Annotated in this window: 109 protein-coding genes (2 of these 109 cut by a window edge); 56 read left to right on the forward strand and 53 right to left on the reverse strand. The window is 73.3% G+C overall.

The features are described 5' to 3' along the window. From ftsZ to ACLBXP_RS01895, 5 genes are all read left to right on the forward strand, one after another. Nucleotides 1-640: the end of a cell division protein FtsZ gene (gene ftsZ, locus ACLBXP_RS01875; RefSeq protein WP_447665820.1), read on the forward strand. The gene continues 1,133 nt to the left of window position 1, outside the view; 640 of the gene's 1,773 nt are visible here — the last part of the coding sequence; its start codon lies off the left edge, out of view; the stop codon is at nt 638-640. Between the two features lie 471 nt (nt 641-1,111). Next, entirely contained in the window at nt 1,112-2,059 is a 948-nt protein-coding gene (gene lpxC, locus ACLBXP_RS01880) for a UDP-3-O-acyl-N-acetylglucosamine deacetylase (RefSeq protein ID WP_447665821.1), read from the forward strand. A gap of 228 nt (nt 2,060-2,287) precedes the next feature. After that, a complete protein-coding gene (locus ACLBXP_RS01885) occupies nt 2,288-3,166 on the forward strand; it encodes an outer membrane protein assembly factor BamD (protein ID WP_447665822.1) in 879 nt (292 codons plus the stop codon). Nucleotides 3,167-3,338: 172 nt separating this feature from the next. Then, nucleotides 3,339-5,012 carry a DNA repair protein RecN gene (recN, locus tag ACLBXP_RS01890; protein ID WP_447665823.1) on the forward strand — a complete coding sequence of 558 codons (1,674 nt, stop codon included), beginning with the start codon at nt 3,339-3,341 and terminating at the stop codon, nt 5,010-5,012. A gap of 131 nt (nt 5,013-5,143) precedes the next feature. Next, nucleotides 5,144-5,350, forward strand: coding sequence for a hypothetical protein (locus tag ACLBXP_RS01895; protein WP_447665824.1), 207 nt, complete (start codon nt 5,144-5,146; stop codon nt 5,348-5,350). Nucleotides 5,351-5,383: 33 nt separating this feature from the next. Here ACLBXP_RS01895 and ACLBXP_RS01900 read toward each other — a convergent pair whose 3' ends face one another. Next, nucleotides 5,384-5,728 (reverse strand): hypothetical protein, encoded by a 345-nt coding sequence (locus ACLBXP_RS01900; protein ID WP_447665825.1) that lies wholly within the window; start codon nt 5,726-5,728, stop codon nt 5,384-5,386. 180 nt (nt 5,729-5,908) lie between these two features. Between ACLBXP_RS01900 and pstS the strand changes: the two genes are divergently transcribed. The 6 genes from pstS (at nt 5,909) to phoB (ending at nt 11,303) form a co-directional block, all read left to right on the forward strand. Further along, complete coding sequence (pstS, locus tag ACLBXP_RS01905) at nt 5,909-6,949, forward strand: phosphate ABC transporter substrate-binding protein PstS (protein WP_447665826.1); 1,041 nt, start codon at nt 5,909-5,911, stop codon at nt 6,947-6,949. A gap of 141 nt (nt 6,950-7,090) precedes the next feature. Continuing rightward, complete coding sequence (gene pstC, locus ACLBXP_RS01910; protein ID WP_447665827.1) at nt 7,091-8,065, forward strand: phosphate ABC transporter permease subunit PstC; 975 nt, start codon at nt 7,091-7,093, stop codon at nt 8,063-8,065. A gap of 11 nt (nt 8,066-8,076) precedes the next feature. Continuing rightward, nucleotides 8,077-8,973 carry a phosphate ABC transporter permease PstA gene (pstA, locus tag ACLBXP_RS01915; protein WP_447665828.1) on the forward strand — a complete coding sequence of 299 codons (897 nt, stop codon included), beginning with the start codon at nt 8,077-8,079 and terminating at the stop codon, nt 8,971-8,973. 35 nt (nt 8,974-9,008) lie between these two features. Continuing rightward, entirely contained in the window at nt 9,009-9,827 is an 819-nt protein-coding gene (pstB, locus tag ACLBXP_RS01920) for a phosphate ABC transporter ATP-binding protein PstB (protein WP_447665829.1), read from the forward strand. A 32-nt stretch (nt 9,828-9,859) separates the two neighbouring features. Continuing rightward, on the forward strand, nt 9,860-10,573 hold the full coding sequence (gene phoU / locus ACLBXP_RS01925) for a phosphate signaling complex protein PhoU (protein ID WP_447665830.1): 714 nt from the start codon (nt 9,860-9,862) through the stop codon (nt 10,571-10,573). Between the two features lie 28 nt (nt 10,574-10,601). Further along, the gene (gene phoB / locus ACLBXP_RS01930; RefSeq protein ID WP_447665831.1) at nt 10,602-11,303 is read left to right on the forward strand and encodes a phosphate regulon transcriptional regulator PhoB; all 702 of its coding nucleotides are present in this window, start codon (nt 10,602-10,604) and stop codon (nt 11,301-11,303) included. Nucleotides 11,304-11,353: 50 nt separating this feature from the next. Here phoB and ACLBXP_RS01935 read toward each other — a convergent pair whose 3' ends face one another. Further along, a complete protein-coding gene (locus tag ACLBXP_RS01935) occupies nt 11,354-11,893 on the reverse strand; it encodes a GcrA family cell cycle regulator (protein ID WP_447665832.1) in 540 nt (179 codons plus the stop codon). A 367-nt stretch (nt 11,894-12,260) separates the two neighbouring features. Between ACLBXP_RS01935 and ACLBXP_RS01940 the strand changes: the two genes are divergently transcribed. Then, nucleotides 12,261-13,448: a patatin-like phospholipase family protein gene (locus ACLBXP_RS01940; RefSeq protein WP_447665833.1), complete on the forward strand. Its 1,188-nt coding sequence runs from the start codon at nt 12,261-12,263 to the stop codon at nt 13,446-13,448. A gap of 65 nt (nt 13,449-13,513) precedes the next feature. On the opposite strand, the gene ACLBXP_RS01945 is transcribed toward ACLBXP_RS01940, so the two are convergent. The 4 genes from ACLBXP_RS01945 to ACLBXP_RS01960 form a co-directional block, all read right to left on the reverse strand. After that, a complete protein-coding gene (locus ACLBXP_RS01945) occupies nt 13,514-13,642 on the reverse strand; it encodes a TFIIS helical bundle-like domain containing protein (protein ID WP_447665834.1) in 129 nt (42 codons plus the stop codon). A 79-nt stretch (nt 13,643-13,721) separates the two neighbouring features. Further along, nucleotides 13,722-15,206, reverse strand: coding sequence for a flavin-containing monooxygenase (locus ACLBXP_RS01950; protein WP_447665835.1), 1,485 nt, complete (start codon nt 15,204-15,206; stop codon nt 13,722-13,724). Between the two features lie 29 nt (nt 15,207-15,235). Next, nucleotides 15,236-16,111 carry an alpha/beta hydrolase gene (locus tag ACLBXP_RS01955; RefSeq protein ID WP_447665836.1) on the reverse strand — a complete coding sequence of 292 codons (876 nt, stop codon included), beginning with the start codon at nt 16,109-16,111 and terminating at the stop codon, nt 15,236-15,238. 4 nt (nt 16,112-16,115) lie between these two features. Then, on the reverse strand, nt 16,116-16,976 hold the full coding sequence (locus ACLBXP_RS01960; RefSeq protein WP_447665837.1) for an SDR family NAD(P)-dependent oxidoreductase: 861 nt from the start codon (nt 16,974-16,976) through the stop codon (nt 16,116-16,118). A 103-nt stretch (nt 16,977-17,079) separates the two neighbouring features. On the opposite strand from ACLBXP_RS01960, the gene ACLBXP_RS01965 reads away from it, so the two are divergent. After that, nucleotides 17,080-17,697 carry a TetR/AcrR family transcriptional regulator gene (locus ACLBXP_RS01965; RefSeq protein ID WP_447665838.1) on the forward strand — a complete coding sequence of 206 codons (618 nt, stop codon included), beginning with the start codon at nt 17,080-17,082 and terminating at the stop codon, nt 17,695-17,697. 132 nt (nt 17,698-17,829) lie between these two features. Then, entirely contained in the window at nt 17,830-19,077 is a 1,248-nt protein-coding gene (locus ACLBXP_RS01970; RefSeq protein WP_447665839.1) for a NupC/NupG family nucleoside CNT transporter, read from the forward strand. Between the two features lie 7 nt (nt 19,078-19,084). On the opposite strand, the gene ACLBXP_RS01975 is transcribed toward ACLBXP_RS01970, so the two are convergent. Continuing rightward, nucleotides 19,085-20,842, reverse strand: coding sequence for an SLC13 family permease (locus ACLBXP_RS01975; RefSeq protein ID WP_447665840.1), 1,758 nt, complete (start codon nt 20,840-20,842; stop codon nt 19,085-19,087). A 278-nt stretch (nt 20,843-21,120) separates the two neighbouring features. Between ACLBXP_RS01975 and ACLBXP_RS01980 the strand changes: the two genes are divergently transcribed. Beyond that, the gene (locus ACLBXP_RS01980) at nt 21,121-22,518 is read left to right on the forward strand and encodes a cytochrome P450 (RefSeq protein ID WP_447665841.1); all 1,398 of its coding nucleotides are present in this window, start codon (nt 21,121-21,123) and stop codon (nt 22,516-22,518) included. A 37-nt stretch (nt 22,519-22,555) separates the two neighbouring features. Here ACLBXP_RS01980 and minE read toward each other — a convergent pair whose 3' ends face one another. The 4 genes from minE to minC (ACLBXP_RS02000) form a co-directional block, all read right to left on the reverse strand. Next, nucleotides 22,556-22,825, reverse strand: coding sequence for a cell division topological specificity factor MinE (gene minE, locus ACLBXP_RS01985; protein WP_447665842.1), 270 nt, complete (start codon nt 22,823-22,825; stop codon nt 22,556-22,558). After that, nucleotides 22,822-23,637, reverse strand: coding sequence for a septum site-determining protein MinD (gene minD / locus ACLBXP_RS01990; RefSeq protein ID WP_447665843.1), 816 nt, complete (start codon nt 23,635-23,637; stop codon nt 22,822-22,824). Before minD ends, minE begins: the two co-directional genes overlap by 4 nt. A 13-nt stretch (nt 23,638-23,650) precedes the next feature. Beyond that, nucleotides 23,651-24,334: a septum site-determining protein MinC gene (minC, locus tag ACLBXP_RS01995; RefSeq protein WP_447665844.1), complete on the reverse strand. Its 684-nt coding sequence runs from the start codon at nt 24,332-24,334 to the stop codon at nt 23,651-23,653. Between the two features lie 122 nt (nt 24,335-24,456). Continuing rightward, nucleotides 24,457-25,173, reverse strand: a complete 717-nt coding sequence (gene minC / locus ACLBXP_RS02000) for a septum site-determining protein MinC (protein ID WP_447665845.1) — start codon at nt 25,171-25,173, stop codon at nt 24,457-24,459. Nucleotides 25,174-25,573: 400 nt separating this feature from the next. Between minC (ACLBXP_RS02000) and ACLBXP_RS02005 the strand changes: the two genes are divergently transcribed. The 5 genes from ACLBXP_RS02005 (at nt 25,574) to ACLBXP_RS02025 (ending at nt 30,325) form a co-directional block, all read left to right on the forward strand. Next, nucleotides 25,574-25,885: an iron transporter gene (locus tag ACLBXP_RS02005; RefSeq protein WP_447665846.1), complete on the forward strand. Its 312-nt coding sequence runs from the start codon at nt 25,574-25,576 to the stop codon at nt 25,883-25,885. A gap of 4 nt (nt 25,886-25,889) precedes the next feature. Continuing rightward, complete coding sequence (locus ACLBXP_RS02010; RefSeq protein WP_447665847.1) at nt 25,890-27,434, forward strand: PepSY-associated TM helix domain-containing protein; 1,545 nt, start codon at nt 25,890-25,892, stop codon at nt 27,432-27,434. A 179-nt stretch (nt 27,435-27,613) separates the two neighbouring features. After that, complete coding sequence (locus ACLBXP_RS02015; RefSeq protein ID WP_447665848.1) at nt 27,614-27,961, forward strand: DUF3325 domain-containing protein; 348 nt, start codon at nt 27,614-27,616, stop codon at nt 27,959-27,961. A 197-nt stretch (nt 27,962-28,158) separates the two neighbouring features. After that, nucleotides 28,159-29,985 carry a translational GTPase TypA gene (gene typA, locus ACLBXP_RS02020; RefSeq protein ID WP_447665849.1) on the forward strand — a complete coding sequence of 609 codons (1,827 nt, stop codon included), beginning with the start codon at nt 28,159-28,161 and terminating at the stop codon, nt 29,983-29,985. A 112-nt stretch (nt 29,986-30,097) separates the two neighbouring features. Beyond that, the gene (locus ACLBXP_RS02025; protein WP_447665850.1) at nt 30,098-30,325 is read left to right on the forward strand and encodes a hypothetical protein; all 228 of its coding nucleotides are present in this window, start codon (nt 30,098-30,100) and stop codon (nt 30,323-30,325) included. A gap of 21 nt (nt 30,326-30,346) precedes the next feature. On the opposite strand, the gene ACLBXP_RS02030 is transcribed toward ACLBXP_RS02025, so the two are convergent. From ACLBXP_RS02030 to ACLBXP_RS02065, 8 genes are all read right to left on the reverse strand, one after another. Next, nucleotides 30,347-32,044, reverse strand: coding sequence for a methyl-accepting chemotaxis protein (locus ACLBXP_RS02030; RefSeq protein WP_447665851.1), 1,698 nt, complete (start codon nt 32,042-32,044; stop codon nt 30,347-30,349). Between the two features lie 378 nt (nt 32,045-32,422). After that, the gene (locus tag ACLBXP_RS02035) at nt 32,423-32,593 is read right to left on the reverse strand and encodes a hypothetical protein (protein WP_447665852.1); all 171 of its coding nucleotides are present in this window, start codon (nt 32,591-32,593) and stop codon (nt 32,423-32,425) included. A gap of 19 nt (nt 32,594-32,612) precedes the next feature. Continuing rightward, a complete protein-coding gene (locus ACLBXP_RS02040) occupies nt 32,613-32,930 on the reverse strand; it encodes a hypothetical protein (protein ID WP_447665853.1) in 318 nt (105 codons plus the stop codon). Continuing rightward, nucleotides 32,927-33,112 (reverse strand): hypothetical protein, encoded by a 186-nt coding sequence (locus ACLBXP_RS02045; RefSeq protein WP_447665854.1) that lies wholly within the window; start codon nt 33,110-33,112, stop codon nt 32,927-32,929. Before ACLBXP_RS02045 ends, ACLBXP_RS02040 begins: the two co-directional genes overlap by 4 nt. A gap of 102 nt (nt 33,113-33,214) precedes the next feature. Beyond that, the gene (gene cysK / locus ACLBXP_RS02050; protein WP_447665855.1) at nt 33,215-34,180 is read right to left on the reverse strand and encodes a cysteine synthase A; all 966 of its coding nucleotides are present in this window, start codon (nt 34,178-34,180) and stop codon (nt 33,215-33,217) included. 203 nt (nt 34,181-34,383) lie between these two features. Further along, complete coding sequence (locus ACLBXP_RS02055; protein ID WP_447665856.1) at nt 34,384-35,544, reverse strand: glycosyltransferase; 1,161 nt, start codon at nt 35,542-35,544, stop codon at nt 34,384-34,386. 86 nt (nt 35,545-35,630) lie between these two features. Further along, on the reverse strand, nt 35,631-35,879 hold the full coding sequence (locus ACLBXP_RS02060) for a hypothetical protein (RefSeq protein ID WP_447665857.1): 249 nt from the start codon (nt 35,877-35,879) through the stop codon (nt 35,631-35,633). A 98-nt stretch (nt 35,880-35,977) separates the two neighbouring features. Then, nucleotides 35,978-36,481 (reverse strand): META domain-containing protein, encoded by a 504-nt coding sequence (locus ACLBXP_RS02065; RefSeq protein WP_447665858.1) that lies wholly within the window; start codon nt 36,479-36,481, stop codon nt 35,978-35,980. Between the two features lie 286 nt (nt 36,482-36,767). Between ACLBXP_RS02065 and ACLBXP_RS02070 the strand changes: the two genes are divergently transcribed. Continuing rightward, complete coding sequence (locus ACLBXP_RS02070) at nt 36,768-37,091, forward strand: helix-turn-helix domain-containing protein (protein ID WP_447665859.1); 324 nt, start codon at nt 36,768-36,770, stop codon at nt 37,089-37,091. A gap of 6 nt (nt 37,092-37,097) precedes the next feature. Here ACLBXP_RS02070 and ACLBXP_RS02075 read toward each other — a convergent pair whose 3' ends face one another. After that, on the reverse strand, nt 37,098-38,348 hold the full coding sequence (locus tag ACLBXP_RS02075; RefSeq protein ID WP_447665860.1) for an NAD(P)/FAD-dependent oxidoreductase: 1,251 nt from the start codon (nt 38,346-38,348) through the stop codon (nt 37,098-37,100). After that, nucleotides 38,345-39,289: a LysR family transcriptional regulator gene (locus ACLBXP_RS02080; RefSeq protein WP_447665861.1), complete on the reverse strand. Its 945-nt coding sequence runs from the start codon at nt 39,287-39,289 to the stop codon at nt 38,345-38,347. The genes ACLBXP_RS02075 and ACLBXP_RS02080 overlap by 4 nt, the downstream gene beginning before the upstream one ends. A 217-nt stretch (nt 39,290-39,506) precedes the next feature. Between ACLBXP_RS02080 and ACLBXP_RS02085 the strand changes: the two genes are divergently transcribed. The 5 genes from ACLBXP_RS02085 (at nt 39,507) to ACLBXP_RS02105 (ending at nt 44,452) form a co-directional block, all read left to right on the forward strand. Beyond that, entirely contained in the window at nt 39,507-40,565 is a 1,059-nt protein-coding gene (locus tag ACLBXP_RS02085; RefSeq protein WP_447665862.1) for a class 1 fructose-bisphosphatase, read from the forward strand. A gap of 19 nt (nt 40,566-40,584) precedes the next feature. Further along, nucleotides 40,585-41,445, forward strand: a complete 861-nt coding sequence (locus ACLBXP_RS02090; protein ID WP_447665863.1) for a phosphoribulokinase — start codon at nt 40,585-40,587, stop codon at nt 41,443-41,445. 104 nt (nt 41,446-41,549) lie between these two features. Then, nucleotides 41,550-42,245, forward strand: coding sequence for a ribulose-phosphate 3-epimerase (gene rpe, locus ACLBXP_RS02095; protein WP_447665864.1), 696 nt, complete (start codon nt 41,550-41,552; stop codon nt 42,243-42,245). Continuing rightward, nucleotides 42,239-43,003, forward strand: coding sequence for an HAD-IA family hydrolase (locus ACLBXP_RS02100; RefSeq protein WP_447665865.1), 765 nt, complete (start codon nt 42,239-42,241; stop codon nt 43,001-43,003). The genes rpe and ACLBXP_RS02100 overlap by 7 nt, the downstream gene beginning before the upstream one ends. A gap of 48 nt (nt 43,004-43,051) precedes the next feature. After that, nucleotides 43,052-44,452 carry a cytochrome P450 gene (locus tag ACLBXP_RS02105; protein WP_447665866.1) on the forward strand — a complete coding sequence of 467 codons (1,401 nt, stop codon included), beginning with the start codon at nt 43,052-43,054 and terminating at the stop codon, nt 44,450-44,452. 9 nt (nt 44,453-44,461) lie between these two features. Here ACLBXP_RS02105 and ACLBXP_RS02110 read toward each other — a convergent pair whose 3' ends face one another. Together ACLBXP_RS02110 and ACLBXP_RS02115 are read right to left on the reverse strand one after the other, a co-directional pair. Beyond that, nucleotides 44,462-44,923 (reverse strand): hypothetical protein, encoded by a 462-nt coding sequence (locus ACLBXP_RS02110; RefSeq protein WP_447665867.1) that lies wholly within the window; start codon nt 44,921-44,923, stop codon nt 44,462-44,464. Nucleotides 44,924-45,036: 113 nt separating this feature from the next. After that, the gene (locus tag ACLBXP_RS02115) at nt 45,037-45,531 is read right to left on the reverse strand and encodes a DUF2721 domain-containing protein (protein ID WP_447665868.1); all 495 of its coding nucleotides are present in this window, start codon (nt 45,529-45,531) and stop codon (nt 45,037-45,039) included. Between the two features lie 305 nt (nt 45,532-45,836). On the opposite strand from ACLBXP_RS02115, the gene ACLBXP_RS02120 reads away from it, so the two are divergent. Both ACLBXP_RS02120 and ACLBXP_RS02125 read left to right on the forward strand, forming a co-directional pair. Then, nucleotides 45,837-46,319, forward strand: a complete 483-nt coding sequence (locus ACLBXP_RS02120) for a MucR family transcriptional regulator (protein WP_447665869.1) — start codon at nt 45,837-45,839, stop codon at nt 46,317-46,319. Between the two features lie 131 nt (nt 46,320-46,450). Continuing rightward, complete coding sequence (locus tag ACLBXP_RS02125) at nt 46,451-46,597, forward strand: hypothetical protein (protein WP_447665870.1); 147 nt, start codon at nt 46,451-46,453, stop codon at nt 46,595-46,597. 276 nt (nt 46,598-46,873) lie between these two features. Here ACLBXP_RS02125 and ACLBXP_RS02130 read toward each other — a convergent pair whose 3' ends face one another. Continuing rightward, a complete protein-coding gene (locus tag ACLBXP_RS02130) occupies nt 46,874-47,170 on the reverse strand; it encodes a hypothetical protein (protein WP_447665871.1) in 297 nt (98 codons plus the stop codon). Nucleotides 47,171-47,252: 82 nt separating this feature from the next. Then, complete coding sequence (locus ACLBXP_RS02135; protein ID WP_447665872.1) at nt 47,253-47,654, reverse strand: DoxX family protein; 402 nt, start codon at nt 47,652-47,654, stop codon at nt 47,253-47,255. Between the two features lie 163 nt (nt 47,655-47,817). Between ACLBXP_RS02135 and ACLBXP_RS02140 the strand changes: the two genes are divergently transcribed. The 9 genes from ACLBXP_RS02140 (at nt 47,818) to addA (ending at nt 58,720) form a co-directional block, all read left to right on the forward strand. Further along, nucleotides 47,818-48,201: a DUF3307 domain-containing protein gene (locus ACLBXP_RS02140; RefSeq protein ID WP_447665873.1), complete on the forward strand. Its 384-nt coding sequence runs from the start codon at nt 47,818-47,820 to the stop codon at nt 48,199-48,201. A 136-nt stretch (nt 48,202-48,337) separates the two neighbouring features. Continuing rightward, on the forward strand, nt 48,338-49,924 hold the full coding sequence (gene tsaE, locus ACLBXP_RS02145) for a tRNA (adenosine(37)-N6)-threonylcarbamoyltransferase complex ATPase subunit type 1 TsaE (protein ID WP_447665874.1): 1,587 nt from the start codon (nt 48,338-48,340) through the stop codon (nt 49,922-49,924). A gap of 67 nt (nt 49,925-49,991) precedes the next feature. Next, the gene (locus tag ACLBXP_RS02150) at nt 49,992-50,729 is read left to right on the forward strand and encodes a nucleotidyltransferase family protein (protein ID WP_447665875.1); all 738 of its coding nucleotides are present in this window, start codon (nt 49,992-49,994) and stop codon (nt 50,727-50,729) included. Between the two features lie 73 nt (nt 50,730-50,802). Continuing rightward, nucleotides 50,803-51,036: a hypothetical protein gene (locus ACLBXP_RS02155; protein ID WP_447665876.1), complete on the forward strand. Its 234-nt coding sequence runs from the start codon at nt 50,803-50,805 to the stop codon at nt 51,034-51,036. Next, on the forward strand, nt 51,033-51,320 hold the full coding sequence (locus ACLBXP_RS02160; protein WP_447665877.1) for a type II toxin-antitoxin system RelE/ParE family toxin: 288 nt from the start codon (nt 51,033-51,035) through the stop codon (nt 51,318-51,320). Before ACLBXP_RS02155 ends, ACLBXP_RS02160 begins: the two co-directional genes overlap by 4 nt. Before the next feature lie 53 nt (nt 51,321-51,373). Further along, nucleotides 51,374-54,532, forward strand: coding sequence for a double-strand break repair protein AddB (addB, locus tag ACLBXP_RS02165; RefSeq protein ID WP_447665878.1), 3,159 nt, complete (start codon nt 51,374-51,376; stop codon nt 54,530-54,532). Nucleotides 54,533-54,582: 50 nt separating this feature from the next. Then, the gene (locus ACLBXP_RS02170) at nt 54,583-54,996 is read left to right on the forward strand and encodes a PIN domain-containing protein (protein WP_447665880.1); all 414 of its coding nucleotides are present in this window, start codon (nt 54,583-54,585) and stop codon (nt 54,994-54,996) included. A gap of 29 nt (nt 54,997-55,025) precedes the next feature. Beyond that, complete coding sequence (locus tag ACLBXP_RS02175) at nt 55,026-55,280, forward strand: hypothetical protein (protein WP_447665882.1); 255 nt, start codon at nt 55,026-55,028, stop codon at nt 55,278-55,280. Further along, on the forward strand, nt 55,277-58,720 hold the full coding sequence (gene addA, locus ACLBXP_RS02180; RefSeq protein WP_447665883.1) for a double-strand break repair helicase AddA: 3,444 nt from the start codon (nt 55,277-55,279) through the stop codon (nt 58,718-58,720). The genes ACLBXP_RS02175 and addA overlap by 4 nt, the downstream gene beginning before the upstream one ends. A gap of 66 nt (nt 58,721-58,786) precedes the next feature. On the opposite strand, the gene ACLBXP_RS02185 is transcribed toward addA, so the two are convergent. Beyond that, nucleotides 58,787-61,456: an ABC transporter transmembrane domain-containing protein gene (locus ACLBXP_RS02185; RefSeq protein WP_447665884.1), complete on the reverse strand. Its 2,670-nt coding sequence runs from the start codon at nt 61,454-61,456 to the stop codon at nt 58,787-58,789. A 179-nt stretch (nt 61,457-61,635) separates the two neighbouring features. Here ACLBXP_RS02185 and ACLBXP_RS02190 point away from each other — a divergent pair, with 179 nt between their 5' ends. From ACLBXP_RS02190 to ACLBXP_RS02230, 9 genes are read left to right on the forward strand one after another with little or no spacing between them, the layout of a single operon-like run. Beyond that, nucleotides 61,636-62,844 (forward strand): glycosyltransferase family protein, encoded by a 1,209-nt coding sequence (locus ACLBXP_RS02190; RefSeq protein ID WP_447665886.1) that lies wholly within the window; start codon nt 61,636-61,638, stop codon nt 62,842-62,844. After that, nucleotides 62,841-64,127 (forward strand): glycosyltransferase family 4 protein, encoded by a 1,287-nt coding sequence (locus ACLBXP_RS02195; RefSeq protein WP_447665887.1) that lies wholly within the window; start codon nt 62,841-62,843, stop codon nt 64,125-64,127. Before ACLBXP_RS02190 ends, ACLBXP_RS02195 begins: the two co-directional genes overlap by 4 nt. Further along, nucleotides 64,109-66,070, forward strand: a complete 1,962-nt coding sequence (locus tag ACLBXP_RS02200) for a glycosyltransferase (protein ID WP_447665888.1) — start codon at nt 64,109-64,111, stop codon at nt 66,068-66,070. The genes ACLBXP_RS02195 and ACLBXP_RS02200 overlap by 19 nt, the downstream gene beginning before the upstream one ends. Beyond that, the gene (locus tag ACLBXP_RS02205; protein WP_447665889.1) at nt 66,067-67,920 is read left to right on the forward strand and encodes an ABC transporter ATP-binding protein; all 1,854 of its coding nucleotides are present in this window, start codon (nt 66,067-66,069) and stop codon (nt 67,918-67,920) included. Before ACLBXP_RS02200 ends, ACLBXP_RS02205 begins: the two co-directional genes overlap by 4 nt. After that, complete coding sequence (locus tag ACLBXP_RS02210; RefSeq protein ID WP_447665891.1) at nt 67,917-68,855, forward strand: hypothetical protein; 939 nt, start codon at nt 67,917-67,919, stop codon at nt 68,853-68,855. The genes ACLBXP_RS02205 and ACLBXP_RS02210 overlap by 4 nt, the downstream gene beginning before the upstream one ends. Next, a complete protein-coding gene (locus ACLBXP_RS02215; protein WP_447665892.1) occupies nt 68,852-70,777 on the forward strand; it encodes an ABC transporter substrate-binding protein in 1,926 nt (641 codons plus the stop codon). Before ACLBXP_RS02210 ends, ACLBXP_RS02215 begins: the two co-directional genes overlap by 4 nt. Then, complete coding sequence (locus ACLBXP_RS02220; RefSeq protein WP_447665894.1) at nt 70,774-71,790, forward strand: ABC transporter permease; 1,017 nt, start codon at nt 70,774-70,776, stop codon at nt 71,788-71,790. Before ACLBXP_RS02215 ends, ACLBXP_RS02220 begins: the two co-directional genes overlap by 4 nt. Beyond that, a complete protein-coding gene (locus ACLBXP_RS02225; RefSeq protein ID WP_447665895.1) occupies nt 71,790-72,926 on the forward strand; it encodes an ABC transporter permease in 1,137 nt (378 codons plus the stop codon). Before ACLBXP_RS02220 ends, ACLBXP_RS02225 begins: the two co-directional genes overlap by 1 nt. Nucleotides 72,927-72,933: 7 nt before the next feature. Further along, nucleotides 72,934-74,259 (forward strand): nucleotide sugar dehydrogenase, encoded by a 1,326-nt coding sequence (locus ACLBXP_RS02230; RefSeq protein ID WP_447665896.1) that lies wholly within the window; start codon nt 72,934-72,936, stop codon nt 74,257-74,259. A 23-nt stretch (nt 74,260-74,282) separates the two neighbouring features. On the opposite strand, the gene ACLBXP_RS02235 is transcribed toward ACLBXP_RS02230, so the two are convergent. Beyond that, entirely contained in the window at nt 74,283-75,215 is a 933-nt protein-coding gene (locus ACLBXP_RS02235) for a ring-cleaving dioxygenase (protein ID WP_447665898.1), read from the reverse strand. 85 nt (nt 75,216-75,300) lie between these two features. After that, entirely contained in the window at nt 75,301-75,600 is a 300-nt protein-coding gene (locus ACLBXP_RS02240; protein ID WP_447665899.1) for a DUF3572 domain-containing protein, read from the reverse strand. 76 nt (nt 75,601-75,676) lie between these two features. On the opposite strand from ACLBXP_RS02240, the gene ACLBXP_RS02245 reads away from it, so the two are divergent. The 3 genes from ACLBXP_RS02245 to ACLBXP_RS02255 all read left to right on the forward strand — a co-directional run bounded on the left by ACLBXP_RS02245 (nt 75,677) and on the right by ACLBXP_RS02255 (nt 77,820). Next, a complete protein-coding gene (locus ACLBXP_RS02245; RefSeq protein ID WP_447665901.1) occupies nt 75,677-76,051 on the forward strand; it encodes a response regulator in 375 nt (124 codons plus the stop codon). Nucleotides 76,052-76,121: 70 nt separating this feature from the next. Next, nucleotides 76,122-77,495, forward strand: coding sequence for a PleD family two-component system response regulator (locus ACLBXP_RS02250; protein WP_447665902.1), 1,374 nt, complete (start codon nt 76,122-76,124; stop codon nt 77,493-77,495). A 79-nt stretch (nt 77,496-77,574) separates the two neighbouring features. Further along, complete coding sequence (locus ACLBXP_RS02255; protein WP_447665904.1) at nt 77,575-77,820, forward strand: hypothetical protein; 246 nt, start codon at nt 77,575-77,577, stop codon at nt 77,818-77,820. Between the two features lie 6 nt (nt 77,821-77,826). Here ACLBXP_RS02255 and ruvB read toward each other — a convergent pair whose 3' ends face one another. From ruvB to ruvA, 4 genes are all read right to left on the reverse strand, one after another. Beyond that, nucleotides 77,827-78,882 carry a Holliday junction branch migration DNA helicase RuvB gene (gene ruvB, locus ACLBXP_RS02260; RefSeq protein WP_447665905.1) on the reverse strand — a complete coding sequence of 352 codons (1,056 nt, stop codon included), beginning with the start codon at nt 78,880-78,882 and terminating at the stop codon, nt 77,827-77,829. A 184-nt stretch (nt 78,883-79,066) separates the two neighbouring features. Continuing rightward, the gene (bfr, locus tag ACLBXP_RS02265; RefSeq protein WP_447665907.1) at nt 79,067-79,564 is read right to left on the reverse strand and encodes a bacterioferritin; all 498 of its coding nucleotides are present in this window, start codon (nt 79,562-79,564) and stop codon (nt 79,067-79,069) included. Nucleotides 79,565-79,619: 55 nt separating this feature from the next. Further along, nucleotides 79,620-79,874, reverse strand: coding sequence for a (2Fe-2S)-binding protein (locus tag ACLBXP_RS02270; RefSeq protein WP_447665909.1), 255 nt, complete (start codon nt 79,872-79,874; stop codon nt 79,620-79,622). Nucleotides 79,875-80,100: 226 nt separating this feature from the next. Beyond that, on the reverse strand, nt 80,101-80,718 hold the full coding sequence (gene ruvA / locus ACLBXP_RS02275; protein WP_447665910.1) for a Holliday junction branch migration protein RuvA: 618 nt from the start codon (nt 80,716-80,718) through the stop codon (nt 80,101-80,103). Nucleotides 80,719-80,843: 125 nt separating this feature from the next. Between ruvA and ACLBXP_RS02280 the strand changes: the two genes are divergently transcribed. Continuing rightward, nucleotides 80,844-81,464, forward strand: a complete 621-nt coding sequence (locus ACLBXP_RS02280; protein ID WP_447665912.1) for a YceI family protein — start codon at nt 80,844-80,846, stop codon at nt 81,462-81,464. A 33-nt stretch (nt 81,465-81,497) separates the two neighbouring features. On the opposite strand, the gene ACLBXP_RS02285 is transcribed toward ACLBXP_RS02280, so the two are convergent. Then, nucleotides 81,498-81,716, reverse strand: coding sequence for a hypothetical protein (locus tag ACLBXP_RS02285; protein ID WP_447665913.1), 219 nt, complete (start codon nt 81,714-81,716; stop codon nt 81,498-81,500). A 408-nt stretch (nt 81,717-82,124) separates the two neighbouring features. Between ACLBXP_RS02285 and ACLBXP_RS02290 the strand changes: the two genes are divergently transcribed. Further along, nucleotides 82,125-82,253 (forward strand): hypothetical protein, encoded by a 129-nt coding sequence (locus ACLBXP_RS02290; RefSeq protein ID WP_447665915.1) that lies wholly within the window; start codon nt 82,125-82,127, stop codon nt 82,251-82,253. 54 nt (nt 82,254-82,307) lie between these two features. Here the strand turns inward: ACLBXP_RS02290 and ruvC are convergent, their stop codons facing one another. Continuing rightward, the gene (gene ruvC / locus ACLBXP_RS02295; protein WP_447665916.1) at nt 82,308-82,874 is read right to left on the reverse strand and encodes a crossover junction endodeoxyribonuclease RuvC; all 567 of its coding nucleotides are present in this window, start codon (nt 82,872-82,874) and stop codon (nt 82,308-82,310) included. Between the two features lie 176 nt (nt 82,875-83,050). On the opposite strand from ruvC, the gene ACLBXP_RS02300 reads away from it, so the two are divergent. Then, complete coding sequence (locus tag ACLBXP_RS02300) at nt 83,051-86,416, forward strand: class I SAM-dependent DNA methyltransferase (protein ID WP_447665918.1); 3,366 nt, start codon at nt 83,051-83,053, stop codon at nt 86,414-86,416. Nucleotides 86,417-86,419: 3 nt separating this feature from the next. On the opposite strand, the gene ACLBXP_RS02305 is transcribed toward ACLBXP_RS02300, so the two are convergent. Then, complete coding sequence (locus ACLBXP_RS02305) at nt 86,420-87,166, reverse strand: YebC/PmpR family DNA-binding transcriptional regulator (protein ID WP_447665919.1); 747 nt, start codon at nt 87,164-87,166, stop codon at nt 86,420-86,422. Nucleotides 87,167-87,336: 170 nt separating this feature from the next. Continuing rightward, a complete protein-coding gene (locus ACLBXP_RS02310; protein WP_447665921.1) occupies nt 87,337-87,585 on the reverse strand; it encodes a DUF6894 family protein in 249 nt (82 codons plus the stop codon). Between the two features lie 83 nt (nt 87,586-87,668). Between ACLBXP_RS02310 and ACLBXP_RS02315 the strand changes: the two genes are divergently transcribed. Beyond that, nucleotides 87,669-89,120, forward strand: coding sequence for a DEAD/DEAH box helicase family protein (locus ACLBXP_RS02315; protein ID WP_447665922.1), 1,452 nt, complete (start codon nt 87,669-87,671; stop codon nt 89,118-89,120). Between the two features lie 34 nt (nt 89,121-89,154). Here the strand turns inward: ACLBXP_RS02315 and ACLBXP_RS02320 are convergent, their stop codons facing one another. Both ACLBXP_RS02320 and ACLBXP_RS02325 read right to left on the reverse strand, forming a co-directional pair. Then, nucleotides 89,155-89,586, reverse strand: coding sequence for a helix-turn-helix domain-containing protein (locus tag ACLBXP_RS02320; RefSeq protein WP_447665924.1), 432 nt, complete (start codon nt 89,584-89,586; stop codon nt 89,155-89,157). Between the two features lie 181 nt (nt 89,587-89,767). Next, on the reverse strand, nt 89,768-91,399 hold the full coding sequence (locus ACLBXP_RS02325) for a dihydroxyacetone kinase subunit DhaK (protein ID WP_447665925.1): 1,632 nt from the start codon (nt 91,397-91,399) through the stop codon (nt 89,768-89,770). A gap of 122 nt (nt 91,400-91,521) precedes the next feature. Here ACLBXP_RS02325 and ACLBXP_RS02330 point away from each other — a divergent pair, with 122 nt between their 5' ends. Continuing rightward, nucleotides 91,522-92,205: a glutathione S-transferase family protein gene (locus tag ACLBXP_RS02330; protein WP_447665927.1), complete on the forward strand. Its 684-nt coding sequence runs from the start codon at nt 91,522-91,524 to the stop codon at nt 92,203-92,205. 19 nt (nt 92,206-92,224) lie between these two features. Here ACLBXP_RS02330 and ACLBXP_RS02335 read toward each other — a convergent pair whose 3' ends face one another. The 5 genes from ACLBXP_RS02335 to ACLBXP_RS02355 form a co-directional block, all read right to left on the reverse strand. Then, a complete protein-coding gene (locus ACLBXP_RS02335; RefSeq protein ID WP_447665929.1) occupies nt 92,225-92,701 on the reverse strand; it encodes a cytochrome c-type biogenesis protein in 477 nt (158 codons plus the stop codon). An 8-nt stretch (nt 92,702-92,709) separates the two neighbouring features. Beyond that, a complete protein-coding gene (locus ACLBXP_RS02340; RefSeq protein WP_447665931.1) occupies nt 92,710-94,713 on the reverse strand; it encodes a heme lyase CcmF/NrfE family subunit in 2,004 nt (667 codons plus the stop codon). A gap of 24 nt (nt 94,714-94,737) precedes the next feature. Beyond that, nucleotides 94,738-95,247 carry a cytochrome c maturation protein CcmE gene (gene ccmE, locus ACLBXP_RS02345; protein WP_447665933.1) on the reverse strand — a complete coding sequence of 170 codons (510 nt, stop codon included), beginning with the start codon at nt 95,245-95,247 and terminating at the stop codon, nt 94,738-94,740. A gap of 127 nt (nt 95,248-95,374) precedes the next feature. After that, nucleotides 95,375-96,874, reverse strand: a complete 1,500-nt coding sequence (ccmI, locus tag ACLBXP_RS02350) for a c-type cytochrome biogenesis protein CcmI (RefSeq protein WP_447665934.1) — start codon at nt 96,872-96,874, stop codon at nt 95,375-95,377. Between the two features lie 199 nt (nt 96,875-97,073). Then, on the reverse strand, nt 97,074-98,492 hold the full coding sequence (locus ACLBXP_RS02355) for a sensor histidine kinase (protein ID WP_447665935.1): 1,419 nt from the start codon (nt 98,490-98,492) through the stop codon (nt 97,074-97,076). Nucleotides 98,493-98,765: 273 nt separating this feature from the next. Between ACLBXP_RS02355 and ACLBXP_RS02360 the strand changes: the two genes are divergently transcribed. Together ACLBXP_RS02360 and ACLBXP_RS02365 are read left to right on the forward strand one after the other, a co-directional pair. Then, nucleotides 98,766-99,065, forward strand: a complete 300-nt coding sequence (locus ACLBXP_RS02360) for a nucleotidyltransferase family protein (protein WP_447665936.1) — start codon at nt 98,766-98,768, stop codon at nt 99,063-99,065. Then, nucleotides 99,065-99,439, forward strand: a complete 375-nt coding sequence (locus ACLBXP_RS02365) for a HepT-like ribonuclease domain-containing protein (RefSeq protein WP_447665938.1) — start codon at nt 99,065-99,067, stop codon at nt 99,437-99,439. The genes ACLBXP_RS02360 and ACLBXP_RS02365 overlap by 1 nt, the downstream gene beginning before the upstream one ends. 44 nt (nt 99,440-99,483) lie before the next feature. Here the strand turns inward: ACLBXP_RS02365 and ACLBXP_RS02370 are convergent, their stop codons facing one another. The 10 genes from ACLBXP_RS02370 to ACLBXP_RS02415 all read right to left on the reverse strand — a co-directional run. Beyond that, nucleotides 99,484-100,161 carry a response regulator transcription factor gene (locus tag ACLBXP_RS02370; protein ID WP_447665940.1) on the reverse strand — a complete coding sequence of 226 codons (678 nt, stop codon included), beginning with the start codon at nt 100,159-100,161 and terminating at the stop codon, nt 99,484-99,486. Nucleotides 100,162-100,202: 41 nt separating this feature from the next. After that, nucleotides 100,203-100,577 carry a PepSY domain-containing protein gene (locus ACLBXP_RS02375; RefSeq protein WP_447665941.1) on the reverse strand — a complete coding sequence of 125 codons (375 nt, stop codon included), beginning with the start codon at nt 100,575-100,577 and terminating at the stop codon, nt 100,203-100,205. Nucleotides 100,578-100,800: 223 nt separating this feature from the next. Then, entirely contained in the window at nt 100,801-101,010 is a 210-nt protein-coding gene (locus ACLBXP_RS02380; protein ID WP_447665943.1) for a hypothetical protein, read from the reverse strand. A 21-nt stretch (nt 101,011-101,031) separates the two neighbouring features. After that, the gene (locus tag ACLBXP_RS02385) at nt 101,032-101,385 is read right to left on the reverse strand and encodes a hypothetical protein (protein ID WP_447665945.1); all 354 of its coding nucleotides are present in this window, start codon (nt 101,383-101,385) and stop codon (nt 101,032-101,034) included. A 154-nt stretch (nt 101,386-101,539) separates the two neighbouring features. Further along, nucleotides 101,540-102,058 (reverse strand): hypothetical protein, encoded by a 519-nt coding sequence (locus ACLBXP_RS02390; RefSeq protein WP_447665946.1) that lies wholly within the window; start codon nt 102,056-102,058, stop codon nt 101,540-101,542. Nucleotides 102,059-102,093: 35 nt separating this feature from the next. Then, nucleotides 102,094-102,720 (reverse strand): lysozyme, encoded by a 627-nt coding sequence (locus ACLBXP_RS02395; RefSeq protein ID WP_447666207.1) that lies wholly within the window; start codon nt 102,718-102,720, stop codon nt 102,094-102,096. Nucleotides 102,721-102,755: 35 nt separating this feature from the next. Next, on the reverse strand, nt 102,756-103,730 hold the full coding sequence (locus ACLBXP_RS02400) for a hypothetical protein (protein ID WP_447665947.1): 975 nt from the start codon (nt 103,728-103,730) through the stop codon (nt 102,756-102,758). A gap of 6 nt (nt 103,731-103,736) precedes the next feature. After that, nucleotides 103,737-104,729, reverse strand: coding sequence for a DUF2793 domain-containing protein (locus ACLBXP_RS02405; RefSeq protein WP_447665948.1), 993 nt, complete (start codon nt 104,727-104,729; stop codon nt 103,737-103,739). 24 nt (nt 104,730-104,753) lie between these two features. Then, nucleotides 104,754-108,653, reverse strand: a complete 3,900-nt coding sequence (locus tag ACLBXP_RS02410; protein ID WP_447665950.1) for a baseplate multidomain protein megatron — start codon at nt 108,651-108,653, stop codon at nt 104,754-104,756. Nucleotides 108,654-108,729: 76 nt separating this feature from the next. After that, nucleotides 108,730-108,765: the final stretch of an acyltransferase family protein gene (locus ACLBXP_RS02415; RefSeq protein WP_447665951.1), read on the reverse strand. It continues 1,047 nt past the right edge of the window; only the last 36 of its 1,083 coding nucleotides appear in the window; its start codon lies beyond the right edge, outside the window; it ends in the stop codon at nt 108,730-108,732.

The following is a 108,765-nucleotide window of genomic DNA, read 5'->3' on the forward strand; positions in this document are numbered from 1 at the left end:
CGCCGCCCCGGCCCAGCCCGTGCGCCCGGCCGCGCCGGAGCTGAGCGTTCCCGCGCCGGAGCCCCGCATGGAGCCGCAGGCCGCCCCCGTGATGCGCGACGACGTCGTGCTGACCCAGGCCGCCCCGCGCGTGTCCGTGCCCTACGTGGCCCCGCCCGCTCCGCAGGTCGAGCCGCAGCCGGTCCTGGCCGCCGGTCCCTTCGTGCCGCCGCGTCCGGCCGCCCCGGTCGCCGCGCCGCTCGCCCGCGCTCCGCGCATGCCGCAGATCCACGACCTGCCCCCGATCGCCCAGAACCAGATCCGGGCGAGCCGCGGGGAGGAGCCCGTCGAGGCTCCGGCCGACTCGAAGCGCACGAGCCTGCTGCGCCGTCTCGCCACCGTCGGCTTCGGCGGACGCCGGGACGACGCCGAGGCCGCTCCGCAGGCCCCGGCCCGGGCGCACGCGCCGGTTCCCCAGCCGCCGCTGCCCCAGCACGCCCTGCCGCCCGCCCCGGCCCGCGCGGCCGCCCCCGTGGCCCCGCAGGGCTACCGGCCGGCACAGGGCAGCCTGGACCCGCAGGGCCGCGTCGCCCCGCAGTCCCGGCTGATGGACGACGACCAGCTCGAGATCCCGGCCTTCCTGCGCCGCCAGGCGAACTGAGAACGCATCCCCGGGGCGGCTTAGGCCGGCCCGGGGAAGCTGCCCCGGCCTCTCCGGCCGGGGCCGCGGAAGCGGCTTGCCTGCTGCGGCGCACCAGAACGCCGCCGCGGGGGAGCCGCATTTTGCCGTCAGAGGGGGTTCCGCGCGGCGGGATCGGGACCGTCGGCGGAGCAGCCGGGTGCTATTTGTGCAACAGCGGACGCGTCGCTGACACGTCCCGTTAACCTTTCGTTAAACTCTTGTCAGAACTCGCTTTTGGGCGCTCGTCCCGGCAAGCCTGACTGTAACAGAGCGTAAGAATCCGTGATTTGGCCGGGCTTTTCAGCGCAGCTATACAAGCTCCCGGAACGAGAAAGGCGCGGCGGTCGTGGCTGCCAGCGCGCGCAGGGGCTTCAAGCAGCGGACGGATCGGGTGCCGGGTGCATCGCTGATATTGCGGTGCAGCGGCGGATCGCGGCCGAGGGCTAAGGAATGCGAACGAACCAACAAACCACCCTCAAGGGTCCCGCGACGCTGAGCGGTATCGGCGTCCATTCCGGGAACCCCGCCCAGATCACCATCCGCCCCGCTCCGGCGCATCACGGGATCGCCTTCCTCCGGACCGGCATGCCCACGGGCAATGACCGCCTCATCAAAGCGCATCACGCCTGCGTCTCGGCCACCGAGCTCTGCACCGTGATCGGCGACGTCGCCACCGGCGCGGTCGCCACCATCGAGCACCTGATGTCCGCCCTCTACGGCCTCGGCATCGACAACGCCCTGATCGAGATCGACGGCCCGGAGATGCCGATCCTCGACGGCAGCGCCCTGCCGTTCGTACAAGCGATCGACGCGGTCGGCCTCGCCGCCTGCGGTTCGCCCCGGCGCTGGATCAAGGTCCTGCGCACCGTCCGCATCGAGGCGGATCGCGCCTTCGCCGAGCTCCGCCCCATCGACCGCGGCTTCCGCCTCGACGTCGAGATCGATTTCGAGAGTCCCGTCATCGGCCGCAGCCGCAAGGCCATGGACCTGACGCCGGCCTCCTACCGCCGCGAGATCGCCGGCGCCCGCACCTTCGGCATGATGCGCGACGTGGAGCGCTACTGGAAGGCGGGCTTCGCCCTCGGTGCCTCCCTGGAGAACACCGTCGCGGTGGGTGAGACCGCGGTGGTGAACCCCGAGGGCCTCCGCTTCGCCGACGAGTTCGTCCGTCACAAGTTCCTCGACGCCGTGGGCGACCTCGCGCTCGCCGGCCTGCCCATCCAGGGCGCCTACCGCTCTTATTGCGGCGGCCACCGCATGAACGTCGGCGTCCTCTCCGCCCTGTTCGCCGATCGCGCCAACTACGCCATCATCGAGGCGCAGGGTACCCGCCGCGAGGCCGCGCTCGCCGAGTTCGGCGTGGGCCTCGGCATCGCCGCCTTCGCGGGCGAGCTCTGAGGGCCGGCACCCGTCTCACACCTGTCACCGTCAAGCCACAGGTCGTCCCCGAGCCACCGGGCGCGAGCCATCCGCCACGCCGCCGCCGCTTTCGCGCCCGAATCGAGCGCCACGGTGAATCGTCCGTGAAGGATGGCCCCGCGGCCAGCCTCGGCAACCGACACTCGTGATGGCTTCCCGGCGCGAGACCACGAAGAACGGCCGCGCCCGTTGGGGGATGAACCGCAGATGCCTGTCACCTTTCCGAGCCGCACTGCGACGGCGGCCGCGCTCCTGACCGTCCTCGGCCTCGGACTCGGCGGCTGCGATGCGCTCGACCCGTCGGGCCTCTTCGCTGAGAAGTACAAGCCCGAGGTCGTGGCTGACGTCCCCGCCGACAAGCTCTACAGCGAGGGCTTGGCCAAGATGGAGGACAGCGACTACGAGGCCGCGGTCAAGAAGTTCGGCGACCTCGACAAGCAGTACGCCTACTCCGACTGGTCGCGCAAAGCGCTGCTGATGACGGCCTACGCGAACTACGAGGGCCAGAAGTACGACGACGCGATCAGCGCCTCGAAGCGCTACCTGCAGCGTCATCCCGCCAGCAAGGACGCGGCCTACGCCCAGTACCTGATGGCGATGTCGAATTATAAGCAGATCCCGGACGTAACCCGCGATCAGGACCGCTCCGAGAAGGCGCTCGCCGGCCTGCAGGAACTGGTGCAGAAGTACCCGACCTCGGAATACGCCGCCGACGCCAAGGCCAAGATCCAGATCACCCGCGACCAGCTCGCCGGCAAGGAGATGGAGGTGGGTCGCTTCTACCTGGAGCGCCGCAACTTCCCGGCCGCGATCAACCGCTTCCGCGACGTGGTCAGCAAGTACCAGACGACCCGCCACGCCGAGGAGGCGCTGATGCGCCTGACCGAGGCCTACATGGCGCTCGGCATCACTGCCGAGGCGCAGAACGCGGCCGCGGTGCTCGGGCACAACTTCCCCGACTCGCCCTGGTACAAGGACGCCCACGCCCTCCTGCAGACGGGCGGCCTGGAGCCGCGCGAGGAGAAGGGCTCCTTCCTCAGCCGCGCCTTCGGCTCGCTCATGGGTCGCACCGCCTCGGCGCAGTGAGGTCCCCCCCGGTCCCGCGCGCGGCGCGGGACCGGGCCGGGCACCCGGCGTATGGGACGCGCCCCGCTTCGGGGCGACCTGCCGCGGGCGGCCCGGCGAAATTGGGGGATGAAGTCCGGACCGCTTCCGGCTACATGAGCGCGATCCGGTCCGAAGAGGTTCTCGACGCCGCATGCTCGTGCAGCTTGCGATCCGCGACATCGTTCTGATCGACAAGCTCGAGCTGAACTTCCGCGCAGGGCTGAGCGTCCTGACCGGCGAGACCGGCGCGGGCAAGTCGATCCTGCTCGATGCCTTCGCGCTGGCGCTCGGCGGGCGCGGCGACGGCCGCCTGGTGCGTCACGGCGAGGGCCAGGGCAGCGTCACCGCCGTCTTCGACGCACCCCTCGACCATCCGGCCCGCCGCATCGCGACCGAGGCCGAGATCGACACCGAGGGCGACCTGATCCTCCGCCGGATCCAGATGGCGGACGGGCGCACCCGCGCCTTCGTCAACGACCAGGCGGTGGGGGTGCAGGTGCTGCGCGCGATCGGCGCGGCGCTGGTGGAGATCCACGGGCAGCACGACGACCGGGCCCTGGCGGATCCCGGCACCCACCGGGCGATCCTCGATGCGTTCGGGGGCCTGCAGGCTCCGCTGGCGACGGTGGGCGAGGCGTCGAAGCGGGTGCGACGCGCCCGCACCACGCTGGCAGAGCACCGGGCGCGGGTGGAGGCGGCCCGCCGTGAGGCCGACTTCCTCCGCCACGCCGTCGAGGAGCTCGCCGAGCTCGACCCCGAGCCGGGGGAGGAGGCGACGCTCGCCGAGCGCCGCACCGTGATGCAGCAGAGCGAGAAGGTCGCCCGCGAGCTGAACGACGCCCTCGAGGCGGTCGGCGGCCCGAACTCCGGCGCCGCGCACCTCGCCTCGGCGGTGCGCAAGCTGGAGCGGCGCGCGGCGCAGCTTCCCGCCCTCGTCGAGCCCTGCGTCGCCGCCCTCGATGCGGCCCTCGTCGCCCTCGACGAGGCGCGCACCGTCCTCGACGCGGCGGTGGCCGAGACCGAGTTCGACCCGCGCGAGCTGGAGCGCGTCGAGGAACGCCTCTTCGCCCTGCGCGCCGCCTCTCGCAAGTACGACGTGCCGGCCGATTCGCTCGCGGCCCTCCGCGAGCGCTACGTCGCCGACGTCGCCGCGATCGACGCCGGCGAGGAGGCGCTGGCCGGGCTCGAAGCCGACCTCGCCGGGGCGGAGGCGGCCTTCGGCAAGGCGGCGGCCAAGCTCAGCGACGGGCGCCGGCGGGCCGCCAAGGCGCTCGACGCCGCCGTGAAGGCGGAGCTTCCGCCGCTGAAGCTGGAGCGCGCCCGCTTCATCACCGAGATCGTGACGGACCCGGAGTCCCGCGACGCGGCCGGCGTCGACCGCGTCGAGTTCTGGGCGCAGACCAACCCGGGCACCCGGCCGGGACCCATGATGAAGGTGGCCTCGGGCGGCGAGCTGTCCCGCTTCATGCTCGCCCTCAAGGTGGTCCTCGCCGACAAGGGTTCGGCCCCGACCCTGATCTTCGACGAGATCGATACCGGCGTCGGCGGCGCGGTGGCGGATGCGATCGGCGCGCGCCTCGCGCGCCTCGCCGCCACCGTCCAGGTGGTGGCGGTGACCCATGCGCCCCAGGTCGCCGCCCGCGCCGCGACCCACTTCCTGATTGCCAAGGCCCCCTTGAAGGGCAGCGACCGCGTGGCGACCCGGGTGTCCACGCTCCCCGTCGAGGCGCGCCGGGAGGAGATCGCCCGCATGCTCGCGGGGGCCACGGTCACCGACGAGGCCCGGGCCGCCGCCGCGCGCCTGCTCCAGGCCGCGGATGCCTGAGGAAGTTCTCGGTAACCCTACCGAAAGCTTAACCGTAATCGTTCGTTAACCAACCTGGGGGAGAGTCGCCAAACGACGCGCCACCATCGATTCGGGTGTGCCGTTGATCGTTCTCACGGGGGGAGGAGACGATGGATCACGCCGGGATCGATCGTGACGCGACGGATGGTGCGCAGGACCTGGCCGGCTCTGGCCTGAACCTCGACACGCGCCACCTCGGCCTCGCCCTGCGCTCGATCTACGAGGACGGCGTCGATCGGGAGCCGATCCCCGATGTCCAGGTCGAGCTGCTCCTGCGCCTGCGCCACAAGGAGCGCGACCTGCGCCGAGCCGGCTGAAGGCGGCGGACGACTTCGAACCTGCGCCGCGCCTTACCAGCGCCGCGCGCCCGGACGGCGCTTGTACTCGGCCGCCCGAATCTGCGTGAGCACCCGATCGAGGTCGCGCAGAAGTGCCACCTCCGCATCCCGGGCCTTCTCGACCTCGGCGGCATCGTGGATGAAACGCTGCCGGGCCTGGGCGAGCGCGAGACTCCGCTCAAGCTCCTCCCGCTCGGCATGCAGGGCCCTGAAACTGGCCTCGTCCGGGTTGTCCGCACTCGCGGGCGGAGCGACTGTGTCGTGCTGCACGGTTCTGACCTTCATCCGGCCCCGCGCGGGAGGCCGGAAAGGCATGAAACGCGCGAGCCCGCCAAACCGTGCCATGCCGACTTCCATCGCCGATCGCATGGGCGGGATTGCACAACCGCAGTTTGTGGGCGCGGCCTGTCACGCGCCTGTCATGTCTCCGTCATAGACGCGCATCGTCGGGACGCTATCCGGGCGCTGGCCGCCAGCGCGGCGCCGCGCGCCGCCCGAGGGCGGCCGTGCCAGCGCCCGACAGCAACGGAGACGCATGTGAAACGCTTTACCTACGCGCTCGCCCTCGGGCTCGCGACGGCCCAGATCGCCTGGCCCGCCCTCGCCGCCGACATCACGGGCGCCGGTGCGACCTTCCCATTCCCGGTCTACTCGAAGTGGGCGGAAGCCTACCGCAAGGATACCGGCACGGGCCTCAACTACCAGTCGATCGGCTCCGGCGGCGGCATCAAGCAGATCCAGGCCAAGACCGTCGATTTCGGCGCCACCGACGCGCCCCTGAAGGGACCGGCCCTGGAGAAGGACGGCCTCGTGCAGTTCCCGACCGTGATGGGCGGCGTCGTGCCCGTCGTGAACATCGCGGGCCTGGAGCCGGGCACGCTGAAGCTCACCGGTGAGGTGCTGGCCGACATCTACGCCGGCAAGGTCACCAAGTGGTCGGATCCGAAGATCGCCGCCCTCAACCAGGGCGTGAAGCTGCCCGACGCCACCATCACCCCCGTCTACCGCTCGGACGCCTCAGGCACGACGAACATCTTCACGACCTACCTCTCCCAGGTCTCCGAGCCTTGGAAGAAGGAGTTCGGCGCGGCGACGACGATCTCCTGGCCGGCCGGTCAGGGCGGCAAGGGCAACGAGGGCGTCACCGCCACCGTCAAGCAGGTGCCGAACGCCATCGGCTACGTCGAGTCGGCCTATGCCAAGCAGAACAAGCTCGGCTACGCGCTCCTGCAGAACAAGGCCGGCAAGTACCCGCAGCCGGACGACAAGGCGTTCCAGGCCGCCGCCGCCAGCGCCGACTGGAAGAGTGCGCCGGGCTTCGGCATCTCGCTGACCAACCAGACCGGCGACGACGCCTGGCCGATCACCGCGGCGACCTTCATCCTCGTCCACAAGGACCCGGCGGACGCGGCCAAGAGCGCCGAGGTGCTGAAGTTCTTCGATTGGGCCTACAAGAACGGCGACAAGCTCGCGAGCGAACTCGACTACGTGCCGCTCCCCGACGCGGTCGTGGGCCAGATCCACGAGGAGTGGAAGCAGGTGAAGGGCAAGGACGGCAAGCCCGTCCTGAACATGTGAGCCGGCAAACGCCCGGTCGCCGTTGACGGCACCGGGGCGGGTCCTCCGTGCGAGGGCCCGCCCCACCCCGCGAAGAACCGCTCCCCGCTCGCGTCGGGACCTGCCGCGCGCTACACGCCCTCCCGGTGAAGAGAACAGCGGATGACCGCCTTGACTGAGCAGATCGCGCTCGCGCGCACCGCCACGCCGGCCCGGCGGGGACCGGGCCGAGGCTTCGACACCCTGTTCCGGGGCGCTGCCTACGGCTCGGCGCTGATCGTCCTCCTGATGCTCGCCGGCATCCTCGGCTCGATCGTCTACGGCGGCTGGCCGGCCTTCCGGGAATTCGGCTTCGGCTTCCTCACCTCCAGCGCCTGGAACGTCGGCAACGAGCAGTACGGTGCCCTCGTGGCCATCATCGGCACGGTGGCCTCCGCGGTCATCGCCCTCGTCATCGGCGTGCCGGTCTCGCTCGGCATCGCGGTCTACCTGACGCAGCTCTGCCCCGGCTGGGCCCGCAAGCCCGTCGCCATGACGATCGAGCTCCTCGCCGCCGTGCCGAGCATCATCTACGGCATGTGGGGCCTGTTCATCTTCGCCCCCCTGTTCGCCCGCTTCGTGCAGGTGCCGACCTCGAATCTCGTCGAGGGCCTGCCGGTGGTCGGCACCCTGCTCTACGCCCGCGTGCCCTCGGGCGTCGGCGTGCTCACCGCCGGCATCATCCTCGCCATCATGATCGTGCCCTTCGTGGCCTCGATCACCCGCGACATGCTCGACCAGATCCCGACCATGCTGCGCGAGAGCGCCTTCGGCATCGGCTGCACCACCTGGGAGGTGGTGCGCCACGTGCTGGTGCCGCAGGCCTCCGTGGCGATCATCGGCGCGATCATGCTGGGTCTCGGCCGCGCGCTCGGCGAGACCATGGCGGTGACCTTCGTGATCGGCAACGCCAACCGGCTCTCGGCCTCGATCTTCGATCCGGGCTCGACCATCGCGTCCCGCATCGCCAACGAGTTCAACGAGGCCGACGGGCTGCAGCTCAACGCCCTGATGGCGCTCGGCAGCATCCTGTTCGTCATCACCTTCTTCGTCCTTATCATCGCCCGCCTGCTGACGCGCCGCGTCAAGGCCGCCTGAGGTCCGCGACCATGGACGCACGCTCCCCCCTCGCGACCGTGGACGCGCCCCGCCGCAGCGGCGGCCGCGTCCGGCCGTCCCGCCGCGTCGCCGACCGCGTGCTGCGCACCGCCTGCCTCGTCGCGACGGTCCTCGGCGCGGTGGTGCTCGGCTCGATCCTCCTGATGCTGATCGTCGAGGGGATCCGGGGCTTCTCGCCGACCCTGTTCACCCAGCCCACGCCCGGCCCCGGCAGCGAGGGCGGCGGCATCGCCAACGCGATCCTGGGGAGCCTCGTGCTCACCGCGATCGGCATCCTGGTGGCCACCCCGATCGGTCTGATGGCGGGCACCTACCTCGCCGAGTACGGGCGCGGCTCACGCCTCGCCGACGTCATCCGCTTCCTCAACGACATCCTGCTCTCGGCCCCCTCCATCCTGATCGGTCTGTTCGTCTACACCCTGATGGTGCGGCCGATGGGGACCTACTCGGGCTGGGCCGGCGGCGTGGCGCTCGCCATCATCGCGACGCCCGTGATCGTGCGCACCACCGAGGACATGCTCCGCCTCGTGCCCGGCACCCTGCGCGAGGCCGGCGCCGCCCTCGGCGCCCCGCCGTCGCGGGTGATCATGAGCGTCACCTGGCGCGCCGCCTCGGCGGGCGTCGTCACCGGCATCATCCTGGCGCTCGCCCGCATCGCCGGCGAGACGGCGCCGCTCCTGTTCACCGCGCTCAACAACAACTCGTGGTTCAACGCCAACCTGCTCGGCGGCGTCCCGAACCTGCCGGTGATGATCTACCAGTTCGCGCTGTCGCCCTATCCGAACTGGCAGGGCCTCGCCTGGGCCGGCGCCCTCCTCATCACCGTGACGATCCTCGCTCTCTCGATCGTCGCCCGCCTCGTGATCAAGCCCCAGCGCGCGCGCTGAAGGCCCCGCAAAGGACGTCCCCCATGAGTGCTCCCATGAGTGCCGCCCCGACCATGACGGCCCCGCCCATCGGCGCCAATACTCATGCCGACGAGGGCGCTCCCGTGCGCATCGCCGTGAAGGACCTGAACTTCTACTACGGCGGCTTCCACGGCCTGAAGGGCATCAACCTCGACTTCCACGACCGGCAGGTGACCGCGCTGATCGGGCCCTCGGGCTGCGGGAAGTCGACGCTGCTGCGCACCTTCAACCGGATCTACAGCCTCTACCCCGAGCAGCGCGCCGAGGGGCAGATCCTCCTCGACGGGCAGAACATCCTCGACCCGAAGGTCGACCTCAACGAACTGCGCGCCCGTGTCGGCATGGTCTTCCAGAAGCCCACGCCCTTCCCGATGTCGATCTACGACAATGTCGCCTTCGGTCTGCGCCTCTACGAGCGCCTGCCCAAGGCCGAGCTCGACCGGCGCGTCGAGGAATCGCTTCGCAAGGCCGCGCTGTGGGATGAGGTGAAGGACAAGCTCAAGCAGCCGGGCACCGGCCTGTCGGGCGGCCAGCAGCAGCGCCTCTGCATCGCCCGCACGGTGGCCCAGCGCCCGGAGGTGATCCTGTTCGACGAGCCGACCTCGGCCCTCGACCCGATCTCGACGGGGCGCATCGAGGAGCTGATCGAGCAGCTCCGCTCCGAGTTCACCATCGCCATCGTGACCCACAACATGCAGCAGGCGGCCCGCATCTCGCAGTTCACCGCCTTCATGTACCTCGGCGAGCTGGTCGAGTTCGGGCCGACGAACCGCATCTTCATGAACCCGACGAAGCGCCAGACCCAGGACTACATCACCGGCCGCTTCGGCTGATCCAGCCCGAGGTTGAGCGAGGAGCCGACCGGATGCCCGACCACATCGTCAAATCCTACGATGCCGACCTCGACGACCTGCGCCGCTCGATCTCCGAGATGGGCGGCGTGGCCGAGAAGATGATGACCGACGCCACCGACGCGCTGGTGCGCCGGGACAGCGTCCTCGCCCAGGCCGTGATCGCGGCCGACAAGCGCCTCGACGTGCTCCAGCGCCAGATCGAGGAGGGGGCGGTGCTGCTCATCGCCCGCCGCCAGCCGCTTGCCATCGACCTGCGGGAGACCATCTCGGCGATCCGCGTCTCGGGCGACCTGGAGCGCATCGGCGACCTCGCCAAGAACATCGCCAAGCGCGTCGTGGCGATCAGCGACCAGCCGCAGGCCCAGAAGATCGTCGTCGGCGTCCAGCACATGAGCGACCTCGTGCAGGAGCAGCTCAAGGACGTGCTCGACGCCTACGCGAGCCGGGACACCACGGCCGCGCACGACGTGTGGGAGCGCGACGGGGCGATCGACGCCCTCTACAACTCCCTGTTCCGCGAGCTCCTGACCTACATGATGGAGGATCCGCGCAACATCTCGTTCTGCACGCACCTCCTGTTCTGCGCCAAGAACGTCGAGCGCATCGGCGACCACACCACCAACATCGCCGAGACGATCCACTATCTCGCCACCGGCGAGACGGTGGCCGGCGACCGGCCCAAGAACGACGCCTCGAACTACGCGACCGTCACGCCGCAGGCGTGAGGCGCCCTCGGACACGACGACCGCGCGCATGAGTACCCGGATCCTGATCGTGGAGGACGAGGAGGCCTTGACCCTCCTCCTCCGCTACAACCTCGAAGCCGAGGGCTTCACGGTGGACAGCGCCGTGCGGGGCGACGAGGCGGACGTGCTCCTGCGCGAGCAGCTGCCGGACCTGATCCTCCTCGACTGGATGCTGCCGGGCCTCTCGGGGATCGAGCTGTGCCGGCGCATCCGGGCGCGGCGGGAGAGCGAGCGCCTGCCGATCATCATGCTCACGGCCCGCGGCGAGGAGGGGGACCGGGTGCGGGGCCTCGGCACCGGCGCCGACGACTACATCGTGAAGCCATTCTCGGTGCCGGAGCTTCTCGCCCGGGTCCGGGCCCTGCTGCGCCGCGCCAAGCCGGCCCACGTGGCGAGCCTCCTGGTGGCCGGCGACATCGAGCTCGACCGGGTGAGCCACCGGATCCGCCGCTCGGGCCGCGAGATCCATCTCGGACCGACCGAGTTCAAGCTCCTCGAATTCCTGATGCAGAGCCCTGGCCGGGTCTTTTCCCGCGAGCAGCTCCTCGACGGCGTCTGGGGCCACGACGTCTACATCGACGAGCGCACCGTCGACGTCCATGTCGGGCGCCTGCGCAAGGCCATCAACCGCCCGCGCCAGTCCGATCCGATCCGCACGGTGCGGGGCTCGGGCTACTCCTTCGACGAGATGTTCTCGGGAGCGGCGTGAGGCACTGCCGTCCTTCCCCGCGGCGCGGGGAAGGGGAGGCGCCGAAACCCTTACCGGAAGCCCGCGACGCGACGGTCGCGCTTGCGCTCGGCCGCGGGCTGGTAGGCGATCTGGGCGTGATGCGTGCAGTAGGGCAGGCCCGTGATCGAGCGGGCGCCGCAGAAGCGGAATTCCGGCGTCGTCGGATCGCCCATCGGCCAACGGCACATCGACTCGCGCAGATCCATGATGGTCACCCGCTCGGAGACGGCGAGGGCCACGGGCTCGGCCGCGGCCGGCGGGGCGGGCGGGAAGTCCGGGGTTGGCCGGTGCGCGGTGATCGTCGCCACGGGCTCCGGCATCTCGCTCTCGACGACCTCGACGGCGGCGACCTCGGCCTCGTCCTCGCGACCGCGGCGACGCCCCCCGGCGGCCTCGGCCCCCGGCTTCACGCGGCCCGCGAGACCCAGGCGGTGGACCTTGCCGATCACGGCGTTGCGCGTGACGCCGCCGAGCTGGGCTGCGATCTTGCTCGCGCTCTGGCCCTCTTCCCAGAGCCGGCGCAGCAGCTCGACGCGTTCGTCCGTCCAGCTCAGGCTCGCTTCGATCATCACCCCCTCCGCCCAACGATCATGCCGCGACGCGAACGCGTCTCCTCATCCGGCAAGCATCGATCCGCGCGAGCGGGCCGGCCGGTGGGAAGCACATCGATTCACGCCACTGATGATGGCCGCCACGGGTGGACCCCACGGCGACGGTCAGAACCTACAGGACGGCTCGCCGCCGATGCAAGCGCCCACGCTCCACACCGCGCCGGGGCCCGTCCGGTTTCCACCGGCAATGGCCGGCCGCCATCGTGGCATTCCGGCACCACTCGGGATGCGACTGCGCGTTGCAGCGTTGGCGCCGGAACGGTACAATGGCCAAGCTCGTTCTGGGCATGAGCGCCCGCAAGCTTGAGCGATTGGGACCCTGGCGATGTCGCGTCGGATCGGATGGATGCGCGGGTTCCTCGCGCTCTGCGCGGCAGGCCCGCTGGCCGCCTGCTCGTCGCTGCCGCGCACGCCCTACAGCGCCGAGCAGGCGGCCTACGCGAGCGTGCCGGGCATCCCCAACGCGCGCGCCTTCTCGGACGCCTCGGCCGAAACCTTCACGGAGATGGCGGGACGACCGGAGGCGCAGCGCAAGGGCTTTTCGTATCTCGCCCTCTCGGGCGGCGGCGGCGACGGGGCCTACGGCGCGGGCGTCCTCAACGGCTGGACGGCCTCGGGCACGCGCCCCGAGTTCTCGCTGGTCTCCGGCGTCAGCACGGGCGCCCTCATCGCGCCCTTCGCCTTCCTGGGCCCGGCCTACGATTCCTACCTGACGGACATCTACACGAGCGGCGTCGCCGAGACCCTGGTGCAGGCGCCGAGCCTCGCCAACGTGCTGTTCGGCTCCGGCCTGTTCGGCGACGGACGCCTGCGCGACCTGATCGGCCGCTACGTCACGCCGGACCTCCTCGCGGCCGTGGCGGCCGAGCACGCGAAGGGCCGGCGCCTCCTCGTCGTCACCACGAACCTCGACTCGCAGCGCGCGGTGATCTGGAACATGGGCGCGATCGCGGCGAGCGGCGCGCCGAACGCGGTCGATCTCTTCCGCGACGTGCTCACAGCCTCGGCGAGCATCCCGGCGGTGTTCCCGCCGCAGCTGATCGACGTGAGCGCGGGCCCGAGCGCGTTCCAGGAACTCCACGTCGACGGCTCGGTGGTCACCCCGGTCTTCACCCTGCCGCAGTCGTTCCTGCTGCGGGACGGGCGCCTGCGCACCAACGGGCGGGCCAACATCTACGTCGTGATCAACGGCCGCCTGGAGCCGGAATTCGACGTGACGCGCAACAACACGCTCTCGATCGTCGAGCGCTCCTTCACCACGGGCAGCCGCGCCCGGAGCCGCGCGGCGCTGGCCACCACCTACGCCTTCACCCGGGCGAACGGCATCGGCTTCAACCTGACCTACATCGACGAGCGCGCCCCGACGACGAGCACCGCCCGCGGCTTCGACACGGCCTACATGCGCAGCCTTTACCAAGCCGGCTACGACAAGGCGCGCCTGGGCGCGTTCTGGGAACACACGATCCCCGTGGCGCCGGTGGTGAAGGCCGCCATCGCCAACGTGGCGCAGTAGGGCGGACCGCCGCGACGGGGCGCGGCGAGCCGGACCCGAGGCTGGCCCGGCTCGCGCCCGCGGGCCTACTTGCGCAGGATCTTGGTGACGAGGCGCCCGATGGGCGTGCTCGAACTCGCGTTGCGGTCATCCCGGTCGAGGGGGCGGTTCTCGTTGCCGAGCAGCTTGGTGACGATGCGTCCGATCAGGCTCATGGTGTCCTCGCGCGCAGGGCGGCGCCGGGCACGGCGCAGCTTTGCCGAACCAACGGGCGAGGCGTTTGACCCGTTCCGTTCAGGCGGCCCGGTAGTCCGCGAGACGGACCCGGCGGGCCGAGCGCCGGTAGGCGATGACCGAGTCCGGCCAGAGCGTGGTGTTGCGCCCCTGCGCGTCGAGGTACCAGCTCGTGCAGCCGCCGGCCTGCCAGATGCTGTCGGTCATCCGGTCCCGGATGCGCTGGAGGAAGCGGGCCTGCGCCTCGGGCTTGACCTCCAGGCTCGTCCAGCCCCGCCGGCGCATCGCCTTCAGGCAGCCGAGGACGTGCTCGACCTGGGCCTCGATCATCATGATCACCGAGTTGTGGCCGAGGCCGGTGTTCGGACCGAGCAGGAAGAAGGCGTTCGGGAAGCCCGAGACCGTGATGCCCTGGTAGGCGCCCATGCCGTCGCGCCAGGCCTCGGACAGGGTGAGGCCGCCGCGGCCGGTGAGGCGCGTGCGCACGAAGCTGCCGGTCACGTCGAAGCCCGTGCCGTAGATCAGCACGTCCACGGGGTGCTCCGTCCCATCCGCCATGACCACGCGGTCCGGCGCGATGCGGGCGATCCCGCCCGTCTCGACCGTGACGTTCGCGCGCTGCAGGGCGGGGTAGTAGTCGTCCGAGATCAGCACGCGCTTGCAGCCGAGGCGGTAGCGCGGCGTCAGCTTGTTCCGCAGGGCCCGGTCCGGCACGGCCTTGGCGAGGTGGCGCCGGGCCAGCCCCTCGGCCTGCCCGGTGAGCTTCGAGACCTTGGTGAAGCCGAGAAAGGCGCGGATTTCGTGGAGCCAGAACAGCCGGAGCCGGTTGAGGCGCCGCGCCAGCGGCCGGTCCCGGTAGGCGGCCTTCTCCCGCTCGGTGATCGCCCGGTCGTGCTTCGGCATCACCCAGGGCGGGGTGCGCTGGAAGAGGGTGAGGTGCGCGGTCTCGGGCGCGATCTCCGGCACGAACTGCACCGCGCTCGCCCCCGTCCCGACGACGCCGACGCGCTTGCCCCGAAGGTCGACGGCGTGGTTCCAGGTCGCCGAGTGGAAGGCCTCGCCCGCGAACGTCTCCCGGCCCGGGATGTCGGGGATCGCGGGGTGGTGCAGGGCTCCCATGGCGGAGACGAGGGTGCGGGCGGCGAGCGGCCCGCGGCTCGTCTCGACGCGCCAGAGGTCGGCCGCCTCGTCCCAGGTGGCGCCGAGGGAGGCGGTGCGCAGCCGGATCAGGGGCATCAGGCCCTCCGCCTCGGCGAGGGCCCGCAGATAGTCGCGGATCTCGGCCTGCGGCGCGTAGAGGCGGCTCCAGTCGTGCTTCGGCGCGAAGGAGAGGGAGTAGAGGTGGGAGGGGATGTCGCAGGCCGCACCCGGATAGGTGTTCTCGTGCCAGGTGCCGCCGATGCCGTCGCCCTTCTCGATGAGCAATAGTGGCCCAATGCCGGCCTGCCGGCAACGGATTGCCATGGCGAGGCCGGAGAAGCCGGCGCCGACGATGAGCACCGCGAGGGTCTCCTCCGGCAGCGGCGCGTCAGGGTGCTCCGTCATGGCGGGCTCCTCGCTGTTCGGGGGGCGGTTCAGGAATCGTATCGCTTCAGGAAGGCGGCGGCGTCGTCGAGGGAGCGGCGCGCCTCCGGCAGCATGCTGTGCGCGAACTGCCAGACGTGGGGAACCACGGGGTAGACCGTGCAGGTCGCGCTCACCCCCGCGGCCTGGGCGCGCTCCGCCATCCGCACGGAATCGTCGCGCAGCATCTCGCGCGCGGCCGCGTGGAACAGGAGCGGCGGCAGGCCGGCGGGGTCCGCCCGCAGCGGCGAGATCAGCGGGTCGGCGGGGTCGGCGCCGCCGAGGTAGAGCGGCCCGAGCGCCTGCAGGAAGGCGGGGTCGAACATGGCGTCCCGGCGCTCGTTGTCGCGGCGCGAGCCGTCGCTCATCAGGAAGTCGGTGACGGGCGAGAACAGCGCGGCGGCCCGGGGCAGGGGCAGGCCCTCCGCCCGCGCCCGCAGCATCAGGGCGAGCGCCAGGTTTCCGCCGGCCGAGTCGCCCGCGAGCGTCGCGGGGCCCGCCGCGGCGAGCGCCGCCCAGGCCGCCACGGCGTCGTCGAGAGCCGCCGGGTAGGGGTGCTCCGGCGCACGCCGGTAATCGGGCACGAACAGGCTGAAGCCGCGCGCCGCGAAGGCCCCGGTGATCGGCCGGTAGGTGGCCGGCCGGCAGGCGACGAAGCCGCCGCCGTGCACGTAGAGCATCCGCCGCCGCGCGGGCCCCCCCCGGGGATGCACCCATTCGCCCGGGACGCCCCCGAGGTGGCCCGGCTCGTAGGCGGCGTCCGGCTCCGGGAAGCCCGGTCCTTCGAGGATGCGGCGCATTGCGCCGGGGTCGCGCACGCCGTCGAGCCGGTGGCGGATCTTGCGGCGCACGGTGAAGGCGTAGAGGTGGGCGCGCAGGCTCGCCATCGGCCTAGCGCCGCGGCCGGGTCAGGTGGGCGATCACCGGCCAGTAGCCGGTGGGCAGGAGGCGCTGGATCAGGGTCGCCCACTGCGCGTCCTTGCCCACGATCACCCGGGGCGCCCGCCGCTCGATCGCCGCGATGATGTCGGCCGCGGCCTCCTCGGGGCGGCGCACCAGGAGCTTGTCGAAGGCGTCCCGGGCCGCCTCGAAGGCGAGGCGCGATTCCTCCGCGGTCTCCGGGCTCTTCGGCCGGGGCCCCCGGGCGCTGCGGGCGATGTTGGTGGCGACGCCGCCCGGATGCACCACGGTGACGCCGAGGCCGGTGCCCACGTATTCGTGCCGCAGCGCCTCGGAGAAGCCCCGCACCGCGAACTTGCTGGTCGCGTAGGCGACCTGGCCGGGCGGCGCGATGATGCCGAACATGCTGGACAGGTTGACGATCTGCGCCTCCGGCGCGCGGACGAGCATCGGCAGGAAGGCGTGGGTCATCCGCACGACCGCGCGGAGGTTGACGTCCATCAGCCACTCGAAATCGTCGAGGTGGACGTCGGCGAAGCGGCCGCCCAGCGAGACGCCGGCATTGTTGACGAGGAGGTCGAGGCGCCCGAACCGCGCCGCGACCCGGGCCGGCAGGTCCGCGATCGCCGCCGGGTCGGTCAGGTCGAGGACGTGCGTGTCGACCGCGACGCCGGCGCGCTCGGCAGCGGTGGCGGTGCGCGTCAGGCCGTCGAGTTGGCGGTCCACGAGGACCAGGGCGGTGCCGCGTTGCGCCAGACCCAGGGCGAGCGCGGCGCCGATGCCGCCCGCAGCCCCCGTGACGAGCCCGACCGAGCCCCGGAACGGAAATGCCTTGAGGGTGCCCCGCGCCACACCGTGCTCCCCATCGCGACGGCCGGCCCGGCCGCCGTGCGGGGATAGCCCTCCGGGTCCGGAGTGTCTAGGGTAATCACCCTAGACGGGGGAGGGGATCTCCATGGAGCCGGGCGCAGCGAGCGTGGCCGAGCGGGTTCCGGGCACCCGCGGACGGATCCTGTCGGCGAGCCTCGCCCTGTTCAACGCGCGGGGCCTCGCCCGCGTCACGACGGCCGAGATCGCCGCCGCGGCCGACATGCGCGAGGGCAACCTCCAGTATCATTTCCCGCGCAAGGGCCGCCTCGTGGAGGCGCTGTTCGAGCTGTTCGAGGCGGAGGCCGAGGCGGTGGCGGCGCAGCGGCCGGGACACCCGCCGGACGCCGCCGCCCTCCTCGCCTACCAGCGGGCCTGGTTCGAGCTGATGTGGGCCTGGCGCTGCTTCTACCGCGACGGCGCCGCGATGGTGGAGCTGGCCCCCGACCTCCGGGGCCGCGTGCGGGGCCTGCGGGTCCGCACCCGGGCGCTGGCGCGCGGCCACCTCGAGGCGGCGGTGGCGGCGGGCCACATGCGCATCGGGCCCGAGGCGCTGGCGCGCCTCCTCGACAATGCCTGGATCGTCTCCAGCCACTGGATGAGCTACCGCCGCGACGGGCCCGCCGACATCAGCCAGGCGGATCTCGACTGGGGCTTCGCGCAGGTGAGCGCGCTGTTCGCACCCTACCTGACCGAGAAGGGCTGAGCAGCAGGGCCGCGGCCGCGCCGGACCCCGGAGCGTCGGGCCGGTTGGCCCGATCCTTTCTTCCCGAGCCGGAAACCGCCAAGCTCCGGCTGCGGGGGGATTTCCCCCTTCAGCCCGCTCCCGTCGAGGCCCATGGTCGACCGCGCCCTCCACGCCGCCCTCAGCGTCCTCCTCCTCCTCGGCGTCGCCGTGCTGTTCTCGACGAACCGCCGGGCGATCCGTCCGCGCACGGTGCTGGCCGCCCTGGCGCTGCAGGTCGGGCTCGGGGCGCTCGTCCTGTTCGTGCCCATCGGCCGCGCGGCCCTCGAGGGCGTGGCCGGGCTCGTGCAGACGATCCTGTCGTACGGAGATAAAGGCACCGCTTTCCTGTTCGGCGGCCTCGTCGAGCCGAAGATGTTCGAGCTGTTCGGGGGCAGCGGCTTCGTGCTGGCGCTGCGCGTCCTGCCCCAGATCCTCTACGTGTCGGCCCTCATCGCCGTGCTCTACCACGTCGGGGTCATGCAGGCGCTCGCGCGGGGCCTCGGGGCCCTGCTGCGGCGGCTCCTCGGCACGTCGCCGATCGAATCCTTCTCGGCGGTGATCACCATCTTCATCGGCCAGAGCGAGATCGCGGTGGCGCTGCGGCCGTTCCTGGCGCTCCTCACCGGCGCGGAGCTGTTCGCGGTGATGACGAGCGGGGCGGCCTCCACGGCGGGCTCGATCCTCGCCGGCTACGCGGCGCTCGGGGTGCCGATGACCTACCTCATCGCCGCCTCGTTCATGGCGATCCCCGGCGGCCTCCTCTACGCGAAGATCCTGATGCCGACGACCGAGCCCAGCCGCATCCTGACGACGCGCGTGGAATTCGGCGAGGCGCGGGCCGCGAACGTCATCGAGGCCGCCGCCGACGGCACCCAGAAGGGGCTCGCCGTGGCGGTGGCGGTGGGCGCCATGCTGATCGCCTTCGTGGGCCTGATCGCGCTCTGCGACGGCGTGGTCGGCTGGCTCGGGGGCCTGGCGGGCTTCCCGGATGCCTCCATCCAGGCGATCCTCGGCGTCGCCCTGAGCCCGCTGGCCTGGATCCTCGGGGTGCCCTGGAGCGAGGCCGGCCTCGTCGGCGGCGCCATCGGCCAGAAGCTCGCCTTCAGCGAGTTCCTGGCCTACGCCAACCTCGCGCCGGTGCTGAAGGCCGGCAGCCTGGAGCCGCGCACCGCCGCGATCCTGTGCTTCGCGCTGTGCGGCTTCGCGAACTTCGCCTCCATCGCGATCCAGCTCGCGAGCTTCACGAGCCTAGTGCCCGAGCGCCGCGCCGAGGTGGCCCGCTACGGGCTGCGCGCCATCCTCGCCGGCACACTCTCGAACCTGACGAGCGCGGCCATCGCGGGCCTGTTCATCGCCTGAGCGCTGTTCACACCGGCCACACCACGGTGATCAGCGCCGTGCCGACCACGATCACGATGAGCGAGAGGGGCAGCCCGAGGCGGGCATAATCGCCGAAGCGGTAGCCGCCGGGACCCATCACCAGGGTGTTGCACTCGTGGCCGATGGGGGTGAGGAAGTCGCAGGTGGCGCCCACCGCCACCGCCATCAGAAAGGGGTCTGGGTTGAGGCCGAGCCGCTGCGCGAGGCTCGCCCCGATCGGGGCCATCACGAGGACGGTGGCGGCGTTGTTGAGGAAGGGGGTGGCGGCCATGGCGGCCACCAGCAGCAGCGCCACGGCGCCGTAGGGCGGCAGCCCCTGCACGAGGCCGGACATCCAGCCCGCCACGAGGTCGCTACCGCCGGTCGTGCGGATCGCGTCGCTCACCGGAATCAGGGCGCCGATCAGCACGAGGACGGGCCACTCGATGGTCTCGTAGGCCTCCTGCATGGTCATCACCCGCAGGAGGATCATCGCCACCGCCGCGCCGAAGAAGCCCATGGCGATCGGCACCGCGCCGGCCGCGATGAGGCCCATCGCGGCGGCGAGCACCAGGATCGGAATGTAGCCGCGGCGGCTGTGGCCGAGGCTGAGGCTGCGCTCGGCGAGCGGCAGCAGGCGCAGGGCGTGGAGCGCGTCGTGGAGGGCGCCGGTGGCGCCGCGCAGCACGACCACGTCCCCGGCCCGCAGGCGCACGTTGGCGAGCCGCCCGGCGACCCCGCCCTCGGTCCGGCTCACCGCGAGCAGGCTGATGCCGTGACGCTCGGCGAGGTTCGTGCCCGCCACCGTCACGCCGGCGAGGGGCGAGTCGGCCGGGACCACGGCCTCCGCGACCTTGATCGCCCCCTGCGCCGCCGCCGAGGCGCCGACGAGCTGCAGCCCCGCGCGGGCGACGATCCGCTCCAGGTCCTCGGGCTCGCCGCGCAGGAGCAGCACGTCCCCGGCGGCGAGGCGGGTGTGCGCTTCGGCGACGTAGCGGCGGAAGCGCTCGCGGATGACCGTCGTCACCGCGACGTCGCCGTCGCCGAGGGCCTCGAGGTCGCCGACCGTGGCGCCGACGAGGCCCGAGCCCGCGGGGAGCCGCGCTTCGGTGACGTAGGCGGCGAGGGTGAAAGAGGCGCCCGACCCGGCCGGCCGGCGGTCGCGCGGGAGCAGCCGGTAGCCCACCGTCAGGAAGGCGAGGCCGGCCGCGGCGATGCCGAGGCCGACGGGCGTGAAGTCGAACATCCCGAAGGGCTTGCCGGAGATGTCCGTGCGGACCTTCGAGGCGATGATGTTGGCCGAGGCACCGACGAGCGTCACGAGCCCCCCGATCAGCGACGCGAACGACATCGGCATCAGGAGGAGGGAGGCCGGGGTCCCGGTCTTGCGCCCGACCTGCAGCGCCACCGGCATCACGATCGCGAGGGCCCCGATGTTTTTCGTGACCATCGAGAGGCCCATCACGGTGCCGGCGAGCATCGGCACCTGCGTGCCCGCGTGCCGCAGCCGGGGCAGGAACGGCCGCATCGCGCTCTCGACGATGCCGGAGCGCGACACCGCCGCGCTGATCACGAGCGCGCTGCCCACGATGATCACCACGTCGTCGGCAAACCCGGCGAAGGCGGATTTCGCCGGCACGAGGCCCAGCACCACGCCGGCGACCAGGGCGAGCAGCGCCACGAGGTCGTAGGGCAGGCGGTCCCAGAGGAAGAGCGCGACCGTGCAGCCGATCAGGCCGAAGGCGAGGCCCTGGTCGAGGGTCATGGATCGGGCAAACCGCGTTGCGAGGGCGGCACGGGCGCCGCCGGATCTCGGGGGAGGAGGTCGCCGCACAGTTAGGACGCGGGGCGCGGGATGTCAGCCCGGGTCGCCCGGCTTGCGTGGAACGTGCCAACGCGCACGCGCCGGCCTGCGGCGGCGCGGAGGTGTCGACGACGTGTTTACACCGGGGACCGCCTCCGGCATCAAGCCGGCCAACGGGCGGCATCCGCGGGTGTCGCCTGCGCGGAACGGGGCCGGTTGGTCCGGCCACGGAGGCGGCGATGGAAACGGGTCTCGCGCGGGCACAACTCCCCAGCGCCCCGCGCTTCGTGCCGCCGCGGCCGGAGCCGCCGGACCGGGCGCCCCCGCTCCTCGCCTACCTCGCGGCGCTGCGCACCAACGGCATCGGCGGCTGGCCCCGCGCGGCCTACGAGGCGCCGGTGACCGCCCGGCGCATCCTCGGCCGCACCAGCTTCACGGTGACGGATCCGGAGGGCATCCGCCGCATCCTCGTGGACAACCAGGCCGCCTACGCGCGCACCGCCGGCTCCGTGCGGATCCTGCGGCCGATCCTCGGCGACGGCCTGCTGATCAGCGAGGGCGCCGCCTGGCGGCACCAGCGCCGCAGCCTCGCCCCGGCCTTCGCCCCGAAGGCGACGGAGGGGCTCGTGCCCCACATCGCCGGAGCCGTGGAGGCGGCGCTCGACGAGCTCGACGCCGAGGCCGCCCGCGGGCCCGTGGCTCTGTTCGGGCTGCTGCACCGGCTGGCCCTGGAGATCGCCGGCCGCTCGATGTTCTCGGTGGCCATGGAGAGCCACGGGGACGAGCTGCGCCGCTTCATCGCCGAGTACAGCGTGCGGATGGGCCGGCCCCACCTCCTCGACATGCTGCTGCCGCTGCGGTGGCCGGCGCCCCTCGACATCCCGCGCGCCCGCTTCCGGCGGCGCTGGATCCCCTACCTCGACCGGATCATCGCGGCGCGCGCCGCCGAGTCGGTGCCGCGCTCCTCGCGCGATCTCCTCGACCTGCTGGTGGCGGCCCGCGACCCCGACAGCGGCCGGGCCTTCTCGCATGCGGAGCTGCGCGACCAGGTCGCCACCATGATCCTCGCCGGGCACGAGACCACGGCGGTGGCCCTGTTCTGGGCGCTCTACCTGATGGCGCAGTCCCCGGACATCCAGGACGCGGTGGCCGCCGAGTCGCGGGGCGCCGACCTCGCGGATCCGGCGGGCTGCGCCCATGACGGGCGCCTGCCCCTGACCCGCGCCGTGGTCGACGAGACGCTGCGGCTCTATCCGCCGGCCTTCGTGATCGTGCGCCGCGCCCTGGAGGCGGACCAGGTGGCCGGCCACGCCGTCGCCCAGGGCGACATCGTATCGGTTCCGCCCTGGGTGCTGCACCGGCACCGGCGCCTGTGGGGCGACCCGGATGCGTTCGACCCCGGCCGCTTCCTGCCGGGCGCGCCGGCGATCCCGCGCTACGCCTACCTGCCGTTCGGGGTCGGGCCCCGCATCTGCATCGGCGCCCACTTTGCCCTGACCGAGGCGGTGCTGGGGCTCGCCCGCATCGTCGGCCGCTTCCGCGTGAGCCTCGCCGACGCGGCGCCCGTGCTGCCCTCGGCGGTGGTGACGACCCAGCCCGACCGTGCCCCCCTGTTCCGGCTGGCGGCGCGGGGCTGAGGCCGGGCGGGGCTGAGGCGGGGCGGACCGCGGCCGTTCAGGCCGCGGCGCGCTTCTTCGGGGCCGGCAGGGGCAGCTCGATGTCGAGGCCGAGCGTCGAGACGCCCTCGCCGCGCTCCAGGGTGATCCGCACCTTGTCGCGCTCCACCGTGACGTGGTTCGCGATCACGGCCAGGATCTCTTCGCGAAGGGTCACCACGAGGTCGGTGCCGCCGGTCTCCGCCCGCTCGTGGGCGAGGATCAGCTGCAGGCGCTCGCGGGCGACGGCCCCCGAATTGCGCCGGTTGAACAGGCTGAGAAGAGTCACGCCGCCCTCCGCATGAACAGCTTGCCGAGTAGGGACTTGCGCTCGCTCGGCACGCTCATCGGCACCTCCTCGCCCTTCAGGCGGCGTGCGGCGTCGATGTAGGCGCGGGCGGGCGGGCACAGCGGGTTGTTGAGGGTCACCGGGCAGCCGAGGTTCGAGGCGCGCAGCACCTCCTGGCTCTCGGGGATGATCGCCAGCAGCGGGATCGAGAGGATCTCGAGCACGTCCTCGGTCTTCAGCATGTCGCCGCGGTCGGCCCGGGTGGGGTCGTAGCGGGTGAGGATCAGGTGCTTGTCGAGGTTCTCGCCCTTCTCGGCCCGGACCGTCTTCGAGTCGAGCAGGCCGATGATCCGGTCGGAGTCGCGCACCGAGGAGACCTCGGGGTTCGTCACCACCACGGCCACGTCGGCGTGGCGCATCGCGAGCTGGGCGCCGCGCTCGATGCCGGCCGGGCTGTCGCAGATCACCCAGTCGAACTTCTCGCGCAGCTCCTCCATCACCCGGGCGACGCCCTCGTCGGTGAGCGCGTCCTTGTCGCGGGTCTGCGAGGCCGGCAGCAGGGAGAGGTTGTCGAGCCGCTTGTCGCGGATCAGGGCCTGCGGCAGCTTGGCGTCGCCGTTGACCACGTTGATGAGGTCGTAGACGACCCGGCGCTCGGCCCCCATCACGAGGTCGAGGTTGCGCAGGCCGACGTCGAAGTCGACGACGCAGACGCTCGAACCCGACTGCGCGATGGCGGCCCCGAGGGCCGCGGTGGTGGTGGTCTTTCCGACGCCGCCCTTGCCCGACGTGACGACGAGAACCTTTGACATCCTCAGGTCTCCCTTAATCCAAGCTTGCCATTTTGATTGCGCCGCCATCGAGCCAGATCTGGGCGGGTTTGCCGCGCAGATGCGTCCCCATGTCCTCGGCCGTGCGGACGAGGCGATCGATCCCGAGGAGTTCGGGCTCGAACTTGCGGCAGTAGATTCGGGCGCGGGGGTTGCGGGCGGCGCCGGCGATGGCCCTCCCGCGTAGCGCGCCGTAGACGTGGATCGAGCCGCCGGCCAGGATCTCGGCCCCCGAGGAGACCGAGCCCATCACGGTGACGTCGCCGGTGGGGTGGGCGATGGCCTGGCCCGAGCGGACCGAGCCCTCGATCGTCAGCGAGGTCGAGACCGGCTCCTCCGGCTCGTCCCTCGGCAGCTCCAGGTTCTGGGCCGGGCGGCCGCCGACGAGGAGCGGCAGCTCCATCGTGGCGGCGCAGGCCTGCACGCCCTCGACCCCGAGGATGCTGATGCGGCGCCCGCGCAGGTCGGCGAGCAGCGTCTTCAGGGCGTCCGGCTCCGGCTTCAGGGCCGCGACGTCGAGGATGACGGCGCGCCCGTCGAACAGGGCCGGCATGCGGGTCAGCGCCGCGTCGAGGTCCGCGAGCCAGTCGGCGAGCGGGGTCTCGGGGGCCAGCGCCAGCGCCTTGAAGGCGCGGCCGCGGTAGGCGAGGGATCGGCGGGGAGAGGCTGTGCTGTTCACGGCGATCAACGATTCCTTACCGGATCATTGACGGCCGATATGGTTACCGGATCGTTAAGAAAGGTTCCTGTCCATCACGGATGACCGTATCCAGGGACGAAGCCCCATCCGACGGTTGCATTTCAGCCGCGGTCCAGGGGCGAGACCCGGATCGCGTCGTCCACGAGGCGCACCTCGACCGCCGTGCCGCGGGTGGCCGGATCGAGGTCGTCCGCCGCCTTGTAGAGGCCGTCGATGGCGATCAGCTCGGGCTCGAAGCGCCGGCAGAAGATGCGCGCGCCGGGGTTGCCCGCGGCCCCCGCGATGGCGCGGCCCCTGAGGGCGCCGTAGACGTGGATCGAGCCGCCGGCGATCACCTCGGAGCCGGAGCCCACGGAGCCCATCACGGTGACGTCGCCCTCGAGGTGCAGCACGGTCTGGCCCGAGCGCACCGGCGCGTCGAGGATCAGGGCGCGGGCCGGCACCGGCGGCGCGGGCAGCGGCGCGGGCTGCCCGTCGCCGGACGTGGCCTCGTCGGGGGCCGGGACCTCGCCGGCCGGGCGACCGCCGGAGAGGGGCGGGGGCAGGCCGGGACCCGTCGCGGCTGTGCCCTCGAGCCCGAGGATCGCGATGCCGCGCCCCGCGAGATCCGCCACGAGGGCCTCGAGGTCCCCGGGCTCGAAGCCGAGGCCGGTCACGTCGAGGATCACGGGGCGCCCGGAGAAGAAGGCCGGCGAGCGCCGCGCCAGCGCGTCGAGCTCGGCGAGCCACGCCGCCACCGGCGGCACCGGGTTCAGCACCATCGCCATGAAGGAGCGGCCGCGGAAACGGATCGGCGGGCGGGCGGGGCTGTCGGTCATGGGCTGTTTCACTCGATCGGACGGCCGGGCGACGGGGGCTTGCCCGAGCGGGGCGGGCTGCGAGGGTCACGCATCATCGTGCCGGGATCGGTGTCGGATCCTGCCGGTCCGCGGGCGCGACGAAGGCCCGCATCCGGTCGGGTGAAGCGGCGCGCCGCCTCGCCCGGGCACCATACACGGCCGCCGCGGCGTGGGGCAGCGCCGAAGCGCGTCGTCAACATCCTTGGGGCGCCCGTGACGCTCGACACGTCGGGCCCGGGGCTTTCATCCATAACGGTCTGAGCGGCCTGCGAAATCTGGAATCGTTCCGAAACATAGACGTTGCCTCGGCCGCGGACCCCTTGCTAGGTCCCGGCGATCCGGGTCGTCCGGAGGGCCGCGCATCGGGATCTTGGGCATCATGAGCGGACGGGAGGCGGAGCGCCGCGGGACGGCCTATCGGGCGGCGGTGCTGGGCCGGGTGGTCCTCGCGGCCGGCGGCGGCTACGCGGTCGCGGGCCTGTTCGCGGCCCTGTTCTCCCTCGTCCTGCCCATGACGCGCGCCGAGGCGGTCGCCACGGCGACCCTCCTCAGCTTCGCCGTGATGGTGGCCGCGGTCGTCTGGGTGTTCGCCGCCCGCTCCCTCCCCCGCGCCTGCCTCGGCCTCGCCGCGGTGGCCGCGGTGCTCGGCGGCGGCCTCTGGCTGGCGCTGCCCGCCGGCGGCGGAGCCTGACGCGATGCGCACCGGCTTCCGCCAGTCGATGGCCTGGCTCCACGCCTGGTCCGGCCTCGTGGTCGGCTGGGTGATGTTCGCGATCTTCGTGACCGGCACCGCCACCTACTACCGCGAGGACATCTCGCGCTGGATGCGCCCCGAGATCCGGGTCGCCGAGGCGGAGGCCGGCCCGGCGGCCGAGCGCGCCGCCGCCTTCCTGCGCGAGAAGGCGCCCGACGCCATGGGCTGGTACATCGGCCTGCCCAAGGAGGGCACGCCCCTCGTCAACGTGATGTGGTGGAAGAGCTTCGCGGGCCCGTTCCACAGCGCCATCCTGGACGCGGAGAGCGGGGCGCCCACCGTGGCCCGGGCGACGCAGGGCGGCGACTTCCTCTACCGCTTCCACTACGAGCTCAACATGGGGCCGGTCTGGGGCCGCTACCTCGTCGGCGCCTGCGCGATGATCCTGCTGGTGTCGCTGGTCAGCGGCATCGTCACCCACCGGCGCATCTTCGCGGACTTCTTCACCTTCCGGCGGGCGCGGTCGGCCCAGCGCAGCTGGCTCGACGCCCACAACGTCGGCGGCGTGCTGGCGCTGCCGTTCCACCTGATGATCGTCTATTCGGGGCTCGTCACCCTGGCGACCCTGTACATGCCCTGGGGCGTCCACACCGCCTACAACGGCGACGAGCCGCGCTTCTTCGTCGAGGCCGGGCTCATGCCGGACTACCGGCCCGCCGCGGGTCGGCCCGGCACCCTGGTGCCCTTCGGACCCCTCGTCGCCCAGGCGGCCGCCCGCATGCCCGGGCCGCCGGAGGGGATCAGCGTCAACAACCCGGGCGATGCCGCCGCGACGATCGTGGTGGCCGGCGAGGAGCCGCACGGCCTCGCCCACCTGCACCCGCAGGTCTCCTTCGACGGCGCCACCGGGGCCGTGCTGGGGGCGGTGGCCGGCGAGGCGCGGCCGGCGGTGCGTACCTCCGCGGTCATGGTCGGCCTGCACGAGGGCCACTTCGCCGGCCCGGTGCTGCGCCTCCTGTTCCTGCTCTGCGGGCTGATGGGCGCCGCCACCGTCGCGACGGGCCTCGTGCTCTGGACGGTCGCCCGGGTGCCGAAGGCCGGGGAGGCGGCGGGCCTCGGCCTGCGCCTCGTCCGCATCCTCAACGTCGGCACCGTCGCGGGGCTGCCGATCGGCCTCGCCGCCTACTTCCTGGCGAACCGCCTGCTGCCGCTCGGCCTCGACGAGCGGGCCGCCTGGGAGGTTCGCGCCTTCTTCGGGGCCTGGGCGCTGGCCGCCCTCGTCGGGGCGCTGCGCCCCTACGCGGGCGTCTGGCGCGAGGGGCTCGGCCTCGCCGGGCTCCTGTTCCTCGCGGTGCCCGTCGTCAGCGCCCTCACGGTCCACCACGCGCTCGCCGAGGAGGCCCGCTTCCTCGGCTTCGACGCCGCGATGCTCCTCGTCGGCCTCGCCCTGCTCGCCGCCGCCTGGAAGGCGGGGCAGGCCCGGGCGGGCCGGACGCAGGCGGGCTACGGGGCCCGGGTCCCGGCGGAGGGCCTGGGGCGGGCGTGACGCCTGCGCTTGTTCACGCGCCGAAGCGGTCGCTCGTCGCAGCCTTGCGGGACAGGCCGGCCCTCGACGAGGTGGAGCTTTGACCCGCTACCCGCTCGACACGAACGCGGTGTCGGGCGACCGGATCCTTGAATCCCACAGACCCATGAATCCCACAGACCCATGAATCCGACAGACTCATGACCCCCATCGTCCTTGCCCTCAACCTCGCCCTCGCCTTCGCGGGCCTCGCCGCCCTCGCCCTCAGCCTCGACCGGCACCACCGCGACGCCTTCGGCACGCGGGTGCCGAAGGCCCGGGCCCGGATGCTGCGGCTCGCCGGATGGGCCGGCATCGCGCTCTCGCTCCTCTCCGCCGGGATCCTGGAGGACTGGACCTTCGGGCCGGTGCAGTGGATCGGCGCGCTGATCGGCGGGGCGCTCGGGGTCGTGCTCCTCCTGTCCTACCGCCCGGCCTGGCTGCGCCCGGCGGCGCTCGCCGCGCTCCCCCTCGCGCTCGCGGCCCTCGCCCTCGGCCTGCGGGGCTGAGCCGCGCCGGCGGCAGTCCCGCCTCTTGCCCGGCCCCCTTGCCGGAATCGGTCGCAATCGATATTGCGACGCAATAGCACGAACCCGTCCGCACCCGCCGGGGTGACCGCCTATTGGCGGTCGGCCCCCTGACGGGTTCTGAGGGCACCCGCGGGAGCATGGGCTTCCGTGAGGTCCCGACTTGCTTCGGATACCCCATGAAGCTGCGCAACATCGCCATCATCGCCCACGTCGATCACGGGAAGACCACCCTCGTCGACAAGCTCCTGCAGCAATCCGGCTCCTTCCGCGAGAACCAGCGCGTCGAGGAGCGGGCGATGGACTCGAACGACCTCGAGAAGGAGCGCGGCATCACGATCCTGGCCAAGGCGACCTCGGTCGTCTGGAAGGACACCCGCATCAACATCGTGGACACCCCCGGACACGCCGATTTCGGCGGCGAGGTCGAGCGCATCCTGTCGATGGTCGACGGCGTGATCGTGCTGGTGGACGCGGCCGAGGGGCCGATGCCGCAGACCAAGTTCGTGGTCTCGAAGGCCCTCAAGATCGGGCTTCGCCCGATCGTGGCCGTCAACAAGGTCGATCGGCCGGACGCCCGCATCAACGAGGTGGTCAACGAGGTGTTCGACCTGTTCGCGGCGCTGGACGCCACGGACGAGCAGCTGGACTTTCCCATCCTCTACGGGTCCGGCCGCAACGGCTGGATGGCGACCTCGCCGGAGGGCGACCAGGCCGAGGGCCTCGCGCCGCTGTTCGACCTCGTGCTGCAGCACGTGCCCCAGGCGCGGACGGAGGAGGGCCCGTTCCGCATGCTCGGCACCCTGCTCGAGGCGAACCCCTTCCTCGGCCGCATCATCACGGGCCGCATCGCGTCGGGCACCGTCAAGCCGAACCAGTCGATCAAGGTCCTCGACCGGACCGGCAAGGTCGTCGAGACGGGCCGCGTCTCGAAGATCCTCGCCTTCCGGGGCCTCGAGCGCGCGCCGATCGACGCGGGCGAGGCGGGCGACATCGTCTCGATCGCCGGCCTCGTGAAGGGGACCGTGGCCGACACCTTCTGCGACCCGCAGGTCGACACCCCGATCCAGGCCCAGCCGATCGACCCGCCGACCGTGACGATGTCCTTCATCGTCAACGACAGCCCCCTCGCCGGTACCGAGGGCGACAAGGTCACGAGCCGGATGATCCGCGACCGCCTCTTCAAGGAGGCTGAGGGCAACGTCACCCTCAAGATCGAGGAGGCGGCCGACAAGGACTCGTTCTACGTCTCCGGCCGCGGCGAGCTGCAGCTCTCGATCCTGATCGAGACCATGCGCCGCGAGGGCTTCGAGATCGCGGTCTCGCGCCCGCGCGTCGTCTACGAGAAGGACGAGGACGGAGGGCTCCTGGAGCCCGTCGAGGAGGTCGTGATCGACGTCGACGAGGAGCATTCCGGCGTCGTCGTGCAGAAGATGAGCGAGCGCAAGGCCGAGATGGTCGAGATGCGCCCGTCCGGCGGCGACCGCCTGCGCCTCGTCTTCCACGCGCCCACCCGCGGCCTCATCGGCTACCAGGGCGAGCTGATGACGGACACGCGCGGCACCGCGATCATGAACCGCCTGTTCAAGGCCTACGAGCCCTACAAGGGTGAGATCGCGGGCCGCCGCAACGGCGTGCTGATCTCGAACGACAAGGGCGAGGCGGTGGCCTACGCCATGTGGAACCTCGAGGACCGCGGCCCGATGATGATCGAGCCGGGCGCCAAGGTCTATCAGGGCATGATCGTCGGCGAGCACAACCGCGAGAACGACCTCGAGGTGAACGTGCTCAAGGGCAAGAAGCTCACCAACATCCGCACCACCTCGAAGGACGAGGCCGTGCGCCTGACGCCGCCGATCCGGATGACCCTCGAGAAGTCGCTGGCCTGGATCCAGGACGACGAGCTGATGGAGGTCACGCCGAAGTCGATCCGGCTGCGCAAGACCGTGCTCGACCCGAACGACCGCAAGCGCGCCGAGCGCTCGAAGGAGGCGCTGACGGCCTGAGGGCCCTCACGCCTTCCTCACGGCGAGCCCCCCGGGCCGCCTTCGATCCCTCATGCGCCCCGGCGCATATCGACGCCGCGGCCGACCGGGCCGCGGCAACGCACCGGCTCCCATGCCCACGATCACCCTTCCCGACTCCGCTGCCCCGGCGCAGGCCGCAGGCTCGCCCTACGTGGTGGGGCGCGACGCCGAGGGCCACTGGGTCGCCGTCGCCGCCCACGGCCTCTGCGGCGGCCTCTTCGCGAGCCGCGAGGCCGCGATCCGCTTCGCCGCCGCCGAGGGCGGCTGCCCCGCGGCCGCCATCCGCCTCGCGGCCGGCCCCGTGCGCCTCGTCCTGTAAGGCGCGAGAGCCGGGCGGGGTTCAGGCCGCCCGCACGGTGGTGAGGAAGCGGTGCACCTCGGCCGAGAGGTGCTCGGACTGTCGCGACAGCTCGGAGGCCGAGGACAGCACCTGGGCCGCCGCCGCGCCCGTCTCCTCGGAGGCCCGGGCGACGCCCGCGATGGTGTGCGTCACCTCCGTGGTGCCGGTGGAGGCCTCAGCCACGTTGCGCACGATCTCCTGCGTGGCGGCCCCCTGCTGCTCGACGGCCGCGGCGATCGTCGTCGCGACGGTGTCGATCTGCCGGATGCGCTCCATGATCGAGCCGATCGCGTCGACGGTCTGCCCCGTCGCGCCCTGGATGTGGCCGATCTGGCTGGCGATCTCCTCCGTCGCCCGCGCGGTCTGGTTGGCGAGCTCCTTCACCTCGGCGGCCACCACCGCGAAGCCGCGCCCGGCCTCGCCGGCGCGCGCCGCCTCGATGGTGGCGTTGAGCGCCAGCAGGTTCGTCTGAGCCGCCACCGTGGAGATCAGCTGCACCACGTCGCCGACCTTGGTGACGGCCCGGCTCAGCTCGTTCACCTGCGCGGCGGTCCGGTCCGCCTCGTCGACCGCCGCCTGCGCCATCTCGGCCGAGCCCGAGACCTGCCGGCCGATCTCCCGCACGGAGGTGCCGAGCTCCTCGGCCGCGGAGGCGACGGTGTGGACGTTGGCCGAGGCCTCCTCCGCGGCGCCCGCGACCGTCGTCGATTGCTGCGCGGTCTCGGTGGCGGTGGCGGTCATCTGCTGGGCGGTGGCCTGCAGCTCGGTGGCGGCCGACGAGACCTGCCCGACGATGGAGCCCACCGCCTGCTCGAAGCCGTCGGCGAGCTCGATCATGGTGCGCCGGCGCTCGGCCGCGGCGGCCGCGTCGGCGATGCGCTTCATCTCGGCCTCCTCGGCGGCCTTCTGGGCGACCATGGCCTTGATGCCCTCCACCGCCCGGCCGACCGCACCGACCTCGTCGCCGCGCGCCGCCTCCCGGATCTCGGCGTCGATCTCCCCTTGCGCCATGCGCTGCAGGACGCCGACGAGGCTCGCGAGGGGGCGGGTCACGGCCAGGACGACGATCAGGCCGGCCAGCATCGTCGCGCCCAGGAGGCCGACGCCCGCGAGGCCGACCAACAGGGCGATCGCGCGCGTCACGTCCTGCCCGGCCTGCGCCTTGGCGGCGGCGAGCTCCTCCGCCAGCAGCGTGGCCCGGCCCTGCATCCACTCGTTGATCTTCAGGCGGGCCGGAATGCCGACGTCCCGGGCGAGCCGGAAGGCCTCGTCGCCCTGCCCGCGCAGGCCGAGATCGTAGACCCGATCGAGGGTCGCGAAGAAGCCCTCCATCGCCTGGCGCGTGGCCATGTTGCCGGCGCGGCGCTCCTCCGTATGGGCCAGGGTGACGAGGCGGTCCGCCGCCTGCCGGGCCTCGGCCATGGCGGTCTGCTGGCGCGCGCGGAAGCGTGCCTTGTTCTGCGCATCCGCATCCAAAAGGATGTTGCGGTCCATGATGGTGGCTTCGGCGATGCCGCCGCGCATGTGCAGGAGCGCGTCGAGGCGGGCCGCCTGGACGTCGACGATCCCGGCCGTCCGGTCCGAGAGGTCGAGCATCACCCCGCGCGCGTAGACGATCAATCCCGCGCTGAGCACGAGTGTCAGCGCGAAGGGTATCGCGATCTTGAGAATGAGTTTCGTATTGCGAAGGAAATGCATCGCTTCACCCAAAAATGAGGCACTTTGCCTAAATGGAATGCATCCAGTCTTGGGGTTAAAGAACTGTTAAAATGCTCCGTAACGTGCGAGTAGAAGCTCGTTCAACCGTAGAAATGCAGTAATTAGCAATTGAAATTCAATATATTTCGTGCCCTAGTTGTATCATCGAGTGGGAGCGAGACTCGGCACGATTGTCGAGCCCTCCGGGGCACGGCCATGCGCGCGCACCGGGCCGGCGCTGCCTTCGGGAGCCGCGCCAGCCTGCCGCCGAGCGATCCACGTCGGTCGGGCGGACCCGGTCGCGCCTGGCTTCGAAAGGATCATGCCGGCCGTCCGGATCGCGCGCGGGGGCCGATCCGCTCCCGGATCCCGGGGCGCTCAGCTTCCGCCGGGGTCGGTCTCGCCGTCGGGCATGGTGCCGCCCTGGGGCCCGAGGCCCGGCAGGCCCTCGGTCTTCTCGTTCGGGTCCTTCACCGCGTCGGGCGCGACGTTCTCGGGCTTGCGGGGCGGTGCCTCGTCCGCCTCGTCCCTGTCCTTGTCACCGATCATGCGCTGTCCTCCGGAAGCGTCAGGCCGAGCCGGCTTCGCGCTCGGCCTTCGAGCCGCCGTCCGCGACCGTCTCCCCGTCGCGCGGGCCCCGCGACGCCTTCTGGTCCGAATGGCCGCCCGAGGAGCCGCCGAGGGCCGGCGGCGCCCGGCCGGCTTCGCCGCCCGCGTCCCAGCCCTGGTTGCGGTCCGCGTCGCTGCGGCCGCCCGCGCCCATGCGGGTCACCTCGGCCTGCGCGGCGGTCTGGTGCCCGCCGCCCGCCGCCGGCCCACCGGGCGAGCCGACGTCGGAGTCGGGCTTGCGGGTGACGGTCTCGCTCGGGATGGTGTCGCGGCTCATCGGCCGCGCTCCTTAGGCGGGGCCTCGCCGGGCGGCTCGTCCGCGCCGACGGCGGCCGTTGCCCGCTCGATCGCCTCGCGGGCGGAGGCGTCCGGGCCGCCCACGCCTTGCCCCGTCCGATCGTCCGGCTGCACCGGTGCGTCGGGCTTCGCGGCGTCCTGCTCGCGCGTCCGTTCGGTCATGGCGGTCCCTCCGTCGGCCGAAGGGGCCGAACATGTGGCGGGACAACCCGTTCGGGCCGGCACGGTTGCGTCCGCGCCGGCCCTGCGGATCGGATGCGCCCGTCAGATCCCCTCGAACAGCGCCGAGGAGATGTAGCGCTCGGCGAACGAGCACGCGACGGTGACGATGCGCTTGCCGCGGAACTCCGGCCGGGCGGCCAGCTCCAGGGCCGCAGCCACGTTGCCGCCGGTCGAGATGCCGCCCGGGATGCCTTCGAGACGCGCCAGCGCCCGGGCCGTCTCGAAGGCATCCTGGTTGCTGACCTTGAGGACGCCGTCCAGCACGTCGGTGTGCAGGTTCTCGGGGATGAAGCCGGCGCCGATGCCCTGGATCTTATGGGGGCCCGGCTGGCCGCCCGAGATCACGGGGGAATCCACGGGCTCCACGGCGAAGACCTTGAGGTTCGGCAGGCGGGGCTTGAGCACCTCGGCGACGCCCGTCACCGTGCCGCCGGTGCCCACGCCGGCCACGAAGGCGTCGAGCTGGCCGTCGGTGTCGTTCCAGATCTCCTCCGCCGTGGTCCTGCGGTGGATGTCGGGGTTCGCGGGGTTGGCGAATTGCTGCGGCATCACCGCGCCCGGGATCTCCTTGAGGAGTTCTTCGGCCTTGGCGATGGCGCCCTTCATGCCCTGGGGCCCGGGGGTCAGCTCGAGCTGCGCGCCCAGGAAGGCGAGCATCTTGCGCCGTTCCAGAGACATTGTCTCGGGCATCACCAGGATCAGGCGGTAGCCGCGGGCGGCGGCCACGAAGGCCAGCGCGATGCCGGTGTTGCCGGAGGTCGGCTCCACCAGGGTGCCGCCGGGCTGGAGCTTGCCAGAGGCCTCCAGCGCGTCGATCATATTGACGCCGATGCGGTCCTTGACGCTCGCGATCGGGTTGAAGAACTCGAGCTTCAGCAGAATCTCGGCCTCGATGCCCCGCTCCTTCGGCAGGCGGTTGAGGCGCACCAGCGGCGTGTTGCCGATGGTCTCCGTGATGGAGCCGTAGACGCGGCCGTGGCCGGGCTTGCGGGTCGAGGTCTCGGTCATGCGGGTCTCCTTCGCGGGGGCCTTCAGTCCGGCGCCGCCCGTCAGGGGCGCCGTCCCGGATCTGGCGCCGGGATATCGCGTCGCTTCCGGCAGAGCAACGGCCAAGATCCTCAGATCAATATCGATTTTCTCCCCGTGGGTGGTCTGGCCCGCGCGCGTAGAAGCTTCCTTCTGCCAAGGGCCTCAGCCGGGAAAACTTGTTCTCAAGCGCTCGCCTCGCGCCAGGCCGTCAGGAAGCCCTCGGCCATCGCCTCCACCCCGAACAGATCGACGATGCGGGCCCGCGCAGCCGCGCCGATCGCCTGCCGCGCGTCCGCTCCGAGTCCGGCGAGGTCCCGAATCGCCGCCGCGAGGGGTTCGGGATCGCCCGGCGGCACGAGGCGGCCGACCTCGCCGAGGATCGCCGCGGCATCGCCGACGCGGGTCGCCACGGGCGCCAGCCCCGCTGCCATGCCCTCCGCGAGGGCGTTCGAGAAGCCTTCGCCGAAGGCCGAGGACGAGACCACGAGGTCGGCCGCGGCGTAGAGGTAGGGGAGGTCGTCCCGCCGCCCGAGCGCCCGGGCGTTCGGGGGCAGGGGCAGCGCCTCGGTGCCGGCACCCACGAGCAGCACCGTCACGGCCGGTACCCGCGCGGCCGCCGCGAGGAGGCCGGCATGATCCTTCATGGGATCCACGCGGGCGGCATGCACGGCCACCACCGCCCCGGTACCGAGGCCGAGGTCCGCCCGCAGGGCGGCGCGTCGCTCCGGCTGCGGCCGGAAGAGCCCCGTGTCGATGCCGTTCGGGATCACCGCGAGCCGGCGCGGCCGGTAGCCCTGTGCCCGGTGGAAGTCGGCCCCCGCGTCGCTGTTCGAGACCACGAGCCCCGGCCAGGCCGAGAGGCGCGCCGAGAGCGCGAGGAGCCGGCCGTAGCGGGCGTGGTCGATGTCGGAGTTGCGCAGGCCCCAGGCGAGCAGGGTCCCGCGCGGCGCGCCCGCGAGGCGGTGCGCGCCAGCCGCGAACAGGTCGCCGTGGTAGAGCCAGCCCTGCAGCACCCGCGGGCGCAGGCGCCGGACGAGCCGGGCGAGCGCCCAGACCGAGCGGGCCACGCCGACCGGGCCGCGCGGCGCGAGGGCGTGGACCGGGACGCCGAGGTCCCGCAGGCGCCCGGCGTTCTCGCCGCCCTCGGTCAGGCTGACGACCTGTTGGGGCATGCCCCGCGCCAGCAGCGCCCGGCAGAGCGCCACCAGCATGGTCTCGGCCCCTCCGGTGCGCAGACCGGAGATGACGTGGAGGATAGGGCGCTCTTGGAGGATGGGTCGCTCTTGCAGGATGGGGCGATCTTGGAGGGTAGGACGCTCTTGCATCGGGACCGGACGCGTCATGCGAGGATCGTCCGATCGCTGCGCGACGGCGGACGACGGCTTCGCTCAAGGGTCCCGCGCCGCTTCGACCGAAGCGGACCCGGGTCTCACCCGCCGGATCGGACCGTCAGCGCCAGAAGCGTCGCGAGGAGGGGCGCCCCGGCGGCGAGCCAGAGGGCGCCGGGATGCAGGCTCCTCGGCAGCGCGTAGCGCGCGTCCTCGCGGGCTCCGCGCCGGAGCGGCGCCCGGTTCGACCCGAGGCCAATCCTGCCGCCGATCACCCCGCCGACCTTGCCGCCGACTTGGCCGACGCCTCCACCGCGGTGAGCCTCGTGCCGTCCGACCCCGCCCGCCATCCGCCGCCCCGTCCCCGCGAAGGCGGTCAGGAAGCGGCCGGGCGCCTCAAGGGGCGGTGAATCCGCCCCGGGCGATTGCCGGCGTGGTCAACGCCGCCTTAAAGCGCGCGGTCGAACTTGATCTCGCCGCTGGGGCTCTTCAGCACGAGCTGCGAGCCGACCATGTCCCACTGGGCGGCGGTCCGCAGCGCCACGAAGAACGCCTGCTCGGTGGCCGCGAGGCCCTTGTCGCAGGACTTCTTGGTAAGGGCGAGCGGCCCCACGGCGAGGTGCTGCTCGCGCAGCGGGAAGGCGGTGGCCGCGAAGGTGTTGCAGCCGCCGTAGCCGCGGGCGCGGTACTGCTTGTCGATGATGAAGCTCGGCCGGTCCCCGCCGCCGAACGGCTTGCCGTTGAGGCTGACCGCGGTCCAAGTGGAATCGAGCGGGAAGACCTTCTCCTGGGGCTTGGCCGCCGGGACGTACTGCTTCTTCTCCTCGGTCCCGCCGGGCCGGCGGTTCTTGGCGCCGTAGCCGGCATAGCCCTGCGCCCGCACGTCGGTCGCCGTGGCCAGGGTCCCGGCCGCGACGGCGCCGGCCAGTGCGGCGATCAGCATCCCTCTCATCGTGTCGCCCCTTTCGCTCGCTTGCACGCGTCGTTGATCGTCCCGGGCGCCCTGACGGCGGGCGTCCGGTCGCACGCCGCCGCGAACCTCTCGGACTCTGCTGTCAGGACGTGCGGAAGCGCCAATCCGATAGAATTTCAGCACAATTATGGTCAAGGCGCCCTTGATTGATCCGGGCCGTGCCCCCGCGCGCGATCCACGGGGAAATCCGCCCGCAACGATTCCGGCATCCGCTCGGTTGTGGGGACAGGCGGCGCAGGGCGCCGTCGCGACGGGAGAGACGCACTTGGCCGGATCGGACGAAGGTGGTCAGAGCGGAGCGGTCGCGGCACCGATCAGCCCGGCGCAGTCGCGGGCGGCCCGGGGGCTCCTCGGCTGGTCGGAGGGCGACCTCGCCGGCAAGGTCGGGCTCGGCGAGAGCTTCGTGCGCGACTTCGAGGCCGGCCGGGGCGATCCGCCCTCCGGGCAGCTCGAAGCCCTGCGCAGCGCCCTGATGGCGGCGGGCGCCGTCTTCACCGACGGTGATTCGCAAGGGGTCCGCCTCGACCCGGGCGGCGGCCGCGACGAGGGCACCCACCCGGACCAGCTCACCACCGAGAACGACCGCTGAGCGCCCTCAGCGCGCCGCACCCGGCCCCATCACGAGCGCCTTGAGGTCGAAGCCCGGGTCCGCGGCCTGCTCCGGCGTGAGCGGCGTGCCGGCCGCCAGGAGGCGCCGCGCGACCATGTGGTCGGCCGCCCGATTCACCGATTCGACGGCCGCGAGGCGCGAATCCCGGAACCGGAACACCGAGAGGCTGCTCCCCTCGCCGCGCTGGACGCGCTCGTCCGCGGGGGCGGCGAGGCCGGCGATCTGCAGCTTGTGGGGGCCCTGGTCGCTCCAGAACCAGGGGACGGCGACGTAGGGTTGGGCCGGCCTGCCGGCGAGGCGGGCGGCGAGGCTCCGCCCCTGGTCGATCGCGTTCTGCACCGACTCGATGCGGATGCTCCCGTCCCGGCTCAGGCCGTGGGCGAAGGGGCTCGGGTAGCGGGCGCAGTCGCCGATCGCCGCGACCGCGGGATCGTCGGTCGCCAGGAAGGCGTCGACCCGCACGCCGTCGCCGGTGGCAAGGCCCGCCTGCGCGGCGAGCTCCTGGTTCGGCAGCACGCCGATGCCGACGAGGACGAGATCGGCCGCGACCGTGCCGCCGTCCGCGAGCTGCAGGGCGGCGGCCTGGCCACCCTGCTCCAGCACGGCCGCGACGCCCGCGCCGAAGTGGAAGCGCACGCCGGCCTCCTCCAGGGCGGCGCGGAAGAAGGCCGCGGTCTCCGGCGAGACCGCCCGCGCCATCGGCCGGTCCGCGGCCTCGATCACCGTGACGGCGAGGCCGGCGGCGGCCGCCACCGCGGCGAATTCCAGGCCGATGAAGCCCGCGCCGACGACCGCGGCCCAGCGGGCGCCGGCGAGCGCGGCCTTCAGACCGTCCGCGTCCGCGAGCCCGCGCAGCTGGTGCACGCCCGGCAGGTCCGCGCCCGGCACCGGCAGCGGCCGGTTGCGGGCGCCCGTGGCGAGCACGAGGTGGTCGTAGGGGAGGCTCTCCCCGTCGGCGAGGACGAGGCGCCGCGCCTCCCGCTCGATCGCCGCGGCGACGCCCCGGCGGAGCGCGATGCGGTGCTCGGCGAAGTAGCTCGCGGGGCGCAGGGCGAGGCCCGCCGCGTCGGTCTTGCCGGCCAGGTAGGCCTTGGACAGGGGCGGGCGCTGGTAGGGCAGGGCCGGCTCGTCGCCTACGAGGGTGAGGGGCCCGGCAAAGCCCGCCTCGCGCAGCGACGCGGCGGTCTGGACGGCCGCCTGGCCGGCGCCCGCGACGACGATCCCGGCCTCGCTCACGGATGCGCCTCGGCGGCCTCCGGCAGCGGCCGCACGCCCGGCAGCCAGCGCGCCCCGTCCTGCATCAGGTATTCCCAGAAGGCGCGGGCGGCGGGGCCCAGCACCTTGTCGGCCCGGCGCACGGCGTACCAGTCGCGGCGGATCGGCAGGCCCTGCACGTCGAGGAGGGCGAGGCGCCCGCTCTCCAGCTCGGCGGCGACGGCGTGGGCGGAGAGCAGCGCGATGCCGAGGCCCGCCATCACGGCCTGCTTGATGGTCTCGTTCGACCCCGAGTCGATCCCGAGGCGGGCCCGCTTGATGATGATGCCGTTCATGAACTCCTCGAACACCGTGCGGGTGCCCGAGCCGTCCTCGCGCACGAGGAAGGATTCCTCCGCGACGTCCGCGCGGGTCAGGCCGGCGCGGCCGGCGAGCGGGTGGTCCGGCGGCGCGATCAGCACGAGGGGGTGCGGGCCGAAGATCTCCGCCTCGATGGCGAAGTCGCGCGGCGGCCGGCCCATGATCGCGAAGTCGATCTCGTAGTTGCGCAGGGCCTCGACCGTGCTGGTCCGGTTGCCCACCGAGAGGTTGATCTCGACGCCCGAGTAGCGGTGCACGAAGCCCGCGATGACCTTCGGGGCGAAGTACTTCGCCGTCGAGACCACGCCGAGGGTGACGCGGCCGCCGCCGCCGCCCTTGAGGGTGCGCAGCCGGTCGGCGCAGGTCTCCAGCACGGTGTTGATGCTGTCGATCGCCCAGAGCATCTCCCGGCCCGCATCCGTCGGCTTCAGCCCGGTCGGGGTGCGGTCGAACAGGAGGAGGCCCGCCTCCTCCTCGAGCTGGCGGATGCGGGCGTAGAGCGCCGCCGAGGTGACGTTCAGCTCCTGCGCGGCCCGCGTCATGGTCCCGAGCCGGGCCACCGCCGCTACCGCCTGGAGTTGTTTCAGGGAGAGGTTGCGCATGAGATTGCTTTTAGTTTTTTTGCATTGACCCGCAAGATATTTTCAAATTTCTTTCCCCTGCCAAGTGAGCGCGGCGAGCGACGCCCCTGTGCGGGGTCCGGGCCGGGCGGTACTATGGCGGAGCGGTATCGCGGCGGCGCCCGCGCGGGTAAGGAGCGGGCGCGGGACGCGTCCCCACCCCGGGGCGGGCGGCGGACTGAAGAAGGATGGACGGCCGATGGCGACGGGCTCACTGACGATCGGTTCCCGGCTCGACGCGTACCTCGCGGAGGCGGTCTGGGCGCGGCGCGAGCTCGAGGACACGGCCGCCGTGATCGCGGCCATCGCGGCCGCCGCCATCGACATCAGCGAGGTGATCGGGCGCGGGGCGCTCGCGGGCGACCTCGCCGCGGCCGGCGACCAGAACAGCGACGGCGACGTCCAGAAGGCCCTCGACGTCATCGCCCACAACCGCGTCACCGAGGCCCTGCAGTCGGCACCCGTCGCCGAGGTCGCCTCCGAGGAGGCGGAGGGCGTGATGGCGTTGAAGCCCGGCGCGCCGCTCGCCGTGGCGATCGATCCGCTCGACGGCTCGTCGAACATCGGCGTCAACATGGCGGTCGGCACGATCTTCGGCATCCGCCCGGCCGTGCGGGACGCGGCCAACCCCATCGCCTCCTTCACGACGCCCGGCACCGCCCAGCTCGCGGCCGGCTTCGTCACCTACGGCCCCGCGACCGCCCTCGTGCTCACCCTGGGCGAGGGCACGCAGGTCTTCGTGCTCGACCGGGCGGAGCGCGCCTTCCGGATGACGCATGCGAGCCTCGACGTGCCGGTTTCCGCCAAGGAATACGCCATCAACGCCTCGAACGCCCGCCACTGGGACGGGCCCATCCGGGCCTTCGTCGAGGATTGCCTGCGGGGCGCGGAAGGCCCCCGCGACAAGGACTTCAACATGCGCTGGCTCGGCTCGCTGGTGGCCGACGCGCAGCGCGTGCTCATGCGGGGCGGCGTGTTCCTGTACCCGGGCGACGGCCGCAAGGACTACGCCCAGGGCCGCCTGCGCCTCCTCTACGAGGCCGCCCCCATCGCCATGCTGATGGAGCAGGCCGGCGCCGGCGCCACGGACGGCGAGCGCCGCATTCTCGAGATCGAGGCGACGGGCATCCACGAGCGCGTGCCGCTGGTGTTCGGCTCGCAGGAGGAAGTCGCCTGCGTCGCCAAGTACTACGGCGGGCGCAACCACGCCGCCGGCCGCTCGCCGCTCTTCGGCCAGCGCGGCCTGATGCGCAGCTGAGGGGCGCCCCCGACCCCCGATGTCCGCGCGCCATCCCATCATCTCGGTCACCGGCTCGTCCGGGGCCGGCACCACCTCGGTCCGCAACACCTTCGAGCAGATCTTCCGCCGCGAGGACGTGCGCGCGGTCTACATCGAGGGCGACGGCTTCCACGCCCACGACCGCGAGACCATGCACGCGATGATGGCGAGCGAGCCGACGCTGAGCCACTTCGCGCCGCGGGCGAACCTCCTGCCGGAGCTGGAGGAGGTCTTCCGCACCTACGCCGAATCCGGCCTCGGCCGCACCCGGCACTACGCCCACGACGCCGCGGATGCGCGGCGCTACGGCGTGAAGGAGGGCAGCTTCTCGGCCTGGGAGGCGTTCGCGCCGGGCTCGGACCTCCTGTTCTACGAGGGCCTGCACGGCTGCGTCGTGAACGACAGCGTCGACATCGCGCGCTACCCCGACCTGAAGATCGGCGTGGTGCCGGTGATCAACCTCGAATGGATCCAGAAGCTGCACCGCGACCGCTCGTTCCGCGGCTACTCCACCGACGCCGTCACGGACGTGATCCTGCGCCGGATGCCCGACTACGTGCAGACGATCTGCCCACAATTCTCCTGGACGGACATCAACTTCCAGCGGGTGCCGACGGTGGACACCTCGAACCCCTTCATCGCCCGCTGGATCCCCACCGCCGACGAGTCGATGGTGGTGATCCGCTTCAAGGACCCGAAGGGCATCGACTTCGCCTACCTGGTCTCGATGATCCACGACAGCTTCATGAGCCGGGCGAACTCCATCGTGATCCCGGGCGGCAAGCTCGACCTCGCCATGCAGCTCATCCTGACGCCGATCATCATGCAGCTCGTCGAGCGCAAGCGGCGCATGGCGTGAGCCGGGGCACCGGCTTCCTGGGAAACCCCGTCACCGATCCTATATTGCGGGCGCCGCGCCGTTCAGGCCATGGCCCCCGCGCGTCACGAGCCGCGACCTTTGACATGAAGCACCCCCTCATCGCCCCCTCGATCCTCTCGGCGGACTTCGCCCGGCTCGGCGAGGAGGTGCGCGCCGTCGATGCGGCCGGCGCCGACTGGATCCACCTCGATGTGATGGACGGGCACTTCGTGCCGAACCTCACCTTCGGGCCGCCGGTGGTGAAGGCCCTGCGCCCGCACTCGGCCAAGGTGTTCGACGTGCACCTGATGATCAGCCCGGCCGACCCCTACCTCGCCGCCTTCGCGGAGGCCGGCGCCGACATCATCACGGTCCATGTCGAGGCCGGGCCCCACGTGCACCGCTCGCTCCAGACCATCCGGGCGCTGGGCAAGCGCGCCGGGCTCGCCCTCAACCCCGGCACGCCGGCCGTCCTCGCCGAGCCGCTGATCGAGATGGTCGATCTCGTCCTCGTCATGACCGTCAATCCCGGCTTCGGCGGGCAGAGCTTCATCGGCGGCGCCCTCGACACCGTGGCGCGGGTGCGCGCCATGGCGGCGGGCCGGGACATCGACATCGAGGTCGACGGCGGCATCGGGCCGGAGACGGCGGGCCGCGCGGCGGCGGCGGGCGCCAACGTGTTCGTAGCCGGCAACGCGGTGTTCCGGGACGGGCCGCGCGCCTACGGGGACCACATCGCCGCGATCCGGGCCGGCGCCGCGGCGGCGCGGTCCGCGGTCTCCGGCCCGCTGGCATGCTGAGGGCGCTGATCTTCGACGTCGACGGCACCCTCGCCGAGACGGAGGACCTGCACCGGCAGGCCTTCAACCGCGCCTTCGCGGCGCTGGGGCTGCCCTGGTCGTGGGACCCGGCCCTCTACGCCGAGCTCCTGCGGGTGATGGGCGGCAAGGAGCGCCTCGCCCACTACATCGCGACCGCCCACGGGGACGAGGCCGCCGGCCTGATGCGGCGGCTGCCCGAGATCCACGACCTCAAGACCCGCCTCTACGGCGACCTCGTGGAGGGGGGCGCCCTGCCCCTGCGCCCGGGGATCGGCCGCCTCATCGCCGAGGCCCGCGCCGCGGGCCTCGGGCTCGCGGTCGCGACCACCACGAGCCGCCCGAACGTCGACCGGCTCGTGGCAGCGAACTTCCCCGCCGGGGACCGGCCCTTCGACGTGATCGCCTGCGGCGACGAGGCGGCCCGCAAGAAGCCCGCGCCGGACGTGTTCGAGCTGGCGCTCGCCCGCCTCGGGGTCGAGGCGGGCGCCGCGATCGTCTTCGAGGATTCGGCGGCCGGCATCCGCTCGGCGCTCGATGCCGGCCTGCCGGTGGTGGCGACCCGGAGCCGCTACACCGAGAGCCACCGCCTCGACGGGGCCTTCTCGGCGGTCTCGGACCTCGGCGAGCCCGGCCGTCCGCACCGTCACATCGCCGGCCATGCGTGGCCGGACGGCGTCGTCACCCTCGCGGCCCTGCGGGACTGGCACGGGGACCGCGCCGGCATCGCGGCGGTCTGAGCGGCTCGACACGCGCGCCGCCCGGGGGCAAGCTCGGGCGGTTCTTCGGTGGGCGTGGTCGCGATGCAGGCCGGATCCAGCAAGTTCCGCGTCGCCGGGCCCGAGGCACCCGGCCTCTCCGAGCGGCTCGCCGAGCTGGCCGCGCTGCCGGGGCTCGCGCGCACGCTCGTCGGCAGCATGACCGACGCCTGGCCGGACGAGGTCTACACCGAGCCCCTGGTGGAGGCCCGGATGCTGGGCCGCCGCATCTACTTCGTGCTCGACCCGGCCCTGATCCGCGCCCTGTTCGTCGACCATCCCGGCTCCCTGGTGGGCGAGGAGATCAAGATCCGCGCGCTGACGCCGGCCCTCGGGCAGGGCCTCATCACCGCCGAGGGCGCGCACTGGCGCGTCCAGAGGCGGACCGCGGCCCCGATGTTCCGGCCCGAGCGGGTGCGCGGGTTCGTGCCCGCCATGGCCGCGTGCGCGCGGGCGACGCGGGACGCCTGGCGGGCGCGGACCGATCCGGAGGCGCCCCTCGACATCGCGCAGGAGATGTCGCGCACCACCTTCGAGATCATCGCCGCCACCATGGTCTCGGGCGACCGCGGCTTCGACGTGGCCCGCTTCGGCCAGGCGGTCGAGCACTACCTCGGCCAGACCGGCTGGACGGCGGCCCTGGCGATGTTCGGCCTGCCGCGCTGGATGCCGCATCCCGGCCGGCGGCGCGGTCGCCGGGGGGCCCGCTACATGCGCGGGAGCGTCGCCGCCGCGATCGCCCGGCGGCGCGCCACGGGCGAGCCCGGCGCCGATCTCCTCGGGCTGCTGCTGCAGGCCCGCGACCCGGAGACCGGCCTTGGGATGCCGGACGAGAGCCTCGTCGACAACCTGCTCACCTTCGTGACGGCCGGCCACGAGACCACCGCCCTTGCGCTGACCTGGGCGCTCCGCCTCGTCGCCGACCATCCGGAGGTCGAGGCCCGGATGCTTGCCGAGCTCGACGGGACCGACCCCGCGGACCCCGCGGGGGTCGACGGGCTCGTCTACACCCGCCAGGTGGTAATGGAGGCGATGCGCCTGTTCCCGCCCGCCTCCCTGATGACCCGGCGGGTCACCGCGCCGCTCGCGCTTGACGGCCTGCGGATCCCGGCCGGCGCGTCGGTCCACCTGCCGATCTTCGCGCTGCACCGCCACGCCCGGCTCTGGGAGCGGCCGGACGCGTTCGACCCGGATCGCTTCGCCCCCGCGATCCACGCGGCGCGGGACCGCCACGCCTACCTGCCCTTCGGGGCGGGCCCGCGCGTCTGCATCGGCATGGGCTTCGCCCTCACCGAGAGCGTGGCGATCCTCGCGACGTTGCTGCCGGCCTTCCGGTTCCGGCCGCTGGCCGCCGGGCTGCCGCGGCCGCGCCTGCGCGTCACCCTGCGCCCGCAGGGGGGCATGCCGATGCGGGTGACGGCGCGGACCTGAGGCGTCGGCCTAGCCGCCCCGCGAGAGCACCGGGCACTCGGACGCGAACGGCCCCAGCACGATGTCGCCCTGCTCGGGGTTGTTGACCGTGAAGGGCGAGGTGCCCTGCGAACCGAAGAAGCCGCGCCCGATCTGGCGCGGGAAGAAGAAGTCGCTGCCGAAATTGACGTAGCAGCGGTCGATGTCGGCCTCGTAGTCGAACTGGGCCCGGGTCACCTGGGCGGCGCCGGGGCCGCTCCCCAGGGCGCAGTAGGCGGCAAGGTCGATCCGCCCCGGCCGCGACAGGCGCAGCGTCGCGGCCCGGCCGGGCAGCACCGTGAAGGGAGGGCCGCCGTCCTGATTGCCGACGAGGACGTAGGGCGAGCGGTTGTAGACCCGCCGCAGGCAATCGGCCGAGGCCGTGCCCGTCCAGGCCGCCGGGACCAGCAGGGACGCCGCGGCGAGGCAGATCCGCAGGGTGGACAGGGTCATCGTCGATCGGTCCTTCTCGAAGGCGTAGTTCCCCCGCCGCGCCATAGAGCAGGCGCGCCGCGCTTCCCGCAAGGTAGGCCGTTCGCGGCGGGCGCCCAGTAGCGCCGCGCCGCTCAGCCCGGCGGACGGCCCGTCCCGCTCTGCTCCTGCCCGCGCACCACCTCCTTGCGGACCCCGCGTCCCGCCAGCAGGATCTCGGCCGCGAAGGCCGCGATCGCCAGGACGGTGCAGACCAGCGCCACCCCGAAGCAGCCGAACAGCACCGAGCCCATCGTGCTGTCGCGCAGCGCGCCCACGAACAGCGTCAGAACCGAGACCCCGGTCATGATGCCCCCGCAGGAGGCCAGCGTGACGGCGACGTCGAGGAGGAAGGAGCGGCGGCGCAGGTAGGAGAGGCGGTGCGACAGGTGCGCGGCCTCCTCGGCGTCCGCGGTCTCGAGACCGCGGGCCAGGGCATCGACCTTGTCGGCCACGCGGCCGAGGCGGGTCGAGAAGACATTGAGGAGGGTCGCGAGGCCCGAGAGCAGGAAGGCGGGCGCCAGCGCGACCTGGATGACGTGCGCGACGCTGTCGAGGGGGCCGGGGAGGGGGCCGGGCGGCGTCACCATGCCGGGTTCCCCCGGGTCGCCGGCCGCCGTTCCTTCGGCCGGCCCGCGCCGGGTCCTGGATCGCGTCGAAGTCTCATGCGGTTCCCCACGTCCCGTTCCCCACGTCGTCGCCCTCCGCGCCGAAACTATGGCGCGCCTGCGGTTCGTCGTCGCGGCAGCCAGACCTAAGGATGTCGACACAATTCAGAAACCAAGCTGTTGCGTTGCACATATCAAAAATTTTGCGCATTCGTTGCATTCTGTCTTGAACTCTGAGCGTTGAAATGCTCAGAGCGATGGTGAGGGGCCACATTCGGATCAGGGAAATGACAGAAGAAACTCAGGGGCCGAACCCCGAACTCATTGCACTCGCGGGCGACATCGTTGCAGCCTACGTGTCCAACAACTCGGTGCCGGTCGCAGATCTTCCCGCTCTGATCGGCAGCGTGCATTCGGCGCTGATGACCATCTCGGTCGGCGGCGTCACCGCGACCGCTCCCGAAGAGGTCGAGAAGCCCACACCCGCGCAGGTCCGCAAGTCGGTCTCGCCCGACGGCATCATCAGCTTCATCGACGGCAAGGCCTACAAGACCCTGAAGCGTCACCTGGCGAGCCACGGCCTCGATCCGGTGAGCTACCGCCAGCGCTACGGCCTCGCCGCCGACTACCCGATGGTGGCCTCGAACTACGCGGCGCAGCGCTCGGCCCTCGCCAAGCAGATCGGGCTCGGCCGGATCGGCGGCCTCGCCGAGGCACAGGCCGCCGCCGAGGACGAGCCGAAGGCCCGGGGCCGCCGCAAGGCCGGCTGATCCCTCCGCCCGCCTTGCGCTAGCGCACAGATGGCGGCGCAAGCCCTCGTTAACCATGACGGTGTGCTCGTGACCGTCCGCCGAGCGGCGGACGGAGGCCTGAGCCGGTATCGCCCGAGGGGGCTTGCGCCATGTCCGTCACGCTTCACCTGAACATCCCTCCCGAACCGCCCGCCGTCGCGCCCCCGCGCGATCAGGCCCGGGCCGCCCTGCGCCGCCACGTCCGGGCGGTGCTGGAGCGACTCCTCGCAGCGCGGGCCCGAGCCGCCCTGTCCTGAACGGCTCCGCCTTGAGCGGCCCCCGCCGTGGGGCCGCCCGGGTTGCGCGCGGGACCGATGCCGGTTCCGGGCGCCCCGATGCGCCGTCCTCCCGCCGGCCCCCGGGCATGAAAAAAGGCGTGCCGCCGTGCGACACGCCCGAAGTCCGTTGAGACAACTCTCGGGAGGAGAGTTAACGGAACCTTAACAGGCAGGCGCCCACCGCGATAGTGAATTCGATATGCGGTCGACGCATCGCGCGGGCGGAACCCCGTGCGGGTGCGCCGTCGCACCGACTCACCGGCACCCGATGCAGATGCCGGGGATGTCGGAGGAGAGCCGCTCGCTCGCCTTCCGGTCGGTGGCCTCGGCGGCCTCGGCCTTGCGGCGCGCGTCCTCGACGCTCTCCGGCGGGTGGGCGCGCTGTTCGGCCCGGTTCTCCTTGAGGTCGCGCATCAGGCTGTCGAGCGTCGCGCGGCCCTCGCGGCCCGCCTCCTCGGCGCTGACGGTCGGGGGCGCCTCGGTCTCGGCGGCCGCGGCGCCGGCCACCAGGACGGCCGCCAAAGCACCGGCGATCAGGACATGCGGGATCACGGCAGCCTCGGGGCGCGGGAGCGGGGGCGATGGCCGGGAACGCCCGTGGCGCCCGCCCTGGTTCCCGGCGCAGCCCCGGTCGTCACGCGGCGCGCCGGCCCGCATCCAGGCTGAGCGCGCCGGCGCCCGCGAAGGTCAGGTAGAGGAAGACGAAGCAGAACAGGATCGAGGCGTCGCCGCCGTTGGCCGCCGGGTAGAAGCTCTTGGGCGCGTGCGCCATGAAGTAGGCGACCGCCATGTTGCCGCTGAGCACGAAGGCCACCGGCCGCGTGAACAGGCCCAGGATGATCAGCACGCCGCCGACGAGCTCGATGACGCCCTGCACGCCGAGGAGCGACAGCAATTCCGGCGCCGGCATCGTGCGGGGCGGCAGGTTGAGGAGCTTCTGCGTGCCGTGCTCCAGGAACAGCAGGCCGGTCATGATGCGCAGGGCCGCCAGCGCGAAGGGCGCGTAGCGGGTCAGGTTGGCGGTCGCGGCGGCCATGGTCGATCTCCCGGTTGCAGCGGTCACCGCGGCCTGCCGGGCGCACGCCTGTCAAGCTTCGGTGGCCCCGGGCCGTGCGTCACCGCACGCCGGCGGTGGAAAACCGCGCGGCCTGCCCGTAAGCTTCGCGGCAAGCGACGAACCGGATCGTTCGGGGGGAGGGATGCCGCTGGTCCCGGTCTGGACGATGACGGTGCTGGCGGGCACCATGATCGTGAAGCACTACGTCGCCGACTTCGTCCTCCAGACGGACTGGATGGCGAAGGGCAAGGAGCAGGCGACCGGGTGGCTGCTGCCGCTGGCCGCCCATGCGGGCTGCCACGCCCTCGCGACCCTCGGCGTCGCCCTGCTGGTGGCGCCGCACCTGTGGTGGCTGGCCCTCGTCGACTTCGCGATCCACGCCAGCATCGACCGCACCAAGGCGCTGGTGAGCCGGCGCCTCGCCTGCACGCCGGCCGAGGCGCGGTTCTGGTGGCTCCTCGGCTTCGACCAGATGCTCCACGCGCTGACCGACATCGGCCTCGTCACCGCCTTCCTGAGCCTGTGACCGCAGCGATTGCCTCCGCATCCCCTGGTTGCCCAAGCTGACAGGCGGGGCGATGTTCGGTTAACGAACCTCCGCTACAACCATGCGCGGTGGTTCCCTTCATCCCGGGGGGTGGACGCGCGAGCAGGAGGCGGCGTTGAGCGAGGGTCCGGTGACGCCCGCCCCAGGGCCTTCGGAGAAGGCCGCCTTGAAGCCTTGGGAGATCGTGCTCCCCGACGAGGGCGCGACCGAGGATCTCGGGCTGTTCCTCGCCGAGTTCCTGATGCCCGGCGACCTCGTGGCCCTGTCGGGGGGCCTCGGCGACGGCAAGACGACCCTCGCGCGGGCGGTGATCCGCGAGCTCTCGGGCGACCTCGCGCTCGAGGTGCCGAGCCCGACCTTCACGCTGATCCAGCCCTACGAGGGTCGCCGCGGCCAGCCGATCGTCCACGCCGACCTCTACCGCCTGCGCAGCGCCGACGAATTGGTGGAGCTCGGCTTCGACGAGATGGCGGAGGCCGCCATCACCCTCGTCGAGTGGCCAGAGCGGCTGCCGCACCGGGAGGGGCCGGTGCTCGCCATCGACCTCGCCCTGCGCCCCGAATTCGGCGAGGGCTCGCGCTTCGTGCGCATCGAGGGCACCGGCGGCATGCGCGAGCGCCTCGACCGGGCCCGGGCGATCCGGGGCCTCCTTGCCCGGAGCGGCTGGGACGAGGCCGAGCGCATCCTGATGCAGGGCGACGCCTCCACCCGCTCCTACGAGCGCCTGCGGCGCCCCGACGGCACCAGCGCGATCCTCGCCGTCTCGCCGCCCCGCGCCGACGGGCCGCCGGTGCGCGACGGCAAGCCCTACAGCGCCATCGTCAAGCTCGCCGAGAGCGTGCACGCCTTCGTGGCGATGGACCGGGGCCTGCGGGCGCTCGGCTTCTCGGCGCCCAAGATCTACGGCGAGGACCTCGCCGAGGGCCTGCTGATCCTGGAGGACCTGGGGGCGGAGCCGGTGGTCGAGGGCGGCCAGCCGCGGCCCGAGCGCTACGCCGAGGCGACGCGGCTGCTCGCCAAGCTCCACGCCATGGAGCTGCCCGCCTCGCTGCCGGTCGGCGACGGCTCCGAGCACCGGCTGCCCGCCTACGACGCCGAGGCGCTGCTGTTCGAGGCGGAGCTGATGCCCGAGTGGTACGCGCCGGCGATCCGCGGCGTCACCCTCCCGCCCGAGGCCCGCGCCGAGTTCCTCGACCTCTGGCGGCAGGCGCTCGCCGGGGCGGTGCCGGGCCGCCCGACCTGGACCCTGCGCGACTACCACTCGCCGAACCTGATCTGGCTCCCCGAGCGCGCGGGCCTGGAGCGGGTGGGCCTGATCGACTTCCAGGACGCGGTGCTGGGCCACCCCGCCTACGACGTGGCCTCGCTGCTGCAGGACGCCCGGGTCGACGCGAGCGCCGAGTTCGAGCTGCGCCTCCTCGGGCTCTACGCCCGCGAGCGCCGCGCCCGGGAGCCCGGCTTCGACGTCGAGGGCTTCGCCACGGCCTACGCGCTGCTGGCCGCCCAGCGGGCCACCAAGATCCTCGGCATCTTCGCCCGGCTCGACCGGCGCGACGGCAAGCCCGGCTACCTCGCGCACCTGCCGCGCATCGAGGGCTACCTCGCCCGCAACCTCGCGCACCCGGCGCTCGCTGGCCTGCGCGCCTGGCACGAGGCGCACCTGCCGGGCCTCGCCGGGGGCCGGCCCGCCGCCGAGGCCTGACCCGTCCCGAGCCGGACGGGCCCGACCATCCCCGCGAGATCCCGCAGAGACTCCGCAGAGACCCCGCATGAGCGATGCCCCCGCCCTCACCCGCGCCTTCGTCCTCGCCGCGGGGCTCGGCAAGCGCATGCGGCCCGTCACCGCCACGGTGCCGAAGCCCCTCGTGGAGGTGGCCGGCAAGGCGCTCCTCGACCACGCCCTCGACCGGGCGGCGGAGGGCGGCATCACCACGGCGGTGGTCAACGTCCACTACCTCGCCGACCTCATCGAGGGGCACCTCGCGCACCGCGAGGCGGCGCCCGCGATCCTGATCTCGGACGAGCGCGCGGCGCTTCTCGAGACCGGCGGGGGCGTCAAGAAGGGGCTCGGCCTCCTGGGGCCGGACCCCTTCGTGGTGTTCAACTCCGATTCCTTCTGGCTCGAAGGGCCGACGCCGAACCTCGGCCGCCTGATCGCCGGCTGGGACCCGGCGCGGATGGACATCCTGCTGCTCGTCGCCCCGACCGCGACCAGCCTCGGCTACGAGGGCTCGGGCGACTTCGTGATGGACCCGGAGGGCCGCCTCGGGCGCCGGGGCGAGCGGGCGGTCGCGCCCTTCATCTACGCGGGCGTGGCGGTGCTGAAGCCGGAGCTGTTCGCCGACACGCCGGAGGGCGCCTTCTCCCTCAACCTGCTGTTCGACCGCGCCATCGCCCGCGGACGCCTCCACGGCCTGCGCCTCGACGGCGAGTGGCTGCACGTCGGCACCCCCGACGCGATCCGGGCCGCGGAGGAGCGCGTGCGGCTCAGCGCCCGGATGCCGTGAGGCCGCAGCGCAATTGTGGAACGGAGCGGGAACCTTTACATCTGCCGAAGGCACGGATTCGAGGGGCTCGCCGGTGACCAAGCTGCTGGAACAAGCCATCTCGGCCCTGGGACGGATGTCGCCGGAGGTTCAGGACACCATCGCGCAGGCCCTGCTCGGGCTGATCGATGCGGACGAGCCCGACGCGGTCGAGGCCGAGCACCGCGAAGCGGTGTCTGAGGGGCTTGCCCAGGCCGATCGCGGCGCGTTCGCCGCCGGGGACGCCGATGCGATCCTGACCGCCGCGTTCCGCGGCACGGCGCGGTGAGGCTGCGGCTCACCCTCCGGGCAGAGGCCGATCTCCAGGGCATCGCCGCCTACCTCACTGCGCGCAACCCGCAGGCCGCGCTTCGGGTCGAGGGCGAGCTTCGGGCGGCTTTCGCGCTCCTCGCAGCCCATCCGGGTGCCGGACCCTTGCGGGGCGGCGGCGTCCGCCGCTTCGCGCTGCCACGCTACCCCTATCTGATCTTCTACCGCGTGGACCTGAGGGACGAGGCCATCAGCATCCTCACGATCCGCCACGCCGCGCGCCGCGAGCACCGGCCCGGCTGACGAAACCGATGCTCACCAAACCCATGCCCGCGACACCTATGCCCGCGACACCTATGCCCGCCCCATCTCCGCCGGCGCCCCGCGTCCTCACCGTCGCGCCCGGCACGCCCTTCCTGCCGGCCCTCGCCGAGGCCCTGGTCTCGGGCCGCCTCGTCGGCGACCTCGGGGCCGATCCGCTCGCGCTCGCGTCCGTCACGATCTTCCTGCCGACCCGCCGCGCCGCGCGCGCCCTCGGGGCGGTCCTCGCCGAGCGCCTGGGCGCGGCGGCGCTGCTGCCGCGGATGATCCCCCTCGGCGAGGCCGACGAGGCGGAGCTCGACCTCGCCGCCAACCCGCTGATCGGCGCGGGCGCCGAGGACCTCAACCCGCCGATGCCCGCCCTCGAGCGGCGGCTCATCCTCGCCCGCCTCGTGCAGGGCTGGGCCGAGACCGTGGACCGGCGCCTCCTGCCGATCGACGCGGAGGTGCCCTTCCTGGTGCCCTCCTCGCCCGCGGACGCGGTCGGCCTCGCGGCCGACCTCGAGCGCCTGATGGACGCGCTCACCGTCGAGGGACTGCCCTGGTCGGAGATCAGCAGCGCCGTCGAGGCGGAGTACTCGCAGTATTTCGGCCTCACCCTCGACTTCGTGCGCATCGCCGCCGAGAACTGGCCGGGCATCCTGGCCGAGCGGGCCCTGAGCGATCCGGTCTCCCGGGCCCGCACCCTGGTCCTGGCCGAGGCGGCCCGCCTCGCCCGCGAGCGCCCCGCCGACCCGGTGATCGTGGCGGGCTCGACGGGCTCGGTGCCGGCGACCGCCAAGCTCATCGCCGCCGTGGCGCGCCTGCCCCGCGGCGCCGTGGTGCTGCCCGGCCTCGACCTCGGCCTCGACCGGGCGGGCTGGGACGCCATCGAGACCGGGGAGGGCCACGCCCGGGAGATCGCCCACGGGCATCCGCAGGCGATCCTGCACCGGCTGATGGGTCCCGCCTGCCTCGGCCTCGACCGGGCGGAGGTGGGCCGCCTCGCCGAGCCCGCGCCCGAGGCCGCGGCGCGGGAGAGCCTCCTCTCGCAGGCGCTGCGCCCGGCCGAGACCACGGATGCCTGGGCCCGCCTGGAGCCGGCCGAGCGCGCCCGCCTCGCCGCGCAGGGCCTCGCGGGCCTCGCGGTGGCGGAGGCGGCCGACGAGCGCGAGGAGGCGCTGATCGCGGCGCTGGCGCTGCGCGAGACCCTGGAGACGCCCGGCGCCACCGCGGCCCTGGTGACGCCGGACCGGGGCCTTGCCGGCCGCGTCGCGGTCGAGCTCGGCCGCTGGGGCATCGTGGCCGAGGACACCGCGGGCCTGGCGCTGGCCCGCAGCTCCGCCGGCCGCCTCGCCCGCCTCGCGGCCGAGCTCGCCGCCGAGGGCGAGGGCGACGCCTTCGCGTCCCGCCTCATCGCCCTCCTGGCGCACCCGCTTGTGCGGCTCGGCCTGAGCCGCAGCGACGTGGTGCGGGGCGCGGCCGCCCTGGAGATCGGCGTGCTGCGCGGGCCGGCGCCGCGGCCCGGCTTCGCGGGGCTGGGAGAGGCCCTGGCCCTCGCCCGCTCGGCCCGGCCCGAGCGCCAGCCGCGGGCGCGCCGCCGCCTGAAGCCGGTCGACTGGGACCTCGCCGAGAGCCTCGTGCAGCGCCTCGGCCTGGCGTTCCGGGATTTTCCGGGAGACCTCTCCGGCCCCTGCAACCTCGTGGAGGCGGCGGGGCGGCACTGGGGCGCCTGCGACTGGCTGGTGCTCGGTCCCGACGACGATCCCGACCCGCCCCCGGAGCCTTCGCTGGCCTGCCTCGACGAGCTGTTCGACGAGCTGGCGATGACGGAGGCCGACCTGCTGCCCGGCCGCTTCGGCGACTACCCCGCCTTCTTCACCGCGCTCGCGCGGGAGCGCGTGGTGGCCTGCGCCGGGGGGGACCCGCACCCGCGGGTGCGCATCCTCGGGCTCCTGGAGGCGCGGCTGCTCTCGGCCGACCGCGTGGTGCTCGGCGGCCTCGACGAGGGCGTCTGGCCGATGAAGACGGTCACGGACGCCTTCCTCAACCGGCCGATGCGCGAGCGCGTCGGCCTCAACCCGCCCGAGCGACGCATCGGCCAGACCGCCCACGACTTCGTGCAGGCGCTCGGCATCCGCGACGCCGTGATCACCCGCGCGGCCAAGCGCGAGGGCGCGCCGACGGTGCCCTCGCGCTTCCTGCAGCGCCTGCGCGCCTTCGCGGGCGAGGGGCCGTGGGGGACGGTGCTGACGGCGGGCGCCCGCTTCGCGGCCTATGCCCGCGCCCTCGACCGGGGCGCCGCGCCCCCGCAGCCGCGCCTCACGCAGCCGAAGCCCAAGGCGGATCCGAGCCTGTTCCCCCGCACCCTGAGCGTCACCGAGATCGAGACGCTGGTGCGCGACCCCTACGCGATCTTCGCCCGCCACGTGCTGGGGCTCGACCCGCTGGAGCCCGTCGCGGCGCTGCCCGGGGCCAGCGACCGCGGCACCCTCGTCCACGCCGTCTTCTCGGAGTTCGCGCAGCGCTACCCGGACGGCCTGCCCGAGTTCGGGCTCGCGCGGGAATTCCTCGCCAACCTCGCCGTCAACGCCTTCGCGGAGATCGAGAACACCTATCCGAGCCTCTACGCAGAGTGGTCGCCGCGCTTCCAGCGGATGGCGGAGGCCTACCTGCCCTGGGAGTTCGAGCGCCGGTCGGAGCTCGCCCGGATCCATCCCGAGGTCTCGGGCCGCTGGGTGATCCCGATGGGGTCCGAGACCTTCACGCTGCGCGCCCGCGCCGACCGGATCGAGCTCCGGCGCGACGGGACCGCCTGCATCGTCGACTTCAAGACCGGCGCTCCCCCGAGCGCCCGCGAGGTGTTCGCCGGCTTCTCGCCCCAGCTGACGCTGGAGGCCGCGATGCTGATGGCCGGCGCCTTCGCGGGCCTGCCGGCGGCCCGGACGACGCCGGACCTGCTCTACGTCCACGCCTCGGGCGGCCGCCGGCCCTTCACGCCGGCCCCCGTGAAGCCGCCCCGCGGCGACGCCCGCAGCGTCGAGGCGATCGTCGCCGACCACGCCGACCGCCTGCGCGGCCTCGTCGCCCGCTTCCTCACGGGGGAGGCGGCCTACGTCTCGCGGCCCTACCCGAAATACGCGCGCGCCTACGGCGACTACGATCATCTCGCCCGCGTGCTCGAATGGTCGCTCGCCGGCGAGGGAGAGGTTTGATGCTCTACCGGCTGCGCGACCGATGATATCGGATGTGATATCATCGCAGCATGATCGTCGTGGACGCGAACGTGATCCTGTCCGGGCTCAGATCACGGAACGGAGCCGCGCATCAGGTGCTGCGCGGCAGGCTGACCGGACAGCATGCCTTCGCGGCTTCGCCGGCCGTCATGCTGGAATACGAGGATGTGCTCATGCGTCCCGGAGCCCTCGGGGAGCAGCCCTGGATCGAACCCGGCGAGGTGGATGTGCTCCTCGACGCCCTGTGCGCACGGGCGGTCCCGGCGCGACCCTGGTTCAGGTTCCGGCCCTTCCTGGCCGACCCGAAAGACGATCTCTACATCGAGTGCGCCCTGGCGGCCGGCGCGGGCGTGATCGTGACCTTCGATCGCCACTTCGCGCCGCACGTCCTGTCGCCCTTCGGGCTGGAAGCGGCGACGCCGGGGACTTTTCTCTCGCGATGACTCGTCGCGGATCAGCTGAGGGCAACGCCATGTCCAATTTCGCGCTTCGGATTCCCGACCACGTCATGGCTCAGGCGAAGGTCGTGGCGGAGGAGGACCGGATCTCGGTCAACCAGCTCTTCGTGTCGTTCATCTCCGAAGGGCTGGGACACCGGCGCGGGCTCATGGCGATGCAGGAGCGAGCGGACCGGGCCGACGTCGCCGCAGCCCTCGCGATTCTCGACCGTGCGCCGGACGTGGCACCCGATGCCGGGGACGAGCGACCCGGACCGGTGAAGCCTTGAACCAGATCCTCCCGCCCGCCTTCGTCGTCGACGCGATCACCCAGGCCGCCCAGCGGCAGGCGGCGGATCCGCGCGCCTCGGCCTGGGTCTCGGCCAACGCCGGGGCCGGCAAGACCAAGGTGCTCACCGACCGGGTGCTGCGGCTCCTCCTCGACGGCGCCGCGCCGGGGCGGATCCTCTGCCTGACCTTCACCAAGGCCGCAGCCGCAAACATGTCGATCCGGGTCTTCCGCCGGCTCGGGCAGTGGGTCACCCTCGACGACGCGGCGCTCTCCGCCGAGCTCGCCGAGCTGACCGGCGAGCGCCCCGCCCGCAGCCGGCTCGAGGCGGCGCGGCGCCTGTTCGCCCGGGCCGTCGAGACGCCGGGCGGCCTCAAGATCGAGACGCTGCACGCCCTGTGCGAGCGCCTGCTGCACATGTTCCCCTTCGAGGCGAACGTGCCGGCGCGCTTCGTGGTGCTCGACGAGAACCAGTCCCGCGAGGCGCTGGCGATCGAGACCGACAACGTCCTGGCCGACGCGGTGGCGGGCGATCCGGTGCTGGCCGAGGCGCTGGCCCTCGTCACGCCCGAGGCGGCGGGCGATGCGCTGCGCCAGGCGATCCGCGCGGCGATCTCGGCCCGCTCCGTCATCGGCGGCCGCGCGCTCAAGGCGCAGTTCGACGACCTCGCCCGGGCCCTCGGCCTCGCGGCGGAGGAGGGCGCCGACGCCATCGCGACCCGCATCCTCGACGGCGGGCTCGCCGACTGGCCGGGCCTCGCCGCGCAGCTGCGCACCGGCAAGGCCACGGACGAGGGCCTCGCGGACGACCTCGCGGCGGCCGAGGCCGCCCGCGGCACGCCGGACGCCCTGGAGCACTACCGCGCCGTCTTCTTCACGGCGAAGGACGAGCCGAAATCGGACAGGAGCCTCGGCACCAAGGCGGTGCCGGAGGCCGTGCGCGCGGCGCTGCTCGCCGAGCGCGACCGGCTGGTCCCCCTGTTCGACACCCTGCGGGGCGCGCGCGCCCACGCCCGCACGCTGGCGCTGTTCACCCTGGCCGCCGAGATCCACCGGCGCATCGAGGCCCAGAAGGCGCGCCTCGGGGCGCTCGACTTCGACGACCTCATCCACAAGACCCTCGACCTGCTCTCGCGGGTCGGTGCCTCCTGGGTGCTGTACAAGCTCGACCGCGGCGTCGACCACGTGCTGATCGACGAGGCGCAGGACACGAACCCGCACCAGTGGGAGATCCTGCGCCGCATCACCAGCGAGTTCGCGGCCGGCGAAGGCGCGCGGCCGGGCCTGCGCACCCGCTTCGCGGTGGGCGACCCCAAGCAGTCGATCTACAGCTTCCAGGGCGCTGACCCGCGGGAGTTCGCGGCGACGCAGCGGCAGTGGACCGCGGAGGCCCGGGGCGCCGGCCTCGCCTTCGCGGACGTCCGCCTCAACCTGTCCTTCCGCTCGACAAACGGGGTGCTGCGGGCGGTCGACGCCACCTTCGGGATCGCCGAGCACCACCGCGGCCTCTCGTTCGGCGACGCGGTGGGCACCGCTCACAGCACCGCGCGGATCGGCGCGCCCGGCACCGTCGAGCTGTGGTGCATCGAGGAGCCCGCCGAGGAGGCGGAGCCCGACGCCTGGACGGCGCCGGTCGACGCGCCGGAGACGAGCGCGCCCGCCATCGTCACGGCCCGCCGCATCGCCCGCGCCGTCAAGGCCTGGACGACCACCGGCGACGAGCGCGGGCACCTGCGCCGCCCCGGCGAGATCCTGATCCTGGTGCGCAAGCGCGGGGCGGCCTTCGAGGAGGTGATCCGCGCGCTGAAGGGCCTCGGCGTGCCGGTGGCGGGCCAGGACCGGCTCGACGTCGCCGCCCACATCGCCGTCAACGACCTCGTGGCGGCGGCGCGCGCCGGGCTGCTGCCGGCCGACGACCTGACCCTGGCCACGGCCCTCAAGACGCCCCTCGTCGGGCTCACCGACGACGACCTCGTGCGCATCGCCGCCCGGCGCGACCTCTCGGAGACCCTGGAGGACGCGCTCCACCGCCACGCCGCGGCCGGCGACGGCGCCGCGATCCGGGGCCTCGCCGCCCTGCGGGACTGGATCGCGCTCGCGGCCGCCGAGGGGCCCTTCGGCTTCTACGCCACGCTGCTCGGCCCCCGCGGCGGCCGGGCCCGCCTGGTCAGCCGCCTCGGCGGCGAGGCGGGCGATGCCATCGACGTCTTCCTCGCCACGGCCGCGCAGGCGGAGCAGGGCGCCGACGCACCCTCCCTCGGGGCGTTCCTCGCCCGCTACGTCGCCGGGCGCGGGGAGGGCGGCCACACGGTCAAGCGCGACCTCGAATCCGGCCGCGACGAGGTGCGCGTGATGACGGTGCACGGCGCCAAGGGCTTGGAGGCCCCGGTCGTCGTCGTCATCGACGGCTGCGAGCCGCTCGGCCGCAACGACCCGCCGCTGCTGCCGATGCACCGGGAGGGCGCGGCGCCGCTGCCGCCGGTCTGGTCGAGCGCCAGGGCGCACGATTGCGCGGCCATCGCCGAGGCCCGCGCCGAGCTGCAGGCCCGCGCCCGCGAGGAGCACAACCGGCTCCTCTACGTCGCCATGACCCGGGCCGCGGACCGCCTCGTCATCGCGCCCTACCGGGGCCGCGACCCGGCGACCCCGGCCTCCTGGTGCGAGATGATCCGCGCCGGCCTCGAGGCGGCCATCGGCCCGGGCGAGACCGTCGAGGTCGCCCACGGCTCCGTCACGCTGTGGCGGGACGGGGATGCCCCCGCCCCGGCGGAGGCCGCCGGGGCCGGCGTGCCGGCCGCCCATCCCGAGCCCGCCTGGCTCGCCGCCGCGGTGCCGCCGGAGGTCGAGGCGGCGCCCCCGCTGAGCCCCTCGGGGGCCCTGCGCGCGGCCGACGGCGGCCGCCTGCTGCCGCCCCGGCAGGCGGATGCCGAGGCGCGCCGCCGGGGCGTCCTCGTCCACGCCCTCATCGAGCACCTGCCCCGGATCGCGCCCGCGACCCGCGCCAGCGCGGCCGCGGCCTTCGTGCGGGCCCGCGCGCCGGGCCTGCCCGAGGCGCAGCGGCGCGCCATCGCGCAGGCAGCCCTGCGCCTCCTCGACGAGCCGGAGCTCGCGCCCCTGTTCGGGCCGCAGGCCCGCGCGGAGGTGACCCTCTCGGGCCGGGTGAGCGTCGCGGGCGTCGAGCGCCCCGTGGTCGGCCGCGTCGACCGCCTCGCGGTGGTGGACGGCACGGTCTGGCTCGCCGACTTCAAGACCGGGCGGCCCCCCGCGGCGGAGGCGCCCCTGCCGCGGGCCGAGGCCGGGCAGGTCGCGCTCTACGCGGCGCTGCTGGCCCGGATCTACCCGGAGCACCGCATCCGCCCGATGCTGGTCTGGACCTCCGGCCCGGTGGTGCGGACGCTGGACGAGGCGGCCTGCGCGGCGGCGCTCGCGGGGATCGGCTAGAGTCGGTCCAGGAGAAATTGGCCCCGGTTCTCCATCCGGACCGACGACATCAGAGTCTGAGCCGGCCTACTCGGCGGCGGCCTCCCGCTGCTCCCGGGCCACCACCTGCGCGCCGCCCGCCGCGCCGAGTCGGACGTTGACCGGGAAGGCCTCCGCATCGCCCTCGCGCACCACGGCCGCGACGAGGCTCGCGGCCGGATCCCCGCCGGGGAAGATGTCGAGGAGCGCGGGCACGGGCAGGTCGAGCTGCTCCAGCACCCCGTCGAGCACCAGGATCTCGGGCCGGCGCACGATGGCGCGGGCGAGGGTGACGATCACCTGCTGGCGCGAGCCGAGCAGGCGGCCGCGGGTCCCCACCGCGTGGTCGAGGCCGCGGCGGCGGATCGCCGCCTCCAGGCCGAAGCGGCGCACCGCGGCGAGCACCTCGACCTGCACCTCGGCCTCGCCGTGCATCCGGGCGACGTTGATGCGCCCGAACAGGAGGTTGTCGAGGACCGAGCTGAGCGGGCTGATCAGGTTCGGGTCGAACGGGTCGATGTCGTTGCAGTGCGGGCCGCACAGGGCCTCGCGCAGGGGCTCGCGGACGCCGACGATGCGGTTGCGCAGGATCGGGTCGATCAGCCCGAGGCGCTGGCGCGGCTCCACGTAGGGCAGGGCCAGCGCCAGGAACGCCTCCGCGTCGGCCGGGCTCAGGGACCCGACCGCGCCGTCGCCGAGGTCGGCGAGGCGCCGCTCGTAGTCCGGCAGCTCCTCGGGCGCGAGGACCGAGAAGCGCCGCCACAGCGCGTGGCCGACATGCACGTCGCGGAAGATCTCGATCATGTTGCGGGCGATGGCGACGCCCACGGCGGTGAGGTCGTCGAGGAGGCCGAGGCGGGCGAGCGTCGCCCGGAAGCGCGGCTCCCCGGCGAGCCTGCGCCCGACGAGCTCGGGCACGCGGGGCACGCCGAACAGCAGGTTCTCGGCCACCGTCGCCTGCTCGTTGTAGCGGCGCAGGTCGAACGGGATCACGAGGCCCGCCCGGCCCGTCTCCGCGAAGCGGGCCTGCAGGTGGCGGCGGGCCGCGATCACCCGCTCGCCCAGCGGACTGTCGTGGCTGACGGTGCTCAGCGCGGCGAGGCCGAAGCGGTCGAGGTCCGCGCCCATGCCGAGGCCGACGAGGAGCGCGATGATGCGCGCGTCGAGGGCGTCCGCATCCGCGAGGCCGAGGGCGGCGTAGTCGATCCACTCGTCGCCGATGCTGTCGGTGGGGTTGCCGGTGCGGCGCGCCTCGATGCCGTGCTCGCCCGCGGCGTGGCGCCCCGCCCGGACGGGCCGCCGGTGCAGGCCGTAGACGACGTTGTCGCGGATCGAGCCGGGGAACAGGGTCGGCTCCGGCCCCGCGTAGCCGATGCGCCGCGCCCGCGTCGCCAGGGGCAGGGTGGCGACGTCGGCGCCCCCCACCGTGAGGCTGCCCGCCTGCGGCGCCTGCAGGCCCGCGAGCGTGCGGGCGAGGAGGCGCGCCTGCGGCCGGCCGGGCGAGACCAGGGCCACGCGCGCCGGCAGCGGCAGGCTGAAGCTGCCGATCTCCTGGGTGCCGCCCCCCTGCAGGTCCCGCAGGACGAGGCCCTCGGCCGCCAGCGGGCCGCCGAGGGGGGCCGCCTCCGCGCCCTCGGCTTCGTCCGAGCGCAGCCGCTGGGGCGCGAAGTGGGCCGCCACGGTCTCGTACTTCACCTCGACGTCGAGGCGCTGCTGGTCCCAGTCGATCAGCTCCTTGAGGGGCGGCGGCAGGTCCCGGTAGGCGGCCAGCACCGCGACGAGCTGCCCGACGTTCAGCTCGCCCTTCAGCGCGAAGGCGCCGCCGATGGCGTAGAACAGGAACGGCGTCACCTGGGCGAGCAGGTTGTTCAGGTACTTCACCAGGAACTTGCGCTTGTAGATCTTGAGGCGCAGGTCGAACAGGCGGTGCAGCCGGCCGCCGATCTCCGCCCGCTCCCAGCGGGCGGCGTCGTTGAGGGTCACAGCCTCCAGCCCGTCGAGCACCTCGGCGATGCGCCCGGCGAACATCCGCGAGGCGAGCTGCCGCTCCCGGCTGAGCCGCAGGATCACCCGGCGCAGGCGCGGGATCACCACGAGCTGCACGGCCACCATCGAGCCGGCGGCGAGGCCGAGCCAGACGTTCTGGAGCAGGATGAAGAACAGGGCGGTCGCGGCCTGCGTGCCCAGGAAGGCCGGCACCACGAAGGCGTCGCCGATGAAGGCGCCGATCGGCTCCACCTCGTCCTTGATGATCGTGGCGGTCTCCGAGGCCTTCACCTCGCGCATCGCCTCCGGCGTGAAGCGCAGCATCAGGGCGAACAGGTCGAAGCGCAGGCGCCGCAGCATGCGCTCGCCGAGCACGCCCTTGGCGAGGTTGATCCAGTACTTGAACGCCCCGTTGATCAGCACGAGGCCGAGGAAGATCGTGGACAGCCCGAGGAGCAGCTCGAGCTGCCCCACCCGGAAGCCCTCGAACAGCGTCGTCGTCCCGCCCCCCGTCCAGGCCGGCCAGTGGATCGTGAGGTCGAGGAAGGAGGTGGTCGGCTGCCCCTCCTTGAAGGCCTTGCCGGTGATGGCGTCGTTGACGATGCGCCGGGGCAGGTCGAGGGAGGCGAAGTAGAAGGGCAGCGAGCCGAGCACGACGGCGCAGATCGCGAGCTGATCGCGCCGCGAATGCCGCCAGATGTAGCCGAAGAGCGTGGGAGCCAGCTCGCGCATCGCGGGGGTTTGGGGCAACTCCGTTCGGGATACCGTGCGAGCGAGCACGTTCCCCGCGGATTTTCTTACCGTGGGCCCGCTTGTCCGAACAGCGTTCCGGTGCGATGCACGACGGGAACGCGCGAGGCCGCCGGGATGCCCCGTTGATCGAGCAGACGTCCGCACGACGGGATGATGCGGTGCCGCGGCGCGTGCTCATCTACAGCCACGACACCTTCGGGCTCGGCCACCTGCGCCGCTCCCGCGCCGTCGCCAACGCGCTGGCCGCAGAGGGCGACGTGCGGGCCCTGATCGTCTCGGGCTCGGCGGTGGTGGAGCGCTTCGCCTTCGCGCCGGGCGTGTCGGCCCTGCGCATCCCGGCCGTCACCAAGCGCCCGGACGGGGGCTACGCGAGCCTCGACCCCGCCGTGCCGCTCCGCCGGACCATCGCGGCGCGCGGCCGCCTGATCCTGGAGGCGGCGGAGCGGTTCGGGCCGGACCTGATGATCGTCGACAAGGAGCCGACCGGCCTCCACGGCGAGATCCTGCCGGTTCTGGAGCGGCTCTCGGCCCGCGGCACCCGGCTGGTGCTCGGCCTGCGCGACGTGCTCGACGACCCCGGCCGGCTCGCGCCCGAATGGGCCCGCAAGGGCGCCTGCGCGGCGGTTCGGCGCTTCTACGACGAGGTCTGGGTCTACGGGGTGCGGGGCATCCACGAGCCGATCGCGGCGCTGCCGCTGGCCGCCGAGATCGGCGACCGCCTGCTCTACACGGGCTACCTGCGCCGGGAGACGCCCGAGCCGCGCCCCGGGCGGGCCGAGCCCGCGGTCGCGCAGGGTCCTTTCCTCCTCGTGACGCCGGGCGGCGGGGGCGACGGCGACGGCCTGATCGACTGGGTGATCGCCGCCTACGAGGCCGATCCCGGCCTGCCGCTGCCGGCGCTCATCGCCTTCGGGCCCTTCATGGCGCCGGAGAGCCGCCAGGGCTTCCTCGCCCGCATCGCCCGCGAGCCGCGCCTCTCGGCCATCACCTTCGACAGCGAGATCGAGCTCCTGATGGAGAAGGCCGCCGGGGTCGTGGCGATGGGCGGCTACAACACCTTCTGCGAGGTGCTCTCCTTCGACAAGCCGGCGCTGCTGGTGCCCCGCACCGAGCCGCGCCTGGAGCAGCGCATCCGGGCGGTGGCGGCGGACGGGCTCGGCCTCGCCCGGGTGCTCCTCGAAGAGGACGGCCGGGCGCCGGAGCGGATGGCGGCGGCGCTCCGGGCCCTGCCCGGCCAGGCGCCGCCGTCGCGGGTGCGGCTGCCCGGGCTCCTCGACGGGCTCGACGTGATCGCCGCGCGCGTGCGCGCCCTCACGGCCCGGCCGGCGCCCGCGCCCTGCCTCACCTGCGCGGGCGCGGGCCCGTGACGGTCGCGATCCTCCTCAAGGGCTATCCGCGCCTCTCGGAGACCTTCATCGCCCAGGAAATCCTGGCGCTGGAGGGCCGCGGCCTCGACCTCGCGATCTGGTCCCTGCGCCGGCCGACCGACGGGGCGACGCACCCCATGCACGCGGCGATCCGCGCGCCGGTCGCCTACCTGCCCGAGTACCTCCACCGCGAGCCCCTCCGGGTGCTGGCGGGCCTCGCCGCGGCGCTCGGCCGGCCGGCGCTGCCGCGCCTCTTACGGATCGCCCTCCGCGACCTCCTCCGGGACCCCACCCCGAACCGCCTGCGCCGCCTCGGCCAGGCCCTCGTCCTCGCCCGCGAGCTGCCCGCCGGGGTCCGCCACCTCCACGTCCACTTCCTGCACACGCCGGGCAGCGTGGCGCGCTACGCCGCCCTGCTGACCGGGCGGACCTGGAGCTACTCGGCCCACGCCAAGGACATCTGGACCACGCCCGACCGGGAGCTCGCCGAGAAGATGGCGGCCGCAGCCTGGGGGGTCGCCTGCACCCGGGACGGCCTCGGCCGCCTCGACGCCCTCGCGCCGGGGCGCACGGCGCTCGCCTATCACGGCCTCGACCTCGCCCGCTTCCCCGCGCCGCCACCGCCGCGCCCGCCCCGCGACGGGCGCGACCCCGACGATCCCGTGCGCCTCCTCTGCGTCGGCCGCTTCGTGGCCAAGAAGGGCCACGACGACCTCCTCGACGCGCTGGCGCGCCTGCCGGCCGACCTCAGCTGGCGGCTCGACCTGATCGGCGGCGGCGAGCGCCGCGCCGCCATCGCCGCCCGCATCGCGGCCCACGGGCTGACGGACCGGGTGAGCCTGGCGGGCGCGCAGGCCCAGCCCGCGGTGATCGCGGCGATGCGCGCGGCCGACCTCTTCGTGCTGCCGACGAAGCCGGCGCCCGGCGGCGACCGCGACGGGCTGCCCAACGTGCTGATGGAGGCGGCGAGCCAGGAGCTGGCGATCCTCGCGACCCGGTTCGCGGGCACCCCCGAATTCGTGCGCGACGACCGCGAGGGCGCCCTGGTCCCGCCGGGGGACGTCGCGGGGCTCGCCGCGGCCCTCGACCGCCTCGTGCGCGACCCGGGCACCCGCACCCGCCTCGGCGCCGCGGCCCGGGCGCGCCTCGCGGGGACGTTCTCGATGGAAGCCGGCATCGGGCTGATCGCCGACCGCCTGCGGGCGGCGGCCGGCCTCGGCCCGGAACCCGGCCCGGAGCCGTCTTCCCAGATCCCCCAGGTCCGATGCGCCTGCGGGTCCTGATCGCCGTCACGCACCTCCTCGGGGCCGGGCACCTCACCCGCGCGGCGGCCCTCGCCCGGGCGCTCGCCGGCGCGGGCCACGCGGTGACCCTCGCCTCCGGCGGCCGGCCGGCGCCCCTCGTCTCCGTCGGCAACGCCCGCCTCGTGCAGCTTCCGCCGGTCCACGTCGCCGGCACGGAGTTCGGCCGGCTCCTGGGAGAAGATGGTGCCGAGGCCGGCCCGGCCACGCTGGCGGCGCGGCGGCAGGCCCTGCTCGCAGCCTTCGCCGAGACCGAGCCCGACGTGGTGGTCACCGAGCTTTTCCCCTTCGGCCGCCGGGCGCTCGCTGGCGAGTTCCTGGCCCTCGCCGAGGCCGCCAGGGCCCGGGGCTGCCGCCTCGTCGCCTCGGTGCGCGACATCCTGGTGGCCCCCGAGAAGCCCGGCCGGGCCGCCGAGACCGGCGCCCGCGTCGCGGCCCTGTACGACGCGGTGCTTGTCCACGGCGATCCGGGGCTCGTCCCGCTGGACGCCTCGTGGACGGTGGACGGACAGCTGCGCGGACAGATCCGCTACACCGGCTACGTCGACGAGGGCGAGGCGGTCGCCGCGGGACCCCGGGCCGGCATCGTGGTCTCGGCCGGATCGAGTGCCGCGGGCCTCGCGATGCTGGGCGCCGCCGCCCGCGCCGCCCGCCTCCGGCCGGACCTCGGCTGGCGCCTCCTCGTCGGTCACGGCGTGCCCGAGCCCGCCTTCCGCGCCCTCGCCGAAGCGGCCGGCCCCGGCGTCGCGGTCCGCGCCCAGGCCGGCTTCCGCAGGCTCCTGGCCGGCGCCGCGCTCTCGGTGAGCCAGTGCGGCTACAACACCGCGGTCGATCTCCTGGCCGCCGGCCCCCGCGCCCTGCTGGTGCCCTTCGCGGCCGGCCGCGAGACCGAGCAGACGCTCCGCGCCGAGCGCCTCGCCGCGCTCGGCCTCGCCCGGATGCTCCCGGAGGCGGGCCTCACGGCGGAGGCCCTCCTCGCCGCGGCCGAGGCGGCGCTCGCGGATCCGCTCCCGCCGGCCCCCGGCATCAGCCGCGACGGAGCGGCCCGGTCGGTTGCGCTCATCGAGGACCTGGCTCTCAAGCCCCGCGAGATTTCCCTGCGCGGTTCCGGGCCGGCGGGGAGCGCGGCCGCCTGGGAGGACCTGCGCGCCGCCCTCGACGGCGTGGCGGCGCAGGGCGCCGTCATCCCCCTGTTCTGGCGCGACGACGATGCGGTGACGTGGACGCCGGCCCTCGAACGGCTCCTGGCCCTCGCCGGCGCCACCGCCTGCCCGCTCCTCGTCGCTGCGATTCCCGCCCGGGCGGACCAGGCCCTGGCCGAGCGCCTCGCCGCCGAGCCGGGCGTGCGCGTCGCCGTCCACGGGCTCGCCCACGCCAACCACGCGCCGCCGGGCGAGAAGCCGGCCGAGTTCGGCGCTCACCGTCCCCGCGCGGTCCTGCGCGCCGAGGCCGCCGCGGCGCTCGGCCTCGCGCGGGCGCGCTTCGGCACGGGGCTCCTTCCCGTCTTCGTGCCCCCCTGGAACCGCCTCGCGCCGGAACTCGCCGCAGCCCTGCCGGGCCTCGGCTACGCGGGGCTCTCGGCCGTGCCGGGCCCAGCCGTGCCGGGCCTGCGGCGGGCCGATGCCGATCTCGATCCGATCGACTGGCGCGGCGGCCGGAGCCTGATCGATCCGGAGCGGCTCCTGCTCGGCCTCGCCCGGCGGATCGCCGCCGAGCCCGACCGGCCGATCGGCCTGCTCACGCACCACCTCGCCCACGACGCCGCGGTCTGGCGGTTCGTGGAGGACCTCCTCCACGGGCTCGTGGAGCACCCGGCCGTGCGGCCGACCGATCCGCGCGACCTGTTCGCGCACGACGCGGCTCTGGACGGCGCGGCCGCCGCGTGCCCTAGTCCATACGCCAGCGATCCCCCGAGGAGGGCATGAGCCCGCTCCTGTCGATCCGCGACCTGACGGTCGATTTCCGCACCGAGAACGGCGCCTTTCGCGCGTTGCACGGACTGTCCCTGGACGTGGCCCGCGGGCGGACCCTGGCGCTGGTGGGCGAGTCGGGCTCGGGCAAGTCGGTGACCGCGCAGGCGATCCTGCGCATCCTACCCCGGGCCGCGGCCATCACGGGCGGACGCATCCTGTTCGAGGCGGGCGACGAGGGGGGCGGGGCCGGCGCCACCGACATCGCGGCCCTGCCGGCGGACGGGGACGCGATGCGGCGCCTGCGCGGCGACCGCATCGCGATGATCTTCCAGGAGCCCATGACCTGCCTGTCGCCGCTCCACACCATCGGCGACCAGGTCAGCGAGGCCCTGCGCATCCACACCGGGGCCGGCCGGCGCGCGGCCGAGGAGGAGACCCGCGCGGTCTTCGCCCGCGTCGGCTTCCCGGACCCCGAGCGGGCGCTCCACACCTATCCGTTCGAGCTGTCGGGAGGTCTGCGCCAGCGCGCGATGATCGCCATGGCGCTGATCATGCGGCCCTCGCTCCTCGTCGCCGACGAGCCGACCACGGCGCTCGACGTGACCACCCAGGCCCAGATCCTGGCGCTGCTGAATCGCCTTCAGGCCGAGACCGGCATGGCGATCCTGCTGATCACCCACGATCTCGGGGTCGTCGCCAACATGGCCCACGACGTGGCGGTGCTCTACCGGGGCCGCCTCGTGGAGGCCGGCCCGAAGGAGAGCGTGCTGCGCCGGCCGGGCCACGCCTACCTGCGGGCGCTCCTCCATGCGGTGCCGCGCTTCGACATGGGCCCCGGCGAGCGCCTCACCCCGATCCGCCCGGCCCGCGCCGAGATCCCGCAGCGGCCGCCGGCCCCGAAGCCCGCCGGCCCCGTGCTGGCGATCGAGGGCGTGAGCAAGAGCTTCACCCTGCGCTCGGGGCGCTTCGGCGGCCTGCGCACGGTGCGGGCGGTCGCGGACGTCTCGCTGGCGATCCCCGCAGGCACCACCCTCGGCCTCGTCGGGGAATCGGGCTCGGGCAAGACGACCCTCTCCAAGATGGTGATGCGCGCGATGCGGCCGGATGTCGGCCGCGTTCTGGTCGATCTCGGCGGCGGACCCCGGGACGTCCAGGCGCTCTCGGGCGACGACCTCACGGCCTACCGCCGGGCCGTGCAGTTCGTCTTCCAGGATCCCTACTCGTCCCTCGATCCGCGCATGACGGTGGGCCAGATCCTCACCGAGCCGATGGAGATCCACGGCCTGCCGAAGGCCGAGCGGCGCGCCCGCGCCCGCGCCCTGATGGCGATGGTCGGCCTCGACGGGAACGCGCTCGCCCGCTACCCGCACGCCTTCTCGGGCGGCCAGCGCCAGCGCATCGGCATCGCGCGGGCGCTGGCCCTCGAGCCGCGGGTGCTCGTGCTCGACGAGCCGGTCTCGGCCCTCGACGTCTCGGTGCAAGCGCAGATCCTGAACCTCCTCAAGGACCTGCAGGCGGCCCTCGGCCTCACCTACCTGATCGTCTCCCACAACCTCGCGGTGATCGACTACATGGCCGACGCGATCGCGGTGATGTGCCGGGGGCGCATCGTGGAGGAGGCGCCCCGCGCCGCGCTGTTCCGGGCGCCGGCCCATCCCTACACCCGGGCGCTCCTCGCCGCGGTGCCGGATCCGAGCCTCGACCATCCCCTCGACTTCGCGGCGGTGACGGGCGACCAGTCAGAGCCCGCGCGCTGGTCCGATCCCTACCGCCTCGGGCCCGACGAGACCGGCCGGATGCGGGAGGTCGAGCCCGGCCATCGGGTTCGGGTCGGTGCCGCGGAGGCCCGGCAGGCCGCATGATCCAGCCCCGCCGCAAGTCCCTGGAGCGCCTGCGCCGCCGCGTCCTCGGCCCCCTGTTCGACCGCCTCGGCTACGATCTCGTGCCGGCGGCGCCCGACTGGTCACACCGACCGCTGTCCCACCGGGAGGTCGAGACGCTCTTGGGCAACGCCGCGGCGAGCCTCGCCCGCGATCTCGCGGCCGGCGGCCTGCCCGAGCCGCCCGAGGGTGTGTGGAGGGCGGTGCGGGCCTTCTGGGAGCTGATCCCCGGGGCGCCCGTGCGCCAGCGCCGGGGTGGAAGCGGCTTCAACGGCGCCCTGCAGGTCTACGTGATCCTGCGGGCCTGGCAGCCGCGCCAGGTCGTCGAGTCGGGCGTGTTCCGCGGGCTCACCACCTGGGTGATCCGGCAAGCCTGCCCGCAGGCGGCCCTGTTCTGCCACGACCCCGACCTGTCGGGCCTGCAGTACCGCGACCCGGCCGCCCGCTACGCGACGGGCGACTGGTCCGAGGCCGACTGGTCCGGCCTCGATCCGGCCGGTGCGGTCGCCTTCTTCGACGATCACGTCTCTCAGGGTCGCCGCGTGGTCGAGGCCCGGGCGCGGGGCATCACGCGACTCCTGTTCGACGACGACGCCGCGGCCCACCGCATCCACGCCCATGGTGGGCCGGCCCACCCCACCATCGCGATGATCGAGGCGGCCCGGAACGGGGCGGAGGCCGCCGAGCCGATCCGCTGGCTGCGCAACGGCCGCGCCTTCGAGCAGCCGGTGGACGCGCCGCTCCTCGCGGAGGCCGCAGCCCTCATCGCACGCACGCACGCCTTCGACGACCTGCACCGGGCGACGGGCTATGCGCCGTCCCGGTTGACGACGGTGCTGCTGAACTCGCCCGACCCGAGCCGGACCGCGCTGCCGGATCAGGCCCCGGGTCGCGCGCTCCCGGGAGCGGCGCGATGAAACCGATCTCCCGGCGCTCCCTCCTCGCCGGCCTGGCGGCGCTCGGCCTTCCCGTCCGCGCAGGGGCCGCCGCGCCGGAGCCGCCGCTGCTGTCGCCCCTCGTGAGCGCCGGAAAGCTTCCGCCGACCGTCGACCGCCTGCCCGCGAAGCCCTTCGTCACCGACATGGCCGCCCTCGGCCGGCGGAGCGGTCAGCCCGGCGGCACGATCCGGACCCTGATCGCCCGGGCGCGGGACGTGCGCTACCTCTCGGTCTACGGCTACACCCGGCTCGTCGGCTACGATCCTGACCTGAGGCTGCGAGCCGACGTGCTGGAGGGCTACGACGTCGAGGGCGGGCGCTTCACCTTCCGGTTGCGGCCCGGGCATCGCTGGTCGGACGGCCAGCCCTTCACCACCGAGGACTTCCGCTACTGGTGGGAGGACGTGGCGAACGACAAGGACCTGAGCCCCGGCGGTCCGCCAGACTTCATGCTGGTCGAGGGCAAGCCGCCCACCGTCGAGATCCTCGACCCGCTCACCATCCGCTACGCCTGGGACCGGCCGAACCCGCGCTTCCTGCCGAACCTCGCCGCGCCCCGCGACCCACTGATCTACCGCCCGGCCCATTACCTGAAGGGCGTGCATCCGCGCTACGCGGGCCGCGAGGCCGTGGAGGCGAAGGCCAAGGCGCAGAAATTGCGCGGCTGGGCGGCTCTGCACAACCGCCTCGACGACATGTTCGAACTGAACAATCCGGACTGCCCGACGCTGCAGGCCTGGCGGCCCATGACCCGGGCGCCCGCGACCCGCTTCGCCTTCGAGCGCAATCCCTACTATCACCGGGCCGACGCGGCCGGGTGCCAATTGCCCTACCTCGACCGCATCGTGATGGATGTCGCCTCGACAGGGCTCCTCGTCGCCAAGACCAACGCGGGCGAGGCGGACCTGATGTTCCGCGGGCTCACCATGTCCGACATTCCGAACCTCAAGGAGGGGGAGGCCGCCCACGATTACCGCACGCGGCTCTGGTCGGCCGCCCGCGGCTCGGAGATCGCGCTCTACCCGAACCTGACGACGCAGGATCCGGTCTGGCGGGCGCTCAACCGCGACGTGCGCTATCGCCGCGCGCTCTCACGAGCCATCGACCGGCGCACGCTCAACAACACCCTGCTGTTCGGCCTCGGAACCGAGGGCAACGACACGGTGGTTCCGGAGAGCCCGTTCTTCACGCCGGAGCTGCGCAGCCTCCACGCCACCTACGACCCGGATGAGGCCTCGCGCCTCCTCGACGCGGTCGGCCTCACCGGGCGGGACGGTGCCGGCATCCGGCTGATGCCGGATGGGCGCCCCCTGGAGATCGTCTGCGAGAGTGACGGCGAGGCCTCGCTCGTCCTCGACGGGCTCCTCCTCATCGGCGAGTTCTGGCGCGAGGTCGGGGTGAAGCTCGTGGTGAAGCCGCAGGAGCGCACGAACCTGCGCCGCCGCTCGCTCGCCGGCCTCACCGTGATGGTGGCGGCGCAGGGCCTCGACCTCGCGGTGCCGACCGCGATCATGCCCCCGCGCGAGCTCAGCCCGCAGCAGCCCGACCACTATTCCTGGCCGCGCTGGAGCCTCAACGTCGAGTCGCACGGGGCGAGCGGCGAGCCCTGCGACGTGCCCGAGGCGCGGCGCCTGCTCGACCTCGGCCGCGCCTGGGCCGACACCGACGACGAGGCCCGGCAGGGCGAGATCTGGCGCGAGATGCTCCTGAACCACGCCGAGTACCAGTGGACCATCGGCACGGTGGCGGGCGCGCTCCAGCCGGTGGTGGCAGGCAACCATCTCGCCAACGTGCCCGACAAGGCCCTCTACGCCTGGGAGCCCACCGCGCTCATCGGCAACCAGCGCATCGACACCTTCTTCTGGGACCGCGCCACCGAGCGCCTGGCCTCGGCCCGATGATCGGACTGGTCCTTCGCCGGCTCCTCACCATGGCGGCGACGCTCGCCGTGATCTCGGCCCTCGTCTTCCTGGTGATCAAGCTGCCGCCGGGCGACTTCCTCTCGAACCGGATCGCCGAGCTGCGGGCCCTCGGCGAGGCGGACTCGATCGCCAAGGCGGAGCTGATGATCCGTCAGTACGGTCTCGATCGCCCGGTTTGGCAGCAATACCTGATGTGGATCGGGCTAATGCCGGGGCCATCGGGCTATTCCGGGCTCCTCCAGGGCGATTGGGGCTGGTCCTTCGAGTACGACCGGCCCGTGGCGGACGTGGTGGGCGACGCCCTCTGGCTCACCCTCGTCGTCAACCTCGCGGCGGTCGTCTTCGTGCACGTCGTCGCCATCCCGATCGCCCTCTACTCGGCGACCCACCGCAACACGCTGGGCGACGCGGTGGCGACGCTCCTCGGCTACGTCGGGCTCGCGGTGCCCGGGTTCCTGCTCGCCCTGGTCATGCTGTTCTACGCCAACCGCTGGTTCGGGCTCTCCATCGGCGGCCTCTACGATCCGGTCTTCACGGGCAAGCCCTGGACCTGGGACAAGACGCGCTCGCTGCTGGCCCACCTCGTCGTGCCGACGCTGGTGATCGGCCTCGGCGGCACCGCCGCGATGATCCGGCGGATGCGCGCGAACCTCCTCGACGAGCTCGCCAAGCCCTACACGGTCACGGCCCGCGCCAAGGGCCTGCCGCCGATGCGGGCCCTCCTCAAGTATCCGTTCCGGATGTCGCTGAACCCCTTCGTCTCCGACATCGGCAACATGCTGCCCCACCTCGTCTCGGGCTCGGTGTTGGTCTCCCTGGTGATGAGCCTGCCGACGGTGGGCCCGCTCCTCCTCGACGCCCTGAAGACCCAGGACCAGTTCATGGCGGCCTTCATCCTGATGTTCGTCGCCGCCCTGACCCTCGTCGGAATGCTGATCTCCGATCTCGTCCTGGTCTGGCTCGACCCGCGCATCCGCATGGGGCGCCGCTGATGGGGATCCACTTCGTCGATCCGGCGCCCTTCGATCCCGAGGCGGGCGCCGCCGCGGACGACGGGCTCGCCCGCGCCTCGGCCTGGCGCCTCATCGCGAAGAAGTTCCTGCGCCACCGGCTCGCGGTGGCCTCCGCGGTGATCCTCGCCATCCTCTACGCCAGCATCCCCTTCGTGGAGTGGCTCGCCCCCTACGAGCAGTCGCGCCGCAACGGCGACTTCCTGTACGCGCCGCCCCAGACCATTCACCTGTTCCACGAGGGGGCCTTCGTCGGACCCTTCGTCTACCCCTACCGCGCGCAGTTCGACATGGAGACGTTCCGGCGCGGCTACGTGCCCGACAGGGCGACGCCCCAGCCCCTGCGCTTCTTCTGCCGGGGCGAGCGCTACGCCTGGTTCGGGCTGGTGCCGGCCGAGCAGCACCTCGTCTGCCCGCCGGAGGGCGGCACGCTGTTCCTGCTCGGCACCGACCGGCTCGGTCGGGACATCTATTCGCGGATGGTCTACGGGGCCCGCATCTCCCTCACCATCGGGCTCGCGGGCGTCGCGATCTCGTTCGTCCTCGGTCTCCTGTTCGGGGGGCTCGCCGGCTATTTCGGCGGCCTCACGGATGCGGCCGTGCAGCGGCTCATCGAGGTGGTGCGCTCCCTGCCCGAGCTGCCCCTCTGGCTGGCCCTGTCGGCCGCGCTGCCGCCGAACTGGAGCCCCCTTCTCGTGTTCTTCGGCATCACCATCATCCTCGGGCTGCTCGACTGGCCGGGCCTCGCCCGCGCGGTGCGGGCCAAGCTGTTCGCGCTGCGCGAGGAGGACTTCGTCAACGCCGCCGAGCTGATGGGGGCCTCCCCCGCCCGCATCGTCGGGCGCCACCTGATCCCGAACTTCATGAGCCACCTGATCGCCTCGGCGACGCTGTCGATCCCGACGATGATCCTCGGCGAGACGGCGCTCTCGTTCCTGGGGCTCGGCCTGCGCCCGCCGGTGACGAGCTGGGGCGTGCTCCTCAACGAGGCTCAGAACCTCTCGGCGGTCCAGCTCTACCCCTGGCTGCTCCTGCCGATCCTGCCGGTGCTGGTGACGGTGCTGGCCTTCAACTTCATGGGCGACGGCCTGCGCGACGCCGCCGACCCCTATCACTGAGCCGGCTATGGTGATCGAGGAACTGGCCGGCCGCATCCGCGTCCGGCACGCCGTCGTCGGCATCGTGGGCCTCGGCTACGTCGGCCTCCCGCTGGCGCTCGCCGCGGCGCGCGCCGGCTTCCGGGTGCTCGGCTTCGACGTGAACCCGGAGCGCGTCGCGCGCATCAACCGGGCGGAGCCTGTGATCGCCCACCTCGACGGCGACGCGATGGAAGCGGCGCTCGAGGCCGGCTTCCGGGCGACGACCGACATGGGGCGCCTCGCCGAGCCCGACGCGATCCTGATCTGCGTTCCGACACCCCTCACGCGGCAGCGCGAGCCGGACCTGACGTATGTCCGCCGCACGGCGCAGGACATCGCCCGGACGCTCCGGCGCGGGCAGCTCGTCGTGCTCGAATCGACCACCTGGCCGGGCACGACGCGCGAGGTGCTAAAGCCCATCCTGGAGGCGACGGGCCTGGCCAGCGGCAGCGACGTCTTCCTGGCCTTCTCGCCGGAGCGGGAGGACCCCGGCAACCGCACCCACACCCTCGTCAGCGTGCCGAAGGTGGTGGGCGGCGACGGGCCGGCGGCGCGCACGCTCGCCGACCTCCTCTACCGCCAGATCGTGGAGCGCACGGTGCCAGTCTCCTCCACCGACGCGGCCGAGGCCGTGAAGCTCACCGAGAACATCTTCCGCGCCGTCAACATCGCCCTCGTGAACGAATTGAAGGTCGTCTACGACGCCATGGGCATCGACGTCTGGGAGGTGATCGAGGCCGCGGCCACCAAGCCCTTCGGCTTCATGCCGTTCCAGCCCGGGCCCGGCCTCGGCGGCCACTGCATCCCGATCGATCCGTTCTACCTGACCTGGAAGGCCCGCGAGTTCGACGTGGCGACCCGCTTCGTGGAGCTGGCGGGCGAGGTGAACCGCGCCATGCCCGCCTACGTGGTGGAGCGCCTGGCGCGCGGGCTCGACCGGGCGGCGGGGCGGGGCCTGAACGGCGCCCGGATCCTGATGATCGGGATCGCCTACAAGCGCAACGTCGACGACATGCGCGAGAGTCCGGCCCTCAAGCTCATCGAACTCCTGGAGGCGCGCGGGGCGCGGGTCGACTTTCACGACCCGCTGGTGCCCGAGATCCCGCCGACCCGGGCGTTCGGGGGCTTGGCCGGGCGCCGCTCGGTCCCCCTCGACGACGACGCCCTCGGGGGCGCCGACGCGGTTCTGATCGTCACCGACCACGACGGCATCGACTATCCCCGCCTCGTCGCCGGCAGTCGCCTCGTGGTGGACACCCGCAACGCCTGCGCCCGGGCCGGACTGGCGGGGGACAACATCCTCAAGGCGTGAGAGCCAGCCCCGGGCGCGCGGCCCTAGAGAGGCTTGAGGCCTGCCTCGATCTCCGCCCGGCGTGGCTCCAGGAACGGCGGCAGGGCGAGGCGCTCGCCGAGGCTCTCCAGGGGCTCGTCGGTGGAGAAGCCCGGCCCGTCCGTGGCGATCTCGAACAGGATGCCGTTCGGCTCGCGGAAGTAGAGGCTGCGGAAATAGTAGCGGTCCACCGGCCCGCTCGACGGCATCCGCCGCTCCCGCAGCCGCTCGGCCCAGGCCGCATGGTCGGCGTCGGGGATGCGGAAGGCGACGTGGTGGACCGCGCCCGCCCCCTGCCGGGCCGCGGCCGAGGCGTCCGCCATCACCTGCACCTCCGCGGCGGGGCCGCCCGGACCCATCCGGTAGACACGGACCTCGCCCTCCGGCAGCTCGAAGGTGCGGTCGTAGGCCATGCCGAGGACCTCGACGAGGACGGCCTCGGTGTGCTCAGGCCGCGCCACCGCGAGGCGGATCGGCCCGAGGCCGCGGATCTGGTGCTCGGTCGGGACGGGGCTCCCGGCCCAGGGGTTGGCCGCGCCCGTCCCGCCGTCGTCCACCAGCGCGAGGCGCTGACCCTCCCCGTCCTCGAACTCGAGGGTCAGCCGCCCGTCCCGCTCGATCGGCACGGCGTGCGCGACGCCCTGCCGGCCGAGGTGCTCGCGCCACCAGTCGATCGCCGCGGGGCCGGCCACGCGCAGGTGGGTCCGCGTGATGCTGTTCGAGCCCCTTCGCTCGCGCGGGGCCGGCCAGTCGAAGAAGGTCAGGTCCGTGCCCGGGGCTGCGATCCCGTCCGCGTAGAACAGGTGGTAGGCCGAGACATCGTCCTGGTTCACCGTCTTCTTCACGAGACGCAGGCCGAGCATCCGCGTGTAGAAGGCGAGGTTGTCGGCGGCCTGCGCCGTGATGGCAGTGAGGTGGTGAATGCCGTGCAGCTGCATCTGTCGCCCTCTCGCGTCCCGGGAGGGTGCAGATGGGGCGTCGCCGCACCGTGGCGCAAGCGGGGGCGGGCTCGGCGCGTCGGCCTCAGAACGCCTCGGGCTCCGGCGGCCGCAGGCGCTGCCAGGCTGCCGCGATCCGCTCGGGCTTGACTCCGATGCCCTCGGCGCAGGCGATCAGCACCCGCTCGTCGCCCATCACGTGGTCGAGCACCGCGGCGAGGAAAGCGGGCTCGCGGATAACCTCCCGCAGGTTGTCCGGCGACAGCCCGCTCGCGTTCAGGAAGGGGAACAGACGGTCCTCCTCCGCGACGATCCAACCCAGAACCTGCAGGGCGAGGCCCTCGGTAGAATCATCCTCTTGATGCGATTTGCGTTTCGTCAACATGTGTCACTTACAAAGGGTCTGAACGGACTAAGCCTCCGTAAAGAATGAGTGGCGTGCGCACCGGGAACAATGGGCCATGACGAAAACGGTGCTCATCGTTGAGGACAACGAGCTCAACATGAAGCTCTTCAACGACCTCCTCGAGGCGCACGGCTACGCGACCCTCAAGACCGCCAACGGCATCGAGGCGATCGAGCTCGCCCGCGCCCACCACCCGGACCTGATCCTGATGGACATCCAGCTCCCCGAGGTCTCGGGGCTGGAAGTGACGAAGTGGCTCAAGGAGGACGACGACCTCAAGGACATCCCCGTCATCGCCATCACGGCCTTCGCCATGAAGGGCGACGAGGAGCGCATTCGCGAGGGGGGCTGCGAGGCCTATTTGTCCAAGCCCATCTCGGTCGCGAAGTTTTTGGCAACGGTTCGCACGTACCTTGGCGACGGACGCTGAGTGCGAGTCGGGGAACCCACTTCGCGGGTCGTGTAGCCAACATCACAAGACAACTTCCGCGTGAGAACCGATGTCGGCTCGTGTCCTGATCGTCGATGACCTGTTCCCGAACGTGAAGCTTCTGGAGACGAAGCTCGCGCTGGAATATTTCGATACGATCGCCGCCATGAACGGGCCGGACGCCATCGCGATCTGCGAGAAGGGCCTCTGCGACATCGTCCTCCTCGACGTGATGATGCCCGGCATGGACGGGTTCGAGGTCTGCCGGCACCTCAAGAACAACCCCACCACGGCCCACCTGCCGGTGGTGATGGTCACCGCCCTCGATCAGCCCTCGGACCGCCTCAAGGGGCTCGATGCGGGGGCCGACGATTTCCTGACGAAGCCCATCGACGACACCGCCCTGTTCAGCCGCGTGCGCAGCCTCGTGCGCCTGAAGGCGGTGACGGACGAGCTGCGCAGCCGCGCCCTCGCCTCGCGCGACTTCGGCATGGGCGACCCGCTCGCCGCCGCCGCGGCCGAGACCGGCCTCAACGCCAGCATCCTGCTGATCGAGGACCGGCCCGGGGCGGCCGAGCGGATGGCGGCGGCGCTGGGTCAGGCCCACCGGGTCGAGGTCGAGGCGGATCCGCACAGGGCCCTCGTCCGGGCGACGGAGGGCAGCTTCGACCTCGTCCTCGTCAGCCTCGATCTCACGGGCTTCGACGGGCTGCGCCTGTGCAGCCAGTTGCGCTCCCTCGACCGCACCCGCAACACGCCGGTGATCATGCTGGCCGAGCCGCACGACCGGGCCCGCATCGTGCGCGGCCTCGATTTCGGCGTGCACGACTACCTGCTGCGGCCGGTGGACCGCAACGAGCTCGTCGCGCGGGCGCGCACGCAGGTCCGCCGCAAGCGCTTCTCCGAGGTGCTGCGCGGCGCCGTGCAGGCCTCGATGGAACTCGCCGTCACGGACGGCCTCACCGGCCTGCACAACCGGCGCTACCTCGACAGCCACCTCGGCGCCCTGTTCGCGGACGCGCGCCTCGGCCAGCGTCCGGTGGCGGCGCTGCTCCTCGACATCGACCGCTTCAAGGCGATCAACGACACCTACGGCCACGAGGCGGGTGACGAGGTGCTGCGCACCTTCGCCGAGCGCATCCGGCTGCACACCCGCACCGTCGACATCGTCGCCCGCTACGGCGGCGAGGAGATGGTGATCATCCTGCCGGATGCCGGCCTTGCCGAGGCCCACTGCATCGCCGAGCGCATCCGCGAGCGGATCGAGGCGCTGCCGTTCTCGGTGCAGCGGGCGACCCGCACCGTGCCCGTCACCGTGTCGATCGGCGTGGCCGTGCGGCAGGGCGACGATGCCGGCCCGCAGGACATGCTCAAGCGCGCCGATGTCGCCCTCTACCGCGCCAAGGACGGCGGACGGAACCGCGTCGAGGCGCAGGCCGCCTGAGATCGCGCCGCAACCCGCCGCGCTGGCACGAAACCTGCCCGCTGCGACCCGGGACGGTCCAGAGCGGTGACGGGCGCGGGTGCAGGATGTTGCGCAGGACGACTGGGAGCGGCCGGCCTACCTGACCCTCTGGTCGGCCGAGCCAAACGCTCCGAAGGCGGTCGAACCGAAGCCCTGCCCGACGCTGCGCGAGGCGCTGGCCGAGGCGTCGGCGGCGATGCAGGCCGGGCTTGTGGCCTGGATCCTCACCGACAGCGGCCTCATCCTCAGTCCGACCTGGCTGCGCGGCTACCAGGCCGCGGCGGAGCGGCGCGAAGCGTCGTGAGTGCCCTCAGGGCTCCGGATCACCGCCCGGGAACAGGCCGTACTGCACCCGCGGGTCGCGGCTCGGCTCGGGAAGGCCGAGGTGCCGGAAGGCGTGCGGCGTGAGCACGCGGCCCCGCGGCGTGCGCTGCACGAAGCCCTTCTGGATCAGGTATGGCTCGATGATGTCCTCGATGGCGTCCCGCGGCTCGGAGAGCGCGGCCGCGATCGTCTCGATGCCCACTGGGCCGCCCCCGAAGGATTGGGCGACCAATGTGAGGTACTTGCGGTCCATCACGTCGAGCCCGACCGGATCGACGTCGAGGAGCTTCAGGGCCCGGTCGGCGATGGCCCGCGTCACCGTGGGGGCATCCTCCACGATGGCGAAGTCCCGCACCCGGCGCAGCAGGCGCCCGGCGATGCGGGGCGTGCCGCGCGCGCGCCGGGCGATCTCGTTGGCGCCTTCCTCCGACATGCCGACCCCGAGCACGCGGGCGCCGCGGCTGACGATCAGCTCCAGCTCGTCCACGTCGTAGAATTCGAGGCGGATCGGGATGCCGAAGCGGTCGCGCAGCGGCGTCGTCAGGAGCCCCGCCCGGGTCGTCGCGCCGACCAGGGTGAACTTCGGCAGCTCGATCTTCACCGAGCGGGCGGCCGGCCCCTCGCCGATGATCAGGTCGAGCTGGTAATCCTCCATGGCCGGGTAGAGGATCTCCTCCACCGCCGGGTTGAGGCGATGGATCTCGTCGATGAAGAGGACGTCGCGCTCCTCGAGGTTGGTGAGCTGCGCGGCGAGGTCGCCGGCCTTGGCGATCACGGGACCCGAGGTCGAGCGGAAGTTCACGCCGAGTTCCCGCGCCACGATCTGGGCGAGCGTGGTCTTGCCGAGGCCTGGCGGCCCGACGAACAGCACGTGGTCGAGGGCCTGGCCCGTCTTCTTCGCCGCCTCGATGAAGATCTGCATGTTCGCCCGCGCCGCCCGCTGGCCGATGAACTCGGACAGGCTCAGCGGCCGGATCGACTGATCGACGTCGTCCGGGCGGCTCTCGGGGTTCAGGAGCGACTTCGGCTGGGGCTTGCTCAAGAGATCTGGCTCGGGGGTTCGGCTCGCAGGCTCGGCGTGTGCGCCCCCGAGGTGTTAACCAATCCGCGCGCCCGGCACCACCGCGGCATCTCGGCCTGCGGCAGGGTGGGCGGCGGCCGATGCCGCCCGGACCGCGTGCCGCCCGCGATGCGCCGGGACCGATTCCCGACGCGCCGCGCGCGAATCACTCCACCTCGGGCTCGATCTTCTCCAGGCCGCCGATGTGGCGCTGCGCGTAGAGCGGCAGACCGATCTGGCCGATCAGCTCGAGCTGCGTCTCGAGGAAGTCGATGTGACCTTCCTCGTCCGTGGCAAGGTCCTCGAACAGGATCTTCGAGACGCGATCGTTGATCGAGTCGCAGTACTTGGCGGCTTCGAGGTAGAGGGCCCGGGCCTCGTTCTCGGCGGCGAGGTCGCACTCGATGATTTCCTGGACGTTCTGGCCGATCCGCAGCGGGTCGAGCTCCTGCAGGTTGGGGAAGCCTTCGAGGAACAGGATGCGATCGACGAACCGGTCGGCGTGGTTCATCTCCTCGATCGATTCCTTGCGCCAGAACTTGGCGAGATCGACGTAGCCCCAATCGTTGAGCATCCGGAAATGCAGCCAGTACTGGCTCACCGCCGTCAGCTCGCTGCGCAGGCCGCGGTTGAGATACTCGATGACCTTGGTGTCGCCCTTCATCCGCCTGCACTCCCTGGCCGGTACCGGTAACCGGGAGGGTGCCGCACGTGATGCTTCAGGCGGCCACCTCCTCCGTTGTTTGGAGCTTGACCAGAGTACAGGCGCTCGCGCAACCCGCGCCGCAGGCATGGTCCGCGTCCTGCAGCGCCGTCTGCATGATCGAGCGGATGGTCCGGGCGCAGCGCCCGCACTTCGGACTGCAGCCGAGGCAGGCGTAGACCTGGGCGGGCGTGCGGGGGCAGGCCGGGCCCGGATTCAGGCAGGCGCGGACCGCGCCATCCGACAGGACGTTGCAGGAACAGACGATCATCGGCCGGTCAGGATCTCTCTCCGGAAGGGGCTTGGTCAATCGCGCGCGATCCTTTCGCGAGCGACATCAACGACTTCCCTGCCAGTTTAGAACCGTTGAAAACTCTTGTTCTATCAAGAACTTACACGTGACAGGCGCCGTGCGCAACGCAGCTCTTGCGGGGGCAGCCGCGCGGGCGTCAGCTCGCTCCGGCCCACGATACCGCCGCGGGGGGAGCGGGGTCGCCTCAGCGCGCGAGTTCCTTCAGGCCGAGGCGGATCAGCGTCTTGGTCTCCGCGCCCTCGCCGGCGGCCTTGAGGGCGGCCGCCACCGCCGCGGAGGCCTGGATCTGCGCGTAGCCGAGGTTGACCAGCGCCGAGATCGCGTCGGCCACGGGCTGCGGCGCCGTCCGGTCCTCCACGGCGCCGGTGAGGGCGATCAGCGCCGGGTCGATCGGAGCGAAGGCCGGGGCCTTCTCCTTCAGCTCGGCTACGAGGCGGGCGGCGAGGCGCGGCCCGACGCCCGGGGCGCGGGCGATGGCGCCCTTGTCGCCGGTGGCGATCGCGGTGGCGAGGGCGGCCGGCTCCAGCACCGAGAGCACCCCGAGCGCCACGCGGCTGCCCACGCCCTGCACGGTCTGGAGCAGCCGGAACCACTCGCGCTCGGCGTCCGAGCGGAAGCCGTAGAGGCGGATCATGTCCTCGCGGACATAGGTCTCGATCGACAGGTCGGCGGCCTCGCCGGGCTGCGGCAGGCGCTGCAGGGTGCGGGCCGAGCAATGCACCACGTAGCCGACGCCGTTCACGTCGAGGATCACGAAATCCTCGCCGTAGGAATCGACCACCCCCTTCAGCTTGCCGATCATCGCGCCACCGTTTCACTCGTCCGGCGATGCCTATCGGTTCGTGCCGGCCCGCGCCATCGAGCCTTGAGCCGCGGTGACAAAACGTGACATCACGAGGCGCTTGCTCTCGGGGGGTTCAGAAAACGATGCATCACGCCGCGCTCCGTCTCTCGCTCGCCCTGTGCCTGCTGGCGGGCGGCGCCCGCGCGGCGGACACCCCGGGCGCGATCACCAGCGACCCGACGCAGGTGCGGGCAGGCGCCTACCGGCTGGATCCGGCCCACGGCAAGATCACATGGTCCCTCAGCCACCTCGGCTTCTCGACCTATTACGGGCAGATCACCGACGTGTCCGGCGAGGCGACCCTCGACCCCAAGGAGCCGGGCAAGAGCCGGCTCAGCGTGACGGTCGGGATCGACAGCGTGAGCGGGCTCAACCCGAAGCTCGACCAGCACCTCAAGACGCCGGACTTCTTCGACGCCGCGAAGTACCCGACGGCGACCTTCACGGCGACCTCGGTTGAGCCGACGAGCCCGACCACGGCCCGCGTCAACGGCGACCTGACCCTGCGCGGCGTTACCAAGCCCGTGGCCTTCGACGCGACCTTCAACCAGGCGGGCATCAGCCCGGTGGACAAGCGCTACACCGTGGGCTTCGACGGGCGGACCGTGCTGAAGCGCTCGGATTTCGGCATCAGCGCCTTCCTGCCCATCCTCGGCGACGAGGTCTCCCTGCGGCTCGAGGGCGAGTTCAAGGCCGTCGAGTGAGGTTTTCCGCGGCCGGCGGAGGCTGGGCCGCCCTCAGCCCCGCAGGGCGCATTCGAGCGTGCCGGCGCGCTGCACCTGCCGCGCGCGCAGGTAGCGCGCCCGGCCGAGCAACCGCTCTGCGACGGCGCTGCCCGGCTGGACGCCGATGAGCACGCGGGCGGTATCTTCCAGCGCCTCCGGCTCCGAGCCCCAATGGAGCTGGTCCTGCGCGGAGACCAGGATCTGCCACAGGGGCATCGGCTCGTCGGACATCGCGGCTGCGCTCCTCGGGTTCGCCGGCGCCACTCGGTCCGGCGCGACGGCTGAAGAATCGGGTATCGGAGGATCGGCGCAGCGGGAGCACGCCCATCCGTCGTGTCTCGGGTGAACCTTGACAGTTCGATGGCCGCCTCTATGCGGCACGCCGCCTGAGCGCGCGCTGAACGACAGGGCCCCCCGCAGGCTCACCGGCCTTCATCCGCCGTTAACCAACTTCACCGAGGCTCACCCCATGACGGCCGCCCGGCGGCCCGTCAGGAAACGGCCACGATGCCGGGTCAGGGTGACGCCGGATGTACGCGCACCGGGGCCCCGGCCTCGTGGCCGTGACGTTTCGGGAACGCGATGCGGCCGGGCGGGCTCAAGGGCCTTGCGCGGCGCTTCGATGAAGCGAGGCTCTTCGTGCTCAACACCCTTCTGGCCGTCTTCGCGGTGATCGCGGTCCTCATGGCCCGCGCCGTGTGCAAGCTCCTGCTGCTGCCGTTCCGGACCCTGCGCGGCCTGCGGCGGAACCGTCCCGCCGCCGCCTGAACCGCTGCGGCCGGCGGCCTTCCGCCGGCCGGGACCGGTCCCGCCCGCGCGGCCTCAGCCCTGGCGGGCGAGCGCGGCGGCGATGCGCGCCGCGCCGAGGCCGCCCGCCCCGGCCTGCAGGTTCGCGCTCCTGAGCGCGTGGGCACCCCGGTGGTTCACATGGGTGATGGCGATCGCGAGGGCGTCGGCCGCATCCGCGACCCGGAACTCGGCCTTCGGCAGCAGGAATTTCACCATCGCCTGGATTTGCGCCTTCTCGGCGTGACCCGAGCCCGCGACCGTCTTCTTGATCAGGTTCGGGGCGTACTCGAACACCGGCACGCCGGCGAGCGCCGGCACCAGCAGCGCGATGGCGCGGGCGTGGCCGAGCTTCAGCGTCGCCTGCCCGTCCTTGTTGACGAAGGTCTCCTCGACCGAGACCTCATCGGGCCGCATCGCCTCCACCACCCGCGTCAGGCCCTCGTGCAGCTCGCGCAGGCGCAGGGCCAGCGGCAGCGCCGCATCCGAGGTGACGACGCCGCACGCAACGTAGGCGAGCTTGGTGCCTTCGGCGTCGACGGCACCCCAGCCCGAGCGGCGCAGGCCCGGGTCGATGCCGAGAATTCGGACGGGGGCGCTCATCGCCGGTACCTTCACGGGTGCGCTGGATCGAATCGCCATGCGTCGGGTCTACGGTACGTATCGTGAACGAAGCCTTTCGCCAAACAGATTGCCGAGGCTGTACGTAAACCTAGAAGAAATTATGTTTACCTGAGATTGGAAATTGGCGAGTCCCCCGAGCTTCCTCGGAGGGGTTCATGACCGTCGAAGCCTTCATCGCCCGCTGGACGGACCGCATCGCCGGGGCCGAGCGCGCCAACTACCAGATGTTCCTCACCGAGCTCTGCGACGTCCTTGACGTACCCCGCCCGGAGCCGGCCGGGGAGCGCGCCCGCAACGACTACGTCTTCGAGCGCGCCGTGCGCCCGAGGCCGGCCGACGGCGGGCGCGCGCCGAAGCGGATCGACCTATACCGGCGCGCCTGCTTCATCCTGGAGGCCAAGCAGTCTCACCTGCCCGGTCGCCGCCACGCCGGGCAGACGGAGCTGGAGCTGCCCGGCGTCGCCCCCCTCGGCCGTCCGGGCGCGGCGCGCGGCTGGGACGCGATGATGCAGAACGCCCGCAAGCAGGCGGAGGGCTACGTCTTCCTGCTGGACCCCGACCATCCGGCGCCGCCCTTCCTGATCATCTGCGATGTCGGCCACTGCCTCGAGGTGTACGCGGACTTCACCGGCACCGGCCGCGCCTACACGCAGTTCCCGGATCGGCAGACGTTCCGCATCTTCCTGGAGGATCTGCGCCGGCCGGGGATCCGGCAGCGGCTCGCCCGGGTCTGGACGGATCCGCGCAGCCTCGACCCGGCCCGGGAATCGGCCCGCGTCACCCAGGGCATCGCCCGCCGCCTCGCCGCCGTGAGCCGGGTGCTGGAGGCGCGCCACCCGCCCGAGGCCGTGGCGCACTTCCTGATGCGCTGCATCTTCACGATGTTCGCCGAGGACGTCGATCTGCTGCCCCGCGGGGCCTTCACGGAGATCCTGACGCGGGGTCTCGAGAACCCCGAGGACTTCGCCCGCCAGCTCGCCGACCTCTGGGCCAGGATGGACGACCCGGACCGCGACGCCCGCTATTCACTGGTGCTGCGCACCCACCTGCGGCACTTCAACGGCAACCTGTTCCGGGGCGCGGGGGTCTTCCGCCTGGGCCGCGAGGAGATCGGCGAGCTGCTCGCGGCCGCGGGCCAGGACTGGCGGGAGGTCGACCCGGCGATCTTCGGGACGCTCCTCGAACAGGCGCTGGACCGCACCGAGCGGCGGCGCCTCGGTGCCCACTACACCCCGCGCGCCTACGTGCAGCGCCTCGTCGAGGTGACCGTGATGGAGCCCCTGCGCGGCGACTGGCAGGCGGCCCTGACCCGCGCCGAGGCCGCCAAGGAGGACGGCGACGAGGCCCGCGCGGTGGGCCATCTGCGCGCCTTCCATCGCCGGCTCTGCGCGAGCCGCGTGCTGGATCCCGCCTGCGGGACCGGCAACTTCCTGTACGTCGCCCTGGAGCTGATGAAGCGCCTCGAAGGCGAGGTCCTGGAGGCGCTGGCCGAGCTCGGCGAGCCCGAGAACATGGGGCTCGATCGCGAGACGGTCGACCCGCACCAGTTCCTCGGGCTGGAGCGCAACCCTCGCGCCGCGGCGATCGCCGAGCTGGTGGTCTGGATCGGCTACCTGCAGCAGCACTACCGGACGCGCTCGGGCCATCCGGCCGAGCCGATCCTGCGGGCCTTCCGCAACATCAACGGCGGCGCCCGAGCGGGCTTCGACGCGCTCCTGGCCTGGGACGAGGTCCCCGAGCCCGACGCCTACCCGAACCCGCGCCAGGCCCCCTGGCCCGAGGCCGCCTTCATCGTCGGCAACCCGCCCTTCGTCGGCGGCAAGGACATCCGTGCCCGCCTCGGCACCCCCTACGCGCAGGCCCTGCGGGCGGCCCACCCCCACATGAAGGAGAGCGCCGACCTCGTGATGTACTGGTGGGACCGCGCCGCGGAGCTGCTGGCCCGGCCGAGCGCGAGCCTGCGCCGCTTCGGCTTCGTCACCACGAACTCGATCGCGCAGGTCTTTCAGCGGCGCGTGGTCGAGCGCCACCTCGCCGGGCGTCCGCCCGTCTCGATCGTGTTCGCGGTGCCGGACCATCCCTGGACAAAGGCCACCCGGGACGCGGCCGCCGTGCGCATCGCCATGACGGCCGCGGCGGCCGGAACCGCGGACGGAACCCTCTCGGAGGTGGTGGCCGAGGCGGGGCTCGACACGGATGACCCGGCGATCGGCTTCGCGGTCCGGACGGGCCGCATCAATGCCGACCTGACGATCGGCCTCGACGCGACGCGGACCGTGGCGCTCGGGGCAAATTCCGGGTTGTGCTCGCCCGGCGTGAAGCTGCACGGCGCGGGCTTCATCGTCTCGCGGGCCGAGGCCGAGCACCTGGGTCTCGGCCGCCGCCCCGGACTCGAGCGCCACCTCCGTCCCTATCGCAACGGGCGCGATCTCACCGCCCGCTCGCGCGACGCCTACGCGATCGATCTGCTCGGCCTCGCCGCGCCGGAGGTGCGCCGGCTCTACCCCGAGGTCTACCAGCACCTGCTGGCGCGCGTGCGCCCCGGGCGCGAGGCCAACAACCGCGCGGCCTACCGCGAGTCCTGGTGGCTGTTCGGTGAGCCGCGCCGGGAGCTGCGGCCGGCGCTCGCGGGCCTGCCCCGCTACATCGCCACCGTCGAGACCGCCAAGCACCGGGTCTTCCAGTTCCTCGATGCCGCGATCCTGCCCGACAACATGCTCGTGGTAATCGCCGACGACGACGCGGCGACGCTGGCGCTCCTGTCCTCGCGCATCCATACGGCCTGGGCGCTTCAGCTCGGTGGCTGGCTCGGCTACGGCAACGATCCGCGCTACACGAAATCCCGCTGCTTCGACCCCTTCCCGTTTCCCAGTCCGACGCCGGTCCAGCTCCTGCGGCTGCGCGGGGCCGGCGCGGAGCTCGACGCCACCCGCCGGGCAGTGCTGGAGCGGAACCCGGACCTCACCCTCACGGGGCTCTACAACGTCCTGGAGCGGGTCCGCGCGGACGCCGCGGAGGCGCGGGACGCCGACGTGATCGCGCGGGGGCGCGTCCTCATCCTGCACGAACTGCACCGGGATATCGACCGCCTCACCGCGGAGGCCTACGGCTGGCCGCAGGGACTCGAGGCCGAGGCGATCGTCGCGCGCCTCGTCGCCCTCAATGCCGAGCGGGTCCGCGAGGAGGCGGCCGGCCTCGTGCGCTGGCTGCGGCCGGACTACCAGGCGCCGCGCTTCGTCCGCGAGGCCGCGGCGGCGGAGCTCGACCTCGGGCCGGCGGCCGGGCCGGCGGTCGTGGAGCGGCCGGCCTTCCCGCGGGACCGCGATGCGCAGCCGCTCGCCGTCGAGGCGCTGCTCGCGGGGGACGGCCGCCCGATGGCGCCGGACGAGATCGCCCGCGGCTTCCTTCGGGGCGGCCGGCGCATCGAGGCCCGCGTCGCGCAGATCCTCGCCACCCTCGCCCTCTACGGCCGCATCAGCGACCTCGGCGACGGGCGCTACGCCGCCCGCCGGGCGGCGTGAGCCTCAGGCTTCGAGCTTCGCGATCAGCGCCTCGGAGAGGGCGAAGTTGACGTAGACGTTCTGGACGTCGTCCTGATCCTCGATCACCTCGACGAGGCGGATCAGCTTCTCGCCGGTCTCGTCGTCCACGTCGACCGTGTTCTGGGCCTTCCAGATCAGTGCCGTGCGGCTCGGCTCGCCGAAGCGGGCCTCGAGCGCCTTGCTGACCTCGCCGTAGGCTTCCTGCGCGCAGGTGACCTCGTGGCCGTCCTCGCCGGAGCGGACGTCGTCGGCGCCCGCCTCGATCGCGGCCTCGAGCATCGTATCGGCGTCGGCCACGGCGGCCGGATAGGCGACGACGCCGACCCGGTCGAACATGAAGGCGACCGCGCCGGTCTCGGCGAGGCTGCCGCCGGACTTGGTGAAGGCCGAGCGCACGTCCGAGGCGGTGCGGTTGCGGTTGTCCGTCTGCGCCTCGACGATCAGGGCCGCGCCGCCGGGGCCGTAGCCCTCGTAGCGGATCTCCTCGTAGTTATCGCCCTCGCCGCCGGCCGCCTTCTTGATGGCGCGCTCGATGTTGTCCTTGGGCATGTTCTCGGCGCGGGCGGCGAGCACCGCGGCGCGCAGGCGCGGGTTCATCGCGGGGTCCGGCGTGCCGAGCTTCGCCGCGACCGTGATCTCGCGGGCGAGCTTGCCGAAGAGCTTCGAGCGGACCGCGTCCACGCGGCCCTTGCGGTGCATGATGTTCTTGAACTGGGAATGGCCGGCCATGGCGTGACCTGTCTCGCGTCTCTCGCGACGGAGGCCGGCGCGCCCTGCTCGGGGCCGTCCTCGACGTCGTGGCGTTGGGAAGGGGCGGTTATAGGCCTGCCCTCAGCCCCGAGGCAACGGAGGCGCTCCCCGCGGGGCGACCGGGCCCCGTCGCCCCGCCCGCCGCCGGATCAGGCGGCCCGCGCTCTCTCGCCCGTCCGGTTGCCCGTGAAGGGCCGGAGCAGCACGCGCCGCCCCTTTAGGTCGTGCACGCTAACCTGCCAAGCCGCCCAGTCGCTCCGGTCCTCCAGGCGCTCCATCACCCGGCGGGCCACCTCGTCGGCCTTGCCGGGCAGGCGGCCGGGTGCGCGGATGTCCGCGCCGATCGCGTCGAAGACGCATTCGAGGCCGTTGATGCAGTGGAACCGATAGCGCGCCATGGGTATCGAACCTCCGGTCCGGCGAGGGTTATGGTAACCTTTCGTTCACTCTATGTTCTAGTCGTCGGGGAGGCGCAGGCAAGATGGCGATGCGGTCGCAGGCGCAGCGCGCTGTGGACGGGGCGGCGGGCGAGCCCCTGGTGGCGCGTCCGCACCAGCGCGAGGCTGCAGCGGCGATCCTGGCCGCCCGCGCGGCGGGTCGCCCCGGCTTCCTGCTCGGGGACCTGACCGGCCTCGGCAAGACCCTGTCGGCCTGGGGGGCGCTCCAGGCGATGCCGGAGGCGGAGGTGCTGATCGTCTGCCCGAAGGGCGCCATGCCGCAATGGCGCCGGACGATCGCGCGGGCCGGCGGGAGCGCGAAGTCCGTCACACTGATCAACTACGAGCGCACCAAGGCGCTGATGGCGCCGCCGCCCGCGAGCACGCGGCGCTCGACGCGGGCGAAGAACAACGAACTCGCCAAGCACGGCCGCCTGCGCCGAAGCTGGCCGCTCGTGGTGTTCGACGAGAGCCACCGGCTGCGCAACCCCTACGCCCAGCAGAGTCTCGTCTGCCGCCAGCTCGCGGACGCCGCAGCCTTCACCCTCTACCTCAGCGCGACCGCCGGGCAGGCACCCCACGAACTGTCCTATCTCGGCCGCCTGCTCGGGGCGGCGGTCGGGCAGCCGACCGGGACGCTCGCCGAGTTCCGGGGCCTGATGCAGCGGCTCGGGATCGGCCGGGCCAAGGGGCGCTGGGTGAACTGGTCCTGGGAGGCGAACCCGCGCGACTGCGCGGTGATGGCCGACCTGCTCTATCGCGGCGCCGACGCGATCGGCCTGCGGCGGCGGCCCGGCGACATCGCCGGCTGGCCGGAGGTGCAGCGCGAGTTGCAGCCGACCGCCCTGAAGCCCGACGAGCGCCGCCTCTACGAGGCCACCTGGCGGGAGTTCCGCCGCGAATGGGGTCTCCTCGGCGGCAGCACCCGCCGGCCGGCCGGGTGGGCCGCCGATCTCCGCTTCCGCCAGAAGGCGAGCCTGCTGCGGGTGGCCGGCACCGCCGAGTTCGTGGAGGGCCTGCTGGAGGCCGACCAGCAGGTCGCGATCTCGGTCGCCTTCCTCGAGACGGGCGAGGCCCTCGTCGCCGCGCTCGAGGCCCGCGGCTGGCGCGCGGCCAGCCTCGACGGCACCCGCGGCGCCGACGCGAACGAGGCGGCCCGCCAGGCCTTCCAGACGGGCGCCTGCGACGCCATCGTGTTCACGGTGACCGAATCGATCTCGCTCCACCGCAACGAGATGCCTGGGGGCGAGCGGGTCCGTTCCCTCGTCGTGCACGACATGCGCCACAGCGCGATCCAGCTCGCGCAGATCGAGGGCCGCTGCCATCGCGACGGCGAGGCGGCCACGATCTACTACGCCTTCGCGGAGGACACGGTGGAGGAGGTGATCGGCGCGACGGTGATCGGCCGGATGCGGGCCATGGATGCGATGGCCGGCGAAGAGACCGGGATGCTCGATGCCATCATGGCCTGCATGGCGCGCGCGGACGCCGCCTGAGCGGGTGTATGCGAAGGCCCCCTCGAAGCCGGCCTCAGGCCGCGTCGACGGGTCCGTCGGGCTCGCCAGCGGTCGCTGCCGTCTCGTAGAGGCGCGCCGCCGACCGGACGAGGGAGAGCACGTCCCGCCGCACCTGGTCGTCCTCGATGCGCCCGTAGGCCTTCACGAGGTCGAGGGCGCCCGGCACCCGCAGGAAGCTCAGGTTCGGCTCGGCGTCCTCGGCGGCTTCCGACTGCTCCGTGAAGAAGGTTGAGACGGGCACGCTCAGGAGGTCGGCGATGGCCTGCAGGCGCCCGGCGCCCACGCGGTTGCGCCCGGCCTCGTACTTCTGCACCTGCTGGAAGCTCACGCCGATCGCGTTGCCCAGCGCCGTCTGGCTGATGCCCTGTGCGATCCGGAGCGCGGCGATGCGGCTCCCGATCGACTGGTCGGCTTCCGTGGCCTGCTTGGGTTTGGGTGCGGACATGGGCTGCGGCTCAGGCTGTGGGCGCTGCGCGAGGCCCACCTTCAGCCTCGGAAAATTGTATGCGAAATGCAATCAAAAAATGCATCTTGTGCGCATCTGAACCCTTAAATCCGACAACTCAGAGATGCAAGCGCGGCGGCGCGCCCTCCCGGCACTGCTCGTGGACCGTTGCAGGGTTGCCTCAGGTCGCAGCAAGGGCCGCGAAGACGCGCGCCACCGCGACCGCGCCAGGGTCCGGATGGCCGGCAAGGTCGGCTGCGGCGAGGTAGCTCGACCGCCCCGTCGCCGCCCGATCCATGGTAGCGGTGGCGGCGGCACCGCGCTCCGCCGCGGCGGCTGCCTCCGGCAGGCCGCCGGTCGCCAGGGCAGCGGCGGCCGGGATCAGCGCATCGAGGAGCGTGCGGTCGCCGGGGCCGGCACCCCCGTACTGACGCAGCCGCTCCACACCCGCCTCGACCGCGGCCGGCCAGGCGGCGCCCGCCGCGAGCCCTGAGCCCAGGGCGGAGAAGAAGATCGCCATCAGCACCCCGCTCGAACCGCCGGCCGCCCGGCCGATCCGCTCGCCGAGCGCGTGGCAGAGGGCGGCGGGGTCGGCTTGCGGCAGGGTGTCGAGGACGTCGAGGACGGCCCGGGCCGCCCCCGCGAAGGTGGTGCCGGTGTCCCCGTCGCCGACCTTCGCGTCGAGGGCGTTCAGCTCCGCCTCCGCCGCCACGAGCGCCTCGCAGGCGGCACCGACCGCCGCGGCCACCGCCGGGTCGCGGGAGGGCGGGGCGGCGGGCCCCGCCGCGAGTTCGGCGGGCAGTGCCCGCACCGCGGCCGGCGCGACCGGCACGGCCCGCGGCCAGGCCGCCACCGGCGTCTCGGCCCGCAGCGCCGCCTCGAGCGCGGCGTCGAGGGCGAGGACGGAGACCGAAGCGCCGTGCATGTCGAGGGCCGTCATCGCGGCGGCCGGCCCGAGCAGAAGCGTCACCCGGCCGCCGAGCGGCGTGCCGAGGAGCGCCCGCGTCAGGAGCTGCATCTCCAGGGCGGTCGTCGCACCGAGATTGTTGACGAGAAGCGCCAGCGGGGCGGCGTCCGGGAGCGTCGCCGCGACGCGCCCCATCATCAGGTCCGCGAGCGCGCGCGCATCGGGCAACGCGATGCGCTCGGCGCCCGGCTCGCCATGGATGCCGAGGCCGAGCTCGGCCTGCCCCTCGGCGAGGCGCGCCTCCGGGCGGCTGCCCGGCACCGTCGCGGTCGAGACCGCGATCCCGAGGGAGCGGGTCCGGGCCGCGGCGCGCCGGGCGAGGTCGGCGACCTCCGCGAGCGGGCGGCCCGCCGCCGCCGCGTGGCCCGCGACCTTGTGCACGAACAGGGTGCCGGCGAGGCCTCGGGGCTGGGCGGCGCCCGGCAGGGCGACGTCGTCGGCCACGAGGACGGTCTCGACCTGCCGCCCCAGCGCCCGCGCGCGCTCCGCCGCGAGCCCGAAGTTGAGGCGGTCGCCGGCGTAGTTCTTCACGACGAGCAGGCAGCCCGCCGGCCCGGTGACGGCGAGGATGCCGGCGAGCACCGCATCGACGGAGGGCGAGGCGAAGACGTCCCCGCACACCGCGGCGGTGAGGAGACCGGGGCCGACGAAGCCCGCATGCGCCGGCTCGTGGCCCGAGCCGCCGCCCGAGACCACCGCGACGGCCTCCGGGTCCGGCTCGGCCCGCAGGACGACGCGAATCTCCGGATAGCCGTCGAGCCGGGCGAGGCGGCCGCCGCTCGTGGCAAGCAGACCGTCGATTGCATCCGTCACGAGGCTCGCGCGGGTGTTGAGGAAATGGCTCATCGGATCGGCTCCGGGCGGAGGCGGATACGGCGAAGATAGGCGTGTCCGCGCCGCGACCAGGGGGCCTTCCGCGCGCCGCCGCCCTCTGGCAGACCGGTGCCTCTCGAGCGCGGGACGAGCCCATGATCACCTTCTACTTCAACGGCACGCCGAACCCCACGAAGGTCGCCCTCCTGCTGGAGGAGCTGGAGCTGCCCTACGAGCCGGTGCCGGTCGACACGCGCCGGGGCGATCAGTTCGCGGCCGCCTACCGCGCCGTGAACCCGAACGCGAAGGTGCCCGCGATCGTCGACGACGGCGTCACCGTCTTCGACAGCAACGCCATCCTGCTCTACCTCGCGGAGAAGACCGGCCGCTTCCTGCCGCAGGATCCGGCCGAGCGCGGGCCCTTCCTGTCCTGGCTGATGTTCGTCGCCTCGGGCATCGGGCCGTTCTCGGGCCAGGCCGTCCACTTCCGGCACTTCGCCCCCGAGCCGGTGCCCTACGCGCGGGACCGCTACGCCTACGAGGCGCGCCGCCATTACGGCGTGCTCGACGCCCACCTCGCCGACCGGGCCCACATGGTCGGGGACGCCTACACGGTGGTGGACATGGGCGTGTGGGCCTGGGCGCGGATGATCCCCTTCGTCCTCGGCGAGGAGGCCTGGGCCGCCTTCCCGAACCTGCGCCGGCTGCACGACGCCGTGGCGGGGCGCCCGGCGGCGGCCCGCGCCCTCGCGCTGAAGGAGCGCTTCCCCTTCAAGGCCGAGATGGACGCCGAGGCCCGCACGCACATGTTCAAGCACCTTGCGCCGCCCGCGGCCTGAGCGCGGGTCGCCGTCCGGGTCAGACCGAGCGGCGGTCGCGGTTCAGCAGGGCCTCGACCTCGGCGGTCTCGGCCTCGGTCAGCCGACGCTCGGGCGGGGGAGCCTTGCGCCGGGCGAGGCGCCAGAGGGCGAGGCCGCCCAGGAGGACGACGAGGATGGGCGTCAGCCAGAGCAGCAGCGTGTGCCAGGCCAGCACCGGGCGCAGCAGAACGAACTCGCCGTATCGGCGCACCACGTAATCCTCGACGCCCTGGTCGGTGTCGCCGGCCTTGAGGCGCTCGCGGACCAGGACGCGCAGGTCGCGGGCGAGCGGCGCATCGGAATCGTCGATCGACTGATTCTGGCAGACGAGGCAGCGCAGGCCGGCCGAGATCGACCGGGCCCGGTGCTCCAGGCCCGGATCCTTCAGGACCTCGTCGGGCTGGACGGCGCCCGCCGGCCCCGAGACCAGCACGAGGGCGAGGAGCGCGAGGCGCAGGGCGGCCGGTGACCTCATCCGGGGCCTCACTCCGCCGGCACCGCGGACGGCGGCAGCGCCTTGGCCCGCGCCCGGGCCGGCGCGCCGACGCGCATGCGGCGGTCGGTGAGGGAGACGGCCCCGCCCAGCGCCATCACCACGGCGCCGAGCCAGATCAGCAGCACCAGGGGCTTGTAGTAGAGGCGCAGGCCCACCGTGCCGTCGGGCTGCATCTCGCCGAGGCTGGCATAGACCTGGCTCGCCCCCACGGTGAGCAGGCCCGACTCCGTCACCGTCATGCGCCGGCTCGGGTAGAAGCGCTTCCCGGTGTCGACGTGGCCGACCTCGTCGCCGGCGCGGCTGCGCACCGTCAGAAAGGCCGCCGTCTCCTCGTAGTTCGGGCCGGAGCGGGGGGCGACGCGGTCGAGGGTCGCGACGTAGGGGCCGGTGGCGAGGCTCTCGCCGGCCTTGAGCGTCGCGAGCCCCTCGGTCGCCCAGCCCTGCGCGGCGATGCCGAGCACGACCACGCCGACGCCCGCATGCGCCAGCGCCGTGCCGAAGGCCGAGCGCGGCAGGCCGAGGGCCCGTCGCAGGATCGCGGCGGCGCCCCGCGCCCGGCCCGCCCCGTAGCCGCGGGCGCGAGCGAAGACCTCGAGGCCCGAGCCGATGATCAGGTAGGCGCCGAGCCCGATCCCCACCGGCGCCAGCACCGGGCCGCCCCAGGTCAACGCCAGCGCCGCGAGGCCGACCGCCAGCGCGAGGCCGAGGGCGAAGAACAGGCGCTGCGCGGCAGCGAGCGCGTCGCCCCGCTTCCAGGCGAGCGTCTGGCCGAAGGGGACGATCAGCAGCAGCGGCACCGCGAGCGGCAGGAAGGTGCTGTTGAAGAAGGGCGGGCCCACCGAGATCTTGTCGCCCGTCAGCATCTCGAGGAGCAGCGGGTACAGGGTGCCGACCAGCACCGTGGCGCAGGCCGCCACCAGGAACAGGTTGTTGAGGACGAGGCTACCCTCGCGGGAGATCGGCGCGAACAGGCCGCCCTGGCGCAGCAGCGGCGCCCGCCAGGCGAACAGGGTCAGCGAGCCGCCGATGAACAGCACCAGGATCGCGAGGATGAAGACGCCGCGGGTCGGGTCGGTCGCGAAGGTGTGGACCGAGGTCAGCACGCCGGAACGCACGATGAAGGTGCCGAGGAGCGAGAGCGAGAAGGTCAGGATGGCGAGCAGCACCGTCCAGACCTTGAGGGCGTCCCGCTTCTCCATGACGACGGTGGAGTGCAGGAGCGCCGTGCCGGCGAGCCAGGGCATCAGGGAGGCGTTCTCGACCGGGTCCCAGAACCACCAGCCGCCCCAGCCGAGCTCGTAATAGGCCCAGTAGGAGCCCATCGCGATGCCGAGGGTGAGGAACGCCCAGGCGGTGAGCGTCCAGGGTCGCACGGCCCGGGCCCAGACCGCGTCGATGCGCCCGTCGATCAGCGCCGCGATGGCGAACGCGAAGGTGATCGAGAAGCCGACGTAGCCGAGGTAGAGCAGCGGCGGATGCACCGCGAGCCCGAAATCCTGCAGGAGCGGGTTGAGGTCGTTGCCCTCGGTCGGTGCCGGGACGGCGCGGCTGAAGGGGTTCGAGGTCGTGATGATGAACAGCACGAACACGAAGGTGATGAGGCCCTGGACGCCGAGGGTGTTCGCCCGCAGCACCGGCGGCACCGCGGTGCGGGCGACCGCCACCAGCGCCCCGAACAAGGTGAGGATGAGGACCCAGAGGAGCATCGAGCCCTCGTGATTCCCCCACACGCCGGACAGCTTGTAGATGAAGGGCTTCGTGGTGTGCGAGTTCTCGACCACGTTCTGGACGGAGAAGTCCGAGGTGGCGTGGGCGTAGGTCAGCGCCGCGAAGGCGAACAGGATGCACGCGAAGGCCCCGAGCGCCGCCGGCGTCGCCACCTGGCGCAGCGCCGGATCGCCCGAGCGGGCGGACCAGACCGGCATCACCGCCTGGACCAGGGAGAGCGCGAGCGCGAGCGCGAGCGCGAAGTGTCCGACCTCGACGAGCACGGGTGCGGTGTCCTTTCCTGTCGCTCAGCGCTCGCTGCGGGGACCGAGGCTGCCCTCGGCGGCCGCGGCCTTCGGCGACGCCTGCCCGGCCGCCTTGCCGCCGCCTTCCTGCCAGCGTCCCTGCGCCTTCAGCGCGTCGGCGACTTCGCGGGGCATGTAGGTCTCGTCGTGCTTGGCGAGCACGGTGTCGGCCCGGAACACGCCGCCGGGCTGCAGCGTGCCCTCGGCCACCACGCCCTGGCCCTCGCGGAACAGGTCCGGCAGCAGGCCGCGATACTGCACCTGGACCGTGGCGTTGGTGTCGGTCACCGAGAAGTCGACGGTCTGGTCGGGGCCGCGCTGGAGGGAGCCCTCCTTCACGAGGCCGCCGAGGCGGAAGCGGGTGCCGGGGGCCACGCCCTGGGCGGTGACCTCCGTGGGCGAGCGGAAGAACACGATCGAGCCGCTCATCGCGAACAGGATGAGGCCGACCGCGAGCGTCAGCACGGAGCCCGCGGCGGCGATCAGGATCAGGCGGCGGCTCTTGCGCGTCACGGCTTTTCCGTCCCGGTGGGTCGTTCAGGGCCAGGCCTGGGCAGCCCTGATATCTGTTACCGCTGGGTGTCGGTCCCTGGGAGCCCCGGGTCAAGGCCCGGGCGGGCGCCCGCCCCGAGACCGATTGTCAGGGCTTGCCCGCCGAGCCGTGCAGGTCGAGCTCCCGGGCGAGGCCGTCGAGGCGCAGCACCGCCGTGGCGTCGGCGGCGAGCGCCATGCGCGCCCGGTCGAGGGTCTGGGAGGCCCGCACGCGCTCGCCCAGCGCGCTGTAGGAGCGCACGAGGCGCAGCCACTCGTCGGCGGTGCCGCCCTTGGCCGCGAGCCGCCGGTCGAGGTTCGACACCATCGCGCGGATCGCCGCGTCGCGCTCGGCGGCCGGCATCGCCTTCACGGCGGCGACCGCCGCCTCGGTGTCGGCCCGCGCCTCCGGATCGGCGGCGGCGACGCTCGTGGGCGGCTTGCCGGGCGCGCGGCCCTGGGCGCCCTCGACGAGCCCGAGGTCCCGCGCACCCGCCTCCAGGCGCTCGACGGCGCCCCTGTCGGGCCCCAGGGCCTCGCGGGCCCGGTCGAGGGTGGCGCGCGCCTTGTCGCGCTCGTTCAGCACGAGGCGCGAACGGATCAGGCGCAGCCACTCGTCGGGGCTGCCGCCCTGCTTGGCGAGGCGCTGGTCAAGCCCCTCGACCATGCCCCGGATCGCGGCGTTTTGATCGGCCGGCGCCCCGGCGGCGGGCGCCGCGTTCGCGTTCGGGGCGGCCTCCGGCGGAGCTTCGGGGGCCGGCTCGCCCTTCAGGCGGGCGAGATTCTGGCGGACCATCGGGAGCCAGGTGGCATCGGCGGGGGCGCCCTCGCTGAGGGTCGTGAGCTGGCGGATCGCCTCCGGGGTGTCGCCCGCCTGCTCGGCCGCGCGGGCGAGGTAGAAGCGGGGCTTGGCCGCCGCGGGATCGCGGGCGAGCGCCCGCTCGAAGATCGCCTTGGCCTCGGGCGGCACCGTGCCGTTCCCGGCCGCCACCAGCGCCTCGCCCCACTCGGCGAGGACCTCCGGGGGCTCGCCCTTGATCCGGGCCACGGCCCCGTAGGCGCGGGCCGCGTCCTCGAAGCGGCCGAGCCGCATGTAGACGGGGGCGAGCACCGCCCAGCCGCGGACGTCGTCCGGGTCGCTCGCCAGCCGGGCCTCGATCTGCCCCACCGCCCGCATCAGGTCCTGGCTGCTCGTCTGGGCGGCCTGCCGGTCGGAGGCGGTCTGCGCGGGGAGGTTCGGCGAGCCGTAGAGGCCGTAGGCGATCAGGGCCACGAGGGGGATCGTGGAGAGCGCGAAGGCGGAAGCCGCGCGGCGCTGGCGCAGGTGGGGCTCGGCGAGGTCGGCGGCCTCCGCCGTGCCGCCCTCGCGGCTCGCGCGCAGGAGGCGGCGGGCGGCCTCGGTGCGGGCGGCTTCGGCCTCGTCGGGCGCGATCAGGCCGCGGCCGAGGTCGCGCTCGATCTCGGCGAGCTGGTCCTCGTAGAACCCGGTCTCGGTGGCGAGGCCCGCCGTGTCCGGCGCTCCGGCGCGCAGGCGGCGCGACAGCGGCCAGAGCAGCGCCAGCACCGCCCCCGCCGTCATCAGTGCCAGGATGAACCAGATCGCCGTCATCGGACCCTAACGTATCGGGACCGAGCGGCCCGCTCCCGGAAGTCAGCCATGTAAAGCCGGGGGCATGGGCGCACGAGTCCATCCCCGGTGACACGGTGTCACGCGCGAGGGCACGCCCGTCGGGTTTGCCTCGCCCGCCCGAGCTTAACCGCTCGGCCGCGCGAGGCAAACCGAGCGGGCGCCCCGGGCCCGCAGCCCCTCAGTGGGGAGCGGCCCCCGCCGGGGCGTCGCCGGGCACCTCCAGCACGGCGCGCAGGCCTCCGAGCGCCGCCTCCTCCAGGCGGAAGCGGCCCCGGTAGAGGGCGGCGAGGTCGGCCACGATCGAGAGGCCGAGCCCCGAGCCGGGCTTGGTCTCGTCGAGGCGCCGCCCCCGCCCGAGCACCGCCGAGCGCGCCTCCGGCGGCAGGCCCGGCCCGTCATCCTCGATCGCGACGAGGAGGTGGGGATACTCGTCCTGCGCGACGGCCTCGGCCCGGATCGCCACGCGCCCGTTCGCCCACTTCGAGGCGTTGTCGACGAGGTTGCCGACCATCTCCTCGAAATCCTGCCGCTCGCCCCGGAAGCGCAGGCCCGGCGGGACGCTGACCTCGTAGGCGATGTCCTTGTCGCGGTAGATCTTGCCGAAGGTGCGCACGAGGCCGGCCAGCGCCGGCTCGACCTCCGTCGAGGTGCCGAGGGTGCCGGCGAGCGCCGCCGCACGGGCCCGGTCGAGGTGGTAGTTCACCTGGTCGCGCATCACCGCGGCCTGCTCGCGGATCTTGTGGGCGAGGTCGTCCGGCGCGTCGGCGCCCCCGACCTCGTTGACGATGATCGAGAGCGGGGTCTTGAGGGCGTGGGCGAGGTTGCCGACCTGGGTGCGGGCCCGCTCCAGGATCTCGCGGTTCGTCTCGATGAGGAGGTTCACCTCGCCGGCTACCGGCGCGATGTCGCGTGGGTAGGAGCCGGTGATGCGGTCGGCCTCGCCGCGCCGGATGGCGCCGAGGGCCGCGCGCATCTGCGCGAGGGGCGCGAGGCCGAAGCGGATCTGCAGGAGCGTGGTGAGCGCGAGGAACAGGCCGAGGAGCCCGAAGGTGACGAACAGCGAGAAGCGGAAGCGATCGACGTCGTTGACGATCTCGTCGGCGGGTCCCGCCACCCGGACGGTGTAGCGGCCCTCCTCCCCGAGATCGACGTCGCGCTCGATGATGCGCAGGAGGCGGTCGTCCTGGCCCCGGCCGTAGCCCTGGCGGATCTGGCCGACGCCCGCCTTGCCGTCCGGGCTGGTGGCGGGCTTGAGCGGCACGCCGACGAGGGAGCGCGAGGTGCGCAGGTCCCGGGGCTTGGCGTCCGGCCGCCCCACCTGCCAGTACCAGCCGGAGAGCGGCAGGTCGAAGCGGGGGTCGCCGAGCGAGAAGGACCGGCTCTCGGGGTCGCTCGGCGAGACGAGGTCGGTGGCGAGGTTGTTGGCGAAGACGAGGAGCCGGCTGTCGAAGGCGCGCTCGGTGTTCTCGCGGTAGAGCGTCGTGAGGATCCAGGCGGCGATCAGCAGGATCGCCGAGCTCGCGAGCAGCGCCGAGACGGCGAGGCGCACGGCGATCGAGCGCTGGCGCAGCGAGAGGAGGTCGAGGAGGGCGGTCATCGATGCTGGGCGGCCAGGGCTCTCGGGCGGCGTCGCGTCCGGGCGCAGCATAGCGCCGGCGCGCCCTGCGGTATCATCGCGGCCCCGAGGAGGCGAATCCAACCATGACCCTCTCGATGCGGCTCCCGCCCGTGACCGCATTCTGAGGTGCACCGTGCCGGCGGGTCTCGAACGAGGGCGGGCAGCCGACACGACGGCAAATGTACACCCACGCGACGGTGTCGGACCCACCGCGTCGTGGCGCATCCCAGCGCGACGGGATAGGATGGCGATGTGAGACGCGAGGATGCCATAGTCCGCCTCAGGGCGGCGGAGCCCGAGATCCGGGCCTTCGGCGTGGGGACCCTGTACCTGTTCGGTTCGGTGGCCCGCGACGAGGCGCGCGCGGATTCCGACATCGACGTGTTCGTGGAGCCTGCCACGGAGCGTTTCTACAGCCTGACCAACTACATGGGCGTCTACCTGCGTCTCGTCGAAGCATTCCCCGGGCTTGCGGTCGGCTATTCGACGCGGGATGGCTTATCCAAGCACATCCTCCCTGAGGTCGAGCGCGAGGCCATCCGCATCTTCTGATGGCACCCAGCAGGAACCCGCGAGCCCGCCTAGGGCATATTCAAGACGAGATTGCGCAGCTGCGCGCGGCGACGGTTGGGCAGACATTCGCCTCGTTCGCTGCATCCTACGTGATGCGGCGAACGACCGAGCACGCGATCCTGATCATCTCGGAGGCTGTCCGGGCGCTGCCGCAGGACATGATCGATCGCCACCCTGGCCCGGCGTGGCCGGAGATCCGCGGAATCGGCAACGTGCTACGCCACGACTATTTCGCGGTCGAGCCGCCGGTGCTCTGGAACATCCTCACGCTTCATCTGCCGCCCCTGGCGGACGCGATCGAGGCGATGATCGCGGCATCGGACGGCCCGGCCCCGCCTCCGCAGGGCGCTTGAGCCAAGTCGGCTCCGCCTGCCGCAGGAATCCAGCGTAGCAGGTATCACACCCGCGCGGCGGGCTGGTTCGGATCCACGAGGTAGCCGAGGCCCCGCACGGTCTGGATCAGATCGACGGCGAGCTTCTTGCGCAGGCGGCCGACGAAGACCTCGATGGTGTTCGAGTCGCGGTCGAAGTCCTGGTCGTAGAGGTGCTCCGTCAGCTCCGCGCGGGAGACCACGCGCCCGGTGTGGTGCATCAGGTATGAGAGCAGCCGGTACTCGTGGCTCGTGAGCTTGATCGGGTTGCCGTCCACGAAGACCCGCCCCGAGCGCGTGTCGAGGGTGACGGGGCCGCAGGTGATCTGGCTGGAGGCGTGCCCCGCGGCGCGGCGCAGCAGCGCGCGGACCCGCGCCATCAGCTCCTCCATGTGGAAGGGCTTGGTCACGTAGTCGTCGGCGCCGGCATCGAAGCCGTCGACCTTGTCCGACCAGCGGTCGCGGGCGGTGAGGATGATCACCGGGGTCTTCACCCCGTTCCGGCGCCAGCGCTGGAGCACGGTGACGCCGTCGGCCTTCGGCAGGCCCATGTCGAGGATGATGGCGTCGTAGGGCTCGTTCTCGCCGAGATAGCCGCCCTCCTCGCCGTCGAAGGCCTTGTCGGCGACGTAGCCGGCCTCCTCCAGGGCGTTCACGACCTGCCGGTTGATATCCCGGTCATCCTCCACGACGAGAAGGCGCAAGGGCTCGCTCCGTGTTCATGGGCGCGGATCAGGGCGCGCCCTCAGTATTGGCCGGCGACCTGGCCCGTCTTGGCATCCACCATCACGTGCACGAAGTGCCCGTCCCGGCGCAAGGCCGTGAGCATGTAGACGAGGCCGTCCTCGTGCCGGCACAGCATCGCCCGCTGGATGTCGGCCCGCGGGATCACCGTGCGGGCGGCGCGGATCGCGGCCACCGGCTCGATCACCCGGCCCTCCGAGACCGCCTCGCGGAGGTCGGCGGGAGCCAGGCAGTTCTCGGCCCGCGGCGCCGGGGCGCTCTGGACCTGCGCCACGCGGGCGGACTGCCCGGTCTCGTCCGCCAGCGAGCCGAGGCCGCCCGTCGCGAGGGCCGCGACGGTCGAGCAGGCTAACAGCAGGACGAGGACGTGTCGCATGGGTTGCAGATATCCGGCCGGAGCACTGAATGCCCCCTGAATAGCTCCGTCCCGGGCACCCCGGGCGCGCGGCGGGGCGGAGGCCGGGGGCAGCGGAGGGGCTTCGATCCTGTGTTGGCGCATCGGGGGCGATCCGGCTCGTGGGGAGCCATACGGGCGAGGGCGATTCCGGTTCCCTGTCCACAGGGGTGAAGCGCCGCCGCAGGGCGCGCACCGGGGGCCATCACGCCTCGGCGGTCGCCGCCATCCGCTCGCGACTCGCCCGCAGCACGAGGCTCGCGAGGGCCTGCGCGTCGGCATGGTCGAGGGCGGCCCGGCGCAGGAGGACGACCGAGGCCTCGAAGCGCCGGCGCGCGGACCGCAGGCGCAGGGCGGCCTCGGGCAGGCGGGCACACCCGGGGGGCGGGGGCTGCGGGATCGGTCGGAGGGGCATGCGCGTCTCGCTCAGTGGGTATCAGGGGTGCGGCTGGCGCCTGGACTCGGCGGCGAGGCGCAGGATCGCGTCGAACGTCTCCCGCGCGCGCTCGTCGTTGCGCTCGACGCCGCGGGCGATCTCGGCGGCGAGGCGCGCGAGTTCCTCCAGCACGCGCGTGCGGCTCTCGATGGCCGCCGCGACGGCGGCGTTGGTCTGCGAGGCGCGCTCCAGGGCCGTCGCGGTGGCGCCCGCCTCGCCGATGCGGGCCTCGAGGCCCCGCAGGTTCTCCCGGTGCAGGTGCAGGCAGGCGAGGCCGAGCAGGACCGCGACGATCCAGCCCGCCCCGCCCTCGCTGAACAGCAGGCGGGCGGCCTCCAGGGCGATCTTCTCCATCATCGGCTCCGAGCCTGATGCTCCCGAGGCAGGCCCCGGGAACCGGCCCGGCGAACGCGGTCCGCGCGCTGCCCGGCCGGCGCCGCCCGGCCGTTCCGTCCCCTTCAGGAGGAGGCCGAGGACGGGAACAGCCGCCCGGACAGGCTCCGCGGGCTCACGGGCGGCGCGCCGTGCGGCGGGCGGCCTCGATCGCGGGACCGAGGGTGTTGCGGGCCTCCGCGGCCGGCTCCAGGGGCAGGCTGCGGAACACCTTCTCGGCGAGGCCCTCCAGGCCCCCCGCCTCGCGCAGGAGCCAGGCGGGCGCCTGGTCGGCCGCCCGCTGCACCGCCTGGGCGATCACCGCGGAGCCGAGGGGCACCGTCAGGGTCCGGCCCTTCACGGCCCCCGCCACCGCGTTGAGGGCGTAGTCGGCGACGTTGCGCACCAGGCGCTCCACCAGGGTGCTGGTCACGAGGACGCGTAAGGGGCCGGCGACCCGGGCGAGGAGCCCGGTGGCGGCCGCCGCCGCGAGGGGCACGGCCGCGGCCGCGGCTCCCTGCGCGGCCGCCGCGAGGGCGTCGCCCCAGGGCAGGACGGCCGCCTCGGCGGCTCCGGCCGCGGCGGTGGCCACGAGCGGCCCGACGAGGAGGGCGAGCGCCGCGAGGGCGGGGCGGACGAGGGTACGGGTCTGCATGGGCGGGGTCTCCGTCGTGCTGGGGTAAGGGCGGTTCAGGGCCGGCCGAGGCGGGCCCGGACGGCGCGCCAGAGACGGCCGAGGGGGCCTGGTGCGCCGGGCGCCGCGGGGGGCATCGGGGTGGGCTCGGAGGGGCGCAGGGTGCGGCGCGGCCGCGCCGGTGGCCCGGCGCCCGGCCGCGGGGACGAGACCGGGGCGGGATCGCCGCGGCGGGCGCGCGGTAGCGCCTCCGCGTAGGGGGTCCGGAACTGGTCGTACTCGGCCTGCCGCCGGGGGATCAGCACGGCGGGCCGGTTCCAGAGCAGGATGGCCTCGGCCGCCCCGGCCCGGTCGCCCGCCCGCAGGCGGCGCAGCACGCTGGAGCGCAGGAAGGCCGCGGGTCCGATGTTGAAGCAGAGCGAGACCAGGGCGTCGAAGGCGTGGGGCGGCAGGGGGCCCGGCAGGGCGTCGGCGACGACGCGGGCGAAGGCGGCGACGTCGCGGGCGAAGATCGCGTCGCAGGTCTGCGCGTCGAGGGTCAGGCCCGGCGTCACGGCCGGCGGCCCCGCCGCACTGGTGTGGCCGACCCCGATGGTCCAGATGCCGGCGGCGTCGCGGTAGGCCGCGAGGCGCCGGCCCTCGCGCGCGACGAGCGCCGCCCGTCCGATGGCGCTGAGCTCCATCGCGTGTGTCATCGACCTGTCTCCGGAGGGGGGCCTCAGGCCCAGTTGAGGACGCCGTTGAGGTCGTCGGCGGTGATGCCGGCGGTGTTGGTGTCGGCCGCCGCGAGGGTGGTCGCGTAGGCGAGCCCGGCCGTGAACGGCTGCGGCACCGGGAATTGCAGGCTCACGGTCTGCCCGGCCGGGACGAGGATCGTGTGCTGGGGCGCGTCCGTGCCGACGGCCGGCGGGCTCGCCCGGTTGTAGAGCTTGAGGAAGCGCGCCGCGGAGGCCGCGCTCGACACCACGAGGCCGTAGAGGTTGGCCGGGCCCGCCTTGACGAGGGTCGGGTTGAGGCCGGCCGCCACCTTGATGCGGGTGGCGGTGGTGCCGCAGGGCAGGCCCGCGCCGGACGGCAGGCAGGCCAGCGTCTGGGGGGCGAGCGCCGCCCGCCGCAGCACGATGCCGACGCTCGAGGCGCCGGCGCCGCCGTAGACCGCCTGCCGCACCCGGAACCAGCGCTCCGGGACGCTCGCGGCGAACAGCCCCGGGGCCATCGTGAAGGCGGCCGCCGGGCCGCCGCCGGGGGGCTGCATCAGCCGGGCGGCCCAGGTGCCGTCCTGGCCGTCGCTCGAGTCGGTGCTGACCTCGAAGGCGAGCAGGCTGCCGGCCGCCACCGCCGCGACGGAGAGCGCCACCGTGCCGTAGCCGTCCGTGCGCAGGGCCGCGAGGGTGCCGGCCGCGCTGGCGCTGAAGGGCGAGCCCGGCGGCACCAGCGTGTCCTGGGCGCCGTCCTCGTAGAGGATGAGCAGGGCGTCCGTGGGAGCCATCGCGGCGGTGTCGGCCTTGAGGGTCAGGGTGCCGGCCGCGTAGGCCGCGAGGCCGAGGTCGGGGTCGCCCGCGAGGTAGAGGGGGGCGTTGGCGGTGGTGTTGACGATGGCGAGCACCTGGGCGGCCGCGAGGCCCGGCAGCCCCAGGAGCGTGACCTGCCGGGCGCCCGGCGCGAAGGTGTAGGCGAGGGCTTGGCGCTTCATGTCGGGTCATCCGTAGAGGAGGGCGGCGAGGCGGGCGGAGCGCGCGTCGAGGGCGCGGCCGTCGGCGCGCTGGTAGTGGCGCACCCGCCAGTTGCCGGCGGCGTCCGAGGTCGCCAGCGCGGTGTCGCCGGGCGCCGCGGCGATGGATCGCGCGCCCGGCAGGACCAGCTGGGTCGCGTGGTGGACGAGGGCCGGCGCCCCGGCGAAGCGGATGAGGCGCAGGCAGCGCGGGCGCGTGCCGAACGCGGCGATGCTGCCCGAGCCCGTGATCGCCACGAGGAGGCTCCCGGCCGCGCCGAGGTCGGTGGTGGCCGCGGCCGGAAGGCTCGTCTCGGCGGCGAGGAAGTCGATGCCCCCGCTCGCCCGGTCGACCCGCAGCGCCTCCCGCCAGGCGGCTCCGTCCGCCGAGACCTTGAGCACGAGGTCGTCGCCGCCCACGAGGCCGATCTCGGCCCGCCCCGCGTAGCCGGACTGCAGCAGCAGCGAGAGGACGTCGGCCGGGGCCTCCTTGTTGAGGGTGTAGCGCAGGTGGCCCGTGCCGCCCTCGGCCCGCGGCCGGGCGGTCCAGAGGGCGGCGTTGAGCTTCGCCGCGAAGGGGACGAGCGCGTCCGCCGTCGTGCCGATTCCGAGGCGGGCGAGGCCGTCGAGGGCGTCGATGCGGGGGCGGAACGGCGCCCAGGCGGCGCCGTCGTACAGGTAGAGCGCGGCCTCGTCGGTGAGGTAGGCGAGGAAACCCGCCCGCGGCTCGGTGGCGGCCCAGACGCCGTCCTCGAAGCGCACGATCCGCCCGGCGAGCCCGGTCCAGGCCCCGCCGGGATTCGGGGCGACGATGTAGCGGTCGCCCTCGGCCGGGCTCGGCGGCGGCTGCGCCAGGTCCTTGTCCCGGGCTGCGACCTGGACGAGGGCGTCGAGGAGCGTGAGCGCCTCATTGTGGGTGACGTGCTTCTGCGCCTGGCCCGCCGCCAGGAGCGGCAGGCCGAGGTTGCGGGTGTTCGGCATCGGCCGGCTCCTCTGGGGGGTGGGTCAGGCGGCGCGCACCGGCACCCGGGCCCGCAGCGCCGCGCCGGGGCCCGCCACCGGGCTCACCTGCGACACCGCCACGTCGAGCTCCCGGCAGGGGGCGCCGAAATCGACGGCCTCGTCGGCGTAGAGGAGGGTCGGGGCGGTCGTCGCGACCTCGCGCAGGCTGCGCCCGTCCGGCCGCAGGATCGCGACCGCGTAGGCCTCCGCCGGCTCGTCGAGGGGGATCTCCACGGGCTCCCAGGCGTCGGCGGCGGAGCGCGCCCGGCGGATCCAGCTGAGGCGGATGCCGCCGGGCTCGCGCCGGGCGCGGAGCTGCACGGGGCTCAGGGGCCGCAGGGCGGCGAGGCCCGCGCTCGCGGTGAACTCGGCGAAGAGCGGGTCGCCGGGATCGCGGTCGGCGGGGCCGATCCGGTAGCGGAAGGGCCGGCCCGCCTCGTCGAGGCGGTCGACCAGGGGCACCACCGCCCCGTCGTCGAGGCGCACGATCAGGCTGCCGGCGGGCGCCGGCCGGGCGGCTGCGGCCTCGCTGCCGGCCAGCCCCCGGATCAGCCGGGCGAGCCGGTAGGTGCGCGGCCCGGTGAGCGCGACGTCGGCCGCGGACAGGATCTCGGTCGTGCCGTCCGGCGCCACCACCGCGAACAGGTTGGCGCCGCCGAGGGCGGCCCCCTCGTCCACGGCGCCGAGGCCGCCCGCATGGCGCAGGCTCACGTCGAGGCGCGCGCCCCTGTCGAACCGCCAGAGGGGCCCCGGCGGCAGCGCGCTCAGCGTCTCGCCGAGGCAGGCGGGGAAGTCGATCAGGCCGCGCAGCGCCAGCGGCGCCTCGGGACCGTCCGAGCGCCACAGCGCCAGCGCGCCGGGCCACGGCTCGGCCGCCGCGGCGAGGACCTGCAGGGCGGGCGGCGCGCCGCGGGTGAGGGGCAGGTCGAGGGCGCGGGCGAAGGGCCGGCCGGGGAAGACGGCCGGCACCGGCGCGGGCCGGGCGGGCGGCTGCAGGCCGGTCGCCGGCGGGGGCCGGTTCCGCGCCGGGACCGCCCGCGCCTCGATCCGGCGCCCGGCCGGGCCGTCGTCGATGCGGGCGATGCGGTGGAGGCCGGAGGCGTCCGGCAGGGCCAAGAGGTCGCCGGGCTCCAGCTCCAGGCGGCGCGGCCCGAGGGTGAAGGTCGCGCCCTCGCGCCCCGCCACCGCGGCGTCGAGGAGCGCCTCGGCCAGGGCCTCCGCCGCATCGCGCCGGAGCACCAGGGCGGTCTCGACCCGGCTCTCGCGGCGCCGGCCGCCGGCCGGGCGGATGGCCACCGCCTGCGCCCGCCGGTACGCGGTGCTCTCGGCATCGCTGAAGCCGATCTCGACGCTGCGCGGCAGGGCGCTCTCCTCGCTGCGGACACGGGCCAGGGGGGCCTCGTCGGGAGCGGCCTGCACGAGCTCGTCCGCCGCGATCGGGACCGCGTCCCCGCGCTCGGCCCCGCGCACCGTGAAGCGGCCGGCGCCGGCCGAGACGTCGAGGCCGTAGGCCTGCGCCAGGGGCTCCAGCGCGGCGCGGCCGGAGAGCGGCCGGTCGATCACGTAGCCGTCGCACCAGGCGGCGACCGAGAGCTGAGCCGGCGCATCGATGCCGAGATCGGCGAGGATCGCGGGGATCAGCCGATCGAGGTCGCAGCCCTCGATGCGGCCGGTGAGCCAGTGCCCCACGCCCCAGTTCCGGGCATCGGCCCAGATGCCGTCGAAGTCCGGGAAGGTCGGGAAGGGCCGCGCGTCCCAGCACCACAGGAACAGGGCGTCCGCCGGCACCATGCGCCCGCCGTAGACCGGCGAGACCGGGTTGTGGGCGGGTACGAAGCCCGGCACCGCCGGATCGAAGCGGCCGATCAGCGCCTCCAGCGCCCGGACCTGGATCAGCGGGTCCTGGCGGCCGCGCGAGAAGGGCGGCAGGGCGCTCTCGGAGGATTTCGGGTCCGGGAAGACGTTCGGGCCGTTCGTGCCCTTGTCCACCGCGGGCACCCCGACCTCGGTGAGCCAGATCGGCTTGCCCGCCGGCACCCAGGCGGTCGTGCGGGTCTCGACCCCGTTGTCGCGCTCGACGTGGGGGTTCGACCACCAGCCCACGAGGTCCTTCGGGCGGTAGATCCAGGGCTTGTCCGCAGCCCCGTCGGTGATCGGCGTGCGCCGCTGCGCCGCCCGGTCGGCGGAACTCGCGTAGTACCAGTCGAACGCCTCGCCGGCCGCGAGCCGGCCCTTCAGGTAGGCGCGGTCGTGGATCGCGTCCGCGAGCGCCCGGTCGGCGTGGTCCGGCGCGTCGCGCCAGTCGCTGAGCGGCGGGTAGAAGTCGATCCCGACGGCGTCGACCGCCGGGTCGGCCCAGAGGGCGTCGAGGGGGAAGCGGACGCTCGCGCCGCCGTCCCGGACGTCGGCGCCGTACTCGGTCCAGTCGGCCGCGTAGGTGAGCGCCACGCCGGGTCCGAGGCGGGTGCGCACCTCCGCGGCGAGCGCCCGCAGCTGGGCCACCGCCGGGTAGGCGCCGCCCGCCCCCCGGAGGCGGGTCAGGCCCGGGAGCTCACTGCCGAGGATGAAGCCCGCGATGTCGATGCCGGCGGCCGCCCACTGCGCGGCGAGGCCCGCGTAGTGGCGCACCTGCGCCCGATACCCCTGCGCGCCCGCGAAGAAGGCCGCGACCTGCGCGTCCGCCGCCGCGGTGCCCTCCGGGCTGCCGGGCCGGCCCGGCGCCGGGTCGCAGGTGATGCGCCCCCGCCAGGGGTAGGCGGGCTGGCCGCCGGCTGCGGGGTCGCGCGGGTCGGGCAGGGCGTTGCCCTGGGGCACGTCCATCATCACGAACGGGTAGAGCACCACCGCGAGGCCGCGGGCGCGCAGTTCGGCCACGAGGCGCCCGAGCCCTGCGTCGGAGGGCGTGCCACCGAAGGCCGGGCCGCCGCCGGGGGCCGTGGAGACGATTTCGGCGGCCTCGCGGCCGAGTCCCGCCACCGACCAGACGTCCCCGGTCGTCGCCTTGCCGCGGTGCTCGACCTTCGGCACCACCCGGCACTGCCCGGCGCGCAGGTCGTCCCCGAACCACGCCACCACCACCGAGACCCGGGCGAGCCGCGGGCACAGGGCCTGCAGCGCGTCGAGGGAGGCGATCACGTCGGCCTCGCGCTGGAACTGGAAGCGGTTCGCCGCCCGGGACTCGCCGAAGCCCGCATCGACGCTGACGCGCACGCTGTCGAGGCCGAACTCGGTGGCGCCGGGAACGAGGTTCACGGCGCGCACCAGTGGCGCGAGGCCGTTGACCGGCCGCACCACCTCGAAGGCGAATTGCGGCACCCGGTTGCCGAAATCGGCGAGCGGGAGCCGCTCGAACACCACGTAGGCGAGCCCCCGGTAGGCGGGTGCGGCGCCCGCGCCCTCCTTGGCGACGATGAGCGGGTCCGGCGCCTGGTCGGGCCCTCCGGTGTGGACCCGGCAGGTCAGGGTGGTCAGGTCGAGCTCGCGCCCGTCCGCCCAGATCCGGCGCACGAAGGCGATCTCTCCCTCGCACAGCCCGATCGCGAGGTTGGCGTAGTAGGCGTAGGCCGTGCGCGTCGTGCGCTGGCCGCCCCCGCCCTTCGCGCCCGCCGCGCGCTCGACGCTGGTGCTCGCGACCTCGAGGGGGCGCGTCGCCCAGATCAGGGTACCGCCGATCCGGGCCCGGCCGTAGACCCGCGGCACCGGCTCGCCCTCGGTGGAGCTCAGCCCGGCGACGTCGGCGAGGCGCGGGCCCTCCACGTGGCGGGGCGAGGACCCACCGACGAGCGCCCTGTCGATGGCCGAGCCCGCGAGCGAGCCCGCCGTCCGGCCCAGCACGGCACCGATCGGCCCCCCGAGCGCCGAGCCGGCCGCCTCACCCGCCGTGGACAGGATGAGCGTGGCCATCGGAGGCTCCGGGAAGTGTTTGGTGCTGGACGGATGTCCGGTGTGGTGCGGCGGCCCCCTACCGGCCTGCGCCGGCTCAGGCCGCGGCCGGTTGCCCCCGCAGCCCCGCGAT

It is taken from the genome of Methylobacterium sp. A54F, from assembly GCF_053346035.1.

Excerpts from the sequence above, each read along its gene's own strand:
- typA (WP_447665849.1), top strand. The coding sequence starts at position 28,159 with ATGAAGCTGCGCAACATCGCCATCATCGCCCACGTCGATCACGGGAAG.
- ACLBXP_RS02365 (WP_447665938.1), top strand. The coding sequence starts at position 99,065 with ATGGCACCCAGCAGGAACCCGCGAGCCCGCCTAGGGCATATTCAAGAC.
- ACLBXP_RS02225 (WP_447665895.1), top strand. The coding sequence starts at position 71,790 with ATGGGGATCCACTTCGTCGATCCGGCGCCCTTCGATCCCGAGGCGGGC.
- lpxC (WP_447665821.1), top strand. The coding sequence starts at position 1,112 with ATGCGAACGAACCAACAAACCACCCTCAAGGGTCCCGCGACGCTGAGC.
- ACLBXP_RS01895 (WP_447665824.1), top strand. The coding sequence starts at position 5,144 with ATGGATCACGCCGGGATCGATCGTGACGCGACGGATGGTGCGCAGGAC.
- ACLBXP_RS01950 (WP_447665835.1), bottom strand. The coding sequence starts at position 15,206 with ATGACGGAGCACCCTGACGCGCCGCTGCCGGAGGAGACCCTCGCGGTG.
- ACLBXP_RS02330 (WP_447665927.1), top strand. The coding sequence starts at position 91,522 with ATGATCACCTTCTACTTCAACGGCACGCCGAACCCCACGAAGGTCGCC.
- ACLBXP_RS02250 (WP_447665902.1), top strand. The coding sequence starts at position 76,122 with ATGTCGGCTCGTGTCCTGATCGTCGATGACCTGTTCCCGAACGTGAAG.
- addB (WP_447665878.1), top strand. The coding sequence starts at position 51,374 with ATGCCCGCCCCATCTCCGCCGGCGCCCCGCGTCCTCACCGTCGCGCCC.
- ruvA (WP_447665910.1), bottom strand. The coding sequence starts at position 80,718 with ATGATCGGCAAGCTGAAGGGGGTGGTCGATTCCTACGGCGAGGATTTC.
- ACLBXP_RS02100 (WP_447665865.1), top strand. The coding sequence starts at position 42,239 with ATGCTGAGGGCGCTGATCTTCGACGTCGACGGCACCCTCGCCGAGACG.
- ACLBXP_RS01965 (WP_447665838.1), top strand. The coding sequence starts at position 17,080 with ATGGAGCCGGGCGCAGCGAGCGTGGCCGAGCGGGTTCCGGGCACCCGC.
- ACLBXP_RS02315 (WP_447665922.1), top strand. The coding sequence starts at position 87,669 with ATGGCGATGCGGTCGCAGGCGCAGCGCGCTGTGGACGGGGCGGCGGGC.
- ACLBXP_RS02035 (WP_447665852.1), bottom strand. The coding sequence starts at position 32,593 with ATGATCGGTGACAAGGACAGGGACGAGGCGGACGAGGCACCGCCCCGC.
- ACLBXP_RS02005 (WP_447665846.1), top strand. The coding sequence starts at position 25,574 with ATGAGCGGACGGGAGGCGGAGCGCCGCGGGACGGCCTATCGGGCGGCG.
- recN (WP_447665823.1), top strand. The coding sequence starts at position 3,339 with ATGCTCGTGCAGCTTGCGATCCGCGACATCGTTCTGATCGACAAGCTC.
- phoB (WP_447665831.1), top strand. The coding sequence starts at position 10,602 with ATGAGTACCCGGATCCTGATCGTGGAGGACGAGGAGGCCTTGACCCTC.
- ACLBXP_RS02320 (WP_447665924.1), bottom strand. The coding sequence starts at position 89,586 with ATGTCCGCACCCAAACCCAAGCAGGCCACGGAAGCCGACCAGTCGATC.
- ACLBXP_RS02335 (WP_447665929.1), bottom strand. The coding sequence starts at position 92,701 with ATGAGGTCACCGGCCGCCCTGCGCCTCGCGCTCCTCGCCCTCGTGCTG.
- ACLBXP_RS02240 (WP_447665899.1), bottom strand. The coding sequence starts at position 75,600 with ATGTTGACGAAACGCAAATCGCATCAAGAGGATGATTCTACCGAGGGC.
- rpe (WP_447665864.1), top strand. The coding sequence starts at position 41,550 with ATGAAGCACCCCCTCATCGCCCCCTCGATCCTCTCGGCGGACTTCGCC.
- pstA (WP_447665828.1), top strand. The coding sequence starts at position 8,077 with ATGGACGCACGCTCCCCCCTCGCGACCGTGGACGCGCCCCGCCGCAGC.
- ACLBXP_RS02040 (WP_447665853.1), bottom strand. The coding sequence starts at position 32,930 with ATGAGCCGCGACACCATCCCGAGCGAGACCGTCACCCGCAAGCCCGAC.
- ACLBXP_RS01955 (WP_447665836.1), bottom strand. The coding sequence starts at position 16,111 with ATGGCGAGCCTGCGCGCCCACCTCTACGCCTTCACCGTGCGCCGCAAG.
- ACLBXP_RS02405 (WP_447665948.1), bottom strand. The coding sequence starts at position 104,729 with ATGCCGAACACCCGCAACCTCGGCCTGCCGCTCCTGGCGGCGGGCCAG.
- ACLBXP_RS02045 (WP_447665854.1), bottom strand. The coding sequence starts at position 33,112 with ATGACCGAACGGACGCGCGAGCAGGACGCCGCGAAGCCCGACGCACCG.
- ACLBXP_RS02305 (WP_447665919.1), bottom strand. The coding sequence starts at position 87,166 with ATGGCCGGCCATTCCCAGTTCAAGAACATCATGCACCGCAAGGGCCGC.
- ACLBXP_RS02235 (WP_447665898.1), bottom strand. The coding sequence starts at position 75,215 with ATGCAGCTGCACGGCATTCACCACCTCACTGCCATCACGGCGCAGGCC.
- ACLBXP_RS02245 (WP_447665901.1), top strand. The coding sequence starts at position 75,677 with ATGACGAAAACGGTGCTCATCGTTGAGGACAACGAGCTCAACATGAAG.
- ACLBXP_RS02270 (WP_447665909.1), bottom strand. The coding sequence starts at position 79,874 with ATGATCGTCTGTTCCTGCAACGTCCTGTCGGATGGCGCGGTCCGCGCC.
- ACLBXP_RS02200 (WP_447665888.1), top strand. The coding sequence starts at position 64,109 with ATGCGCCTGCGGGTCCTGATCGCCGTCACGCACCTCCTCGGGGCCGGG.
- ACLBXP_RS02310 (WP_447665921.1), bottom strand. The coding sequence starts at position 87,585 with ATGGCGCGCTATCGGTTCCACTGCATCAACGGCCTCGAATGCGTCTTC.
- pstB (WP_447665829.1), top strand. The coding sequence starts at position 9,009 with ATGAGTGCCGCCCCGACCATGACGGCCCCGCCCATCGGCGCCAATACT.
- ACLBXP_RS02065 (WP_447665858.1), bottom strand. The coding sequence starts at position 36,481 with ATGAGAGGGATGCTGATCGCCGCACTGGCCGGCGCCGTCGCGGCCGGG.
- ACLBXP_RS02215 (WP_447665892.1), top strand. The coding sequence starts at position 68,852 with ATGAAACCGATCTCCCGGCGCTCCCTCCTCGCCGGCCTGGCGGCGCTC.
- ACLBXP_RS02060 (WP_447665857.1), bottom strand. The coding sequence starts at position 35,879 with ATGGCGGGCGGGGTCGGACGGCACGAGGCTCACCGCGGTGGAGGCGTC.
- ACLBXP_RS02115 (WP_447665868.1), bottom strand. The coding sequence starts at position 45,531 with ATGGTGACGCCGCCCGGCCCCCTCCCCGGCCCCCTCGACAGCGTCGCG.
- ruvC (WP_447665916.1), bottom strand. The coding sequence starts at position 82,874 with ATGAGCGCCCCCGTCCGAATTCTCGGCATCGACCCGGGCCTGCGCCGC.
- ccmI (WP_447665934.1), bottom strand. The coding sequence starts at position 96,874 with ATGACGGCGATCTGGTTCATCCTGGCACTGATGACGGCGGGGGCGGTG.
- ACLBXP_RS02010 (WP_447665847.1), top strand. The coding sequence starts at position 25,890 with ATGCGCACCGGCTTCCGCCAGTCGATGGCCTGGCTCCACGCCTGGTCC.
- ACLBXP_RS02025 (WP_447665850.1), top strand. The coding sequence starts at position 30,098 with ATGCCCACGATCACCCTTCCCGACTCCGCTGCCCCGGCGCAGGCCGCA.
- ACLBXP_RS02125 (WP_447665870.1), top strand. The coding sequence starts at position 46,451 with ATGTCCGTCACGCTTCACCTGAACATCCCTCCCGAACCGCCCGCCGTC.
- ACLBXP_RS02380 (WP_447665943.1), bottom strand. The coding sequence starts at position 101,010 with ATGCCCCTCCGACCGATCCCGCAGCCCCCGCCCCCCGGGTGTGCCCGC.
- ACLBXP_RS02390 (WP_447665946.1), bottom strand. The coding sequence starts at position 102,058 with ATGCAGACCCGTACCCTCGTCCGCCCCGCCCTCGCGGCGCTCGCCCTC.
- ACLBXP_RS02210 (WP_447665891.1), top strand. The coding sequence starts at position 67,917 with ATGATCCAGCCCCGCCGCAAGTCCCTGGAGCGCCTGCGCCGCCGCGTC.
- ACLBXP_RS02410 (WP_447665950.1), bottom strand. The coding sequence starts at position 108,653 with ATGGCCACGCTCATCCTGTCCACGGCGGGTGAGGCGGCCGGCTCGGCG.
- ACLBXP_RS02220 (WP_447665894.1), top strand. The coding sequence starts at position 70,774 with ATGATCGGACTGGTCCTTCGCCGGCTCCTCACCATGGCGGCGACGCTC.
- ACLBXP_RS01945 (WP_447665834.1), bottom strand. The coding sequence starts at position 13,642 with ATGAGCCTGATCGGACGCATCGTCACCAAGCTGCTCGGCAACGAGAAC.
- ACLBXP_RS02300 (WP_447665918.1), top strand. The coding sequence starts at position 83,051 with ATGACCGTCGAAGCCTTCATCGCCCGCTGGACGGACCGCATCGCCGGG.
- ACLBXP_RS02110 (WP_447665867.1), bottom strand. The coding sequence starts at position 44,923 with ATGACCCTGTCCACCCTGCGGATCTGCCTCGCCGCGGCGTCCCTGCTG.
- ACLBXP_RS01940 (WP_447665833.1), top strand. The coding sequence starts at position 12,261 with ATGTCGCGTCGGATCGGATGGATGCGCGGGTTCCTCGCGCTCTGCGCG.
- bfr (WP_447665907.1), bottom strand. The coding sequence starts at position 79,564 with ATGAAGGGCGACACCAAGGTCATCGAGTATCTCAACCGCGGCCTGCGC.
- ACLBXP_RS02230 (WP_447665896.1), top strand. The coding sequence starts at position 72,934 with ATGGTGATCGAGGAACTGGCCGGCCGCATCCGCGTCCGGCACGCCGTC.
- cysK (WP_447665855.1), bottom strand. The coding sequence starts at position 34,180 with ATGACCGAGACCTCGACCCGCAAGCCCGGCCACGGCCGCGTCTACGGC.
- ACLBXP_RS02395 (WP_447666207.1), bottom strand. The coding sequence starts at position 102,720 with ATGGAGCTCAGCGCCATCGGACGGGCGGCGCTCGTCGCGCGCGAGGGC.
- ACLBXP_RS02055 (WP_447665856.1), bottom strand. The coding sequence starts at position 35,544 with ATGACGCGTCCGGTCCCGATGCAAGAGCGTCCTACCCTCCAAGATCGC.
- ACLBXP_RS02355 (WP_447665935.1), bottom strand. The coding sequence starts at position 98,492 with ATGACCGCCCTCCTCGACCTCCTCTCGCTGCGCCAGCGCTCGATCGCC.
- minC (WP_447665845.1), bottom strand. The coding sequence starts at position 25,173 with ATGACCGACAGCCCCGCCCGCCCGCCGATCCGTTTCCGCGGCCGCTCC.
- ACLBXP_RS02325 (WP_447665925.1), bottom strand. The coding sequence starts at position 91,399 with ATGAGCCATTTCCTCAACACCCGCGCGAGCCTCGTGACGGATGCAATC.
- ACLBXP_RS02030 (WP_447665851.1), bottom strand. The coding sequence starts at position 32,044 with ATGCATTTCCTTCGCAATACGAAACTCATTCTCAAGATCGCGATACCC.
- phoU (WP_447665830.1), top strand. The coding sequence starts at position 9,860 with ATGCCCGACCACATCGTCAAATCCTACGATGCCGACCTCGACGACCTG.
- ACLBXP_RS02015 (WP_447665848.1), top strand. The coding sequence starts at position 27,614 with ATGACCCCCATCGTCCTTGCCCTCAACCTCGCCCTCGCCTTCGCGGGC.
- ACLBXP_RS02150 (WP_447665875.1), top strand. The coding sequence starts at position 49,992 with ATGAGCGATGCCCCCGCCCTCACCCGCGCCTTCGTCCTCGCCGCGGGG.
- ACLBXP_RS02135 (WP_447665872.1), bottom strand. The coding sequence starts at position 47,654 with ATGGCCGCCGCGACCGCCAACCTGACCCGCTACGCGCCCTTCGCGCTG.
- ACLBXP_RS02120 (WP_447665869.1), top strand. The coding sequence starts at position 45,837 with ATGACAGAAGAAACTCAGGGGCCGAACCCCGAACTCATTGCACTCGCG.
- ACLBXP_RS02090 (WP_447665863.1), top strand. The coding sequence starts at position 40,585 with ATGTCCGCGCGCCATCCCATCATCTCGGTCACCGGCTCGTCCGGGGCC.
- ACLBXP_RS02400 (WP_447665947.1), bottom strand. The coding sequence starts at position 103,730 with ATGAAGCGCCAAGCCCTCGCCTACACCTTCGCGCCGGGCGCCCGGCAG.
- ACLBXP_RS02175 (WP_447665882.1), top strand. The coding sequence starts at position 55,026 with ATGTCCAATTTCGCGCTTCGGATTCCCGACCACGTCATGGCTCAGGCG.
- ACLBXP_RS02085 (WP_447665862.1), top strand. The coding sequence starts at position 39,507 with ATGGCGACGGGCTCACTGACGATCGGTTCCCGGCTCGACGCGTACCTC.
- ACLBXP_RS01900 (WP_447665825.1), bottom strand. The coding sequence starts at position 5,728 with ATGGAAGTCGGCATGGCACGGTTTGGCGGGCTCGCGCGTTTCATGCCT.
- ACLBXP_RS02205 (WP_447665889.1), top strand. The coding sequence starts at position 66,067 with ATGAGCCCGCTCCTGTCGATCCGCGACCTGACGGTCGATTTCCGCACC.
- pstC (WP_447665827.1), top strand. The coding sequence starts at position 7,091 with ATGACCGCCTTGACTGAGCAGATCGCGCTCGCGCGCACCGCCACGCCG.
- ACLBXP_RS02170 (WP_447665880.1), top strand. The coding sequence starts at position 54,583 with ATGATCGTCGTGGACGCGAACGTGATCCTGTCCGGGCTCAGATCACGG.
- ACLBXP_RS02080 (WP_447665861.1), bottom strand. The coding sequence starts at position 39,289 with ATGCGCAACCTCTCCCTGAAACAACTCCAGGCGGTAGCGGCGGTGGCC.
- ACLBXP_RS01885 (WP_447665822.1), top strand. The coding sequence starts at position 2,288 with ATGCCTGTCACCTTTCCGAGCCGCACTGCGACGGCGGCCGCGCTCCTG.
- ACLBXP_RS02140 (WP_447665873.1), top strand. The coding sequence starts at position 47,818 with ATGCCGCTGGTCCCGGTCTGGACGATGACGGTGCTGGCGGGCACCATG.
- ACLBXP_RS01980 (WP_447665841.1), top strand. The coding sequence starts at position 21,121 with ATGGAAACGGGTCTCGCGCGGGCACAACTCCCCAGCGCCCCGCGCTTC.
- ACLBXP_RS02375 (WP_447665941.1), bottom strand. The coding sequence starts at position 100,577 with ATGCGACACGTCCTCGTCCTGCTGTTAGCCTGCTCGACCGTCGCGGCC.
- ACLBXP_RS02385 (WP_447665945.1), bottom strand. The coding sequence starts at position 101,385 with ATGGAGAAGATCGCCCTGGAGGCCGCCCGCCTGCTGTTCAGCGAGGGC.
- ACLBXP_RS01975 (WP_447665840.1), bottom strand. The coding sequence starts at position 20,842 with ATGACCCTCGACCAGGGCCTCGCCTTCGGCCTGATCGGCTGCACGGTC.
- ACLBXP_RS02185 (WP_447665884.1), bottom strand. The coding sequence starts at position 61,456 with ATGCGCGAGCTGGCTCCCACGCTCTTCGGCTACATCTGGCGGCATTCG.
- ACLBXP_RS01935 (WP_447665832.1), bottom strand. The coding sequence starts at position 11,893 with ATGATCGAAGCGAGCCTGAGCTGGACGGACGAACGCGTCGAGCTGCTG.
- minD (WP_447665843.1), bottom strand. The coding sequence starts at position 23,637 with ATGTCAAAGGTTCTCGTCGTCACGTCGGGCAAGGGCGGCGTCGGAAAG.
- ACLBXP_RS01970 (WP_447665839.1), top strand. The coding sequence starts at position 17,830 with ATGGTCGACCGCGCCCTCCACGCCGCCCTCAGCGTCCTCCTCCTCCTC.
- ACLBXP_RS02280 (WP_447665912.1), top strand. The coding sequence starts at position 80,844 with ATGCATCACGCCGCGCTCCGTCTCTCGCTCGCCCTGTGCCTGCTGGCG.
- ACLBXP_RS02285 (WP_447665913.1), bottom strand. The coding sequence starts at position 81,716 with ATGTCCGACGAGCCGATGCCCCTGTGGCAGATCCTGGTCTCCGCGCAG.